The sequence below is a fragment of the Roseateles sp. GW821-FHT09G09 genome (assembly GCF_059415965.1).
Map to the genome: position 1 here is coordinate 112,006 of NZ_JBWKOG010000010.1, position 88,543 is coordinate 200,548.

Genomic DNA, 88,543 nt, shown 5'->3' on the forward strand with positions numbered 1-88,543 from the left:
GGACCTGGGGCAAGCGGCGACGACGCAGGGCGGGCTCTATCGCCTGCGCATCGCCCAGGCCGACGCCACGCGCTACCAGCTCGAGGCCACGGCGCAAGGCGCGCAATCCGCCGACCGCCGGTGCCGGGTGTTGACGCTCCGGCAGGAACTTGGCGCCACGTCCACGACCGGGTTCGACGACCAGGGCGCCGAGCAGACCGACACCTGCTGGCCGCGATGATGGAGAAGACACCATGAAATACCGTTCACGGGGCTTCACCCTGGTCGAGTTCATGATCGGTCTGACGATCGGGCTCCTGCTGTTGGCGGGCGCCTTCTCGATGGCCGGCGTCCAGCTGGGGGAACATCGCCGGCTGATGCTGGAACTGCAGGTCCAGCAGGAACTGCGCGCCACGGCCGAGCTCATGCTGCGCGACCTCCGGCGCGCGGCGTTCTGGGACAAGGCGCAGGACGGGGTCTGGCAGGACGACCCGGACGCGCCGGTCCGCAACCCCTACGCCGATCTCCTCGTGGAGGACTCGGGACGCTGGGTGACCTACAGCTTCGCCCGGGACGGGAGCGCTTCCGGCGGCGCGAGCGTGCGCGAGACCTCGGGCTTCCGCCTGAGCGACGGCCGCATCGACCAGTTGATCGCCGGCCGCTACCAGCCCGTGACCGATCCCGATCTGCTGCGCGTGCGTGAGCTCCAGGTGCAGCTGGCATCGCAAGGGCATGCCTTGGACGATGCCTGCGCCGCGGGCTGTGCCTCCGGCGGTGCGGCGAGCTGCACGCCGAACCTGTCCACGCGCCTGGTGACCCTGACCGTCGATGCGGAGGCCGTGCACGATCCGCGCGTCAAGCACCGCCTCGAACTGATCAGCCAGTTGCACAACCACGCGCTGTCGGGAGACTGCCCATGATCCGGCGCGAGGAACGAGGACTGGGCACGCTGGCGATGTGTGTCGTGCTGCTGGGCGTGCTGGCGCTTGGCGCCTCCTGGGCGGTGCGTCAACTGGTGACGGCGCAGCGGGTGTCCGCCAATGATCTCCGGGCGGCCACGGCGGCGGAGGCCGCGGAGGCCGGCACGGCCTGGGCGGTCGCCATGCTCAACGGCGGCGCCATCGACGACGCCTGCCGACCCGCGACGGTGCGAGCGGTGGGCGGCGTCACGACGCCCTCGGACTTCCGCAGCCGCTACCTGTCGATCGGCGCAGACGGCCACTATCACGCGCAAGGAACGCCGCCCGCCTCTGCCGCGCCGACAGCGCCGACCGCAACGGCCGCCGCGGCTGCCGCGGCCCCGCCCGCCTGCGCGAACTCGGGGCCGCTGCGATGGGCCTGCCACTGCTCGGCCACCGGCGAGCTCGTCACGGCGCCTCGCGCCGATGGCGAGGCGCAGCCGCAGTTCAGCATCCGCTTCGTCGACGCGGGCGGATCGGGACAGTTGAAGCTCATCGTGCGCGGCTGCAGCGATGTCCGGACGGACTGCGACGACCTCTCCGGCGGACCGATCGGCGTGGCCGAGACCGCCCAGCAACTCGCGCTGCTCAGCGCCCTGCGCCTGCCGCCGCCGTCGGCCCTGGTCGAGGGGCCGGGCAGCTTCCTGCGGGTCTTCGGTTATCCGCCAACCCGCTACCGCGACCAACCTGCCATCGTGCGACTGCGCTGCGCCGGCGATTGCAGCGCGCCGCTGGCCCAGGCCCTGGCGCGCGGACGGCGTCTGATCTGGATCGACGGCGACGCGCAGTTGTCCCAGTGGCCGGCGTCGGCGCTCGACGGTTCGCCGCTGGTGCTGATCGTCGACGGACGGCTGGAACTCCTCGCGCCCGGTCATCCGCAAGGCGTGCTCTACGCCCGCGACGGTGTCGACTGGCATCCGCCCGCGGGCCAGTCCACCTCGTTGCGCGGGGCGGTGGTCAGCGACGCCCGGGTGGACAAGGCCGGCTCGGTCGAACTCATCCACGACGCCGCCGTCCTTTATCGCATCCATCGCCAGATGGGCAGCTTCCTGCCGGTACCCGGCGGATGGACACCGGCACGATGACAACATCCCGCGGCTTCACCCTCATCGAGGCGCTGGTCGTGCTCGTGCTGCTGTCGATCGGCGCGGTCGCGCTCATGACACTGCAGGTCCGGCTGCGCGTGGCGGCCGACGAAGCGCGCCACCACGATCAGGCCCTGCGCCTCGCCCACAATGAACTCGAGCGCTGGCGCTGGCAGCCGGACGCCCCCTCCCCCGCGATGTCCTGGGAAGGTCCCGACATCGAGTTCTCCATCGCAGGCGGTTCAGCGCTCGCGGCCGACGCATTGGGTCGGGGCGACACGGGCGAGCAGGACGCCGGGTTCATGCCCCCGCCGCTGCGGCCCGTGCGCCTGCGCGTGCAGTGGACCGACCGCACCGGCCGCTCCCGGTCGGTCACGCTGGAGAGCCTGCTCCCCCTCACCGATCCGGCCCTCTCGGGGGTGCTGCAGCTGCCTCCGGGATCGCGCCGCTAGACTTCCCGCCATGCAAGAAGTCCGCCCCCCTGATTTGCCGCGCGACGACCGCTGGATGGCCGAGGCCGTGCGCCTCGCCCAGGACGCGGTCGGCCTGACCGATCCCAACCCCCGTGTCGGCTGCGTGATCGTCGACCGGGAGGAGCAGGTGCTCGGCCAGGGACACACGCAGGCCGCCGGGCAGGCGCACGCCGAGATCATGGCCCTGCGCGACGCGCAGGCGCGGGGTCAGGACGTGCGCGGCGCCACCGCCTATGTGACCCTGGAGCCCTGCGCCCACCACGGCCGGACGCCGCCCTGCTGCGACGCGCTCATCGCGGCCGGCCTCGGACGGGTCGTGGTGGCGCTCGGCGATCCCAACCCGCAAGTCGCCGGTCAGGGTCTCGCACGGATGCGGGCCGCCGGAATATCGACCGAGGTCCTGCCGCCCGACCATGCTTGCGCCATCGAGGCGCGGGAGCTCAACATCGGTTTCCTGACCCGGATGCAGCACGGACTTCCCTTCGTGCGGATGAAGATCGCCGCGTCCCTGGACGGGCGGACCGCGCTCTCGAACGGCGTGAGCCAGTGGATCACCGGCCCCGAGGCCCGCCGCGACGGCCACGCCTGGCGCCGTCGCGCCGGCGCGGTGCTGACCGGCATCGGCACCGCGCGCGAGGACGATCCGCGCCTGGACGTCCGCGACGTTCACACCGTGCTGCAGCCGCAACGCGTGCTGATCGACTCCCGCCTGGAGCTGTCGCCAGCTGCGCGGCTGCTGGCGCCGCCCGGATCCCTGCTGATCTATCACGCCCTGGCCGAACCGGGCGAACGCGGTGCCGCGCTGGCGGCCCGCGGCGCGGAACTGGTGTCCGTCCCCGATCCGGTCAGAGGCAAGGTCGACCTGGCCGCGGCCATCCGCGACCTCGGCCGACGCCAGATCAACGAGCTGCACATCGAGGCCGGCTACAAGCTCAACGGGTCGCTGCTGCGCGCGGGGCTGATCGACGAGCTGCTGATCTACCTGGCGCCGATGCTGCTGGGCGAAGGCCGAGGGATGGTCGACCTGGGCGGGCTGACGGCGCTCGACGGGGCGCCGCGCTTCCAGCGGGTCGACTGCCAGTCCGTCGGGGGCGATCTCCGACTTCGCCTGCGGCCCGTCGCCGTGTAGCGTCCCAGGAACCCCGCGACCCGGGCGACCGGGCCGCCCCGCCTACAATCGCACCCATGCCTATTTCACCGATTCCCGAGCTGGTCGCCGAGCTGGCGGCTGGCCGCATGGTCATCCTCGTCGACGAAGAGGACCGCGAGAACGAGGGGGACCTCGTCCTCGCCGCCGACCACGTCACGCCGGAGGCGATCAACTTCATGGCCAAGCATGGCCGTGGCCTGATCTGCCTGACCCTGACCCGAGAGCGCTGCGAACAGCTGCAGCTGCCGCCGATGGCCACCCGCAACGGCACCAAGCACGGCACGGCGTTCACCGTGTCGATCGAGGCGGCCACGGGCGTCACCACCGGCATCTCCGCCGCCGACCGCGCGCGCACCGTGCAGGCGGCGGTCGCCAAGGGCGCGGTCGCGGCCGACCTGGTCCAGCCGGGCCACATCTTCCCGCTGCAGGCGCAGGACGGCGGCGTGCTCATGCGCGCCGGCCACACCGAGGCCGGCTGCGACCTGTCGCGCATGGCGGGCCTGACGCCCGCCGGCGTGATCTGCGAGATCATGAACGACGACGGCACGATGGCGCGTCTGCCGGACCTGGAGATCTTCGCCAAGGAACACGGCCTGAAGATCGGCACCATTGCCGACCTGATCGAGTACCGCAGCCGCAACGAATCGATCGTGCAGCGCATCGCGCAGCGTCCGCTGGACACGCGCGAAGGCCGCTTCGACTGTCACGTCTTCCGCGACCGCTCGAACAACGTCCACATGGCGCTGGTGCTCGGTGAATGGCAGCCTGACCAGGAGGTGCTGGTGCGCGTGCACGAGCCTTTCTCGGCGATGGACCTGCTGGATGCCGGCCGCTGCGGCCACAGCTGGCCGCTGCCGCAGGCGCTGGCGGCGATCCAGCAGGCAGGCGCCGGCGTGGCGGTGCTGCTCAATTGCGGCGAGGACGCGGATGCGATGCTGGCTCGGCTGCAGCCGAGCGCCTCGGAAGACGCCCGCCAGACCATGGACCTGCGCACCTACGGCGTCGGCGCGCAGATCCTGCGCGAACTCGGCGTGCAGCGGATGCAGCTGCTGGGCAGCCCGCGCCGCATGCCGAGCATGACCGGCTACGGGCTGGAGGTGACCGGCTTCCAGGCCGCCCAGGTCGGCGCCAACGACAAGAATTGCTGAGGACCGCATGCAAGGATCTGACAAGGGTCAATCGACCCGACTGGACGGACGCGGCTTGCGCGTCGGCGTCGTGCAGGCGCGATTCAACGACGAACTGACGACGGCGCTGGCCAAGGCCTGCCTGGGCGAACTGGCGCGACTGGGCGTCCAGGACGCCGACATCCGCCATGTGACCGTGCCGGGCGCGCTGGAAGTGCCGGTGGCGCTGCAGGCCATGGCCGAGAGCGGCAGGTTCGACGCGCTCGTGGCGCTGGGCTGCATCATCCGGGGTGAGACCTACCACTTCGAGCTGGTCGCCAACGAGAGCGGCGCCGGCGTGACGCGCCTGACGCTCGACTACCGCGTGCCGATCGCCAACGCGATCCTGACGGTCGAGAACGAGGAACAGGCCTGGGCGCGGGCCGAAGACAAAGGCCGCGATGCCGGGACCGTTGCCGTCGAGATGGCACAGCTGCTGAAAGAACTCAAGTGAACACGAACGACAACTCTCCCGCCGGCAAGCCCGCTCCCAAGAGCGGCGGCAATTCAGGCGGCAAGCCGGCCGCCAAGAAGGCGCCGGCCAAGTCGGCCCGCCGCCGTTCGCGCGAGCACGCGCTGCAAGGCATCTACCAGTGGCTGGTGACCGGCGACGATCTGGGCGTGATCGACGCGCACACCCGGGAGCAGGAAGGCTTCGAGAAGGCCGACCGCGGTCACTACGACAAGCTGTTCAACGGCGCCATCGAAGAGGCGGCGGATCTGGACGCGGTGCTGGCCCGTCATGCGGACCGCAAGACGACCGAGCTGTCCCCGATCGAACACGCGATCCTGATGATCGGCGCGTACGAGCTGAAGAACTGCATCGACATCCCGTACAAGGTGGCGATCAACGAGGCCGTCGAACTGGCCAAGTCCTTCGGCGGCACGGACGGCCACAAGTACGTCAACGGCGTGCTGGACCGCGCCGCGATCGACCTGCGTCCCGTCGAGGTCAAGTCCGTCCGCGGCAACTGATCTCCACACGGATCGAGGCCGACGCCCCTCCCGCGTGGGAGGCGTCGGCCTTTTTCATTGGCGCGGATTCCCTGCCGGCCGCGAGAACCGAGCACCGCGCTACGTCGCGCGCCCTCGCCACACGCTCACCAGCCCCGCGACCAGCGCGAAACCCGCGGCCATGCCCAGGCCCGCATGCGACGCCCGTGACGCCGGCAGCCACGTGAACAGCAGCCCCATCAGCAGGCTGCCCAGCGTCTGACCAGTGAGGCGTGCCACGCCTTGCGCGCCGCCGGCCGCGCCGCTGCGCTCCTTCGGCGCGGACAGCAGCATGTTGCGGTTGTTGGGCGTCTGGAAGAAGCCGAATCCCAGCCCCGCCAACGCGGTGAAGACGATCAGCGGCGGCCGGGGATCGGCCTGCAGCGGCCAGGCCGCGCAGAGCGCGAGCCCCGTGGCGAGACAACCCGCCCCGGCCGCGCAAAGCCAGGCCGTCGGCAAGCGGTCGGCCAGTCGACCGGACAAGGGCGCGGCCAGCATCACCGCCAGCGGCCACGGCGTCATCAGCAGGCCGGTCGCGAGCACGCTCAGTCCCAGCACGTGGTGCATGTAGAACGGCAGTGCGACGTAACTCGCCATCTGCCCGGTGAAGCAGCACACCGACGCGATGATGGACATCCGGAACGACGGCGAGCGCAGCAGGTCCAGCGGAATCAGCGGCGCCGCGCGCGGCAGTTCGCGACGGACCAGCAGCGCGCCGCAGACGACTGCGGCCACCAGCAGCGCGCCCCCTTCCAGCGGACGTGCCAGGACTTGATCGCCGCCGAGGACGAAGGCCGCGAACATGCCGGCATTCAGGGCGACGCTCACGACGTCCAGCGGACGCCGCGTGCCGGGCGTGCCCGGCAATCCGCGCGCGGCGATCAGCACCAGCAGGCCGACCGGCAGGTTCACCGCGAACAGCCACGGCCAGCCGGCCACCGACAGGATCGCCGCGCCGATGGCGGGGCCGGCCGCGGACGCGCCCGCGACCGCCAGCGCGTTGTACGCGATGGCCTGACCGAGCAGCCGCTTCGGATAGGTGAACCGCAGCAGCGCCAGGCCCAGCGGCATCACCGCCGCGCTGCCCAGGCCTTGCAGGCATCGCCCGGCCACCAGCCACCCCAGCGAGGGCGCCAGCGCGCACAGCCCGGACGCCGCGGTGAACAGCGAGACGCCGGCGACGAAGACCCGCCGGTAACCGAGCCGCTCGCCCAGCGCCGAGGCCGGCAGCAGGAACATCACCACGGCCAGCTGATAGGCCGTCGCGACCCAGATGGCATCGGCGGGCGAGCTCCGCAAGGTCTGCGCGATGTTGGGCAGCGCGACGTTGGCGATCGCGCCGTCCAGCACCACGAGCGCGATCGCGCCGAGGAGCGCCGCGACCGCCGCGTGACGGCGAGGCAGCGGCACGCCGTCGGTATCGATGTCGCCCTGGGTATCGCCGGGGGTGTCGGCGTGGGTGTCGGCGTGGAGGTGGGACTTGGAGGAGGACGAACCGGACAAGGTGGCGGACATCGGGGCGGCGGCTCGAAAGAGAGGCGTCCAGCATAGGAGCTGCCCGGCGACGCGACCAGCGCGCGGGACGCAGGGAGTCCCTGCACGCGACGCCATCCGCACTGCGCGCGCGCGTGCTAGCGTGCCGCGATGGCCGACGACATCGATCTCAACCTGCTCACCGCGCTCGACGCCCTGCTCGCCGAAGGCAGCGTGGCGAAGGCCGCCGAGCGCCTGCGGCTCAGCGAATCCGCGATGAGCCGCACGCTGGCGCGACTGCGCGCGGCCACCGGCGATCCGCTGCTCGTGCGCGCCGGCCGCACGATGGTGCCGACACCGCACGCACTCGCGCTGCGCGACCAGGTCCGGGAGCTCGCCCAGGGCGCGCGCGCCGTGCTGCAGCCTGCCGGCGCCGGCTGGGACCTGCGACGGCTTCAACGGACCTTCACGCTGCGGGCGAATGATGGCTTCATCGAGGCCTTCGCACCGGCGCTGGTCGCCCGCGCGGCGGATGAAGCGCCCGGCGTGTGCCTGCGTTTCGCCCCCAAGCCCGACAAGGACGTCCGCCCGCTGCGCGAGGGCCTGATCGATCTGGACATCGGCGTCCTCGGCGCGTCCGGCCCCGAAGTCCGCATCCAGGCGCTCTATCGCGACCATTTCGTCGCCGCGGTGCGCGCGGGCCATGCGCTGCTCGACGGGCAGGAACCCGATGCAGCGCGTCATCTGGCTGGTTACTTGGCTCGTTATGCGGCCTGCGCTCACGTGGTCACGTCGCGACGAGGCCGTCGCGCAGGCCCGGTGGACGAAGCGCTCGCCGCACGCGGGCTGGAACGTCGGGTCGCGGTCGTCGTGCCGAGTTTCCGCGCGGCGCTGTCGATCGCGGCCGCGACGGACCTGGTGGCGCTGGTGCCGTCGACCTTCTTCCGTCCGGAGCTGGCCCACGGCGCGCTGCGCGCGATCCCGCTGCCCGTGCCGACCGACCCCATCACCGTGTCCCAGATGTGGCACCCGCGTCAGGACAAGGATCCGGGGCACCAGTGGCTGCGTGGCCTGGTGTTCGAGCTGTGCCGATCGCTGGCACCGACCTGACGGCGTGCGACCGCCGCAGACGTGACTCGGCGACCGACGCCCCTAGCCGCCGTGCCGGAACTCCGGATACAGGCTCATCCCGCCATCGATGAACAAGGTCGTGCCGACCACGTAGTCCGAGGCATCGCTCGCGAGCCACAGCGCGGCGGCCGCCACGTCCTCGGGCGCGCCGATGCGGCCATACGGGATGAGCGACAGCATCTTCCGCCTCGCCGCCTCGTCCTCCACCGACGCCCGGTTGATCGCCGTGGCGATGGCGCCCGGCGCGATGGCGTTCACGCGGATGCCCTCCTGCGCCACCTCCTGCGCGAGGCTGCGCATGAAGAGGTCGATGCCGCCCTTGGACGCCGCGTAGTTCGCATGGCCGGCCCACGGGATGAGCTGATGGACGGAGCTGATGTGGATGATCTTGCCCAGTGCGCGCGAACGCGCCTCATCCCGCCCCTGCCGGCGGAACAGGCCGACCGCCGCGCGCGCGCAGAGGAACTGCCCGGTCAGGTTGGTGCCGATCACCTCGTTCCACTGGTCGAGCGTCATCTCGCCGATCGGCGCGTCGCGCTGGATGCCGGAGTTGGCCACGAGGATGTCGACCCGGCCGAAGGCCGCCACCGCCTGTTCGAACAGGCGCGCGACCTCGGACTCCGCACCGACGTCGGCCTTCACCGCGATCGCGCGGCCGCCGTTCCGGGTGATGTGCTCGACCACCTTGCGCGCCTCCTCCTCCTGGGAATGGAAGTTGATCACCACCGCGGCGCCGGCGTCGGCCATCGCCAGCGCGATGCCCTTGCCGATGCCGGAGCTGGCGCCTGTCACGAGGGCCACTTGTCGATGCAGGGTGGGGGTCATGGTCATGGGGACTTCTCCGGGTCGATGGCGCGATCCAGCGCAAGCGCGGCGCTGATCAGCGCCAGGTGGGTGAGCGCCTGCGGGAAGTTGCCGAGGTGCTCGCCGCCGTGTCCGATCTCCTCGGCATACAGCCCGAGGTGGTTGGCGTAGGTCAGCAGCTTGTCGAAATGCAGACGCGCCTCGTCGACACGCCCTGCCCGGGCCAGGCATTCGACGTACCAGAACGAGCACGGCATGAAGGCGCCCTCCTGGCCGCGCAGCCCGTCGAGGTTGCCCCCGTCGGCGCCGTCGGCGCCGTCCACCGTGGTGTATCGCGCGACGAGACCGTCCACGCTCAGTTCCCGGCCCACGGCGTCGAGCGTGGACAACCAGCGCGGATCGCTGGACCCGATGAACTGGACCATCGGCATCAGCAGCACCACCGCGTCGAGCGTGTCGCCGCCGCGGTACTGGACGAAGGCCTGTTTCCCGGGATGCCAGAATTCATCGATGATCTGCGACGCGATGGCGTCGCGCGTCTCGACCCAGCGCAGGACAGGGGCCGGGCGTGCGAAGCGTTTGGACATGCGCAGCGCGCGGTCCAGCGCCACCCAGCTCAGCAGCCGGCCCGAGAGGAAATCGCGACGCTCGCCGCGCATCTCCCAGATGCCGTCGTCCGGCTGGTCCCAGTGCTCGCACAGCCAGTCGATGCGGGTCGTCAACCGGCGCCAGACGTCGATCGAGAGCGCGGCGCCATGCCGGTCGGCCAGGTACATCGCGTCGACCAGTTCCCCCACCACGTCCAGCTGCAGCTGCGCGGCGGCGGCATTGCCCACGCGGACCGGGCGGGAGCCGCGATACCCGTCGAGATGATCGAGTTCGACCTCGCCCTCGACGCGGCGCCCGTCGACGGCATAGAGCACCTGCGGCACATCGCCTGGTTCGTCGTCGTCCGCGCGGCCCTTGGCCCAGGCGATGAAGCGGTCGGCTTCCTCGGTGTAACCCAGCCGCAGCAGCGCATGCACGGTGAACGCCGCGTCGCGGATCCAGCAGTAGCGGTAATCCCAGTTGCGCACGCCGCCGACGTGCTCGGGCAGGCCGAAGGTCGCGGCGCCGATGATCGCGCCGTGCTCGGCCGAGCTGAGCAGCTTCAGGACCAGCGCGGAGCGCAGCACGATCTCCCGCCACCGGCCGCGATAGGACGAGCGTTCGCTCCAGCTCTGCCAGTACGCGACGGTCTCCGTGAACGACGCCTCCAGGAAGGCGTGGAGATCCTCGTGGTCGGTCGGCCGTTCCGCCACGCATTCGAAGACGAAGGCGACCTCGTCCCCCGCCTTCAGATCCATCGTGGCGACGACCGCGCCGGCGGCGTCGCGATCCACCGCCAGCGTCACCGTGCTGCGCAACTGCATCGGGCCGGGCGACTCCCCCATCGTGAACGTCGCCAGCAGGCCGTCGTCACCGACGCGGGCCTCGCACTCGGCACGCCCGTAGTCGAACCGCGGCTCGCATCGCATCTCGAAGCGCTGCGCGCCCCGGATGCAGCGAACCCGGCGCACCAGGGCGCTCTGCGGACCGGTGCGGCGCAGCGGCATGTAGTCGATGACCTCGACCAGTCCCTTGGCCGACATGTGGCGGGTCAGCAGCACGTTCGTGTCGGGCAGGTACATCTGCCGCGTGTGCATGTCGGCCCCCTCGGCGGGCCGGAGGCTGAATCGCCCCCCTCGCCGGTCGTCCAGCAAGGACAGGAACACGCTCGGCGAGTCGAAGCGGGGGAAGCAGAAGAAGTCGATCGTGCCGTCGGTGCCCACGAGTGCGGCCGTGCGCAAGTTGCCGATCACGCCGTGCGATCCGATGTCGGGGTAACTCAATGCAACTCCTGGCGCCAAATGCGGGAAGCCCCTGCAATCGGTGTTCCCACATCGCCGTACATTGCGCAGCGTGAAGCACCGGGATGTGGCGCTTCGCACCGTGACATACCGCTTCGTGCCGATGATCGCCCCCGCGCACCGGCGTGGCGCGCCGACCACGATCACGGCCGCCATTCGCCCGATCATGGCGCCCCAACTTTTCTGCCAGGAACGCACGTGAGAACTCTCTGTGGGCTGATGCTCTCCCTCCTCTTCGCGTCGATCTCCGCGACCACCCACGCGGAGGTGCTCATCGGCCAGACCTCCGGATTCACCGGCCCGGTCGCGGCCAGCGTCAAGGAAACGACCGACGGCGCCAGGCTCTATCTCGACGCCGTGAACAAGGCCGGCGGCGTGCACGGCGAGCGGATCAAGCTGATCTCGCTCGACGACAAGTTCGATCCGAAGCTCGCGGCGGAGAACGCGCGCACGCTCATCGTCGACAACAACGTGCTGGCGCTGTTCCTCACGCGCGGCACGCCGCACAACCAGGCCATCATGCCGCTGCTCACCGAGCACCGTGTGCCCCTGGTCGCCCCGTCCACCGGCGCGATGGCGCTGCACAAGCCCGTCCATCCGTGGCTCTTCAACGTGCGGGCCACCTACCAGCGCGAAGCGGAACGCGCCGTGCGTCACCTGAGCCTCATCGGCATCGAGAAGATCGGCGTGGTCCAGGTCGACGACTCCTTCGGCGCGGACGCGGTGGTCGGCGTGATGGCGGGGTTCGCGGCGGTCGGCAAGACCGCGGCCTTCCTGGAGAAGTTCGACCGCGCCCACCCGGACTTCAAGGTGTCCGTGGCCAAGACGCAGTCGAGCGCGGCGCAGGCCGTGATCTTCCTGGGCTCGGGACAGGCCGTGGTCGACGGCGTGGCCGCGCTGCGCGACAGCGGCTCGCGCGTCCAGATCGTGACCCTGTCCAACAACGCCTCGTCGGGCTTCGTCGCCTCGCTGGGCAAGAACGCGCGCGGCATCATCGTCGGACAGGTGTTCCCCTACGAACGCTCCCGCGCCGCCGCCATCGTGACCGAGGCGCAGGGCCTCGCCAGCGCCCAGGGCGTCGGCGACATCACGCCGGCCATGATCGAAGGCTTCGCTGGCGCCAAGGTGCTGGTGGAGGCCCTGCGCCGCGCCGGCCCGCACCCGACGCGGCAGAAGCTCCGCGACACGCTGGAAGGCCTGCAGAAGGTCAACATCGGCGGCCTGGAGATCAGCTACAGCCCGACCGACCACTCCGGCCTGGACTTCGCGGATCTGTCCATCGTGGGCGAGGGCAACCGCTTCGTCCGATAAGGCGAGCCCTATGATCGGCGGCAGAGCCATCATGGAATGCCGCCGGAATGAGACTTTCGAATCGCGTCGGGAACATCGACCCGTTCTACGTCATGGAATGCGCCAAGCGGGCCGACGAGATCGCCCGCTCGGCGGTCTGCGATCCGGCCCGGGGCGGCCGGCGCATGATCTACCTGAACATCGGCGAACCTGACTTCGGCGCCAGCCCCGCCGTCCGCGAGGCCGCCGCGCGCTTCACCGCCGAAGGCCGCATCCCCTACACGCAGGCCAACGGCCTGCGGGCGCTGCGCCAGCGCATCGCCGACTGGTACGGCCAGACGCAACACCTGACCCTCGATCCCGATCGCATCGTCATCACCGCCGGCGCGTCCGCCGCGTTGCAGCTGGCCTGCCTCGCGCTGTTCCAGGCCGGCGACGAGGTCCTGATGCCGGACCCGAGCTATCCCTGCAACCGGCATTTCGTCGCCGCCGTCGACGCGACGCCGGTGCTGATCCCGTCGACCGCCGGGGAACGCTTCCAGCTCAGCCTGGACCGGTTGCGCGCCCATTGGAACGAGCGCAGCCGCGGCGTGCTGCTCGCCTCGCCGAGCAACCCGACCGGCACGTCCATCCCGCCCGAGGAACTCGCCGGCATCCACGCCTTCGTGCGCGAGCGCGGCGGCGTCACCATCGTGGACGAGATCTACCAGCCGCTCGGCTACGACGACCGCTACGCGCGCAGCGCGTTGACGCTCGGCGACGACGTGGTGTCGATCAACAGCTTCTCGAAATATTTCGGCATGACCGGCTGGCGGCTCGGCTGGCTGGTGCTGCCTGCCGCCATGGTCGGCGCGGTCGAGAAGCTCGCGCAGAACCTCTACATCTGCCCGTCGACGATCGCCCAGCATGCCGCGCTGGCCTGCTTCGATCCGGCGTCGATCACCGAGTACGAACGCCGTCGCGAAGAACTGCGCCGTCGCCGCGACATCGTCGTGCCGGCGCTCGAGGCCATGGGCCTGCCCGTGCCGGTCGTGCCGGACGGTGCGTTCTACGCGTGGGCCGACGCGTCCGGCACAGGCCTGTCCAGTTGGGACCTGTGCATGGACCTGATGGAACACGCGCAGGTCGCGCTGACGCCGGGCCGCGACTTCGGCCCGGCTTTCGGCGAACGCTTCCTGCGCCTGTCCTTCGCCAGCAGCATGGACGACCTCGACGAGGCACTCCATCGCGTGCGCGTCCGCCTCGACCAGCTCCAGGCCCGGGACTGAAGCGCCGCGGCGTCGTCCGCTACAGGTTGGTCGGTTTCAGGATGCGACCCGTCTTCGCCAGGTCGGCGGGCTGACCGAGACCTGCGATGCCTCCGGCGCCGAGCACCCGCTGGTGCGGGTCGTCGGACCCGCGCATCGCCGTGATGCGCCGCGAGGCCAGTCGAGACGCCTTGGACGCCTGCCGGCCCTTGGGCGTGAGCGCCGCAGTGGCCAACTGGCCGATGTAGTCGAGATCAAAAGGATGCATGGCGCGTCGTATGAGGAACACGGGCCGACAGGGCACGCGGCGTGCCAGCCCCGACCGCGCGTTCGCGCCGCGGCGACATGCGCCGCGCCGCGCCGGGCCCCGCGCCGGCCCCTGCGGCAAACGCCCTATCATCCCGGCATGAGTTCCGGTTCCCCTTCCGAAGCCCGCTCCGAGGGCGGCCCCGCCACCGTCCCCGCCCTGCTCGGCGGCCCGCTCGCCGTCGCCGGCGCCTCGACCGCCCTGCCCGTCCACCAGCACGAGCTGCGCGTCTACTGGGAAGACACCGACGCCGGCGGCGTCGTCTTCTACGCCAACTACCTGAAGTTCATGGAACGCGCCCGCACCGAATGGCTGCGCGGCCTGGGCTTCGAGCAGGAGACGATGCGCCGCGACGAGGGCCTGATGTTCGTCGTCAGCGACACCGCGCTGCGCTACCTCGCGCCGGCGCGGCTGGACGACTGGCTGCGCGTCAGCGTGGTGCCGGCCGAGGTCGGCCGCGCCAGCCTGGTCATCGACCAGCAGGTCTGGCGCGACGAGCAGCTGCTGACGCAGGGCCGCATCCGCATCGGTTGCGTCGATGCGATCAGCCTGAAACCCGCGCGCATCCCGGCACGCATCCTGCAAGCGCTGCAGCCCGCGCCGGGGGCCGTGTCGCCGGCGCCGCGCTGATCGCGCCCGCGCCCCGCACGGCGCCCCGCACGTCGCCCCGCCGACACGCTTCTTTGCATGTCCCTGGTCCGTCGTTTGCCGTCGACCCCGCCAGACTTGTCACAATTCCAGGCTTGATCCCCCGTTGATCCGTCCTTGATCCCCGACCACCGCCCGTCGACCTCATGAACCAAGACCTCTCCATCGTTTCCCTGATCGCCCATGCCAGCCTCACGGTGCAGCTGGTGATCGCCGCGCTGCTGCTGGTCTCGCTGGCCAGCTGGAGCGTGATCTTCAGCAAGTTCATCGCGCTGGGCCGCATCCGCTCGCGCAACGAGGGCTTCGAGCAGGAGTTCTGGTCGGGCAAGAACCTCAACGACCTCTACAACAGCGTCTCCAACCGCCCGGACGGCGCCCCGCTGGAACGCATCTTCGCCTCCGGCATGCGCGAGTTCCTGAAGCTGCGCGAGAAGCGCGTGGTCGACTCCGGCCAGTTGCTGGACGGCGCCCGCCGCGCCATGCGCGCCAGCTTTCAGCGCGAGCTCGACGCGATGGAGTCGCACCTGTCCTTCCTGGCGTCGGTGGGCTCGGTGTCGCCGTACGTGGGCCTGTTCGGCACCATCTGGGGGATCATGCACGCCTTCGTCGGCCTGTCCAACCTGACCCAGGTAACGCTGGCCACCGTCGCGCCCGGCATCGCCGAGGCGCTGGTCGCGACCGCGATCGGGCTGTTCGCCGCGATCCCCGCCGTGCTGGCCTTCAACCGCTTCGCGCGCCAGATCGACCGCAACGCGATCACGCTGGAGACCTTCATCGAGGAGTTCTCCAACATCCTGCAGCGCAACGCGGGCCAGCCCGCGCCGGCCGCGCAACGCTGACCCGGAGCGTCGGTCATGCCCGGAATGTCCTCCCGCAGCGGTTCGCGCCGCCGCACGATGAACGAGATCAACATGGTCCCGTTCATCGACGTCATGCTGGTGCTGCTGATCATCTTCATGGTCAGCGCGCCCCTCATCACCACCGGCGTCGTCGACCTGCCCAGCGTCGGCTCCAGCCGCACGCAGCCGCAGCACGTGATCCAGGTGATCGTCGGCACCGACGAGCAGCTCAAGATCAAGCTCGACGGCGACCAGGACCCGTCGCCGGTGCCGCTCAAGGCGCTGGCCGCACGCGTCAAGGACGCGCAGAAGGGCGACGCGGCCACGCCGGTCGTGATCTCCGCCGACCGCAACGTCAAGTACGAAGCGGTCGTCAAGACGATGGACGTGCTGCAGCGCGCCGGCATCCAGCGCGTGGGCCTGTCCGTGAAGAACGGCGCCCCGGCGGACCGCTGAGCCCGGGAAGCGACTCGCAGCGATGAGCACCCTGGTCTCCCGATTCCACCCGGACCGCGATCCCCTGCGTCCGCCGCCCGCGCCCGGACTGGGGCGCGGCTTCAGTTTCGCGATCGTCGCGCACATCCTGCTGGTGGCGGCCCTGAGCTTCGGCGTGAGCTGGCGTTCGGCGCCGGTGCCGGCGATGGATGCGGAGCTGTGGTCCGCCATCCCGCAGGCCGCCGCGCCCAAGGAACAGCTGCCGACCGAGCAGCAGCCCGAACCGCCCAAGCCCCAGCCGGAACCGCCCAGGCCGCAACAACCGACCCCGCAGGAGGTCCAGGCCCAGCGCGACGCCGACATCGCGATCGCCAAGGCCAAGGAGCGCAAGCTCAAGGACGAGCAGGCGCAGCGCGAGGCCGAGGACAAGCGCAAGCAGGAGCAGCGCAGGAAGGACGAGGCGGAGCAGAAGGAACGCGACCGCAAGGCCAAGGAAGAGCAGGCCAGGAAGGACCAGGCCAAGGACGAGGCCAAGGACAAGGCTGCCGACAAGGCCAAGGCCGAGAAGGCCCGCAAGGACGCGGAGGCCAAGGCCGAGGCGCAGCGCCAGGAGAACCTGCGCCGCATCCAGGGCATGGCCGGCGGCACGGGCGCGCCCGGCGCGACCGGCACGGCGGCGAGAAGCTCCGGGCCGTCGGCGAACTACGCGGGCCGCATCAAGGCCCGCGTGCGTCCGAACATCATCTACAACGACCCGGGCGGTGCCTCGAATCCGGAAGCGGAAGTCGAAGTGCGCGCCGGCCCGGACGGCACGATCATCGCGCGCAAGATCGTCCAGTCCAGCGGCCTGCCGGACTTCGACGCCGCCGTGCTGCGCGCGCTCGACAAGACCGAGAAGCTGCCCACCGACACCGACGGCACGGTGCCGCGGGTGATGATCATCACCTTCCGACCCAGGGAGTGACGGCCCGCGCGAAGCCGTCGAGGGCCAGGCGGGACTGGACGGCCTGGACGGCCGGGATGGGTTCAGCGGGCTCGGCGGGCTCGACCACCTCGACGCGGGCCAGCCACCCGCGCGTCACCGCCGCCGACAGCCAGGCGCTGAAGTCGAAGGCGCTGCCGGCCTCCAACAGCGCGCGCTCCAGGTCGAGCGCCGCGCGCAGCGATCCGAACCAGCGCGTGGTCACGTCGTCGAGCGCGATCGACTGACCGCCCCAGCCGTCCCGCCACACCATCAGCGACGTCCGGGGGCCGCTGCCGAAGGACTCGCCCGCCAGCGCGAGCAATTCCCGCAGGCCGGGACCGTCGCCGTCGCCGTTGCCATTGCCGTCGCCGCCGTACACCACGACATGGTCCGCGAGCACCAGCCGCACCGTTCCGGCCGGCAGACGCCCCAGCAGCGCCAGCGAGTTCAGGTCCGGCGCCGGGTCCGCGATGCGCGCCGCCCGGTGCAGGGCCCATTCGATGCGCGCCAGCGCCGTCCAGAGCGGCGGCAGGCCTTGGTCCTCGGCGCCCTCGAGCAGCTCGATCAGCGCCTCGCCCCATTCGCCCGGGTCGCCATCCTCCGGCGGAAAGCGGCGCCAGCAGGCCCAGGCCAGCGAGGCGAAGCTCCCCGCCCGGTCAGCCTCGACGCGGTCGCGCAAGCGCGGATACACCATCGCCAGCGTGCGCTCCGCCTGGGCGCTGACATGCGCCTGGTAGGCGCGCAACGCCCGCGGCAGCCCGCCGCGGATGCCGGCCAGGGCGTGCAGTCCGGCGGGCGATGAGGCCGCGATCTCGGCGCCCGGCGCCGACAGCAGCGCGGCGACCAGACCGGCCTGCAGGGTCGACAGGTCAGGGCCGGTTTCTGTCGGCATCGGCATCGGCATCGGCAGCGCCGGCCGAGGCCCGTGATGCACGCCGTGCGGCGCTTCCCCCACGGCTCCGTGGTGCGGACGCAGGGATGGCCTCGGTCGCGGCGGCGGCGGCGCGATCAGCTCGCGATCGAGCGCGGCCTGTTCCCGTCGGGCCCGCGCCACTTCCTCGCACAGGCCCGGGAGCGGCGGCACGCCCTTGTCCCACTCGACCAGGGTGGGCCGCGCGCCGATGCGCGTCAGCGCGTGGCGGTAGAGCGACCAGACGTCCTCGCCGATCGCGCCGCCGTGGTCCGCGACGGTCATGCCGTCCAGTTGGGCATGACCTGACACGTGGTACTGGCCGACCGCCGTCGGCTCCACGTCGTCGAGCCACGCGAGGCCGTCGCGCAACGCGGCCTCCGCGTCCAGCCCGCGATTGAGCGCGTTGACGAAGAGGCTGTTCAGGTCGAGCAGCAGCCCGCATCCCGTCCGGGCCGCCAGGGCGTTGAAGAAGTCGACTTCCCGGATCGCGTCTTCGTCCCAGGCCACGTAGGCGCTGAGGTTCTCGATCAGGATCTGTCGACCCAGACCCTGCTGCGCGGCGTCGACCTGCGACGCCAGCAGCGACAGGCCGCGGGCGCTCAGGGGAAGCGGCAGTGGCGCGTGCGCATGCACGAGGGCGTGACGACGCCGCGCGCGGGTGAAGGCGGCATGTTCCGACATCGCCGCGGGCTCGACCGCGTCCACCAGCGACCGCACGCGCGCCAGGTGTCGCGCGTCGATGCCGGCTGCCGATCCGAGGCCCAGCCCCACGCCGTGCAGGCTGATCGGAAACCGGCACGCGGCGTCCAGCAGCAGTTGCCGGTTGGCGCCGCCGGGGGCCAGGAAATCCTCGGTGTGGACTTCCAGGAAGTCCAGGTCGAGCGCGCCGCGCGCCATCACCTCGCGGTAGTGGGGCTGACGCCAGCCGATGCCGACGGCGACCGGCCACAGGGCGGCGCCGCGCCTCATCGCTCGTCCCGGACGCGGTACGCCCATTCGTCGGGCGCATGGTCGACGGCCGAGGGGCCGGCACACCCGCCCCGAGCCGCCCGGGCCAGGTCGTAGCACGCCTGCCGGGTCTTGCCGTCAGGGGGCCGCGCGCCACCCGGCGGGCCTGCGGACAGGGAGGCCGTCAGCGCAGCGAGGACGATCTGGCGAATGGTCATGGGTGACTCCGATGAGCAGGGCACGCCCCGCGAAGGTGACAGGCGGTCGACGCGGCGCCCGATCGGATCGACCGTGCCACCGCGCATGGGCCCTCAGTTGGGCCACCCTGTCCCCACGCTCTGCGCGCGGTCCCCATTCATTGACATCGGTCAAACGCGCGAACGCGCCGCCGAGAACCACCAGACAATCGCCACCAGCCCATCGTCAGCAGGCATGCCCCACCAGACGATCGCGTACCCTTCCCCGCCCCGTCAGTCGAGCTGACCGCCTCCGACGCGGATCTCCTCGGCGGTCACGGCCAGTTCGATCGCCAGCCGCGTCGCCGCGACCAGCGTCGGCAGCGGCAGGCTGGGCGAACCGGGATGACGCGCGGCCTGCTCCGGCAGGTAGGGGATGTGCATGAAGCCGCTGCGCACGCCCAGGCCGTTGAGCCGATGCTGCAACCCGTAGAAGAGGTGGTTGCAGACGAAGGTCCCCGCCGTCTGCGAGACGGACGCCGGGTACCCCGCCGCCCGCAGCCCGGCCACCATCGCCTTGATCGGCAGCGTGGAGAAATAGGCCGCCGGCCCGTCCGCCACGATCGGTTCGTCCACGGGCTGCGCGCCGGCGTTGTCAGGGATACGCGCGTCGTCCACGTTGATCGCGACGCGCTCCAGCGACAGGTCGCAGCGCCCGCCCGCCTGGCCGATCGCCAGCGTCATCACGGGCTTCACGCGGTGCAGGGCTTCGTCCAGCCGCTGCAGGGCCTCGCCGAACACGCAAGGCAGTGACACGGCCACGACGCGCGCGCCGGCGATCACCTCGCCGTTGAGCGATCGCGCCAGTTCCCAGGACGGGTTGACGATCTCGCCGCCGAACGGTTCGAAGCCGGTGATCAGAAGGTTCTTCATGGCGGCGAGTCTAGACGCGACGCGGTGCGGAGACCGTTGGGGAACTCGCACCAGGCGTTACACGCCTTACCTCTATGAGTGCAGATTGACTCATCGAAGTCGGTGACCCCGCCGACCGATCCCACGAGACTTCGCGCCTGACTTCGCTCCTGATCAATCCATGTCATTGCACCAGCCTCTTCACGTTGCGACGGCCCCGCCATCCGCCACGTTATCCGCCACGTTATCCGCCCCGTTTGCATCCTCCGGGTCCTCCGCCTTCGGTCAGGTCCCGCAAGACCCGGCCCCGAAGCTCGCCCGGACCCGCCTCGCCCTCCGCCCGGCGCTCGTGGCGTTCGCGGCGAGCACGCTCCTGGCGGCCTGCGGTGGCGGCGGTGGTGGCAGCGGCAGCGACACCGGCGGCTCGCCGGACGGCACCGGGTCGGGAGGCGGCTCCGGTCAGACGCCGGGCCTGCTGACGATCCAGGGCCTCGAGGTGGCGCAGACGCATGTGCTGCCGGATGGCGTGCGCAGTTGGTCGCCGCCGACGCCGGCCAACGCCAGCGAGTCCCTGCACCTGGTCGGCGGACGGGAAGCCCTCGCGCTGGTGCGCCTGTCCGCGGCCGACACCCGCCAGCCGCTGCTGGAAGGCGTGATCGCCGGCCAGTCGCTGGGCACGGTCCCCCTGGATCCGCCAGCGATGCTGCCGCCGACCGAAGCCTCCGGCCCGGCCTACGGCACCGACCTGTACAGCGCGACGCTGCCCGCGGCCTGGCTGCGGCCCGGCCTGAGCCTGCGGGCCCGGGCGTCCAACTACAGCGCGGGAGAGGCGCGGGGCGTCGAGGTCGGCGCGGATGTGCCCTTCACCGTGCGCGTGCTGCCGTTCTACCTGTTCGGTGCGGATGAAACGAACTCCGGGCGTCCGCTGAGCGTCACCGCCACGCCGCCCGCGGACGCCGTCGCCGAGATGTTCGCGAAATGGCCCGTCGCCCGTCTGGAGGCGGTGAACCATCCGGCGCGACGCGTGTCCTGGCCGACCCTCGTCATCGCGCCTCGCGGCGACGACGACGGCCAGGCGCGGCCCGCCTACGTCGCCCGTTCGACCGCCGACTACAAGGACGGCTTCGCGGGCTTGTCCGGCGTGCTGGGCGTGCTGGGCGCGCTGCGCAACGCCAACGGCGAAGGGTCGCTGGCGGTGCAGTACTACGCACCGCTGCTCGCGCTCGACGCGGCCGGCAAGTACCGCGGTCCGGGCGGCGGGCTGGGCGGCGGCAGCGACGGCGCGGGCGACGAGCTCTACGCCGGCATCTTCATCCACGAGCAGGGCCACGCGTTCGGCCTGGCGCACGTCGGCGAAGCCTTCGACGACGGGCGATATCCCTATGCCTGGGGCAGCCTGAACGGCTCCACCTGGGGCTACGACGCCAACCGCAGGCAACTCCTGGCCCCGTTCGTGCCGACGACGGCGTCGCGCTACGCGAACTGCAAGACCGACACCTTCGGCGCCAAGCTCCGCACGCTGGACGCGAGCGGGCGCTGCGTGAAGCAGGACCCGATGCAGAGCGGCTCCGGCGACCAGGCGGCCGGTTATCGCTACGCGACCTTCTCCGACTACAGCACGGCGGTCATGCAGCGCTACTTCGAAGGCCGGACGACGGTCGACGGCAAGGGCACCCACGTGCCCGGCGGCCGACTGGTGCCGGATGCCGCCTTCGCGAGCGGCTACAAGCAGTGGGACACGCTCGACAAGCGCTGGGTGGAGGCATCGACGGCGACGACCTCCAACGGCATCTACGGCCTGGACCGCGGGTTGCCGCAGCAGCGCGGCGTGCCGGTCCACGCGATCGTGCTGACCCTGGACAACACGAACGCCGGCGGCAACGTCGGCAGCACGGGCAACGTCGGCACCACGCAGATCTATCCCCCGCTCAGCTTCACCGGGAACCTGCTGCGCGGGATCGATCCCACCTTGGCCGACGACCGGGCCAGCATCGTCCCGGACACGTCCGTCAACGCCTGGTACTGCCGCAACGGCGGCTGCGACTTCACGCTGCGGCTGACCTATGCGGACGGCAAGGTCCGCCACCGCCTGCTGCAGGGCGGATTCCGCCCGTTCAACCAGGCGCGCGGCACGCCGCCGGCCAGCGCGCTCGATCCGTTGAACGGCAACAGCTTCCGGCAGTTCGCGGTCCAGGTGCCGGGCGACCAGCCCTTGAAGAAGATCGAGCTGCTCGACACGCCGATGGCCTGGGAAGGGCTGCCCGCCAATCCCCGGGTGATCGTCTCGCGCACGCTCTGACGACGGAGCTCCGGGAGCGGGCGATACGTGCGGACGAAGCATCCGGGGCAGGCACCCCGAGCAAGCGTCCGGGCACAGGGGTCAGGCCCTCCGGTTTGCCCGGTCGCCTGGCCGCTTATCCGGGTAGTGACTGCTCCTCAAACGGGTTAATCTCGCGTCCTAGGACTGCCCAGACACACAGAATTTCCCGCGGAGACCGCCAGATGACCGACCCGTCCGTGCCGCTTCAATGGCCTCAAGCCCAGCCGGGCAGCGCCTCGGCCGAAGCGGCACCGCAGTTCGAGTGGCCCACCCCGCCCTTCGCCGCCTACCCCCGGCCCCGTCCTCAACGCGAGCCGCAGGCCTGCGAGATCATGGGACTGAACGGCAGTCGCACGGTCGGCAAGGTCATCCTGATGGTGCCGGCGGAGCGGCTGGCGCAGGTCGTCGTGCCGCCGGCGCGCAACGCGATGCCGCTGAAGTTCTCGCAGTTCAAGGGGCTCAAGCTGCTGCATGCGATCGAGGTCCCGCCGCGCGACCCGGCCACGGCGAACGACGCGACCTCGCTGGACCAGCGCCCGCGCAGCGACTTCAAGCTGGTCTACCAGGGCGGCGAGGAACAGAAGGGCACGACCATCGGCCACCATGAGACCGAGCTGGGCCTGTTCCTGTTCCCGCCGGTCAGCGAGACCAGCGACTGGGTGCGCTGCATGTTCGTGCCGCGCGAGGTCCTGGTCAGCTTCGAGGTCGGCGAGCGCATCGGCGACCTGCTCGTCCGCCAGCAGGTGGTGACGCAGGCCCAAGTCGACGCCGCCGCCGACGAGCAGCGCGAGCTCCGCGACCGCCGCGTCGGCGACATCCTGGTGGCGACGCACATCGTCAGCGCCGAGCAGCTGATGCAGGCGATCGAGCAGCAGGCCAAGATGCCGATGGTGCGCATCGGCGAGGCGCTGCTCGCGCTGGACCTGGTCACCCAGGCGCAGCTGGACGAGGCGCTCGCGCAGCAGAAGCAGGACCGCTCGGTCCCGCTGGGCGAGCTGCTGGTGCGCAAGGGCATCGTGACGCGCGCGCAGCTGCAATCGGCGCTGGCCCGCAAGATGGGCTATCCGCTGGTGGACGCCGACAACTTCGCGATCGAGCCGGACTCGGTGCGCAAGCTTCCGTTCTCGGTCGCCAAGCGGCTGGAGGTGTTGCCGCTGGTGCTGCGCGACGGGCGCCTGATCGTCGCGATGGAGGATCCCACCCGGCGCGACTGCATCGACGAGGTCGAATTCATCACCCAGCTCAAGGTCGTGCCGGCGCTGGCGCGCCTGGGCTCGCTGACCTTCGCGATCCCCAGCGCCTACGAGCGCTTCGGCAGCCAGCCGGCCTCGGCCTTGAGCGGCGCGCTGCCGGCGCTGTCGATGGACTTCGAGCTCGACAGCTCCGACAAGCTGATCGAGACGCTCGAGCGCGAGGGCCAGGAGCAGTCCGCCCGCGAGACCGCGCGCGAGGAGGAGAAGGACCGGCAGATCGAGCAGAGCGACAACTCGCTGGTGCGGTTGATCAACACGATGATCATCGACGCGCACAACCAGAACGTGTCGGACATCCACATCGAGACCTATCCCGGCAAGGAGAAGGTCAAGATCCGCTTCCGCAAGGACGGCGTGCTGCAGCCCCACCTGGAGCTGCCGCACACCTACCGCAGCGCGATGATCGCGCGGATCAAGATCATGTGCGACCTCGACATCTCCGAGCGCCGCAAGCCGCAGGACGGCAAGATCAACTTCGCGAAGTTCTCGGAACGCCACAAGATCGAGCTGCGGGTCGCGACCATCCCGACCAACAACGGGCTCGAGGACGTGGTGATGCGGATCCTGGCCTCGGCCAAGCCGATCCCGATGGAGAAGCTGGGGTTCTCGGCGCGCAACCTGCGCGAGCTGAAGGCGGCGTCCGAGCGGCCCTACGGCATGGTGCTGTGCGTCGGCCCGACGGGCTCGGGCAAGACGACGACGCTGCACTCGGTGCTGGCCAACATCAACAAGCCCGAACGCAAGATCTGGACGGCCGAGGATCCGGTGGAAATCACGCAGACCGGGCTGCGTCAGGTGCAGGTCAATCCGAAGATCGACTGGACCTTCGCGAAGGCGCTGCGCGCCTTCCTGCGCGCGGACCCGGACGTGATCATGGTCGGCGAGATCCGCGACGAGGAAACCGCGGAGATCGCCGTCGAGGCCTCGCTGACGGGTCACCTGGTGCTCTCCACGCTGCACACCAACAGCGCGCCGGAAACGGTCACGCGGCTGCTGGACATGGGCATGGACCCGTTCAACTTCGCCGACTCGCTGCTGGCGGTGCTGGCGCAGCGCCTGGTGCGCCGCATCTGCCCGGCGTGCCGCACGTCCGAGCCGATGTCCGATGCGACGCTCAACGAGCTGCTCGACGACTACCTGCACGTGTTCTCGGCCGAGAACCGGCCGGACCGCGAGAAAGTCCTCGCCGAATGGAAGGGCCTGCACGGTCAGCCCAACCTGCTGCAGTACCACGCGCCGGGCTGCGACAAGTGCGACAACACCGGCTTCAAGGGCCGTGCGGGCCTGCATGAGCTGCTCATCGTCACCCGGCCCATCCGCCGGCTCATCCAGACCGGCGGGCGGGCGGAGGAACTGATGCACCTGGCGATGTCCGAAGGCATGACGACGCTGCGCCAGGACGGCATCGCGAAGGTGTTGCAGGGGGTGACGACGCTGGGCGAGGTCCGTTCGACGAGCAACCAGTAACGGGCCCTCCCCGGCTAAGACCCGACCGTCTCGGCCGTCCCTGCGCGGCCCACGCGGCCTACCCGGCCTACCCGGCCATCAGGTCGTGATCCCGCAGCATCACCGGCTCGCGCGAACCGCCGGCGACACGTCGCCGGACGATCCCTTCGAGCTCCTCCGCGTGGGCCTCGAAGGTCTGGAGCGGGTCATCGTTCGTGCCGTGCGGGCTGTAGCGATAGTGCAGCGACTCACGCCGCACGGTGGCCCCGATGAACTGCTCACCCACGAGCACCCAGAACCGGATGGATCCCGAGCCCAGGTCGTAGAAAGCGGCTGGCTTCACAAGATCTCCTGACGCCGTCGCGGCACCGTTGCGGCGCCGGAGTGGCGCCGTGGGAGACCAGCCTGGGCGTGTTCGCCCTCACCGTCTGTGCACCGGCCCACACAGGCCCGTCCGGACCCGTGCGAGCTCAGGCCGCGACGATCACCATGCGCGCCTGACCGGCGCGCCTGCCGGGGCCGATGTGCCCGGCGGTGCGATGATGAGCGCGAGAACGAGGGCGTCCATTGTCGGCCTGGGCGCTGACGATGTGGCGCCTGGCCGCTGCGCCAGGGCGGCTCGATCGATGGGACGGCCTCCGTGGGGAGGCCTCACGATCGCAACAGGAATGAACACGATGGCGAGTCTGGACTTCGAGGGCGAGAAAGCACAGTTCCGTGTCTTCTACGATGCCAATTCGGCGATGCTGGAAAACGCCAGCAGGTCGCTGGTCAGCCTCCTCACGGACCTGCTCCCACAACTCGGTTCCGTGCCTTTCTCCAAGATCGAGTCGCGGCTGAAGGACCGGGAGGAATGCATCAAGAAGTTCAATCTCAAGTACCGTCAAGCGCTGGAAGCCGGCTCGACGGCGTACGAGATCAGGCACCACGTCAGCGACCTGGTCGGCCTCCGCATCGTCTGCCTCTATGAGGACGACATCGAGAAGATCGGCGCGATCCTCCAGAGCGAGTTCGAGGTGGTCGAAGTCACCGACAAGATCTCGACCATCGAGAACACCGAGGCCTCGTTCGGCTACAAGGGTCTGCATTTCGACCTCAAGCTCAAGAACCCGCGCCTCGAGTTGCCCGAGTACCGGGCCTATGCGGACCTCCAGTTCGAAGTGCAGGTGCGAACGATCGTGCAGGACTCCTGGAGCGTGCTGGATCACAAGATCAAGTACAAGAAGTCCATCCCCAACCATCTGAAGCGCCGGATCAACACGCTGGCCGCGCTCTTCGAGCTGGCCGACCGGGAGTTCCGGCAGATCCGGGACTCCACCGAAGAGGAGCTTCAGAAGGAGGAGGACGAGCCGGCCGAACCGGGCGAAACCTCCGTCGCGCCCGGCGTCAACGGCGCGCCGGGTGAAGCGCCCCGTACCGAGCCTCCCGCGTCCCCGGCCACCGAGCGTCGCAGCGCCAAGCTCAACGCCTTCAATTTCCTGAAGATCGCCAGCCACTTCTTCCCCAGCTTCGACTTCGTGCCGCAGAAGGTGGATGGCTTCGTCCAGGAGATCGTGACGGCGCACCCATCCATTTCACGCTCGGAGTTCAACCAGTACCTGCGCGAGAACATCGGCATCGTCAAGCGATACCAGATGCACTTCGAAGACAGTTCCGAGAACCGGATGAATCCCTTCACCGTGATCCGTCACAGCCTTTATCTCGGCGACAAGCCGCTGTTCCAAGGCATCCTGACGACGCTCGCCAAGAAGAACTTCGAGGAGTGGCTTGCTGGGCTGTCGGCCCAAGCCGTCGAGGAACTCTGATGCGGAGGCCCTGGGCGAGATCGCGCGCTGAGCCGCGCCGCAGCGCCCGTTCGCAGGCGCTTGCGGACGCTTGCGGGCGCTCATGGGCGCTCATGGGCATCCAGGACTTGCGACCTCCTAGCGCGTCAGGAGGTCCAGGATCGGCGCCGCCATCCGCGCCGCCGCGCCGCGATGCGCGGCAGCGAAGGCCGTGGCCGATGCAGCCATGGCATCGCGCTCATCGGGCCTCGTGAGCAAGGCGAGCGCCTCCGCCAGTCCTTGCGGCAAGGTCTCGACGCGGCGCGCGGCGCCCGCCTGCAGGGACAACTCCGCCGCCTCGGCGAAGTTGAAGGTGTGCGGTCCCATGAACAGCGGCACGCCGCAGGCGGCCGTCTCGATCAGGTTCTGGCCGCCGAGCTTCTCGAAGCTTCCGCCGAGCAGCGCGACGTCGGCCAGGCCGTAGTACAGCGCCATCTCGCGCATCGAGTCGCCTAGCCACACGTCCGCCACGGCCGCGCTCAACGGCGGTGTCGCGATGTCGCTGGTGCCGAAGGCGCTGCGTCGCGCGAGCGTGAGGCCCGCCTCGGCCACCATCGCGGCGATCTCGTCGAAGCGCTGCGGGTGTCGCGGCACGATCAGCAGCAGCGGTGAACCCGCCTGCGCCCTCGCCGGCGCTGCAGCTTTCCACGCGGCCAGCATCGCGGCCTCCTCGCCTTCGCGGGAAACGGCCAGCATGAGCACGGGTCGATGCAAAGCGGCGCGCCAGGCGCGGCCTCGCGCCAGCAGGGCCTCATCGGGCTGGAGGTCGAACTTCAGGTTGCCGCAGACGCGCACGTCCTCGACCCCGGCCTGCCGCAGGCGGTCGGCATCGGCGGCCGTCTGCGCGAGCGCCAGCCGCAGGCTGCGCGCCGCCGGCGCGAGCAGGGCCTTGAACTTCTCGCCGCGACGCAGGCTGCGCGCGGACAGCCGCGCGTTGGCCAGGACCATCGGCACGCCCGCCTGCTGCGACTCGTGCTGGACGTTGGGCCAGATCTCGGTTTCCATCAGCACGCCGACCGCCGGCTGCGTCCGCTTCAGGAAGCGGCGCACCGCGCCCGGCGTGTCGAAGGGCAGCCAGCGCTGCGTGTCGCCCTCGCGCAGCAGCGCGCGGCCGGCCTCCCGGCCGGTCGCCGTCGTGTGCGTGAGCAGCAGCCGCATGCCGGGCCGCTCCTGGCGCAACCGCTCGATCAGCGCCGCGGCCGCGCGCGTCTCGCCGAGCGAGACCGCGTGCACCCAGATCGCGCCCGGCGCGATCGCCGCGCCGAAGCCGAAGCGCTCGCCCGGATGCACCGCGTACAGCGGCTCCTGGCGTCCGCGCAGGAACAGGCGCAGGAAGTACGCCGGCGACGCGAGCCTCAGCACCGTGCTGAAGAGGCCGCGCGCCAGGCGCTCCTTGAACGAATCGGCAGGCAAGGGACGATCAGTGGCCGGACGTGAAGGTGATGTCCGACTTCACGCGCTGGAGTTGGGCCAGCACTTCCTTCTGGATGCGCTCCAGCGCTTCCTGCGTGTGGCCCTCGAAGCGCAGCACCAGCACCGGCGTCGTGTTGGACGCGCGCACCAGGCCGAAGCCGTCGTCGTATTCCACGCGGATGCCGTCGATCGTGATGATGTCCTTGGCGTTCGGGAACTCGGCGATCTCCTTGAGCTTGGCGACGACCTCGTGGTGCTCGCCTTCCTTGCAGGGCACGTTCAGTTCCGGCGTGTTGACGCTGTTGGGCAGGTCGTTCAGGACCTTGCTCGGGTCGTCGCTGCGCGACAGGATCTCCAGCATGCGCGCGGCGGTGTACATCGCGTCGTCGAAGCCGTACCAGCGCTCGGCGAAGAAGATGTGGCCCGACAGTTCGCCCGCCAGCGGTGCGCCGGTTTCCTTCAGCTTGGCCTTGGCCAGCGAATGGCCCGTCATCCACATCAGCGGCTTGCCGCCGTGTTCCTCGATCCACGGGGCCAGGCGTTGCGTGCACTTGACGTCGAAAATGATCTCCGAGCCCGGCAGGCGCGTCAGGATGTCCGCGGCGATCAGCATGATCTGGCGGTCCGGCATGATCATCGTGCCGTCCTTGGTGACGATGCCCAGGCGGTCGCCGTCGCCGTCGAAGGCCAGGCCCAGCTCGGCGTCGGTGGCGTGCACGATGCGCTTGAGGTCCTCGAGGTTCTCGGGACGCGACGGATCCGGATGGTGGTTGGGGAAGTCGCCGTCCACCTTCGAGAAGATGTCCACCACCTCGCAGCCGAGCGCGCGCAGGATCGCCGGGGCGGTCGCGCCCGGGATGCCGTTGCCGCTGTCGACCACGACCTTCATCGGACGCGAGAGCTTGGCGTCCTTGACGATGCGCTGGGTGTACTCGGCGATGACGTCCATCTTGCCCACGCGGCCGTTGCCGGTGGCGTAGTCCTCGGCCTCGATGCGGCGCTTCAGGCCCTGGATCTGCTCGCCGTAGACGGCGGCACCCTTCAGGACCATCTTGAAGCCGTTGTAATCCTTCGGGTTGTGGCTGCCCGTGACCATGATGCCGGAGTTGCAACCATGCTTGCCGCGCGTCGCGGCGACGTAGTACAGCATCGGCGTCGTGACGGCGCCGATGTCGACGACGTCCAGCCCCGTCGACTTCAGACCGCGGATCAGCGCGTCCACCAGCGACGGGCCCGACAGGCGACCGTCTCGACCGACGGCGACCGCCTTTTCACCCGCGTTGATCGCTTCGGTGCCGAAGGACTTGCCGAGGTGCTCGGCGAGCGTCTCGTCCAGCGTCGTGCCCACGACGCCGCGGATGTCGTAAGCCTTGAAGATGGAGGCGTGAACTTGCATGTGCTTCCTTGCAGGAATGGTGGGGATTCAAAACTGGGGCGCATTGTAGGCAGCGCCTTTGAGGCCTCCGTGTAACCCGGTGCACGGAGGCCCGAAGAGGGCAATTCCCGGGCCAGGGAAGGAGATCGGACGGAGACCGAGCGCTCAGGAACCGGCCAGGGGCCCCTTTTCTCCATGTCCCTCCTTTGTCGGCCGCCCCGGCCTCCAAATTCCTTCCTAATACTTCCGAAAAGGGGCCCCTGGCCGGTTCCCTCCACACGTCTCGTGGTGGGTCCACAGGGGAAAAGGGACATGTCCGAAAACGGCGAGAACCGCCAGACGACGGCTCCTATGATCCTTGCCATGGACTTCCTCCTCGACCCCGATCACTGCTACCCGGCGCTGCTGGCGCGGGACGCGCGCTTCGACGGTCAATGGTTCGTCGGCGTGACCTCGACCGGCGTCTATTGCCGACCGATCTGCCGGGTCCGCCCACCGCGACGCGAGAACTGCCGCTTCTTCCCCAGCGCGACGCTGGCCGAAGCCGCGCGCTTCCGCCCCTGCCTGAAATGCCGCCCCGAACTGGCGCCCGCCGCACGTCCATGGAGCACGATGGACGCCGCCGAGGTGCTCGCCCGCGAAGCCGCCCGCTGGCTCGACGAGTGCGCGCCGGAGGAAGCCTCGCTGCCGGCGCTCGCCGCCCACCTGGGCGTCAGCGAGCGCCATGTGCGCCGCGTCTTCACCGCCGTGCACGGCGTGGCCCCGCTGCAGTACCTGCAGACGCGCCGGCTGCTGCTGGCCAAGCAGCTGCTGACGGACACCCGCCTGCCGATCGGCGAGGTCGCGCTCGCCGCAGGCTTCGCCAGCCTGCGCCGCTTCAACGCCGCCTTCCAGGAACACTACCGGCTGAGCCCATCCGCGCTGCGCAAGGGCGGTGCCGACGCGGAAACCGACGTGTCCGGCATGGCGCGCGATGCTGCATTCGAGACCGCCGAGCTGCGCCTGGACCTGCGGCCGCCGCTGCTGAGCACCGCGCTGCTGAACTTCCTCGCCGCCCGCGCGGTGCCCGGCGTCGAGCAGGTCGATGTCGAGCGCCTGTCGCTGTCGCGCAGCGTGCGCCTGACCCGTCCGGGCCAGCCCGACGTCCTGGGCTGGCTGTCCGTGCGGCTGCCCGCCGACGGCGACGAGCGGCCGCGCGTGCGTGTGTCGCTGAGTCCGTCGCTGTGGCCCGTGATCGCGCCGCTGATGCCGCGCCTGCGCCGCTGGCTGGACCTCGACGCCGACCCGCAGGCCATCGCGGACGCGCTCGGAGGAACGCTCGGCCCCGCCGCCGCGGGCTTGCGCCTGCCGGGCTCACTGGACCGCTTCGAACTCGCGATCCGCGCCGTGCTCGGCCAGCAGATCACCGTCGCGGCGGCCCGCACCCTCGCCACCCGCCTGATCGCCCGCTTCGGGGAACCCTTGCCCGACGCCGCCGGTGCCCCGCCCGGTGTGACGCACGTGTTCCCGACGCCGGCCACGCTCGCCGCCGCGACGGTCGACGACATCGCGCCGATCGGCATGCCCGGGCGCCGCGCCGAAGCACTGATCCACCTCGCGCGCCAATGGCCGACGCTGGCGTTCGCGCACGGGCGCGGCACGGTGGAGGACGCGATCGCGGAGCTCGCCGCCCTGCCCGGCCTCGGCCCCTGGACGGCGCACTACATGCTGATGCGCGGCTGGAGCTGGCCCGACGCCTACCTGCCGGGCGACGTCGTCCTGAAGCAATGCCTCGAGGAACGTGCCGGCCAGCCGCTGCGTCCCCGCGAGCTGATCGCTGCCGCCGAGAACTTCGCGCCTTACCGCAGCTACGCCGTGTTGCAACTATGGCGGGATGCCGCCACGAAAGCCGCCACCAAAGCCGCCGCTGCCAGGACTTTTCCGAAGTCCTCCGCTGCCAGAACCACGCGAAGTCAACCACGGCGAGTGGGGCCGGAATGATGCTGGGGGTTCCCGGACGGGATGCCCCCTGCATCGTGGAGAGCCCGCGCTTGGCCCCCCGGCGTTGGGGGGCCTCCCGTCAACCAGGAGAGACACGATGACGCACCACCACCACCACCACACTGCCTGGACCGAGGCCGACACCCCCCTCGGCCGCCTGCTGATTGCCCGCAATGCCGACGGCCTGTCGGGCCTGTGGTTCGAGGATCAGAAGTACCACCCGGGCGCGCTCGCCGCGCCTCGCGACGATGACGACGCGCTGCTGCGCGACACGGTTGCGGCGATGAAGGACTACTTCGCCGGCCGTGCTGCGACGCTGCCGCCGCTGTCCCCGACGGGCACCCGTTTCCAGGAGGACGTCTGGCGGGCGCTGCTCGGCATCCCGGCGGGTGAGACGGTGACCTACGCCCAGCTCGCCGCCCGCCTGGGCCGGCCTGAGGCGGTGCGTGCCGTCGCGGCGGCGGTGGGCCGCAACCCGGTCTCCGTGCTGATCCCCTGCCACCGGGTTCTCGGCGCCGACGGTAGCCTCACCGGTTATGCCGGCGGTCTGCACCGCAAGGAAGCCCTGCTGACAATCGAAGGCGGGCTGCCCGCTAAGCTGCGCCCCTCGGTGGCATCCTCACCGACGTCCTCGTCGACTTCCTCGCCGACGGGGACTCCGCCCGGTCAGACGGCTCCACGCCGTCCCGGCAAGCACGACAACCACCAAAAGGCCCCCGCGTGAAGCGAAGCGACCTGATCGAACTGCTCGTCCTGGCCGCCATCTGGGGCGCCTCGTTCCTGTTCATGCGGGTGGCCGCGCCCGAGTTCGGCGCGGTGGCGACGGCCGCCGTGCGCGTCGCCGGCGCCTCGCTGTTCCTGATCCCGCTGCTGGGCCTGCGCGAGGGCCTTGGCGACCTGCGCACCCATTGGAAGGGCCTGCTGCTGGTCGGGCTGCTCAACAGCGCCTTCCCCTTCGCGCTGTTCAGCTTCGCCGCGCTGTCGATCAACGCCGGCCTGTCGAGCATCCTCAACGCCACCACGCCGATGTGGGGCGCGCTGGTCGCCTGGGCCTGGTTCGGTCAACGTCTGGACGGATCCCGCCTGCTGGGCCTGGCGCTGGGTTTCGCCGGCGTCGTGCTGCTGGCCTGGGACAAGGCCTCGTTCAAGCCCGGCGGCAGCGGCTTCGCGATCGTCGCCTGCCTGATCGCCGCGCTGAGCTACGGCATCGCGGCCAGCGCGACCAAGCGGTACCTGACCGGGGCCAGCCCGCTGGCCGTCGCCACCGGCAGCCAGTTCGCCGCCGCGCTGCTGCTCGCCTTGCCGGCCTGGTCGCTGCGGCCGGCCGCGCTGCCCGGCGGCCACGCGTGGGGCGCCGTCGCCCTGCTCGCGCTGCTGTGCACCGGCATCGCCTACATCCTGTTCTTCCGGCTCATGAAGCGCGTCGGTCCGACCAACACGATCTCGGTGACCTTCCTGATCCCGGTCTTCGGCCTGCTGTGGGGCTGGATTTTCCTCGGCGAGACGCTGAACGCCAGCATGGCCGCCGGCTGCCTGGTGGTGCTGCTGGGAACCGCCCTGGCGGTGGGCGTGATCAAGCTGCCTTCGACGACGCCTCCAGCGACGTCCTGAGGATCCGGTCCGACAAGCCCGGCGCCGCGCCCGCGCAGGCCCGGGCCAGGATCATCCCGCCGACCATCGTCGACAGCACGCCGATGGCGCGCGCCTCGTCCTCGGCGGTCGGCTCATCGACCACGCTGCCGTCGGGCCGGTGCACGGCGAGCTCGCGCAGGTAGGCGGCAATGCCGGTGCTCATCGATTCGCGCAGCAGGCCGCCCTCGCGCGCCGCATCGACGCTCAGCGCTGCCATCGGGCAGCCGGCGCCGGGCGCGTCGCGGTGCGCCGCGCCGAAATAACGCTTGAGGAAAGGCTGCAAGTCGCCGCCGTGTTTCTCGAGCTGCGATCCCAGCCGCGCCAGCGAAGCCTCGAAAGCCAGGTCGCAGGCCTCGGCCGCGAGCTCCTCCTTCGACGCGAAGCGTCCGTAGAAGCCGCCATGCGTGAAGCCCGCCTCGCGGGAGATCTCCGCCAGCCCGACGCCCGACACGCCCCGCTCGCGGTACAGCTTGGACGCCGCGTCCACCAGCGCCTTGCGGTTGGCGGCGGATTGCTCTTTGGTGACTTTCATGATGAGCACCATTGTAGGAACCCCGCCTGCCATTGCCGTCGCGGGTGCGAAGCCAGGATTTTGAATAGGGTCATCATCAAATCTGCGGCGCGTGTCGGGAATCCCGATACGATGGCGGCCATCATTAAAACAAGCGCCCCTGGAAGGATCCTCCCGCATGCTTGCCGCCGCCATGTCCCGCCGCATGACCCATCGGGGTCTCCACTTCAGCTGGGTGATCGCCGGGCTGACCTTCCTGACGATGCTCTTCATGTCGGCGGCGCTGGGACTGCCCGGCGCGATGCTGCAGCCGCTGTCGCAGGAGTTCGGCTGGTCCACCAGCCAGATCTCGTCGGCGCTGGCCTTGCGTTTCGCGCTGTTCGGCCTGATGGGGCCCTTCGCGGCGGTGCTGATGGAGCGCTTCGGCGTGCGGGCCGTGGTCAGCGTGGCGCTGGGCCTGGTCGGCGGCGGCATGTTGCTGGCGGGACTGGTCACGCAGCTGTGGCATCTCGTCGTGCTGTGGGGCGTGGTGCTGGGGCTGGGCAGCGGCATGACCGCGCTGGTGCTCGGCGCCATCGTGTCCAACCGGTGGTTCGCGACCCGCAGGGGCCTGATCATGGGCATCCTGACCGCGAGCGCCGCGACCGGGCAGTTGATCTGCCTGCCCATCGCCGCCTGGATGATCGAGCGCTGGGGGTGGCGCGCCCCGCTGCTGCCGCTGGCCGTGCTGTGCCTGGCGGTGATGAGCCTGGTCCTGCTGTTCATGCGCGACCGGCCGTCCGACGTGGGCCTGGCGCCGTATGGTGCCGATCCGGCCGCCGCTGCTTCAGCGGGTTCAGCGGGTTCAGCGGGTTCGGCGGGTTCGGCGGCGGCGCCCGCGGCGAAGGTGGGCTGGCTCACCCCGTTCACCGCGCTGCGTGAAGCGTCGACCCAGCCGACCTTCTGGCTGCTGTTCGGCACCTTCTTCATCTGCGGGCTGTCGACCAACGGCCTGGTGCAGACCCATTTCATCTCGCTGTGCGGCGACTACGGCCTGGCGGCGGTGCCGGCGGCCTCGGTGCTGGCGATGATGGGGATCTTCGACTTCATCGGCACGATCCTGTCGGGTTGGCTCAGCGACCGCTATGACACGCGCAAGCTGCTGTGCTGGTATTACGCGCTGCGCGGGCTGTCGCTGTTGTGGCTGCCGAATGCGGAGTTCACGCTCTACGGGCTGTCGCTGTTCGCGGTGTTCTACGGCCTGGACTGGATCGCGACCGTGCCGCCGACGGTGCGCCTCACCGCCGAGCGCTTCGGCGCGGCGAAGGTCGGGATGGTGTTCGGCTGGATCTTCGCGGGCCACCAGATCGGCGCGGCCGTCGCCGCTTACGGCGCGGGGCTGAGCCGCAGCCTGTTGCTGAGCTACTCCCCGGCGCTCTACGTTGCAGGCGCGGCCTGCCTGCTGGCGGCGATCATGGCGATGGTGATCCGTCGGAAGACCGCGGCGGCTTGAACGCCGAAGGGTTCAGCACTTCCACCGCCGCTGGCCCTCACCCCTGCCCTCTCCCGCAAGCGGGAGAGGGGGCAAGAGGAGCCATCGCTGCGAGTAGAGCCGGTGGGACTCCCTCTCCCGCACGGCGGGAGAGGGCGGGGGTGAGGGCCAGCGGCCTCTGCAGTCAGCCGGCGGCGATCGCGTCCGGCGGTGCGGCGAGCAATGCCTGCAGGCCCTCCTCGTCGAGGATGGTCAAGCCCAGTTCGCGCGCCTTGTCGAGCTTGGATCCCGCCTCCTCGCCCGCGATGACGTAGCTGGTCTTCTTCGACACCGAGCCGCTGACCTTGCCGCCGGCGGCCTCGATCAGTTCCTTGGCCTCGTCGCGTGACAGCGTTGGCAGCGTGCCGGTCAGCACCAGCGTCTTGCCGGCCAGCGGCTGGGGGCCGGCGGGCGTCGCGGCCGCCCCTTCCGATTGCGGGAATTCGACGCCCGCGGCGAGCAGCTGCTCGACGACCTCCCGGTTGTGCGCCTCGGCGAAGAACGCCGCGATGCTCTTCGCGACGATCGGCCCGACGTCCTTGACCGCCAGCAGTTGCTCCTCGGTCGCGCCCATCAGCGCGTCCAGGTTGCCGAAGTGCTTCGCCAGATCCTTGGCCGTGGTCTCGCCGACCTGCCGGATGCCCAGCGCGAACAGGAAGCGCGCCATCGTCGTGCGCTTGCTCTTCTCCAACGCGTCGACCAGGTTCAGCGCGCTCCGGTCCCCCATGCGTTCCAGCGCGGTGAGCTTGGCCACGCCCAGCTTGTAGAGCCCCGGCAGGCTGGTGACGATGCCGCCATCGACGAGCTGGTCGACCAGCTTGTCCCCCAGCCCCTCGATGTCCATCGCGCGCCGTCCGGCGAAGTGCAGCATCGCCTGCTTGCGCTGCGCCGGGCAGAAGATGCCGCCGCTGCAGCGATGGTCGATGCCGCCCTTCTCGCGCACGACGTCGCTCCCGCAGATCGGGCAGTGCTTGGGCATCCGGAAGTTGGGCACGTAGGTCGCACGCGTCGCGTCGACCTTGCCGACGACCTCCGGGATCACGTCGCCGGCGCGCCGGATGATGACCTGGTCGCCGACGCGGATGCCCTTGCGGCGCATCTCGAAGAGGTTGTGCAGCGTCGCGTTGCTGACCGTCGTGCCGCCGACGAAGACCGGTTCCAGCTTGGCCACCGGCGTCAGCTTGCCGGTGCGGCCGACCTGGATGTCGATGCGGTCGAGCCGGGTGACCTGCTCCTGCGCCGGGTACTTGTGCGCCACCGCCCAGCGCGGCTCGCGCGAGACGAAACCCAGGCGCCGCTGCAGCTCGCGGCTGTTGACCTTGTAGACCACGCCGTCGATGTCGAAGGGCAGCGCGTCGCGCTTCTCGCCGACGCTTCGATGGAAGGCCACCAGCCCCTCGGCGCCGCGCACCACCGCGCGGTCCTCGCTGACCGGCAGGCCGTAACGCTGCAGCGCATCCAGCATCGCGCCGTGCGTGGCGGGAATGTCCCAACCCTGCGTCTCGCCGATGCCGTAGGCGAAGAAGCTCAGCGGGCGCTGCCGCACCAGCGCCGGGTCCAACTGCCGGATCGCGCCGGCGGCAGTGTTGCGCGGGTTGACGAAAGTCTTCTCGTTCGCGGCGCGCTGGCGCTCGTTGAGCGCCTCGAAATCGTCGCGGCGCATGTAGGCCTCGCCGCGCACTTCCAGCACCGCCGCCTTCGCGCCCTCGCCTTTCAGCTTCAACGGGATCTGCTGGATGGTGCGCACGTTCTGCGTCACGTCCTCGCCGGTCTCGCCGTTGCCGCGCGTGGCGGCCTGCACCAGCACGCCGTGCTCGTAACGCAGGCTGATCGCCAGTCCGTCGAACTTGAGTTCGGCCGCGTACTCCACCGGCGCGGCCTGCTCGCCCAGGTCGAGCTCACGGCGCACGCGGGCGTCGAAGTTCTCGGCGCCGCTGGCCTCGGTGTCGGTCTCGGTGCGGATCGACAGCATCGGCACCACGTGCCTCACCGGCTCGAATCCGTCCAGCACCTGCCCGCCCACGCGCTGCGTCGGCGAGTCCGGCGTCAGCAGCGCCGGGAACGCGGCCTCGATCGCCTGCAGTTCCTGGAACAGCTTGTCGTACTCGGCATCGGGCAGCGACGGCGTGTCGAGCACGTAGTACAGGTGGGCATGGTGATGCAGCTGCTCACGGAGTGCGGCGGCGCGCGCGGCGGCCTGCTCGGCGGAGAGGGAGGACACGGGTGTCGGCGCGGAAGTGGACGCGGAAGTGGGCGTGGGAGCGGGCGTGGAAGGCGGCACGTCAGTCGGCACGGGATGGGACCTCGAGGGAGTCATGCGCGCATTGTGGCGCACCCCCACTGAGCCGGCGCCGGTCACGACCGGCACCCCCGCATCAGCCCCTCGAGAAGGAAAGCCAGTTCCATGAAAGCCAACGCGTCCGCGGTCGCCTCCCGCCGTTCCAGGTTCCATCGCATCGGCGTGTCGCCGCAACGCGGCGTCACCTTGCTGGAGCTGCTCATCGGCGTGGGCGTGATCATCGTGTTCATGGTCGGCGTGCTGATCGGCATGCGCAGCTTGAACGCGCAGATGGACCGCTCCGCGCTGCTGCGTCAGGCGCCCCAGATCAAGGTCAGTCTCACCGGCTTCGGCGCCTCCGGCGACGGGGACGTCTCGCGGCTGGACACGTCCACCGCGATCGCCATGGGCGCCTTCCCCCGGGAGATGATCACGGGCTCGGGCAGGGACGCGCGGGTGACCCATCCGTTCGGCGGGCCGATCTTCGCCAAGGGCCTGGAGACCGATTTCGAGACGCTGAAACGCGGGCGCGCCTTCACCCTGACCTACGCCGCCATCCCGGCCGGACAGTGCGCGGGCGTCGCGCGGGGCCTGGCGATGCTGGGCGACGGCCTGTGGATCGATGCGAGCGGCGCCCTGCCCGCGGCGATGCCCGCCGCCGGCGACATGCTGCGCGTGCCGGGCAAGGACACGCCGCTCGACATCAGCGTGCTGGCCGAGCAGTGCAGCCAGGCCGGCGACGACGCGACCATCCATGTGCTGATGGCCCTGTGATCGGACGCGACATGCAGCCCACGCCCCTCATCGCCGCAATGGCACTCGCCCTGGCCCCGCTTGGCGTCCGATCGGCGGACGCCGTCCCGCCGTCCACCGCCTGGCGGACGATCGAGGCGGAAGCCCCGGCCGCCTGGGCCTTCCTGCGCGCCGACGGCACCGTCCATCAGGCGCTCCACCGATGGTCGCGCGAGGCGGGCTGGCAACTGGTCTGGGAGGTCGAGCGCGACTTCCCCATCGACGCCGAGGTCACGCTGCGCGGCAACTTCCTGGACGTCCTGAACCAGACGATGGCCGCGCTGCGCGACACCGACTTTCCGCTGCAGGCCCGCATCCAGGCGGAGACCCGCGTGGTGCGCATCGGCCGTTACCTGCCCGACGGAGCGCGCCGGTGAGGATCGCCGCCTTGGCGCGCCGTGTCGCGACCGCCGCCGGCACGACCGCGGTCCTCGCCCTGGTCGGCTGCGCCGTTCCGGCCGCCCGCCAGACCGAGCAGACCCACCAGGCGCTGCTCGATCGCGCCGCGGCGCTGCAGTCCCGCCTGCGTGAGAACGTCGCGCCGCCGCCGCTGGTCGTGGCCGAGGCCGCGCCGCGCTTCGCGAGCCGGTCCATCCCGTTGCGCCGCGACGAACGGCTGCCGGCACACCTCGGCGACGTGCGCCTGCACGCGCCGGGCCGGCTGCCGCTGGCCGCGGTCGCCGAACTGCTGTCGCGCGCGGTCGGCCTGCCGGTGATCATGACGCCCGACGCGCTGCACGGCGCCGCCGACTACGCGCCCGGCCCCGTGCCGCGGCCCGCCTTCGACGCTTCGACGGCCGCGCCCGAGGAGGCCGCGGCGCTGCGCCTGGCCGCGCGGGCCGGCGCCCACCGCCTGGACATCTCCGCGCCGGAACACCAGAACACCGTCGAGATCGACCACGCCGGCCCCTTGCGACCGCTGCTGGACCGCATCGCGGCGCAGGCGGGCCTGCAGTGGAGCTACACCGGGGGGCGCATCGTGTTCTCCCGCGTGGTCACGCGCGCGATGCCCGTCAAGGCCCTGCCGGGCGGGCTGGACGCGAGCGCGGCCTTCGACGTGCTGGGCGGCGCGGACGGCGCCGGCGGCGGGGCGGCCAAGATCGACGGCAGCACCCAGAGCGATTACTGGGCGGGACTGCCCGAGGCGCTCAAGCCCATGCTCTCCGCCGTCGCGGCGCTGCAGGTGGATCCGCGCGCGGGGCTGGTCACCGTGACGGACGCGCTCGCCAACGTGGAGCGGGTGCAGGCCTATCTCGACGCGCTCAACGCCAACCTGCTGCGGCAGGTCGTGCTCGAGATCGAAGTGCTGCAGGTGAGCTTCTCCGACGAGTTCAGCAACGGCATCGACTGGGCGGCGATGCTGGGACGCCTGGACGCAGGCCGGCGCCTGCAGTTCGCCGCGTCGTCGGCGCTCGGCCCGCTGGGGGGCGGCGCACCCGCGGCCCTGACCGCCGTGCTGGGCAGGCCGGACGCGGGCGGATCGACCGTCGAATGGGTGGCCAAGGCGCTGCAGGAGTACGGCCGCGTGTCGACCGCCTATTCCAGCGTGGTCACCACCACCAACCGGATGCCGGTGCCGGTCGGTGCGCTGCAGACCCGGTCGTATGTGCAGCGCACCACGGCGCCGACGGTGAACCCCGCGACCGGTCTGAGCACGCCCGGCGCGATCGAGCCCGGCAAGCTGACGACCGGTCTTGGACTGACGGTGCTGCCGGTGATCCTCGACTCGCACCTGGTGCTGCTGCAGACCGCGCTGCAGATCAGCGAGCTGCGCCAGTTGCGCGCCTTCACCAGCGGCAGCGGCCCGTTGTCGCAATCGGTGCAGTTGCCGGAGACGATGAGCTTCAGCACGCTGCAGCGCATCGGCGTGCCGGCCGGCCGGACGCTGGTGCTGGCGGGTTTCGAGCGCCTGCAGACGCAGCTGGACGACGCGGACGTCGTGCGCGGCGTGCTGCCGCTGGCGCGCCGCGGGCTGCGCGCCCGGCAAGGCACCGTGGTGCTGATCACGCCGCGATTGGTGGAACCGTGACGGATCCCCGACCGACACGGCCGGCACAGGCCGGCGGGACGGACCGCCTCGACGGGACCCGCCCTGCCCCTGCCCGCAACGAGCGCCCGGCGAGCCCCGAGAGCGGCGTGGCCCAGGTGATCGTCGTCGCCGGCGTGCGCCTGGCCTTCGGGCTGGAGTGGCATCCGGTGGCGAGGCCGGACGCGCCGGGCGCCGAGCTGCGCCAGGCCCACGCGGCGGGCTATCGGGTCGTGGCGCGACTGCCGGACGACGGCTGGCTGGGGCTGGCGCGGTGGATCGATACCGGGCATGGCGCTGGGCATGGCGTCGGGCATCGCGCGTGCCACCGCGTGCATTCGGCGGTGGCCTTGCTGGTGGCCCGTTTCGCCGAGCGTGGCGCGGAGGCCTGCCTGATTGCGGCTGCACGGCCGGCCGGGGCGACGGACGACCGGCCCTCGCCCGTGGCCTTGGTGGGCCTGATGGATCGTCGGCCGGTGCCAGGTTTTGACCGGCTGCTGCCCGACCTCGACGCCGCGTTGGCGGTGCTGCAGGAGTTCCGCGACATGCATCCGGACCAGCCGGTGCGCGTCGCCAGCCATCTGCCCGCGCGCGACCGCATCGGCGAGGCGATGGCGTCGGACGTGCTGTTCGGACAACCCGACCCCGATACGCGGCTGCGGCCGCTGCGGTCCGCCCGGTGGCCGGCCGTGATCGTCGGGGGGGCGACCACGTTGGCGCTCGCGGTCGGCTTCGCGACCTGGCTGCGGCACGAACGCGCGGTCGAGCGCGAACTGATCACCGCGGCCCGCCAGGCCGCGGCGGCCGCGCAGGCCCGGCTGCAGGCCAACGCCGCGCGCAGCCGGCAACTCGCTCAACAGCTCGCACAGGCGGGCCGTCCCGGGGCCGCGCTGCTGGACCGGTGGCGCGCGGCCATTGCCGCGATGCCGGTGAGCCGTGCCGGATGGACGCTGCAGCAGGTCGACTGCGATCGCACGGCCGGTTGCGTGGCCACCTGGGCGCGCTATCACGGCAGCTTCGAGACGCTGGACGCGCTGCCGCCCGGCGCGCTCGGTCCGCCGTCGATGCAGCCCGACCCGCCCGACGGCGAGGACGTCCTCGCGGCATCGATGCGCACCCCGCTGGCCGACACCGGCGAACCGCCGCTGGCAGCCGGGGAAGCGCTCATCGTCGCGCGGCTGCCGCCGCTGCGCCTGGCCGTCAACGTGTGGGGCAGCCATCTGCAGGACCTGGTGACCGCGGGCGGTGCCACGGCGACGCTCCATCCGGGCGTGCCGCTGCTCGCCGAGGCGGACGGCCAAAGCGCGAGCGCCACAGCGGTGAGCGCCAGGACTGCACCGTCCGGCGTGACCGGCATGTCAAGCGCGACCAGCGCGACCAGCACGTCCAACACGCCCGGCGCGACCGGCATGGCTGGCGTGGCCAGCGCGACCGGGCCCGCGGATCCCGTGGTCGCGGCCGACGGCGCGCACGTGGTCGTGCGCCTGGACTGGCGTCTGAAGGACGGCGTCTGGTCCTTGCCGCTGCTTCAAGTGCCGCCGTATGTCGTCGTTGAAACCCTCACCTTGAACTTCGCCCCTTCACAGATCAGTTATGAGCTTTCCGGATCCCTCTTCGCCCATGGCGCGCGCTACTGAACCGCGCCGGCCCGGAGGTCCGCGGGTGACCCGCGTGGCCTGGCTCGGGCCGTGGCTGCTCGCGAACCTCTCCGTGGCCCAGGCCGGCAACGACGAGGGGGCCGCGATCGGCACGACGCCGACCGTCACCCTGCGCCAACTGGTCGACGCGGCCCGTCTGAACAAGGCGGCGGAACTGGCCATCGCCACGACGCGTCTGGCGGGCATGCCGCGCCCGCCCGCCGATGCGACGGTGCCGACCGCCCTCGCGGGGGATGCGTCCAACGGCCTGCCCCGGCTGTGGTCGCTCACGGCCTCGGGCGACCGCTGGCGGGCCGAGGTCCTGCTGGAGGGACGGGTCCACGCCATCGACGCGGCCTCCGCGCCGGCGCTGCGCGTCGGCCCCTGGCGAGTGGTCGGACTGACCGGGGCGGGGTTGGACTTCGAGCGGGTCGCGGCGCATGGACGGCCGCCGCTGCGCCTCGTGCTGCCGCCGCCGGCGCGGGGCACCGCGGCGGCGGGCTACCGCTTCGAGCGTTTCTGGGTGCCCGCCGACGATCGGGTCGAGCGACCCGGTGGCGGAGGGGGCCATGACGGGCAGCGCGGGAATCACGATCACCGCGATCACCGCGATCACCGCGACCCCAGTGATCACCGTGATCACGGCGACCCTGCCGACGGCGGCGACCCCGGGGCGGTCCACCGCGCCACCGCCCTGCCCGCGCCGGCGGTCCCGGCGCCGTCCGGCGCTTCCGCCCCTTGAGCCGCCACATCGACGATCCGGCACGGCTGCCGCCATTCGAGCGCGTGCTGTCCGCCGCCGCGCACGCGCTGCTCGTCGACCCCGGCGTGGATGCGCTGCCGGTCGCGAGCCACAAGCAGGACCGGCTGGTGGCGCTCGCGTTGGCGGGAGGACGGTTCCTGGTCGTGTCGACGATCGAGGAGGTCCATCGACCCGACTGGTACCGCCTCGTGCAGGCCGGCAAGGCCAAGGGACTGGCCTTCGCCGGCCACCTGACCGCGGCGCCGGAGGTGTTCGCCGCGCTGCTCGCCCGCGCCGCGCCGTCGGCGATCGCCCTCCGGGAACTGCCCGCCGATGCCACCCCCGAAGAGCGCCGGGACGCGGAGTCGGCCCGCGACATCGACGCGATGATGGCGGGCTCCTCGCCGCTCGAGTGGTTCCGCGAGATCGTGCAGCGTTGCCGCCGGGCGGGCGCGAGCGACCTGCACATCGAGGTGCGCGGCGCGGTGGCGCTGGCCCGGGTGCGGCTGGACGGTCGCATGCGGGTGCTGGCCCGCCATCCGGCGCGCGTTGCCATCGACGGACTCTCGGCCGCCTACACCATGCTGGCCGAAGAGCGCTCGCGCTCCGAAGTCGCCTTCAACGGCGCGGTGCCGCAGGCCGCGATGATCCCGCTGGACCTGCCCGGATCGCGGCTGACCTTGCGCTACCAGAGCCATCCCGCCGTGGGGGGCATGGACGTGGTGGTGCGGCTGCTGCGGGCGTCGGGCGGGGACGATCACGGTCATCGGCAGGACGGCCAGAACCGTCAGGACGGCCAGATCGGCCAGATCGGCCGGGGTCGCGAGGGTGGCGACGACGTCGGAGACCTCGCTGATCTCGGTGATCTCGGTGATCTCGGTGGCGGCGGGGACCGCCGCTCTCGTGGCGGCGGACGTCCGCGCCTGGCCGCGCTCGAGCCGCTGGGGTTCACCCCGTGGCAGGCCGCCCGCCTGCGCGAGGCGCTGGCCTCGGCCTGGGGCGGCGTGTTCGTCGCCGGGGTCACCGGCTCGGGCAAGACCACGACGCTCAACGCGCTGATGACGATGCTGGCGCGCGACGGTTCGCGCAAGCTCTTCACCATCGAGGATCCCGTCGAGTACGAGACGCCCGGCGTCAGTCATCTCTCCATCCAGCGCGGCGCGGCCGGCGGCGCCGATCCCTTCCATGGCGCGATGCTGGCCTTCCTGCGGATGGATCCCGACGTCGGCCTGTTCGGCGAGATCCGCGACGGGCTGTCGGCCTCGATGGCGCAGGCCGCCATCCAGACCGGCCACAAGATCCTGTCGACGGTGCATGCGACCTCCGCGCTGGGCATCGTCGGGCGGCTGTCGTCCCGGCTGCTGGGCCTGGCCCGCGAGGACCTGTGCGATCCGGAATTCCTCTCCGCCATGGTCTACCAGGTGCTGATGCCGATCAATTGCGAGCACTGCAAGCGCCCCGCCGCCGCCGTCATGGGCGCCGATGCGCTGCAGACCTTCCAGGCGGGCTTCGGCCTCGATCCGGTCAAGATTTACTGCGCGAGCGCGCAAGGTTGCACGCACTGCCGACGGCCCGGGATCGACTATGGCGAGGGTCTGCCCCCCGGCCCCGGGCGCGCGGGCCTGGTGGACGACGCCCATGACGGCACCGCCGGTGTCAAGGTCGGCGCCGAGGTGATCGTGCCGGACCTGCGTCTGCTGGACCTGCTGCGCCAGGGCCGCGACGCCGAGGCCCGGCGTCACTGGCGCCGCCGCCGCAGGGCGCCGTTCACCGACGCCGACATGGACGGCAAGGACGCCTGGGGGCATGTGCTGTACGACGTCGCCCTCGGGCGGGTCGATCCCTTCCACTTCGAGCGGACCTTCGGCAGCGCGGCCCTGCTGGCGCAGACGCTCGCCGACGATGACGCCTGAACCCGCGGCCACCGATCCACACGCCGATATGCATACCGACACCGACACCCTCATCGCCGCTCACGTCGACATCGACATCGACATCGACCAGGGCCTCCCCCGATGACCCATCCGCTCGACTGGCTGCTGCTGCGCGCGGCGGCCCGGCGCCTGCGCCGCCGGCGCGGCGATTTCTACTACGACCTGGCCTCGGCGCTGGCGGACCGCGTGCCGCTGTACACGATCCTGCGCAAGCTCGAGGCCCGCGCCCGGCGGCGCTCGCGCGGCGATCAGCTGCTCTACCGCCGGATGCTGCAGGCGGCGATGGGCGGGTCGCTGGCACGCGCGCTGCACGGCGTCATGCCGCCGACCGAGCTGCTCATGATCGATGCGCTGCAGGGCGGCGGCGACGAGCGCCTGTCCCAGGGCCTGCTGTTCCTGTCCGGCACCGCCGAGAAGGTCGACGGCATGTTCCGCGCGGTGCGTCAGGCGGTGGCCTACCCGCTGCTGCTGCTGGGCGCGATGACCGGGATGCTGGTGCTGTTCTCGCTGCACGCGGTGCCCGTGCTCGCCGACCTGATCGCGCCGGAGCGCTGGCCGGCGCTGGGGCGCGCGCTGTATGCGGTCGCGTCGACGATCCGCCGGCACGGCCTGGTCCTGGGCGCCGCCATGCTGGCCGCGGGCGGTCTGTTCCTGTGGTCCCTGCCGCGCTGGCAGGGGCGCGCGCGGCGCTGGCTGGACCGGCATCCGCCGTTCAGCCTCTATCGCGATTTCTCCGGCGCGATGCTGGTGATCTCGCTGTCGTCGCTGATGCGGGCCGGCGTGTCGCTGCGGGCGTCGCTGGAACGGGCGGGACGCTTCAGCGCCCCGTGGATGCGCTGGCACCTGCGGCAGATCCTCTCCCGCCTGTCCGGCGGCGAGTCGGCGCAGTTCGGGCGCGCCTTCGCCACCGGCGTGCTCAACCCCGCGATGGAGGAGCGCATCGAGGACGCCGCCGACCGCCGCGATCCCGTCGCCGCGTTCGTGCGGATCGGCATCGGGTCGATCGACCGCCTGCAGCTCGGCATCTCGGACGCCGCCGCGCGGCTGAACGGCCTGCTGCTGGTCGCCGCCGCGCTGCTGCTGCTGTTCCTGCTCGGCGGCTTCCTGGCCACGGTCATGGAGGCGCAAAGCAGCCTCCAGGCCGACATGGGCGGCCTGTGAGACGCGCGGTCGTGACCCGGACGCTGGCGTTGGCGGCCGGCCTGCTCGTCGCCGCGCTGTCTGCGCGGGCCGCCCCCGCAGACCCCGCGGGTTCCGCCGCGGCCTCGCGCTTCGACCGCTGCTTCGTGCTGGCCGGCGAGCGCTACGGCGTCTCGCCGCTGCTGCTGAAAGCCATCGCGCGCCAGGAATCCGGCCTGAACCCGGCGGCGATCAACCGCAACGCCAACGGCTCGACCGACGTCGGCCTGATGCAGATCAACTCCTCGTGGCTGCCGGTGCTGGCGCGCCACGGCGTCAAGGCCAGCGACCTGCACGTGCCCTGCGCCAACATCCTGGTCGGGGCGTGGATCCTGGGCGGCAACTTCCGCGCGATGGGCCGCAACGCGGAGGCGCTGGGCGCCTACAACGCCCGCGATCCGGTCAAGCGGCAGGCCTACGCGCGGCAGGTGCTGCGGCACTACGTCGCGCTGCGGGCGGCGCCCGGCACGCCGGATTCAGTCGCCCAGGTCCGCTGATCCCGCCGCGTCCGGCCCCGGCGCGTCCCCCGACGGCGGGCCGCCGACGCGCGCGATCATGACCTGGTCGACGCGGTGGCTGTCCACGTCGACGACCTCGAAGCGCCAGCCGTGCCATTCCACGACGTCGGTGCGCTTGGGGATGCGGCGCAGCATCACCATCAGGAAACCGGCCAGCGTGTCGTACTGGCCGTGGTGCGGGAAATCGTCCACGCCCAGCGCGCGCTGCACGTCGGGGATGGGCGTGATGCCGTCGGCCAGGAAGCTGCCGTCGTCGCGCCGGATGATCTGCTGCTCCTCCTCGGCGGTGGAGACCAGCGAGCCCATCACCGTGCTCATCACGTCGTTCAGCGTGATGACGCCCACGACCAGCGAGTACTCGTTGACGATGACCGCGAAGTCCTCGTGCGCGTTCCTGAAATGCGTCAGCACCTCGGCCAGGGTCAGCCGGTCCGGCACGATCAGCACCTTCTTGACCAGCGCCGGCTCCGCGCGCAGCGAGATGACCTCGCCGCGCAGCACGCGCTGGAACAGGTCGGTCGCGTCGACGTAACCGACCACCTGGTCGATCTCGCCCGCGCAGACGAGGTAGGTGGAATGCGGCGCGTCCGCGATCCGCGTGCGGATCAGCGCCTCGTCGTCGTCGAGCGAGAAGTACACGACGCGCTCGCGCGAGGTCATCGAGGACTCGACGGTGCGGGTCTCGAGCTCGAAGACGTTCTCGATCACCTGCTGGTCGGCGGCCGAGACGACGCCGGCGCGCTGACCGGCCGCGGCCAGGGCGAGGATGTCGTCGTGGGTGATCGTGTTGTCCGGGCTCATCGGCCGGCCCAGCAGGCGCAGCAGGCCGTCGGCCACGTGGTTCAACGCCCAGGCGATCGGCCGCAGCACGATCGTGAGGAACAGCATCGGCCGGATCAGCGCCATCGCGACCCGCTCGGGCTCGTTCATCGACAGGCGCTTGGGCAGCAGGTCCGCCAGCACGACGAAGAGGATGGTGACGCAGGTGAAGGACAGCGCGAAGGCCGCGCGCTGCGCCGTGTCGATGTCGATCAGCGGCCGCAGCAGCGTCTCGAAGTGCGGCGTCAGCGCGCCCTCCCCGACCACGCCGGCCAGGATCGCCAGCGTGTTGACGCCGATCTGCACGACGGTGAAGTAGTAGCCGGGGTGCTCCTGGACCTTCAGCACCTGCGCGGCGCGGTGGTCGCCCTCGTCCGCCAGCTGTCGCAGCTTCAGCCGCCGCGACGCGGCCAGCGAGAGTTCCGCCATCGAGAAGAAGGCGCTGGCGCAGATCAGCAGGAAGATGAGCAGCAGACTGGAACTCAAGGCGGCTTTCGGCAGGGAGGGGTGGCCAGTGTAGCGGGCGCTCCGCGCCGCCCGGGTAGCCCATCCAGGCCAGAAACCCCGCGGGACTGACTCATCCAGGCGGGGGCGCGGGCCGATGCGGGTGCGCGGCTTGCTTGGCCCCCCCTAGACTCCACCGACTCCGGCCCCGACCAGGAAATATCTGCCGATGCATGCCTCGCCCGCCGGCTCCCCCGGCCTGCCGCCCCCGCCCGCCGAGCCGCGCGCCGGGGCGTGCGCCGACACGGCGCTCCCGGCGCCCGCCACGGCCCCGCGCCGCCGCCACTTCCTGGACGGCGGCGGCGAGATGGGCGAGCGCATGCGCGCGCTCGACTGGCGCGCCACGCCGCTCGGGCCGCCGGACGGCTGGCCGGCCTCGCTCAAGACGGTCGTGCGCATGATGCTGGACTCGCGCTATGCGATGTGGCTGGCGTGGGGGCCGGAGATGACCTTCTTCTGCAACGACGCCTACCTGCCGACGCTGGGGCTCAAGCGCGAGTGGGCGCTCGGGGCCCGGTCGGAGCGCGTCTGGGCGGAGGTCTGGGACGCCGCGTACAGCCGCATCCGCCACGTGCAGACGACCGGCGAGGCGACCTGGGACGAAGGCCTGCTGCTGTTCCTGGAGCGCAGCGGCTTCTCCGAGGAGACGTATCACACCTTCTCCTACAGCCCGGTCTACGACGACGACCTGTGCGTGCACGGCATGCTGTGCGTGGTCACCGAGGTCACGGACCGCGTGATCGGCGAGCGGCGCCTGCGCGTGCTGCGCGACCTGGCGGCACGCGCCGTCGGGGCGGACGAGACGCACGAGTGTGCGCGGCGCGTGTGCGGCGTGGTGTCCGACTCCCGGCTGGACCTGCCGTTCGCCGCGATCTACCTGAACGACCCCGGCGGGCAGAGCGCGCGACGCGTCTGCTTCAGCCTGCCGCCGGCGCCGGAGACGCAGCCGGGCTCCGCCGAGGCCGCCTCGCCCTTCCCGGAGGCGCTCAGCCTGACCGATCCCCCGGACGGCTGGCCGCTGCGGGACCTGGCGACGGGTGGCGCGGCCCGGGACCTGCCGGACATGCCGGCGCTGGGCGTGTCGCTGACGCTGCCGCCCTGGCCCGAGACCCTGTCGCGTGCCGTGCTGCTGCCCTTGCGCAGCACCGGCAAGGACCTGGCCGGTTTCCTGGTGCTGGGCGTCAGCCCGCGCCGGCCGCTGGATGAGGAATACCGGGACTTCCTGAACCTGGTCGCGGGCCAGGTGTCGGCGGCGCTCGCCGACGCGTCCGCCTACGAGGCCGAGCGCCGTCGCGCGGAGTCGCTGGCCGAACTGGACCGGGCGAAGACGGCCTTCTTTTCCAACATCAGCCACGAATTCCGCACGCCGCTGACGCTGATGCTGGGCCCGCTCGAGGAATGCGTGACCGCGCCCGACCTGGACGGCCCGACGCGGGATCGGCTGGCCCTGGTGCTGCGCAATGCCACGCGGCTGCAGCGGCTGGTGAACACGCTGCTGGACTTCTCGCGCATCGAGGCCGGCCGCTCGCAGGCGCGCTACCAGGCCACCGACCTCGCCACGCTGACGCGCGACCTGGCGAGCACCTTCCGGTCCGCGATGGAACGCGCGGGCCTGGCCTTCGAGGTCGACTGCGCGCCGCTGGCCGGGCACGCCTACGTCGACCGGGAGATGTGGGAAAAGATCGTCCTGAACCTGCTGTCCAACGCCTTCAAGTTCACGATGCGCGGTCAGGTCACGGTGCGCCTGCGGCAGTCCGGCGGCGATCCGCGACTGGCCGTGCTGGAGGTGGCCGACACGGGCGTCGGCATCCCGGCGGACGAGCTGCCGAAGGTCTTCGAGCGCTTCCACCGCGTCGCCGGCGCGGAGGGCCGCACCCACGAGGGCTCGGGCATCGGGCTGGCGCTGGTGCAGGAGCTGGTGCGGCTGCACGGCGGCCGGATCGAGGCGTCCAGCGTGCATGGCGAAGGGACGCTCTTCCGCGTCCTGCTCCCCTTGGGCCGCGAGCATCTGCCGCAGGATCGCATCGAGCGGGTGGCGCCCGTCCCGCCGGCCTTGCCCGCCAGCACGACCGGCGCGCGCGCCTACGTCGAGGAAGCGCTGCGCTGGCTGCCCGCGCCGGAGTCGCTGCGGGAGGTGGCGCCCGGCCGCGCCGGCGCGGGCGGCGGCGCGTGGCCCGCGGCGGACCAGCGCTTCGCCGCGACCTTCGGCGCGCGGATCGTCGTCGCCGACGACAACGCCGACATGCGCGCCTACCTGCGCGACCTGCTGTCGCCCTACTACGCGGTCGAGCTCGCGGCGGACGGCCTGCAGGCGCTGGAGGCCGCGCGGCGCGAGCCGCCGGACCTGCTGCTCAGCGACGTCATGATGCCCAGGCTGGACGGCCTGGCGCTGCTGACGGCGATCCGCGCGGATGCGAGGCTCGGGGGCGTGCCGGTGGTGCTGCTGTCGGCGCGCGCCGGCGAGGAGGCCCGCATCGAGGGCCTGGACTCGGGCGCGGACGACTACATGATCAAGCCGTTCTCGTCGCGCGAGCTGCTCGCGCGGCTCGGCGCGCTGCTGGAGCTGCGGCGCCTGCGGCAATCGGCGGAGGCGGCCTTCCGGCTCCGGACCGAGCAGTTCGAGACCCTGCTCAACGAGGCGCCGATGGGCGTGTTCCTGGTCGAGCACGACGGCACGACGCTGCGCCTGCGCGAGGCCAATCCGACGGCGCGCGCGACCTTCGGCCGTCCTGCAGAACTGATCGGCGCGCGCTTCGATGCGCTCGTGGAGCGGCAGTGGGGCCATCCGCTGTCCGACCAGATCGTGTCGCTGTTCCTGCGCACGCTGGAGACCGGCGACCCGTACCACACGCCCGAGTTCATCCAGGAGCGCAGCGACCTCGGCGTCACCGAGGCCTACGAATGGCAGATCAGCCGCATCCCGCTGCCGGACGGCTCGCCGGGGGTGGTCTGCTATTTCCGCGAGATCTCCGCGCACCTCAAGGCGCGGCGCCGGCTGGAGGCGGCGGACCGGCAGAAGGACCAGTTCCTGGCGATGCTGGCGCACGAGCTGCGCAATCCGATTGCGCCGATCCGCAGCGCGGGTGACGTGCTGTCCCGGATCGGCCTGCCCGATGAACGCTCGAAGAAGATGGTGGCCATCATCCGTCGCCAGGTCGAGACGCTGACGCGCCTGGTGGACGACCTGCTGGACGTCTCGCGGATCACGCAGGGCCGGGTGGAGCTGCAGCTCGGTCCGGTGCTGCTGTCGGAAGTCATCGCGCAGGCGGTGGAGACCGCGGAGCCGCTGATGCGGGAGCGGCGCCACCACTTCTCGGTGACGACCGGCGGGCAGCCCGTGCGCGTGAACGGCGACCTGGCCCGGCTGGTGCAGTGCGTGGCCAACATGCTCACGAACGCCGCGAAGTACACCGATCCGGAGGGCCGGATCGACCTGTCGATGAGCGAGGAGCCGTCCTCGTCCGGCGGCCCCGGCAGCGCGCTGATCCGGGTCAGCGACAACGGCATCGGCGTGCCGCCCGCGCTGCAGGCGACGATGTTCGACCTGTTCGTGCAAGGCGACCGCGCGCTGGACCGCTCGCAGGGCGGCCTGGGCATCGGCCTGTCGCTGGTGAAGCAGCTGATCGGCATGCACGGCGGCAGCGTCTCGGTGCACAGCGAAGGCGCGGGATCCGGGGCGCGTTTCGAGCTGCGCCTGCCGATGCTCGCGACGGCACCGGCCTGACCGCGGCCGGCCGGATTCACAGCCCCAGCAGCTTCATGCCCTTCGTCAAGGTCTGCCGGCTCTGCCAGTAGTCCCGCCACGGGTCGACCTTCTGGAAGCTGAGCCGGTCGCGCGCGTTGGCCAGGGTCCACTGGTCGGCCCGCTTCACGTCCCCCAGTTCGTCCCAGTCGATCGGCATCGAGACGCCGAGCCCCGGCCGCGCGCGGACGGAGAAGGCGCAGGCGGTGGTCTGCCCTTCCCCGTTGCGGAGGTAATCCGGGAAGATCTTCCCGACGCGGTTCTTCGGGCCGCTCTTGGCGGAGAACTTCTTCGGGAAGGTCGCGGCCAGGTGCTGCACCAGGGCCTGGCTGAAGGCCTTCGTCGTCGCGTGGTCGTGGCGTCGTGCCAGCGGGACGACGACGTGCAGCCCCTTGCCGCCGCTGGTCTTGAGCCAGGACTGCAGGCCGAGTTCCTGCAGCAGCGCGCGCGTGATGCGGGCGGCCTCCGCGACCGCCGGGAACCCGACGCCTTCGCCCGGGTCCAGATCGATGATGAAGCGGTCCGCGCGATCGAGCTTGTCGTCCTGCGCGTTCCAGGTGTGGAACTCGATCGCGTTCATCTGCGTCAGCGCCATCAGCGCGGCGGGATCGGGCAGGACGATGAGCTCGTCGCCCTCGACATGCTTCTGGAAGAACAGCTGTCCCTCGATGCCGTCAGGCGCGCGCACGATGGCCACGGGCCGCCGGGCGAGGTGAGGCTGCATCCAGTCGATCACGCTCTCGTAATAACGGACCAGCTCCATCTTGGTATGGCCCGTCGACGGGTCGATGACGCGCTCCGGATGCGTGATGCGCAACTGGCCGGCAGCGGCCGAGGCCGTTTTGCCCGCCGTCTTGCCCGCTTGCTTTACCGCCGTCTTGCCCGCCTGCTTTCCCGCGCGCTTGATCGGCGGATTCGGCGTCTCGCCGTCAGGCACCTTCGACCTGGACGTCGCCGTCGTCGATCTCGTCGATCTCGTCGATGTCTTTGCTGTCTTCGTTGCCTCTGATGCCGTCGATGCCTTCGATGCCTTCGATGCCTTCGACGTTGTCGGCGCCCGGACCTCCTCGGCGGGCCGGGCGGCCTCGCGGCCGACGTCCTTCGGCGCCTTGTCCTCGCGCTCGCCCTGGAACGAGGCGTGGCGCACGTGGCCGTCCGGGGTCCATTCGGCGAAGGCGACCTCCACGACGAGCGTCGGTTTCACCCAGCGCGCGGCGCCGCCGGTGCGACCGGCGATCCGCGACCAGTGGCTGCGGGCGATCGTCGTGTCGTCGAAGTGCGGCGTCTTGACCTCGAGGGCGGTGAGCCGCTTGTGCATCTCGCCCGCCTGCTTCAGCGACCAGCCGGTCCCCACGCGCCCGGCGTAGCGCAGTTCGCCGTCCTCGTGGTAACCGAGCAGCAGGCTGCCCAGCGCTTTCGCGCCGTCCGAGCGGTCCGTGAAGCCGACGACGACGAACTCCTGCCGCTGCTGGCATTTCAGCTTCACCCAGGCCTCGCTGCGGGCGGACACGTAGGGGCTGTCGGGGCGCTTCAGGATCAGGCCCTCGAGCCGCATCTGGCAGGCGGCGGCCAGCATCTCCTCGGGCGGCACCGCAAAGTCCTCGCTGAATCGGAGGCGCTCGCCCTCCTGCCCGTTCATCAGGGCGCGCAGCACGGCGCGACGGTGGATCAGCGGCACCTCGCGCAAGTCGTGGCCGTTCAGGAACGGCAGGTCGAAGAGGAAGTAGACGATGTCCTCGTGCCGCGTCCGGTTCGGATGTCCGATCGCGTTCTGCAGCAGGCTGAAATCCGGCGCGCCGTCGTCGCGCAGCACGACGATCTCGCCGTCCAGCCAGGCGGTGTCGATGTCGAGGCCGGCGATCGCCGCGGCGAGCGAGGGCAGCCGCGAGGTCCAGTCGTTGCCCCCGCGCGTGATCAGCTGCACCTTGCCCTTGTCGACGCGGGCCATCAGCCGGTAGCCGTCGAACTTCGCCTCGGCGATCCAGTCGCCGGGTGGCGTCGCGCTGACCAGCGTGGCGAGTTGCGGCGTGAGCGCCGCCGGCAGCCGCGACTTCTTCGCGCGGCGGAGGTCGGGGTCGCCCACCGCCGGATCGCCGCCGGCGTCTTTTGTCTCGGCGCCGTCGGTCGCAACGCCGACGCCTGCGGGGTCGCCTCGCGCCTCGGCCGGCCCCAACGGATGCTGGATCACGCTGTCCGGCAGCTCGACGGTGACGTCGTAGTCCGCATGCGGACGCTCGCGGCCGTCGTGCTTCTTGATCAGCAGCCACTGCTCGCGCTTGGCGGCATCGCGCGAGGTCCGGATCAGTTGCCACAGCCCGGCGAGCTTGTGCCCCTGCAGGCGGAACACGAGCTTGCCGTCGCGCAGCCCGTCGTGCGGATCTCCTTCCGGCGTCCACGTGCCCTGGTCCCAGACGATCACTTCGCCCGCGCCATACTGCTTGGGCGGGATCGTGCCTTCGAAGCCGCCGTAGGAGAGCGGATGGTCCTCGACATGGATCGCCATGCGACGTTCCTTGGGGTCGTACGACGGCCCCTTGGGGACGGCCCAGCTTACCAGGACGCCGTCGAGTTCCAGCCGGAAGTCGTAGTGCAGGTGGCTGGCCCAGTGCTTCTGGATCACGAAGGACAGCGCCGGCGGCGACGCTTTCCCGGCCCTTCTCGAAGTCGTCGACGTCGTCGACGTCTTCCCGCCGCGCGGGCGTTTCTCCCGGTCACGGACCTGGCCCGTGTCGTCCGGCTCGGGCGTGATGCGGAAGTCCCGCTTCTGCCGGTAGCGGGACAACGGATCCTGGCGCGGTGCGGTCGGCATCGGCGGGCTCCTCGCGGTTACGCGGCGCTCAGGCCGCCTTCTTCTTGGACTTGCCGCCGAGGCTGCGGCGCAGCAGCTCGGTCAGGTCCACGACGTTCCCGCCCTCGCCGCCTTCGCCGCCCTCACCCGGGGCGGCCTCCAGCGGCGTGACGGTCTCCGTCTCGCCCTCGTCGACCTTGCGCGCGATCAGCGCGCGGATCGCCGCGGTGAATTCATCGTGGTAGTCCTCGGGGTGCCAGTCGTTGCTCATCTCGTCGATCAACTGGCGGGCCATCTGCAACTCGGCCGGCTTGAAGCCATGCGCGGCCTTGCCTTCGGCGGGCAGGTTGAGGTCGTCGCAAGGGCGGATCTCGTTGGCCCAGCGCAGCATGCCGATCATCAGCGCCGGTCCGGCCGGCAGCAGCGCGGCCAGGTGCTCCTTGCTGTGGATCACCAGCCGCGCGATGGCGATCAGGCCGGCGTCGGCCATTGCCTCGCGCAGCAACGCGTAGACCTTGCCGGATTTGCCGATCGGCTCCAGGTAGTACGGCTTTTCCAGGTAGACGAAGGACACCTGCGTGGCGGGCACGAAGGTCTCGATCTCGATGGTCTGGGTGGTGGTCGGGTAGGCCTTGCGGATCTCGTCGTCGGACACCAGGACGTAGTCGCCGTTCTCCTGCTTCACGCCCTTGACGACCTGCGTCTTGTCGATGTCCTTGCCGGTGCGCTTGTTGATGCGCTTGTAGCCGACCGGGTCCATGCTGCGCTTGTCGAGCCAGTCGAAATCGACGCGCTGGTCGCGCGAGGCCGGGTACAGCGCGACCGGCACGTGCAGCAGGCCGAAGCTGATGGCGCCCTTCCAGATCGCACGGCGGGCGGCGGGGGCGTCGTCGCTGTCGCCGCGCGCCGCGGCGGCCGGATGCGCCTTGCCTTGGGACTTGCCTGACGCCTTGCTCGGCGACGCCCGATCGGCGTTGGACGCACGGGGGCGGTTCGCTCCTGCGGCGCTCCGGCTGCCGGTTCGCGGGGCGGCCTTGCGAGGGCTTCGGGATGAGGGGGCGGCGGTTCTGCTGGGCATGGGACCCTCGACGGCGTATCGATGGAATCCGTCACTCGGCAAATCACGCGCCCGTGGGGCTCACCGGCGCGCCGGCGGCGCCTGGCACGCCCGCAACGCCCGACACGCCCGACATGCCCGACACGCCGCGCCTCGGCGCGTCGGCGCAGGCATCCGGCTTGCTCAGTTCATGAGACAGAGGACCATCGCCGTTGCCTGACCCTCCATGTCCCCGGAAGCCCCCGTCATGCTGCTCGTCCACCCTTCATCCGATCCGCCCGCCGTGGCGCAGCGCTACGTCGACCGGCGGGATGCGGGCCGGCAGTTGGCGACCCGCCTGATGGCCTATGCGCATCGCGACGATGTGACGGTGCTCGCGCTGCCGCGCGGCGGTGTGCCGGTGGCGGCGGAGATTGCGCATGCGCTGGAGGCGCCGCTGGACATCCTGGTCGTGCGCAAGCTGGGCCTGCCCGGTCAGCCGGAGTACGCGATGGGCGCAATCGCCTCGGGCGACGTGCGGGTGCTCAACACGCAGGTGCTGCAGCAGTTGGCGATCAGCTACTCCGCGGTGGAACTCGTCACCCGCGCCGAGGTGCGCGAACTGCACCGGCGCGAAAGGCTCTATCGCGGCGACCGGCCGATGTCGACGGTCGAGGGCCGGCAGGTGATCCTGGTGGACGACGGCATGGCGACGGGCGCGTCGATGCGCGCGGGCGTCCAGGCGCTGCGCGAGATGCGGCCGGCGAAGATCATTGCGGCGGTGCCGGTGTCGTCGCCGGAAACCTGCCACCTGATCTCGCAGGATGCCGACGAAGTCATCTGCGCCCGCACGCCGGAGCGCTTCCGCTCGGTCGGGCAGTGGTACGAACGGTTCGAGCAGACGACGGATGACGAAGTGCGGCGATGGCTGGCCGCCACACCGCACGATCAGCTGTTCGATCGCGTCAACTGAACTTCGACCGTTTCGGAACGCTGACCGTGGAGGTGACACGGCTGCTTGTCGCCGTGCCCCCCGCTCAGCTGAACAGTCGTCTCGCCACCGCGCTGCCCGCGGCGAGATCGCGCGCGGCCAGGGACTTGTAGAGCTCCGACAGCTCCTGCCCGATCGACTGGAAGGCGTGCAGGTTCAGGATCTGGTTGCGGTCGTCGCAGACGTCGGCCTCGAAGTCGCGCGCCAGGTTGCGTGCCGATTCCTGCCAGGTCGCGAACGGCTCCAGCGCCTCCGGCGTCTGCAGCACGTCCAGCGACAGCGTCAGCTCCCGCAGCGACGAGGCCTGCGGGTCTTCCGCCAACGCCGCCTGGGCGTCGAAGTTCAGCGTCAGCAGCGGCGGCGCGCCCTCCTCCGCCGCCGGCATCACCAGCCGGCCCGGGATGGACCCCGGCACGAACCCGTGCCGCAACGCCCCCTGCTGCACGAAGCCCAGCGTCCATGCGGCGCCACGCGCCTTCAGCACGATCGCCAGCTGCGCATCGTGCCCGGCCGCGAACTGGTCGAGCTCGCGCGCCCGGCCCACGACGTCCAGCATGTCCGGGAACTCGGGCATCGCGCCGACGCCGTCCGCGAATCCCTGGATCTTCTGCACGAACTCGGAGTACTCGATCTCGTTGAGCGCGCCGCTCCGGTTGGCCATCTGCAGCCCCGCCTGGAACTCGCCGTAGCGCTGGCCGGGGTGCGGCAGCTCCCACTCGCCACTGTCGGCGTTCAGGCCTTCGATGTGGAAGGGCTTGGTGCCCGCGCGCCGGCTGCCCGGCAGATGCGACAGCGCCATCTCGCCGCTCACCGGCGACTCCGGCGTCATCGTGGCGATCGCGTCGATCAGCGCGTCGATGCGCGTCGACGCCTTGCGCGCCCGCGCCATCGCCGGCACGGTCTCGTCCAGCGTGCGCAGGTCCATCGTGCGCGAGTCCACCGCCTCGCCGTCGCCCGTGCCGTCCAGCGTGAGCGACGATTCGCCCGCGGTGGCACTGCCAGCGCCGCCCCCTCCTCCGCTACCCAGGCTGGGCTCCTGGCGGTCGCCCGCCGGCACGATCGGCTCGGCACGCCGCGGGCCCGCCTTGCGCGCGCTCCACCACCCCTGCGCCAGCAGCCCCACCAGCACCACGCCGCCCAGCGCGGCCAACAGCGTCGTCAGGTTCCAGTCCGTCGTCATCGCTCGTTTGCTCCTGCGGCCCCGCGCGCCTCGTGAGCCCCGTAGGCCTCCTGCGCCGCGATCACCGTCGTCGTCCTCATTGCTCGGCCATCGCCAGCGCGGATTCCATGTCCACCGCCACGATGCGCGACACGCCCTGCTCCTGCATCGTCACGCCGATCAGCTGCTTGGCCATCTCCATCGCGATCTTGTTGTGCGAGATGAACAGGAACTGCGTGATCTTGCTCATCTCCGACACCAGCCGCGCATAGCGCTCGGTGTTGGCGTCGTCCAGCGGCGCGTCCACCTCGTCCAGCAGGCAGAAGGGCGCCGGGTTCAGCTGGAAGATCGCGAACACCAGCGCGATCGCCGTCAGCGCCTTCTCGCCGCCCGACAGCAGGTGGATGGTCGAATTCTTCTTGCCCGGCGGCTGCGCCATCACCTGCACGCCGGCGTCCAGGATCTCGTCGCCGGTCATGACCAGCCTGGCCTGGCCGCCGCCGAACAGGCTCGGGAACATGCGCCCGAAATGTTCGTTGACCTGGGTGAAGGTCGAGCCCAGCAGGTCGCGCGTCTCCAGGTCGATCTTGTGGATCGCGTCCTCCAGCGTCGTGATCGCGCTGGTGAGGTCGGCCATCTGCGAATCGAGGAAGGTCTTGCGCTCACGCGCCGCGCCCAGTTCGTCGAGCGCCGCCAGGTTCACCGCGCCCAGCGCCGCGATCTCGCGGTTGATGCGGTCGATCTCGCCCTGCAGGCCGTAGAGCTTGACGCCGCCGTCCTCGACGCTCTTCGCGAGCGCTTCCAGGTCGACGTTCTGCGCCACCAGCTGCTCCATGAACTGCTGACCGCCCAGCGCGGCCGCCTGCTCGTCGAGCTGCAGCTTGGTGATGCGCTCGCGCAGCGGCTCGAGCGCGCGCTCGATCGTCATGCGCTGTTCCTCGCTGCGCTTGAGGCGCAGGCTGAGGTCATCGTAGTTGGCGCGGACGACGGCCAGCGCCTGCTCGCGCTCCATCTTCAGCGCCAGCGCGTCCTGCAGGCCGGCCTGCGCGGCGGCGTCGTCGAGCTCGGCGCGCTCCTGCGCCATGCTCTGCACCGTCTGCTCGTTGACCTGCACCTGCTGGCGCGAGGTCTCGATGGCGCGCTGCAGCTCGCCGCGCTTGGCCGCCAGCGCCCGGGCGCTGAAGACGGCTTCCTGCGCGCGGCGCTCCAGCACGCGCTGGTGTTCTCGGGCCTCGGTCAGCTTGCGCTCGGCGTTGATCACCGCTTCGTCGAGCTCGGCATGCTTCTCCTGCGTCGTCGCGAGCTGCTGGTCCAGTTCCTCGAAGCGCGCCTCGCCTTCCATGCGGCGTTCCATCAGCGCCTCGTTCTGCGCGTCGATCTCGCCGAGCTCGTCGTCCAGCTGCGTGCGTCGTGCGACGGCGGCTTCGGTCTGCTGCGCCAGGCGCAGCAGCTCGACCTGCAGCTGATGCGCGCGGGCCTGCGTCTCGGAAGCCTCGCGGCGCACCACCGCCAGGCGCTGCGACGCGTCCGTGTAGGCGGCTTCGGCCCGCACGGCCTGCGCGCGCGACTCGTCGGCGATCAGGGTCTGCGCACGCTGTTCGCGTTCGAGGTTCTCGATCTCCTGCGCGCGCGCCAGCAGACCGGCGGTCTCGCTGTCGGGCGCGTAGAAGCTCACCGCGAACTGGCTCACGGCATGGCCCTCGCGGGTCATGATCAGCTCGCCATGGGTCAGCTTGGGGCGCTGCGCCAGCGCCTCCGAGATGGACTCGGCGGTGTAGATGCCCCCCAGCCAATCGTTCAGCAGCGCCTTCAGGCCGTTGGAGTCCAGCTTCAGCAGATCGCTGAGCGGCGACAGCGCGCGGTGCGTGTTGGCGATCTCGCCGCTGGGCAGCGAATAGAACGCGAGTCGCGCCGGCGGCGGATCGGACGCGAAGGCCTGCACCGTCTCCAGCCGGCCCACCGACAGCGCGCCCATGCGCTCGCGCATCGCGGCCTCGAGGGCGTTCTCCCAGCCCGGCGTGATGTGCAGCTGCGTCCACAGGCCCTTGATGTCCTGCAGGCCGTGCTTGGCCAGCCAGGGCTTGAGCTTGCCTTCGGTCTGCACCTTCTCCTGCAGCGCGCGCAGCGCGGTCAGGCGGGCGACGATGTCCGTCAGCTTCGCGGCCTGCTGCTGCGATTCCCGTTGCGCCAGCTGGCGCGCCTCGTCGGCGGCCGGCGCGGCTTCGGCGAGCTCCGCGAGACGCGCGTCGGCGACGGCCTGCTGCTCGTCGGCGGCGACCGACAGGCGCTTCACCTCGTCGAGCTTGTCGTGCTGCGGCGCGGCCAGCCCTTGACGCTCCTGCGCGAGGCGCTCGCGGCGACCGCGCAGGCCCTTGAGCTGTTCGTCGACGCTGCGGCTCTCCGCGGCCAGCACCTGGATCTGCTGCTGGACCTGCGTGACCTGGGTGCGCTGCTCGTTGGCGCGGCCCTGCGCGGCGCGCACCCGGTCCTCGACCTCGGGCAGCTTCATCGCCTGCTCCTCGGCCTGGGCGGCGAGGATCTCGCTCTGCTCCTCGGCCTGGGCGATCTGGGTGGCGACGTCCTCGAGCTCCACCTGCGCCTGCTCGGCGCGGTCCTGCCACTGCTGGTTCTGCGCCTGCAGTTCGACCAGGCGCTGCTCCAGCCGCTGGCGGCCTTCGACGACGTAGCGGATGCGCTCCTCCAGCCGGCTGACCTCCATCTGCGCCTCGGCCATGCGGCCTTGCGCGGCGTGCAGCTCGTCGCCGGCGCCGTAGTGGGCCTGGCGGAGGGTCTCCAGCTCGGCCTCGAGGTGACGCAACTCGGCCATGCGGGCCTCGAGCGCATTCACCGCCTCCGAGTGCTCGGTCTTCACCCGCGTGGCCTCGCCGGCCGCGTCGCGGTGCTTCAGGAACCACAGCTGGTGCAGCTTCAGCGTGCCCTGCTCCTGCAGGTTGCGGTAGTTCGCGGCGACCTCGGCCTGGCGTTCCAGCTTCTCGAGGTTGTTGTTGAGCTCGCGCAGGATGTCCTCGACGCGGGTCAGGTTCTCGCGCGTGTCGCGCAGCCGGAGCTCGGTCTCGCGTCTGCGTTCCTTGTACTTCGAGACGCCGGCGGCCTCCTCGAGGAACATGCGCAGTTCCTCGGGCTTGGACTCGATGATCCGGCTGATCGTGCCCTGGCCGATGATGGCGTAGGCGCGCGGCCCCAGGCCGGTGCCGAGGAACACGTCCTGCACGTCGCGACGACGCACCGGCTGGTTGTTGATGAAGTAGCTGCTGGTGCCGTCGCGGGTCAGGACGCGCTTGACGGCGATCTCGGTGAACTGGTTCCACTGGCCGCCGGCGCGGGCGCTGGTGTTGTCGAACACCAGCTCCACGCTGGAGCGGCTGGCCGGCTTGCGGTTGCCCGAGCCGTTGAAGATCACGTCCTGCATGGACTCGCCGCGCAGTTCACTGGCCTTGCTTTCGCCCAGCACCCAGCGCACCGCATCCATGATGTTGGACTTGCCGCAGCCGTTGGGGCCGACCACGCCGACCAGCTGCCCGGGCAGCTGGAAGGTCGTCGGATCGGCAAAGGACTTGAAGCCCGAGAGCTTGATCGAGTTCAGTCGCATCGGGTGGGACCACCGGCCGTCGCAGCCGTCACGTGATCTAAGCCTTTGATTTGATTGTGGAAACGCCCCTTGACGGGGCGCTCGATTCGCGGCGGATGATACCATCGCGCCCTTCGCATTCCGGCCCTCGCCGCCCTTTGAAGCAGCGACCGCCCCACTCTCGAATCCACATGGCCAAGACCCCTTCCGCCAAGCCGGCCGCGCCGGCTGCCGTTTCCTCTTCCAAAGCCAAGGACGCCAAGGCGCCCAAGGCTTCCAAGGCGCTGAAGTTCGTCGAGCCGATCAAGGCCGCGAAGAACGTCAAGCCGGACACCGCCGTGCCGCCCAAGATGCGCGACATGCCGCCCAATCCGCCCAGCCGTCCGAGCAAGGAGATCCACGTCTTCCCCAACCCGGCGCCGGAACGCGACTACGTCATCCAGTTCCAGATCCCCGAGTTCACCTGCCACTGCCCGCTGACCGGCCAGCCGGACTTCGCGCACTTCACGATCGACATGATCGCGGACCAGTACTGCGTCGAGCTCAAGAGCCTGAAGATGTACTTCTGGAGCTACCGCGACGAGGGCGCGTTCCACGAGAAGGTGACCAACACCATCCTCGAGGACATCGTGAAGGTCACGAACCCGCGCTTCATCCGCATCACCGCGAAGTGGTACGTGCGCGGCGGCATCTACACGAACGTCGTGACCGAGCACCGCAAGAAGGGCTGGAAGCCGCTGCCGGCGGTGGACCTGCCCGCGCACGGCTTCGAGACCGGCCTGCTGCGCTGAGCGGCTGGGCCAACGGTCGCTGGACCTCACCGAAGCCCGCCGGATGGCCCTGGCCTACGACACGGACACGCAGTTCGTCGCGGTCGCGCTCCGGCGCAGCCGCATCGACGGCTACGGCGTGTTCGCGGCCGAGGTCATCCCCGCCGGCACCCGGCTCGGCCTGCTGACCGGCGAATCGATCACCGTTGCCGAGGCGCGCCGCCGTGCGCAGGAGAGCCAGCGGCTGATGCTGGTGGAGCTCTCCGCGGCGCGGGCGATCGACGCGAGCCGCTCGCAGGACGCGATGCGGTTCACCAACCACAGCTGCCGCCCCAACGCCCGCATCCAGGTCGAGGACGGCGAGATCAGCTTCTTCGCGCTGGGCGATCTCGCGCCCGGCGACGAGATCACCGTCGACTACGGATCGACCCATCACGAGGGACGCCTGCCCTGCCGCTGCGGCGCGCCGGGGTGTCGAGGTTCGCTTTGATCGGCAAGCCTGCGTTGTCGACGCAAGTACCGGGGGCGGCGCGCGTCCCCCTATGATTCCTCGCATGAGCTCCACCCCTGCTTCGCCCCCGGTCCAGCCGCCCGTCAATCCTCGACTGGCGCTGCTGAACCCCTACCCGTTCGAGCGCCTGCGCGCCCTGACCCAGGGCATCGTTCCGAACCCCGACCTCCGGCCGATCTCCCTGGGCATCGGCGAGCCGAAGCATCCGGCGCCCCAGCTCGTCGAAGACGCGCTGATGGCCAACCTCAAGGGCCTGTCCAGCTATCCCGCCACCGCCGGCGAACCCCGGCTGCGCGAGGCCATCGCCGGCTGGCTGCAGCGGCGTTATGCGCTGGCCCTCGATCCCGCCACGCAGGTCCTGCCGGTGAACGGCTCGCGGGAGGCGCTGTTCGCCCTCGCGCAGGTCGTGATCGATCCGTCCCGCCCCGGCGCGACCGTCGTCTGCCCCAATCCCTTCTATCAGATCTACGAAGGCGCCGCGCTGCTCGCGGGCGCGACGCCGGCCTTCGCGAACTCCGACCCGGCGCGCAATTTCGCCGCCGACTGGTCGCGGATCGACGCGGCGACCTGGTCGCGCACGCAGCTGCTGTATGTGTGCTCGCCGGGCAACCCGACCGGCGCCGTCATGCCGCTGTCCGAATGGCAGACGCTGTTCGAGCTCAGCGACCGGTATGGCTTCGTGATCGCCTCGGACGAGTGCTATTCCGAGATCTACTTCCGCGACGGCCCCGACGCCGCCCCGCTGTCGGGCCTGCAGGCGGCCGCTCGGCTCGGCCGCCCGGACTTCCGCAACCTGATCGCGTTCACCAGCCTGTCCAAGCGCTCCAACGTGCCGGGCATGCGTTCGGGCTTCGTCGCCGGCGACGCCGCATGGATCAAGCGCTTCCTGCTGTACCGCACCTACCACGGCTCGGCGATGAGCCCGCTGATCCAGGCCGCCAGCATCGCCGCCTGGAACGACGAGGACCATGTGATCGCCAACCGCGCGCAGTACCGCGCCAAGTTCGCCGCCGTCACGCCGCTGCTGGCCGAGGTGCTGGACGTCGCCCTGCCCGACGCGGGTTTCTACCTGTGGGCGGCCGTGCCAGACGGTAACGATATTGGCTTCGCCCAGGGGCTGCTCGCTCAATACAATGTCGGCGTCCTGCCCGGCAGCCTGCTGGCCCGCGACGCCCAGGGGATCAACCCCGGCGCCGGCCGCATCCGCCTGGCGCTGGTGGCCGAGCAGGCCGAATGCCTGGAAGCCGCCCACCGCATCGTCGCCTTCGTGAAGCAGCTTCAACCGTCGTCCTGACCGTTCACCGCTTCACGCGCCTCGGCCCACACGCATCGCCCGACACGCATCGCCCGACACGCCTCGCTCCCCCACCGCTTTCCGAATCCCCTCGAACACATCCCCGCACCATGACGCAAGACCTGCAATCGATCATCGACCTCGCCTGGGAAGGCCGCGCCAACCTGACCTCCGCCAACAGCCCCGAAGTGCGGGCCGCGGTGGACGAGGTCATCGCCGGCCTGGACGCCGGCACGCTGCGCGTGGCCGAGCGCAAGGCCGTCGGTGAATGGACCGTGCACCAATGGGTCAAGAAGGCCGTGCTGCTGTCCTTCCGCCTGAACGACAACCGCCAGATGGGCGCCGGCGACATGACCTTCTTCGACAAGGTCCCGACCAAGTTCGGCGGCCAGACCGACGAGCAGCTGCGCGCCGCCGGCGTGCGCGTCGTGCCCCCGGCCGTCGCCCGCCGCGGCAGCTTCATGGCCAGGAACGTCGTGCTGATGCCGTCGTACGTGAACATCGGCGCCTACGTCGATGAAGGCACGATGGTCGACACCTGGGCCACCGTCGGTTCCTGCGCGCAGATCGGCAAGCACGTCCACCTGTCCGGCGGCGTCGGCATCGGCGGCGTGCTGGAGCCGCTGCAGGCCAACCCGACCATCATCGAGGACAACTGCTTCATCGGCGCGCGCTCGGAGATCGTCGAGGGCGTGATCGTCGAGGAGAACTCGGTCATCTCGATGGGCGTCTACATCGGCCAGAGCACCCCGATCTACGACCGCGAGACCGACACCGTCTCGTACGGTCGCGTCCCGGCCGGCTCGGTCGTCATCAGCGGCAGCCTGCCGAAGAACGACAAGTACAGCCTGTACGCCGCCATCATCGTCAAGAAGGTCGACGCCGGCACTCGCGCCAAGACCAGCATCAACGAACTGCTGCGCGCGTAATCGGGCCCACCCCCTGCCGGCTGACGCCGGCCCCCTCAGGAGGGGGCGAGCCCCTGTGTCCGGCCACGCCGGACCCAGGGCGCCGCCTGGTGAATACAACGTTTAGGATGCCGGACCGGGTTGTCGGCAAGAAGGGATGGAGATGAGCACGGGAAACATGGAGCGCATCCTGCGCCTGATGGCCGAGAAGGGCGCATCCGACACCTACCTGTCGGCCAACATGCCGGTGCTGATCCGGATCAACGGACAGATGCTGCAGCTGTCGGATCAACTCCTGACCCCGGCGCAGCCGCGTGCGCTGATCTCCGAGGTCGTCGATCCGCAGCACATGTCCGAGCTGGACACCAACGGCGAGCTGAACCTGGCGGTCTCGATCCCCAAGGTCGGCAGCTTCCGGCTCTCGGGCTTCCGCCAGCGCGGCTCGATCGCGGCGGTGTTCCGGCACATCCCGCACGTCATCCCCACGCTGGACAGCCTGGGCCTGCCGCCCATCCTGGCCAAGCTGATCACCGAGAAGCGCGGCCTGATCCTGATGGTCGGCGCGACCGGCACCGGCAAGAGCACCACGCTCGCGTCGATGCTGGAGCACCGCAACCAGACGATGACCGGCCACATCCTCACGATCGAGGATCCGCTGGAATACCTGTTCACCAACAAGCGCTCGCTGGTCAACCAGCGCGAGGTCGGCCGCGACACCGCCTCGCTGCAGATCGCGTTGAAGAACGCGCTGCGCCAGGCGCCGGACTGCATCCTGATCGGCGAGATCCGCGACCGCGAGACGATGACGGCCGCGATCTCGTACGCGCTGTCGGGCCATCTGGTCGTCGCCACGCTGCACGGCAACAACAGCTACCACGCGCTCAACCGGATCATGTCCTTCTACACGCCGGAATCGCGTCCGGCGATGCTGAACGACCTGGGCGCCGGCCTGAAGGCGGTGGTCTCGCAGCGCCTGGTGCGCGCCGCCGCGGGCGGCCGCGTGCCGGTCACCGAGATCCTGCTGAACACCAAGCTGGTCGCGGAACTGATCGAGCAAGGCGACTTCGCCGGCGTCAAGGAGGCCATGGAGAAGTCGATGGCCGAGGGCTCGCAGAGCTTCGAGGAACACTTCGCCCGCCTCATCACTGACGGCACGATCACCCGCGAGGAAGGCCTGGCCTTCGCCGACTCGCCGACCAACCTGCTCTGGCGCCTGCAGAACGACGGCCCCGGGGTCAAGCCCGGTGGCCCGGGCGCGCCGAAGAAGGAAGAGCCGGCGGAGGACACCGCCAACTTCACCTCCATCACGCTGGACGTGCAGCCGAGCTGACCCCTTGAAACGCCGCAGCCCTGAACGCACCGACGATCCCGACGACCGATGGACGACCTGACCCTCGCACTGCTGGAGCAGTTGATCGCCCGCCCGTCGGTGACACCGGCCGATGCCGGTTGCCTGGAGCTGATCGGCGCGCGCCTGGCCGGCGCCGGCTTCACGCTCGAACGGCTGGACAGCGGGCCGGACGACTTCCGCGTCAGCAACCTGTGGGCGGTGCGTCGCGGCCAGTCGGCGGACGGTCCGCTGCTGGTCTTCGCCGGCCATACCGACGTGGTGCCCACCGGCGACCTCGCGAAGTGGACCAGCGATCCCTTCGTCCCCACCGTGCGCGGCGACCGGCTGTACGGACGCGGCGCGGCGGACATGAAGACCTCGCTGGCGGCCATGGTCGTCGCGGCGGAGGACTTCGCCGCGATGCACCCGGACCACCGCGGCAGCGTCGCCTTCCTGCTCACCAGCGACGAGGAAGGCCCGGCGCGTGACGGCACCGTCGTCTGCGTCGAGCGTCTGCGCGCGCGCGGCGAGCGGCTCGACTACTGCGTCGTCGGCGAGCCGACGTCGGTCGAGCGGCTCGGCGACACGGTCAAGAACGGCCGCCGCGGCTCGCTCTCCGGCAAGCTGCGGGTGATCGGCGTGCAGGGCCACGTCGCCTACCCGCATCTGGCGCGCAATCCGGTCCACCTGGCCGCGCCCGCGCTGGCCGAACTGGCCGTGAGCGAATGGGACGGTGGCAACGCCTACTTCCCGCCGACGACCTTCCAGATCTCCAACCTCACCGCCGGCACCGGCGCCGGCAACGTGATCCCCGGCGAGATGGTGGTGGACTTCAACTTCCGCTTCTCGACCGAATCGACGCCGGACTCGCTGAAGCAGCGGGTGCACGCGCTGCTGGAGCGTCACGGCCTCGCGTACGCGCTCGACTGGTCGCTGTCCGGCGAACCCTTCCTGACGCCGGTGGGCGAGCTGTCGGCCGCGATCAGCGCCGCCATCGAGGCCGAGACCGGCGTGACCGCCGAGTTGTCCACGACCGGCGGCACCTCGGACGGCCGCTTCATCGCCAAGCTCTGCCCGCAGGTGGTGGAATTCGGACCGCTCAATGCGAGCATCCACAAGATCGACGAATACGTGCCGCTGGACCAGATCGCGCCGTTGACGCGCATCTACCGACGCACCCTGGAGAATCTGCTGCTGTGACGCTGTTGGAATTGATCGAGGCCCAGGCCGCCCGCCTCCGTGAGGCGGGCGTTTCGTTTGGGCATGGCACGACGAACGCCTTCGACGAGGCCGCCTGGCTGAGCCTGTGGGCGCTGGACATGCCGCTGGACGCGCTCGATGCGCTCGATGCGCTCGATGTGCACCACGCCGAGGCGGTCGACGACGCCGGCCGCGCGAAGGTCGAGGCCCTGGTGGCCGAACGCATCGCCACGCGCAAGCCCGCCGCCTACCTGACGCGCGAAGCGTGGCTGCAGGGCGTGCCGTTCTACGTCGACGAGCGCGCCATCGTGCCGCGCAGCTTCATCGCCGAGCTGCTGGCCGACGCGACCATCGACGCCTGGCTGTCCGACCACACCCGGCGCGTGCTGGACCTGTGCACCGGCAACGGCAGCCTGGCCGTGCTGGCCGCGATGGCCTGGCCCGATGTGGCGGTCGACGCGATCGACCTGAGCGCCGACGCGCTCGCGGTCGCGGCGATCAATGTCGGGCGTCACCAGCTCGGCGATCGCATCCGACTGCTGCAGGGCGACGGCCTCACGCCGGCGCAAGGCCCGTACGACCTGATCCTGTGCAATCCGCCGTACGTGAACAGCACGTCGATGGCGGCGCTGCCGGACGAATACCGCGCCGAGCCCGAGCTGGCGCTGGCGGGCGGCGCCGACGGCATGGACTTCATCCGTGCCCTGCTCTGCGGCGCGCCCGCGCAGATGACGCCGCACGCGGTGCTGGTCCTGGAGATCGGCAACGAGCGCGAATTTTTTGAAGCCGCCTTCCCGCGACTCGAAGCCGCCTGGCTCGAGACCTCCGCGGGCGAGGACCAGGTCCTGCTGCTGACGCGCGAGGCGCTGGTCGCCGCGGGCTTCGGCCCTGATGACGAACAAGGAGTTTCCCCATGATCACGCTGCGCAACATCGTGCTGCGCCGCGGCACCAAGGTCGTTCTCGATGACGCGAGCGTCGTGCTGCAACCCGGCGAGAAGGTCGGCCTGGTGGGCCGCAACGGCGCGGGCAAGTCCAGCCTGTTCTCGCTGCTGACCGACCGCCTGCACAGCGACAAGGGCGACGTGGAGATCCCGCGCCACTGGGCGCTCGCCGAAGTGGCGCAGCACATGCCCGAAACCGACATGCCGGCCACCGAGTTCGTGCTGGAAGGCGACGTCCGGCTGATGGCCGCGCGCCAGGCGCTGGCCGAGGCCGAAGCCGCCGATGACGGCCACGCCATCGCCGACGCCTATGCGCAGCTGATGGACGCCGGCAGCCTGGACGCGCCCGCCCGCGCGCAGGCGCTGATGATGGGCCTGGGCTTCAAGGGCGCGCAGGTCGATGCGCCGGTCAACAGCTTCTCCGGCGGCTGGCGCATGCGGCTGCAGCTGGCGCGCGCGCTGATGTGCCCGTCCGACCTGATGCTGCTGGACGAGCCCACCAACCACTTGGACCTGGATGCCCTGGTCTGGCTGGAAGCCTGGCTGCAGCGCTATGAAGGCACGATGATCATCATCAGCCATGACCGCGAGTTCCTGGACGCGATCACCAAGGTCACGCTGCATCTGGACGACGCGAAGCTGTACCGCTACGGCGGCAACTACACCGCGTTCGAATCGATGCGCGCGGAGCGCATGCTCCAGCAGCAGCAGGCCTTCAGCAAGCAGCAGGAGCGCATGGCGCACCTGCAGAAGTTCATCGACCGCTTCAAGGCCAAGGCCAGCAAGGCCAAGCAGGCGCAGAGCCGCGTGAAGGCGCTGGAACGCATGGAGCGCCTGGCGCCGGTGCTGACGGCCTCGGACTTCAGCTTCGAGTTCCGCGAGCCGCAGAACCTGCCCAATCCGATGCTGATGTTCGACACGGTCGCGGTGGGTTACGACACGGACGAGGGCGAGAAGGTCATCGTGCGCGGCATCGACCGCTCCGTGCTCGCCGGCCAGCGCTTCGGCATCCTGGGCGCGAACGGTCAGGGCAAGTCGACCTTCGTGAAGACGGTGGCGCGCATGCAGCGCGCGATGGGCGGCACGATCACCGAGGGCAAGGGCTTGTCGATCGGCTACTTCGCGCAGCAGGAGATGGACGTGCTGCGGCCCGACGAAGGCCCGCTGATGCACATGATCCGGCTGGCCAAGGAGGTCAGCCCGAACGCGCGCGAGCAGGAGCTGCGCGACTTCCTCGGCCAGTTCCGCTTCGTCGGGGACATGGTCAACCAGGAGGTGGGCAGCCTGTCGGGGGGCGAGAAGGCGCGGCTGGTGCTGGCGATGCTGGTCTGGCAGCGCCCCAACCTGCTGCTGCTGGACGAGCCGACCAACCACCTGGACCTGCAGACGCGCGAAGCGCTGTCGATGGCGCTCAACGAGTTCGAAGGCACCGTCATGCTGGTCAGCCATGACCGTGCCCTGCTGCGCGAGGTCTGCGACGAGTTCTGGCTGGTGGCCGACGGCAAGCTCGCGCCCTTCGACGGCGACCTGGACGACTACCAGCGCTGGCTGCTCGATCGGTCCAAGGAGGCCGCGAAGCTCGCCAAGGAAGAGGCCAAGCAGGCACTGCGCAGCGCCCGCGCCAGCAGCGCCACAAGCGCCACGAGCGCCGCCCCCGCCGCCCCTGCGCCGTCCCCCGTGGCGGTGGCAGCAGCCCCCGTGCTTGCCGCGCCGGTGGCACCGTCCGCCCCCGTCAAGCGGGAAGACCGCAAGCTCAGCGGACAGGCCCGCCAGAAACTGTCCGAGCAGACACGCCCGCTGCGCAAGGAGATGGAGCAGATCGATACCCGCATGAAGGCGTGGTCGGAAGAGCGCGCCGCGCTTGAAGCGCAGCTCTCCGGCGCCGGCCAGACGTCGGCGCAGATCGCCGACGCCGGAAAGCGCTTGAAGGCCATCGGCGACGAGGTGGAAGCCGCGGAGCTCCGTTGGCTCGAACTCAGCGAACAGGTCGACGCGATCCAGACGACGGGCTGACTCTGCCCCGCGCTTCAGCACGCCCCGGTGATCACGTCCCCGGGGCGTTTTTCATTCTGGAACTTCCGGCGATCGCCGCCCATAGTTCCCGTCAACCACGCTCAAAGACCATTTCAATTGTGCGCAATTGAATTGCTCGCTATAGTTCATCCCATGCCGAACACGACCCGCTTCCATCCGCAGGACACCGCCGCCGCCCCGGCCGCGGTTCGCGCCCTGCCAGTGCCTGCGGGCACGGACTGGCTGAAGCTGGACGTTCAGCTGTGCTTCGCGCTCTATTCGACCTCGCTGGCGATGACGAAGCTCTACAAGCCGCTGCTGGCTCCGATGGGCCTGACCTACCCGCAATACCTGGCGATGCTGGTGCTGTGGGAGACCGACGGCCCGAGCGTCTCTGAACTGGGGCAACGGCTGAACCTGGACTCCGGCACGCTCACGCCGCTGCTCAAGCGCCTCGAGTCGAGTGGTTTCATCGAGCGCCGTCGTGCGCTGACCGATGAGCGTCGCGTCGAGATCCATCTGACGCCGGCCGGCCGCGCACTGCGCGACCAGGCCGTCGCCATCCCTGAACAGCTGGCCTGCGCCAGCGCCTGCGGCCCCGCCGAACTGGAGTCGCTGACAAAGCGCCTGCATGAATTGCGAGCCAACGTACTGACCCACCTGGCTCGCGATCCCGCCGATCCCGTCACTGCGGACGAGGATGGCGAGACCTGACCCCGAGTTGTCCGTTCACCCCCCACCCATCACCACCAAGGAGCCTCACATGGCCATCGAAAAAGCCCTCTACACCGCCACCGCCACCGCCACTGGCGGCCGTCAAGGCACCGCGCAGTCGTCCGACGGCGCGCTGAAGGTCGACCTGTCGACGCCAAAGGAACTCGGCGGCGGCGGCGGTGCCGGCACCAACCCTGAACAACTGTTCGCCGCGGGCTACTCCGCCTGCTTCATCGGCGCGATGAAGGCCGTCTCGGGCCGCAACAAGGTCGCCCTGCCGGCCGAAGTCTCGATCACCAGCGAAGTCGGCATCGGCCCCCACGCCAACAAGCCGGGCGCCTTCGGCATCGCCGTGTCGATGAAGATCTCGGTGCCGGGCATGGACCGCGCCGCGCTGGAGAAGCTGGTCGCCGAGGCGCACGAGGTCTGCCCGTACTCCAACGCCACCCGCGGCAACATCGACGTCACGCTGACGATCGTCTGATCGTCCGGATCCGGCCCCATCCGGATTCGCGATGAAAAAAGCGCCGGCAATGCCGGCGCTTTTTCTTTGGCCCGATTCTTTGGTCCGATGCGGGATCAGCGATGCGCGACGGGATCAGCGCGGCCGCAGCAGCGTGAGCATCAATTCGATGCGCGCCGCCCAGGGCGACAGCGCGGCCGCGGGTTCGTCGCTCGCGCCGACGATGCGCCCCTGCGCGCATCGCGTCGTGCGCCAGACCGGGATGCCGGCGTCCTTGAGCGCCTGGACCGGCGCATCGAGCGCGCGGTTCAGCGTGCCGTTCCCGGTGCAGGCCAGCACCAGCCCCTGGAGCCCCGCGGCACGCCAGGCCTCCAGGGCGCGCGCGTCGGCCCCGCCGTGGCTGACCAGCACCTCGACCCACGGCCAGCGCGAAGCGTCCTCGGGCAGCAAGGTCGCGCTCAAGGCCTCGCCCTGGGGCCAATCGCGGAAGCGGCGCACGATCCCCTCCTCCACCACGGCCAGCGGCCCGGCGTCGGGCCCGGCCTCGAAGGCATCGAGGCGGTAGGTGTGCGTCTTGCGCAGCTCCAAGCCCGACCACACCTTCCCCGCAACGACCGCGACGACACCGCGCACGTCGTCGGCCTCGGCCACGGCCACCGCGTCGAGCAGGTTCTGCGGACCATCCGCCTGGATGGCCGTCGCCGGGCGCATCGCCGCCGTCAGGACGACCGGCTTCTCGGGCGCGAGCACGCGCTGCAGCAGGTAGGCGGTCTCCTCCAGCGTGTCGGTGCCGTGCGTGATCACGATGCCGCGCACCTCGGGGCGATCCAGATGCGCCCGCACCCGGCGCGCGAGGCGGGCCCAGGTCGCGTGATCCATGTCCTTGCTGTCGAGCTGCGCCAGTTGCTCAGCCTCGAGCGCCCTGGCCGCCAGCGCCGGCACCGCGCCCACCAACGCCGCCACCGACAGCGAGCCGGCCTTGTAGCCGACGTTGTCCGTCGCGCGCCCGGAAGCGCCGGCGATGGTCCCGCCGGTGCCGATGATCACGAGGGTCTGCGCCGCACTTTGCAATTTCTCGTCTCCTGTATAAAAATCCAGATGCTGGATGAATTCTCAGGCGGCCTCCGAACCCTCGGGTCGCCTCGTCTTCGACATCCGCCCCTCAATGGAACAAAGGCTTGCTCGTGGACACTCCGCCCAAACTCACCGCCCGGCAACAGCAGATCTTCGATCTGGTCCGCGACAGCATCGAGAGCACCGGCTCGCCACCCACCCGCGCGGAGATCGCGCAGCAACTGGGCTTCAAGTCCGCCAACGCCGCCGAGGAACACCTGCAGGCCTTGGCGCGCAAGGGCGTCATCGAACTGGTGGGCGGCACCGCTCGCGGGATCCGGTTGCCATCGACGGCATTGCGCCAGGTCAATCGCGCGCGGGAGCACAGCCAGTTCGCGCTGCCGCTGGCGAGCCTCGCGCAGCTGACCTTGCCGCTGGTGGGCCGGGTCGCCGCTGGCGCCCCCATCCTGGCCGAGGAACACGTCGAACAGCACTATAGCGTCGACCCCTCGATGTTCTCGAAGGCGCCGGACTTCCTGCTGCGCGTGAAAGGCATGAGCATGAAGGACATCGGCATCGTGGACGGCGACCTGCTCGCCGTGCAGAAGATCAGCGAGGCTCGCAACGGTCAGGTCGTCGTGGCGCGCATCGGGGAAGAGGTCACCGTGAAGCGCTTCCAGCGCCATGCCGACGGCATTCGCCTGCTGCCTGAAAACAGCGACTTCCAGCCGATCGAGGTCAGCCCGGACGAACAGTTTGCGATCGAGGGCCTGGCGGTCGGCCTGATCCGCTCCGGCGGCTTCCACTGAGCGCCAGGATTCCCTCATGAGCGCGCGAAAGACGCACACCAAGGCGGCTTCGGCTGCGGAATGCGCGTCGCTTCGGCAGATTCCCAACATCGGACCGGCGATGGTGCGCGATTTCGAGCGGATGGGGATTCGTCAGCCGGCGGATCTCGTCGGTGCCGATGCCTTTGCGCTGTATCAACGGATCTGCAAACTGACCGGTCAGCGGCACGATCCGTGCGTGCTGGATACCTATATGGCCGCCGTCGATTTCATGAACGGCGGCCCACCACGAGATTGGTGGAGTTATACGGCACAACGAAAGCGCGAATATCCGGATCTTTGATCTCGGACCCGTCGCAGCAAATGTCGCGCAACCAGTGGACGACGCCAGCGAACACACAAAAGAAAAAACCCTGCCGATTTGCATCGACAGGGTTTTAATGCTGGCGGAGTGGACGGGGCTCGAACCCGCGACCCCCGGCGTGACAGGCCGGTATTCTAACCAACTGAACTACCACTCCAGATACGACGCTATTGGGTGCATCGATATCATTTGCGAACAAGTTCTGCTGCAAGCCATCGGCTCCATGCAGAACCGTGATGCAGCCAAGCCTTGTCAAACTTGGCGTCCCCTAGGGGATTCGAACCCCTGTAGCCACCGTGAAAGGGTGGTGTCCTAGGCCTCTAGACGAAGGGGACTGGACTTGCTGTCTCGACTCGAACCGCGTGTACCTTGCAACCATCCCACCCGAAGGTGCTCTGGTGGAGGTAAGCGGGATCGAACCGCTGACCTCTTGCATGCCATGCAAGCGCTCTCCCAGCTGAGCTATACCCCCGAATGCTTTCGCATCGAATCGGTACGCCGCCCGAGTCTCAACTGTGTTGGCGGAGTGGACGGGACTCGAACCCGCGACCCCCGGCGTGACAGGCCGGTATTCTAACCAACTGAACTACCACTCCAGATACTCAAGATCTTTCGATCCGTCGCATCAAACTCATGTCGCTTTGATTCGATCAATTGCTTGATGTCATCGCTGCGTCGATTTCGTTACTGTACCTGATTTTGACAACGATCAAATCGAATTCCAAAGAATTTTTCGATTTTCTCATTCAATCTCTGGTCAGCAACCAAGTTCGAAACTTGGCGTCCCCTAGGGGATTCGAACCCCTGTAGCCACCGTGAAAGGGTGGTGTCCTAGGCCTCTAGACGAAGGGGACTGAACCTTCTTCCCTTGAACCGCGCGCCACGCAAACTGAAGTTTGGTGGAGGTAAGCGGGATCGAACCGCTGACCTCTTGCATGCCATGCAAGCGCTCTCCCAGCTGAGCTATACCCCCTTCGGGGATTCGACCCGGCTTCTTTTCGGCTCTTGAATTTCATCGGGGAGCTCGCGCTCCCCGTTTTGATTCATCGTCTGCCGCTTCGAAGTTCGTTTCGAACGTCGCGCTGTTCAAGCGAGAACGAGAGTATAGATCGAGTTTTAAACGGAACGCAAGCGGTTCAACAAAATTTCTTTGTCGAAAAGTTCCAGCACCGCGTCCACCGACGGGGTCTGCGAACGACCGCAGGCCAGCACCCGCACGGGAATCGCCAATTGCGGCATCTTCAAGCCATGCGCGCCGATGGTTTCCTTGATGGCCCCGCTGATGGCTGCCTTGTCCCACACCGGCAGCGCCTCGAGTTTGTCGGCGAAGGCCAGCACGGCCGGCTTCACCGCATCGGTCAGATGCTGGGCGCGATCGGCCTCGGTCGGCATCACCGGCGACACATACATCGCCAGCCAGTCCGCCAGGGCCACCGTGGTGGCGCAGCGATCCTTGAACAGCGCGCACATCGCTTCCAGGCGCTCCGGCGCGGCAAGTCCGCGCTTGGCGAGTTGGGCAGCGACCAGCGACGCCAAGCGCGCATCGTCCGCCTGCTTGATGTAATGCGCGTTGACCCATTCCAGCTTGGCCGGATCCCATTGCGCGGGGCTCTTGGAAATGTGGGAGCCGTCGAACCAGGACACCAGTTGCGCCACGCTGTAGAGCTCGTCATCGCCGTGACTCCAGCCCAGGCGCGACAGGTAGTTCAGCATCGCTTCGGGCAGGTAGCCGTTCTCCTCGTACGCGGTCACGCTGACCGCGCCGCGGCGCTTGGACAGCTTCAGGCCGTCGTCGCCCAAAATCACCGGGATGTGCCCGAACGACGGCAGCGACGCGCCCAGCGCGTTGAAGAGGTTGATCTGCCAGGGCGTGTTGTTGATGTGCTCGTCGCCGCGGAAGACGTGGGTGATCTTCATGTCCCAGTCGTCGATCACCACCGCGAAGTTGTAGGTCGGCACGCCATCCGGACGCAGCAGGATGAGGTCGTCGATCTCGCGGTTGTTGATCGTGATCGGTCCCTTGACGAGGTCGTCCCAGGTCACGTCGCCGTCGACCGGATTCTTGAAACGCACCACCGGCTCGATGCCCGCGGGGATCGCCGGCAGCGTCTTGCCCGCTTCCGGACGCCACGTGCCGTCGTAGCGACGCTTCTCGCCGCGCGCCTCCTGACCCGCCTTCATCGCGGCGAGCTCCTCGGGCGAGCAATAGCAGCGGTAGGCGGTGCCCGTCGCGATCATCTGCTCGATCACCGCGTGATAGCGCGCCAGGCGCTGCATCTGGTAGACCGGACCTTCGTCGTACGCGAGGCCCAGCCACTTCATCGATGCCAGGATCTGGTCGACCGAATCCTGCGTCGAGCGCGCGACGTCGGTGTCCTCGATGCGCAGCACGAATTCGCCGCCGTGGTGGCGCGCATAGGCCCACGAGAAGAGCGCCGTGCGCGCCGTGCCGAGGTGCAGGAAGCCCGTCGGCGACGGGGCGATGCGGGTGCGGACCGGGGTGGAGGGAGTCGTCATAGGGAATTCAAACCGCGGGCCAGATCGGCCTTGATGTCTTCGATGTCTTCCAGGCCGACCGCGACGCGGATCAGGCTCTGCGTGATGCCGGCCGCCTGGCGTTGCGGCTCGGTGAGCCGGCCGTGCGAGGTGCTGGCCGGATGCGTGATGGTGGTCTTGGTGTCGCCGAGGTTGGCGGTGATCGAGCAGATCTTCGTCCGGTCGATCACGTGGAAGGCGACGGCACGGCCGTTGTCGTCCGCACGGCCCTTGACGATGAACGACACCACCGCCCCACCCTGCCCGCCTTGCTGGCGCATCGCCAGCGCGTGCTGCGGATGCGACTTCAGGCCCGGGTAGTAGACGCGCTCGACGGCGGGATGCGCCTCCAGCCATTCGGCCAGCACCGCGGCGCTGGCGGTCTGCGCCTTCATGCGCACCGACAGCGTCTCCATGCCCTTGAGCACGACCCAGGCGTTGAACGGCGACAGCGACATGCCCACCGACCGCATCACCGGCGTGAACACCTCGTCGACGTGTTTCGCGGAGGCGCAGATCGCGCCCGCGATCACGCGGCCCTGGCCGTCGAGGTACTTGGTGCCGGAATGGATGATGAAGTCCGCACCCATCTTCGCCGGCTGCTGCAACGCGGGGGAGGCGAAGCAGTTGTCGACGGCCAGCAGCGCGCCATGCGCGTGCGCGATGTCCGCCAGCGCGGCGACGTCGCAGACCTCGGTCAGCGGGTTGGTCGGCGTCTCGGCGAACAGCAGCCTGGTATTGGGCTGCAACGCGTTCTTCCACTCGGTCAGGTCGGTCTGCGACACGAAGGTCGTCTGGACGCCGAACTTCCCGAACTCGCCCTGCAGCAGCTTGATCGTCGAGCCGAACACCGAGCGCGAGCAGACCACATGGTCGCCTGACTTCAGCAGGCCCATGACCAGCAGCATGATCGCCGACATGCCCGACGAGGTCGCGATGCAGGCCTCGGTGCCTTCGAGCGCGGCAAGCCGGCGCTCCATCATCATCACCGTCGGATTCGAGAAGCGGCTGTAGACGAAGGCCTCTTCCTCGTTGGCGAATCGGCGCGCGGCGGTGGCCGCGTCCGGGTGCACGAAGGAGCTGGTCAGGTACAGCGCTTCCGAGTTCTCGCCCCAGGGCGACGGCGGCAGGCCTTCGCGGACGGCGAGCGTGTCCATCCGGACATCCGCCGGCAGGTCCACGCGCGGGATGCCGCCCTTCTTGTCATTCCCCATCACTGGTCTCCACCGCTCTGCAGCGCCAGACGGCTGCGTGCCGGCAGGTCCTCTTCCTCGGGCTGGGACTTGCGCTGCGCCTGCATGGTCGCGAAGTCCTCGACCGACACGTCGCCGGTGATGTAGGTGCCGTCGAAACAGGAGGCCTCGAAGCCGTTCAACCCCGGACGGAGCTGGCCGACCACGCGCTTCATCGCGTCGACGTCCTGGTAGATCAGCGCGTCGGCGCCGATGAACTGGCGGATCTCCTCGATCGAGCGGCCATGGGCGATCAGCTCTTCCTTGGTCGGCATGTCGATGCCGTAGACGTTGGGGAAGCGCACCGGCGGCGCGGCCGAAGCCAGGTAGACCTTGTTCGCGCCGGCCTCGCGGGCCATCTGGACGATTTCCTTGGACGTCGTGCCGCGCACGATGGAGTCGTCGACCAGCAGCACGTTGCGGCCCTTGAACTCGAGGCCGATCGCATTGAGCTTCTGGCGCACCGACTTCTTGCGCGTGGACTGGCCCGGCATGATGAAAGTCCGGCCGACGTAGCGGTTCTTGACGAAGCCCTCGCGGTACGGCTTGCCGATGCGGTGCGCGAGCTGCATCGCCGACGGGCGGCTGGATTCTGGGATGGGGATGACGACGTCGATCTCGCTCGGCGGGATCGTCGAGATCAGGCGCTGGGCCAGCGTCTCGCCCATGTTCAGGCGGGCCTGGTAGACCGAGATGCCGTCCATCACCGAGTCCGGGCGCGCCAGGTAGACGAACTCGAACATGCAGGGATTCAGCGTCGGGTGCTCGGCGCACTGCTGCGTGTGGACCGTGCCGGCGGTGTCGATGAACAGGGCCTCGCCGGGCGCGAGGTCGCGCGTGAGCACGTGGCCGGTGCCTTCGAGTGCCACGCTCTCGCTGGCGACCATGACCTCGCCGTCGGCCGCCTGCCCGAAGCACAGCGGGCGGATGCCGTACGGGTCGCGGAACGCGAGCAGACCGTGGCCGGCGATCAGCGCGATCACGGCGTAGGAGCCCTTGATGCGCTTGTGCACGGTGCCCACGGCCTTGAAGATCTGCGCCGGTGTCAACGGCAGGTCGCGGCCGGCCATCTCGAGCTCATGCGCGAGCACGTTGATCAGGACCTCGGTGTCGCTCTCGGTGTTGATGTGGCGGCGATCGACGTCGAACAGCTCGGCCTTCAGCGCATGCGCGTTGGTCAGGTTGCCGTTGTGGACCAGCACGATGCCGTAAGGCGCGTTGACGTAGAACGGCTGCGCCTCTTCCTCGGAATAGGCGTTGCCAGCCGTCGGATAACGGACCTGGCCGAGGCCGACGCTGCCGGGCAGCCCGCGCATGTTGCGGGTGCGGAACACGTCGCGCACCATGCCGCGCGCCTTGTGCATGAAGCACTTCTGACCCTGCATCGTGACGATGCCGGCCGCGTCCTGGCCGCGATGCTGCAGCAGCAGCAGCGCGTCATAGATCAGCTGGTTGACCGGCGCCTTGGAAATCACACCGACGATGCCGCACATGGGAGGTCCTTAATGCTTCGGGAACAGGAGGAAAACGACGAGAAAACGACGAAAGAACAACGAGAAAGGCGACGGCCGGAGCGTTCGTGACGCTCAGGCCGGAATGTAGTCCTGCAGGGCCGCGGGCAACAGCGGCTTCACCTGCGTGAGGGTGGCTTGCAGCCAGGGAGCGATCCGGGATTCCGCCCATGGGCGCGACCGCACGGCCGGGGTCATGTCGACGATGACGGTCGCCAGCAGCGCCAGCAACGCCGCGCGCAGCACGCCGAAGGCCGCGCCGCCGAGCCGGTCCAGCACGCCCAGCGGCGTCGCATGGATCAACGCGCGGATCAGCTTCGCGCCCAGGCCCCAGATCAGCAGCACCAGGATGAAGGCCAGCACCAGGCCGACCGCGTGGATCAGCGCCGGGCCGATCTTCTCCGCCGGCAGCAGACCTTCGATGAACGGTGCCACGAAGGGCGAGGCCGCATAGGCCACCAGCCAGCCGGCGATGGTCATCAATTCGAACACCAGCCCGCGCCACGCGCCCAGCAGGACGGAGATGACGAGCAGGCTCAGCAGCGCGAGGTCGACCCAGTTCATCGCGGTGATCGGACGTGCGCTGAGGTGTGTTCATGGTCGTGCAGCATCGTGACGTGCTCCGTGCCGGCCCGTCAGAGCGTCAGCACGGCCGACGACAGCCCGCCGCCGCGGACCTTCGCCGCGACCTTGTCCGCCTCGTCCCTCGAATTGAACGGTCCCACCCGCACGCGGATGCGCTTGCCGTCCGCCGTGTCGACCGCCTGCGTGTAGGTCTTGAGGCCCATGCGCTCGACCTTCGCGCGAACGTCCTGCGCCGCCTTGCCGTCGGCGTAGGCGCCGACCTGCACGATGAACCGCGCGCCGGAAGCGGCGGCTTCCGGCTTCTTCTCGGACGATGAACGCCCGTCCAGCAGCGCCTGCGCGCGGGCGGCATCGGCCGAGCGCGTGTCCGGCTTGGATTCCGGCTTCGGATCGGGCTTGCGTTCCGGCTTGGCTTCGACCTTGGCCTCGGGCTTGCGCTCCGGCTTGGTCTCGGGTCGGGCCTCGGGCTTGTGCTCAGGCTTGGTCTCGACGCGCGCCGGGCGGGCCGGCTCGGCGATGGTCGCGCGCTCGTCGGGCTTGGTGTCCATGCGCGTCGGCGGCATGGCCTGGGCGACCTGGTCAGCCACTGGATCACGCGGCGCTTCCGGCGGCGGGACCGCCCGGTCGGCGGCGGCCTGCTCGGCGGACTCGGTGATGATGCCGCGACCGGCGTCGCCGCCGGCGGTCTGGCCGCGGGAGGTGGGCGCGGTCGGCGCGGGAATGGTCAGCGGCGTCGCGCCGTCCTTGCGCGGGATGTCGATGGGCAGGTCGACCGGGATCGGACGCGGCTGGGTCTCGAACAGCAGCGGGAACACGATCACCGCGACGCCCACCAGCACCGCGGCGCCGATCAGGCGCCGGCGTGCCCGCAGGCGCAGTTGCTGGACATCGTCGACGGCCTCCGCGCCGCCGCGGGAACGCCCCCGTCCGCCATCGCCGGAACGGCCCCGTTCACCACGATCGCCGCCTCGGTCGCCGGAGTCGTTCGCTTCGCCGCGCTTCAGGAAGGACAGAAAACCCATGTACTCGGAGAACCTGGTTGATGCCGCGCCGTCGCCGCGGGAGTGCCCTCGGGACCCAGGGCCCCGGAGCGGAAAGCGGCCCCTCCGTAGGTACGGACAGGGCCGCCGACTTCAACTGCGAGAGATTCGAATGCAGCGTTGCGATGCGCTCACTGCCGCGTCCGTCAAGCGTCGGATTCCGGCTGGACGCCGCCGCCCAGTCTCGGGATGCCGTTCTTGAGCACGCCGCCCACGGTGAAGAACGAACCGAAGACCAAAATTCTATCAGCGGGGTCCGCCTCGGCCGCCGCTGCGGCCAGGGCCGACGCGGGGTCCGGATGCAGCGAGGCGCCCACCGCCTTCGGCGTCTGCAGCGTGCCGGCCGCCCGCGCCTCGTCGAAACGCGTCCGCAGCGCCTGGGCGGTCGCCGCACGCGCGATCGGCAAGTCGCAGAAATGCCAGTGGTCGATCAGCGGAGCGATGCGCGCCAGGATGTTGGCGAGGTCCTTGTCCGCCATCGCGCCGAAGACGGCACGGGTGCGCGGGTAGAAACCCATCTGGTCGAGGTTCTGCGCCAGCGCGGCCACGGCGTGCGGGTTGTGCGCCACGTCCAGCACCAGCATCGGCGAGCCCGGGATCACCTGGAAGCGCCCCGGCAGCTCGACCAGCGCCAGCCCCGCGCGCACGGCCTGCGCGGAGATCGGGAGACGCTCGTACAGGGCCTCGAACACCGCGAGCACGCCGGAGGCGTTCAGCAACTGGTTGACGCCGCGCAGCGCCGGGTAGGACATGCCGCTGTAGCGCCGCGCGCGTCCGGCCCACTGCCATTGCTGGCGATCGCCCGAATAGCTGAAATCGCGCCCGAGTTGGCGCACTTCCGCGCCGATCGATTCGGCGTACGCCGCGATCGAGGCCGGCGGCATCGGATCGGACACGATCGCCGGCTTGCCGGGCCGCATGATGTGCGCCTTCTCGCGGCCCACGGACTCGCGGTCCGGGCCGAGGTACTCGGTGTGATCCAGGTCGATGCTGGTGATGACGCTGCAGTCCGCGTCGATCACGTTCACCGCGTCCAGGCGCCCCCCCAGGCCGACCTCCAGGATCACCAGGTCCAGCGGCTCCGACGCCAGCTTGTGGAGGATCGCCAGCGTCGTGAATTCGAAATAGGTCAGCGCCAGGTCGCCGCGGGCCTGCTCCACGGCTTCGAAGTGCGGCAGCAGCGCTGCGGCATCGACCGGGCGGCCGCCGACGCGGCAGCGTTCCTGGAAGTGCACCAGATGCGGCTTGATGTAGAGGCCGACGCGGTACCCGGCCTGCAGCGCGACGCTTTCCAGCATCGCGCAGGTCGAGCCCTTGCCGTTCGTGCCCGCGACCATCACGACCGGCGTGTCCGGGCCGAAGTGCAGGTTCAGGCGCTGGCGCATCTCGGCGACGCGCGCCAGCGTCATGTCGATCTCTTTCGGGTGAAGCCGCTCGCAGCGGGCCAGCCAGGCGTCGAGCACCTGCTGCGCATCTCCGCCGGGCACCAGCACGGGAATGGAAAGATCGTTCGGAGGGGACGAATCTGGCGAAGAGGATGGCAAAGAGGATGGCGAAGAGGAGGACATCAGGAATTCCAAGGCTCAAATGAAGACGGCCAGACCGGGCGTGGTCTGGCCGTGCTGAGTGCCGTCACCACCCCCGGGGTGGTTCGCCGTCGCGACGTCAGGCGACCGCGTCGGAGCTCTGCCGCTGCAGGATGGCCAGGTTGCGAGCGATGACCTCGCGCAGCTTGCGGCGGTCGACGATCATGTCGATGGCGCCCTTCTCCATCAGGAACTCGGCGCGCTGGAAGCCGGGAGGCAGCTTCTCGCGCACGGTGTTCTCGATCACGCGCGGGCCGGCGAAGCCGATCAGCGCCTTGGGTTCGGCGATGACGATGTCGCCGACGAACGCGAAGCTCGCCGACACACCGCCCATGGTCGGGTCGGTCAGCACGCTGACATAGGGCAGCTTCGCCTTGGCCAGGCGCGTGAGCGCGGCGTTGGACTTGGCCATCTGCATCAGCGACAGCAGCCCCTCCTGCATCCGCGCGCCGCCGGTGGCGGTGAAGCAGATGAAGGGGGTCTTCTGTTCCAGCGCGGCCTCGACGCCACGCGCGAAGCGCTCGCCGACCACGGAGCCCATCGAGCCGCCCATGAAGTCGAACTCGAAGCAGGCCGTCACGACCGGGATGCTCATCACCGCGCCGCCCATGACGACCAGGGCGTCGGTCTCGCCGGTCGATTCCAGCGCTTCCTTGAGCCGGTCCGGATACTTCTTGCTGTCCTTGAACTTCAGCGCGTCCACGGGCAGCACTTCCTGGCCGACCTCGTAGCGGCCCTCGCCGTCCAGGAACGCGTCCAGGCGGGCGCGGGCGCCGATGCGGTGGTGGTGACCGCACTTGGGGCAGACGTTGACGTTCTGCTCGAGGTCGGTCTTGTACAGCACCGTTTCGCAGGACGGGCACTTGATCCACAGGCCTTCCGGCACCGTGCGGCGCTGGTCGGGGTCGGTCTGCTGGATCTTCGGGGGAAGCAGTTTCTCAAGCCAACTCATGGCGGGCTCCTATGTCTATCGCCAGGCGCGCAACGGGGCCGCTCGCCCCGTCAGGCGTCCAGCGCGGCGCGGATGTCTCGGATGAAGGCCGCCGCCTGGATCGCGACATTATCCCTTGTCTGGGACTCGATCAGCTGGACGAGGGCCGAACCGATCACCACCGCGTCCGCATGGCGCGCCACGGCGGCCGCGGTGGCCCCGTCGCGGATGCCGAAACCGACCCCCAGCGGGATGCTCACGTGCTTGCGCAGGCGGGGCATCGCGTCGGCGACGGCGCCGGTGTCCAGGTGGCCGGCGCCGGTCACGCCCTTGAGGGAGACGTAGTAGACGTAGCCGCTGGCGAGCTGGCCGATGCGGGCGACGCGCTCGTCGGTGGAGGTCGGCGCGAGCAGGAAGATCGGATCCAGCCCCTGCCCCTTGAGCGCGGCGGCGAAGGCCTCGGACTCCTCGGGCGGGTAGTCGACGATCAGCACGCCGTCGACGCCCGCGGCCTTGGCCTCGGCGACGAAGCGCGCCAGGCCGAAGCGCTCGACCGGGTTCGCGTAGCCCATCAGCACGACGGGCGTCGCGTCATCCTGCCGGCGGAAGTCGCGGACGATCTCCAGCACATGCGTCAGCGTGATGCCCTTGGCCAGCGCCCGTTCGCTGGCCTTCTGGATCACCGGCCCGTCGGCCATCGGGTCGGAGAACGGCACGCCGAGTTCGATCACATCGGCGCCGGCCTGGGCCATCGCCAGCATCAGCTCGACGGTGACGTCCGCATACGGGTCGCCGGCGGTGACATAGGGGATCAGCGCCTTGCGGCCTTGGGCGCCCAGACGGGCGAAGGTGGCGGCGATGCGGCTCATTGCGCAGCTCCCTTCACGGCGTGGCCGGCCATCGACGGCCGGTCGAAGTACTCGGCGCCCGACAGGTCGGCGACGGTGCCGATGTCCTTGTCCCCGCGGCCGGACAGGTTGACCAGCAGGTGCTGGTCGGGCCGCATCGTCGGCGCGAGCTTGATCGCGTGCGCCAGCGCGTGGCTCGACTCGAGCGCGGGGATGATGCCCTCGGTGCGGCACAGCCGGTGGAAGGCGGCGAGCGCCTCGGCATCGGTGGCGCCGACGTATTCGGCGCGGCCGATGTCCTTCAGGTAGGCGTGCTCGGGGCCGACGCCGGGGTAGTCCAGGCCGGCGGAGATCGAGTGCGTCTCGATGATCTGGCCCGCGCCGTCCTGCAGCAGGTAGGTCCGGTTGCCGTGCAGCACGCCGGGAGACCCGGCGCTCAGCGTCGCCGCATGCTTGGGCGTGTCGACGCCCTGCCCCGCGGCCTCGACGCCGATCAGGCGCACGTCCGCGTGCGGGATGTACGGATAGAAGATCCCGATCGCGTTGCTGCCGCCGCCGACGCAGGCGATGACGGCGTCGGGCTGTCTGCCGGTCATCTCGGGCATCTGCACGAGGCACTCGTCGCCGATGACGCGCTGGAAGTCGCGCACCATCATCGGATACGGGTGCGGGCCGGCCACGGTGCCGATGATGTAGAAGGTCGACTCGATGTTGGTGACCCAGTCGCGCATCGCTTCGTTGAGCGCATCCTTCAGCGTCTTCGAGCCCGACTCCACCGGCACGACGCGCGCGCCCAGCAGGTGCATCCGGTAGACGTTGGGCGACTGGCGCTTCACGTCCTCGGAGCCCATGTACACCACGCACTCCATGCCGTAGCGGGCGCAGATCGTCGCGGTGGCGACGCCGTGCTGGCCGGCGCCGGTTTCCGCGATGACACGCTTCTTGCCCATGCGGCGGGCCAGCAGCGCCTGGCCGATGGTGTTGTTGACCTTGTGCGCGCCGGTGTGGTTCAGGTCCTCGCGCTTGAGGAAGATCTGCGCGCCGCCGAGCTCGCTGCTCAGTCGCTTGGCGTGATAGATCGGACTCGGCCGGCCGACGAAGTGCGCCAGCTCGTACTGGAACTCGCGGATGAACTCCGGGTCCTGGCTGTAGCGGGCGTAGGCCTCGTTGAGTTCGTCGAGCGCGTGGATCAGCGTCTCGGCGACGAAGCGGCCGCCGTAGTAGCCGTGAGCGTTTTCCGTGGACACGGGGCCGAAACGGCCTTGCGCGTCAGGCTGCGCATAGCCCGCGAGCGGGCCGGTCACGAACGGGGTCGCGGAGGGATTCAGAGTCTTGGACATGAGGGGTCCTCAATGAGGATGCCCGCGCGCGAATCCGCAGGGGCCGCACGGAGCGACCAGGAGCGGGGATTCAAGCCGACTTCAGGCGGTCGGCCTCGCGCACGGCATCGCAGAACTGGCGGATCTTGCCGGCGTCCTTGAGGCCCTTGGAGGCCTCCACGCCGGAGCTGACGTCAACGGCCCAGGGCCGCACCTTCAGCACGCCATCGATCACGTTGGCTGCACTCAACCCACCAGACAAAACGACCGGAGAGGGAACGCTTGGAGGCAGCAGTGACCAATCGAAGACCTTTCCGCCGCCACCGTAGCCGTCGACGAAGGCGTCGACCAGCACGGCCTGGGCGTGGGAGAACCGAGACGCGAAGTCTAGCAAATCGAAGCCCGGCGCCATCCGTGCTGCGCGCAGATAGGGACGCGCCCAGCGGTCGCAGTCCTCGGGCGTTTCGTCGCCGTGGAACTGCAGCGCCAGCGTCGGGATCGCGGCCAGCGCCGCCTGGATCGCCTCGGGCGACGCGTTGACGAACAGCCCCACCGGCGTCACGAACGGCGGCAGACGCCGCGCCAGTTCGGCAGCGCGCTCGATGCTGACGGCGCGCGGGCTGTTCTCGTAGAAGACCAGACCGATCGCGTCGGCGCCCGCCTCGACGGCAGCATCGACATCGGCTTCGCGGGTCAGTCCGCAGATCTTGATTCGGGTGCGGGTCATGTCGGATTCGTTCGATACGGCATCAAGGCAGCCAGTCCATCGCCGCCGTGTGGCGCGGCAGGTTCAGGTGATCGTCGTAGCTCGGGCCGACGAAGTACAGCCCGTCCGGCGGAAAGGTCGGCGCCGCGGCATCGCGGGAGCGCGCGGCGAGCACCTGGTCCATCCACGACGGCGGTTTCTGCCCGGCGCCGACGGCGATCAGGCAGCCCATGATGTTGCGGATCATGTGATGCAGGAAGGCGATGCCGTCGAACTCGAAGCGCCAGTACGGGCCTCGCTTGTGGATCTCGATGCCGCGCAGGATCTTCACCGGCGATGCCGCCTGGCACTCGGCGGAACGGAAGGAACTGAAGTCGTGTTCGCCGACCAGCCGCGAGGCCGCGTCGCGCATCGCGTCGCCGTCCAGCGGACGGAAGGTCCAGCCGACCCCGCCGGCCTGGATGGAAGGCCGCACGTTCGACTCCAGCAGCAGGTACCAGTAGCGGCGGCCGCGCGCCCAATTGCGCGCATGGAAGTCCTCGCCGGGAAACGCGGCCCACTGGACCGCGATGTCGCGCGGCAGATAGCGGTTGACGCCACGGACCCACGAGAACACCTCGCGCTCCACCGGCGAGTCGAAGTGGACGACCTGGTTCAAGCCGTGGACGCCGGTGTCGGTGCGGCCGGCGCAGATCGTGCGGACCGGCTGCGCGACGAACTGCGCCAGCGCCGACTCCAGCGCGTCCTGGACAGTGCCGCCGCCGGGCTGGCTCTGCCAGCCCTTGTAGGCCTCGCCGCGGTAACTCACGCCCAGCGCCACGCGCATGCGGATCTCCGGATCTCAGGGAAAGTGAACGCCAAAAAGGAAAGGCGCCCGGCCAGGCCGAGCGCCTTGTCGTGAACCGCTCGCAGTGTAACGAAGCCGGTCTGCGCAGCTGATCAGTGAGCGGATTGACGGGCTGATCAGCGGAGCTGGTCCAGCATCTGCTGGGCGCGGGCGCGCATCGGGCCGTCGGCCTTGCCGACCAGCTCCTGCAGCACGTCGCGAGCGCCTTCGGTGTCGCCGATCTGGCGGAACTCCTCGGCCAGTTCCAGCTGACGCTGCAGCGCCTCGTCGTCGTTCGGGTCGATGCTGTCGAGGTCGACGCCCAGGTCGTCCAGGCTCATCGTGTCCCGTGCCACCGGCTTGGCCTCGGGCAGCGCGTCCAGATCCGGCAGATCGATCGACGTGACGTCCTCGATCTCGTTCACCTTGCCGAGGGTGCGCTCGTCACGGCTGGCGGGCGCGTCGGTCGGCAGATCCAGGTCGATGCTCGACAGGTCGAAGTCCAGCGACGAGGGATCCTGCGCAGGGGCCGAGGCCGGCGTGCTGCCGCCCAGGTCGTCCAGATCGCCGAGGTCGAACTCGAGTTCACGGGCGCTGGCGGCGGTTGGTGCCGGCGGCGGCGTGCTCAGGTCCAGATCCATGTTCATGGGCGCCTGGCTGGCGGCCGACGGCAGCGCCTGCGTGGCGGCCATCGCCGGAGCCGGCGCGGGCGGCGAACCCAGGTCCAGATCCAGATCCAGGTCCATCAAGCTGGACGGGCCGCCATCGCGCGGGGTGGCCGCGACACCCGCCGCGGCGGTCGCCGCGGCGCGGGCCAGCGCGCCACCGCCGGGATGCGCCAGACCGGTCGCGGGCAGCGTGCTCGCGTTCATCGGCTCGGGACGCTCGTCGTCGTTCTCGAACATCGTCGGCGCACCGCCGGGCTGGTACAGCGGATTTTCCGGATCGGCCTGGCGGCCGAGTTCCTGGACCTTCGCCCAGTCCTCGCCTTGCCCCTTCGTCTCGGCATACAGCTGCACGGCCAGTTGCTCGAAGCCCTTGATGTCGCGGCGCTTGCCGTAGACCTCCAGCAGCTTCAGGCGGATGGCCAGACGCTCCGGATTCGCGCGCAGCGCTTCCTTCAGGATTTCCTCGGCCTGCAGGTCGCGGCCGTAGGCCAGGTAGACGTCGGCTTCGGCGACCGGATCGACGTCGCCGATCGCATCGAGCTGGCTCAGCGAATAGCTCATCGACGACTGGCCGGTCGTCGACGCATCGCGCGTGTCGACGCGTTGGCCGCCGCTGTGACCGAAGAACGAATCCGGCGCCAGACGGCTTTCCGCGAAGGCGGTTTCGGAACGCGAGGCCGCGTCGCGGCGCGCGCGCCAGCGGTTGTAGCCGATGCCGCCGGCGATCACGGCCAAGGCAGCGACGAGCGCGGGCAGGTAGTCGCTCAGCGAGTCCAGGAAGCCGGGTTCTTCAGGTTCGGGCCTGGGCGCCGGCACGGCGCGCGGTGCCGAGGCGGCGAGCGGGCGCGACGCCGCGGCTTCAGCCACGGCGGCCGATGCCGGTGCGGAAGCGGCGGGCGCCTCCGATGCAGCCGCCGGCACGTTGGCGGCGACGGTCACCGGCGGCACCACCGCCGGGGCGGGGGCCGGAGCCGGTGCGGGCGTCGGAGCCGGCGTGGGCGCGGGCGCCGGCGCGGCGGCCGTGGTCGGCGCAGTATTCGGCTTCGAGGCGGCGCTCGACAGCTTCTTCAGCTCTTCGACGTTGCGCGTCAGCTCGGCCACTCTGGCCGCCGAATCCTTTTTCTCGGTGTCCTTCGACACCTTGGACTCGACGCCGGGCACGCCGCTGGGCTTGCTCAGGGTCAGCTTGTCCGGTGCCGCCGAGTTGGCGGGCTTGCGGTCTTCGACGGCGGCCTGCACCGAGCCCTTGGCCTGCCGGCTGTTCTCGTCGGCCTTCAGGGCCGGCGCGCCTTCCGCCAGACGCTGGCGGTAACCGCCGAAATCGCTGCTCTGCGCCTGGATGACGCGGCGCGCTTCCTGCGGCGTGATCGACTGGACCGACTCGCTGCCCGGCACCGACAGGACGGCGCCCGACTTCAGCCGGTTCATGTTCTGGTTGATGAACGCGTCCGGATTGCTGCGGTACAGGCCGACCAGCATCTGGTCCAGCGAGACGCCGGACGGCTGGGTGCGACCCGCGATGCGCGACAGCGTATCGCCGGGTTGCACGGTGTACTCAGAGCCGGGCGTGGCCGGCGCGGCGGGCGACGGGGCCGGCGGCGACGGACGCGGCGCGCGGGCCGTGGCG

General features: G+C 70.1%; 74 protein-coding genes and 6 tRNA genes (1 of these 80 cut by a window edge). 44 read left to right on the forward strand and 36 right to left on the reverse strand.

Annotated features, from left to right (window positions below):
* The 8 genes in view from AC07O8_RS23900 to nusB are tightly spaced (at most 56 nt apart) and all read left to right on the forward strand, a layout consistent with a single transcriptional unit that may run on beyond the window.
* Window positions 1–220, forward strand: partial view of a type IV pilin protein gene (locus tag AC07O8_RS23900; protein WP_495050427.1) — the end only. 296 nt of this gene lie to the left of the window's left edge; 220 of the gene's 516 nt are visible here — the last part of the coding sequence; the start codon falls outside the window, past its left edge; it ends in the stop codon at window positions 218–220.
* A gap of 13 nt (window positions 221–233) precedes the next feature.
* Window positions 234–899 (forward strand): PilW family protein, encoded by a 666-nt coding sequence (locus AC07O8_RS23905; RefSeq protein ID WP_495050428.1) that lies wholly within the window; start codon window positions 234–236, stop codon window positions 897–899.
* Window positions 896–2,023 carry a hypothetical protein gene (locus AC07O8_RS23910; protein WP_495050429.1) on the forward strand — a complete coding sequence of 376 codons (1,128 nt, stop codon included), beginning with the start codon at window positions 896–898 and terminating at the stop codon, window positions 2,021–2,023. Before AC07O8_RS23905 ends, AC07O8_RS23910 begins: the two co-directional genes overlap by 4 nt.
* Window positions 2,020–2,475 carry a type IV pilus modification PilV family protein gene (locus tag AC07O8_RS23915; RefSeq protein ID WP_495050430.1) on the forward strand — a complete coding sequence of 152 codons (456 nt, stop codon included), beginning with the start codon at window positions 2,020–2,022 and terminating at the stop codon, window positions 2,473–2,475. Before AC07O8_RS23910 ends, AC07O8_RS23915 begins: the two co-directional genes overlap by 4 nt.
* 10 nt (window positions 2,476–2,485) lie before the next feature.
* Window positions 2,486–3,625, forward strand: coding sequence for a bifunctional diaminohydroxyphosphoribosylaminopyrimidine deaminase/5-amino-6-(5-phosphoribosylamino)uracil reductase RibD (gene ribD, locus AC07O8_RS23920; RefSeq protein ID WP_495050431.1), 1,140 nt, complete (start codon window positions 2,486–2,488; stop codon window positions 3,623–3,625).
* A 56-nt stretch (window positions 3,626–3,681) separates the two neighbouring features.
* Window positions 3,682–4,794, forward strand: a complete 1,113-nt coding sequence (gene ribBA / locus AC07O8_RS23925; protein ID WP_495050432.1) for a bifunctional 3,4-dihydroxy-2-butanone-4-phosphate synthase/GTP cyclohydrolase II — start codon at window positions 3,682–3,684, stop codon at window positions 4,792–4,794.
* Between the two features lie 7 nt (window positions 4,795–4,801).
* Window positions 4,802–5,266, forward strand: coding sequence for a 6,7-dimethyl-8-ribityllumazine synthase (gene ribH, locus AC07O8_RS23930; RefSeq protein ID WP_495050433.1), 465 nt, complete (start codon window positions 4,802–4,804; stop codon window positions 5,264–5,266).
* Window positions 5,263–5,787 (forward strand): transcription antitermination factor NusB, encoded by a 525-nt coding sequence (nusB, locus tag AC07O8_RS23935; protein ID WP_495050434.1) that lies wholly within the window; start codon window positions 5,263–5,265, stop codon window positions 5,785–5,787. Before ribH ends, nusB begins: the two co-directional genes overlap by 4 nt.
* A gap of 99 nt (window positions 5,788–5,886) precedes the next feature.
* Here the strand turns inward: nusB and AC07O8_RS23940 are convergent, their stop codons facing one another.
* On the reverse strand, window positions 5,887–7,320 hold the full coding sequence (locus AC07O8_RS23940; RefSeq protein ID WP_495050435.1) for an MFS transporter: 1,434 nt from the start codon (window positions 7,318–7,320) through the stop codon (window positions 5,887–5,889).
* 129 nt (window positions 7,321–7,449) lie between these two features.
* Between AC07O8_RS23940 and AC07O8_RS23945 the strand changes: the two genes are divergently transcribed.
* Window positions 7,450–8,388, forward strand: coding sequence for a LysR family transcriptional regulator (locus AC07O8_RS23945; RefSeq protein ID WP_495050436.1), 939 nt, complete (start codon window positions 7,450–7,452; stop codon window positions 8,386–8,388).
* A 42-nt stretch (window positions 8,389–8,430) separates the two neighbouring features.
* Here AC07O8_RS23945 and AC07O8_RS23950 read toward each other — a convergent pair whose 3' ends face one another.
* Both AC07O8_RS23950 and AC07O8_RS23955 read right to left on the reverse strand, forming a co-directional pair.
* On the reverse strand, window positions 8,431–9,234 hold the full coding sequence (locus tag AC07O8_RS23950) for a glucose 1-dehydrogenase (RefSeq protein WP_495050497.1): 804 nt from the start codon (window positions 9,232–9,234) through the stop codon (window positions 8,431–8,433).
* Between the two features lie 2 nt (window positions 9,235–9,236).
* Complete coding sequence (locus AC07O8_RS23955; protein ID WP_495050437.1) at window positions 9,237–11,084, reverse strand: glycoside hydrolase family 15 protein; 1,848 nt, start codon at window positions 11,082–11,084, stop codon at window positions 9,237–9,239.
* 237 nt (window positions 11,085–11,321) lie between these two features.
* Here AC07O8_RS23955 and AC07O8_RS23960 point away from each other — a divergent pair, with 237 nt between their 5' ends.
* Both AC07O8_RS23960 and AC07O8_RS23965 read left to right on the forward strand, forming a co-directional pair.
* Window positions 11,322–12,413 (forward strand): ABC transporter substrate-binding protein, encoded by a 1,092-nt coding sequence (locus tag AC07O8_RS23960; protein ID WP_495050438.1) that lies wholly within the window; start codon window positions 11,322–11,324, stop codon window positions 12,411–12,413.
* A 47-nt stretch (window positions 12,414–12,460) separates the two neighbouring features.
* Complete coding sequence (locus AC07O8_RS23965; RefSeq protein WP_495050439.1) at window positions 12,461–13,660, forward strand: pyridoxal phosphate-dependent aminotransferase; 1,200 nt, start codon at window positions 12,461–12,463, stop codon at window positions 13,658–13,660.
* A gap of 19 nt (window positions 13,661–13,679) precedes the next feature.
* On the opposite strand, the gene AC07O8_RS23970 is transcribed toward AC07O8_RS23965, so the two are convergent.
* The gene (locus tag AC07O8_RS23970) at window positions 13,680–13,907 is read right to left on the reverse strand and encodes a hypothetical protein (protein WP_495050440.1); all 228 of its coding nucleotides are present in this window, start codon (window positions 13,905–13,907) and stop codon (window positions 13,680–13,682) included.
* Window positions 13,908–14,045: 138 nt separating this feature from the next.
* Between AC07O8_RS23970 and ybgC the strand changes: the two genes are divergently transcribed.
* The 4 genes from ybgC (at window position 14,046) to tolA (ending at window position 16,832) form a co-directional block, all read left to right on the forward strand.
* Window positions 14,046–14,576 carry a tol-pal system-associated acyl-CoA thioesterase gene (gene ybgC, locus AC07O8_RS23975; protein WP_495050441.1) on the forward strand — a complete coding sequence of 177 codons (531 nt, stop codon included), beginning with the start codon at window positions 14,046–14,048 and terminating at the stop codon, window positions 14,574–14,576.
* 164 nt (window positions 14,577–14,740) lie between these two features.
* Window positions 14,741–15,433, forward strand: coding sequence for a protein TolQ (gene tolQ, locus AC07O8_RS23980; RefSeq protein ID WP_495050442.1), 693 nt, complete (start codon window positions 14,741–14,743; stop codon window positions 15,431–15,433).
* 15 nt (window positions 15,434–15,448) lie between these two features.
* On the forward strand, window positions 15,449–15,889 hold the full coding sequence (gene tolR, locus AC07O8_RS23985) for a protein TolR (protein ID WP_088406917.1): 441 nt from the start codon (window positions 15,449–15,451) through the stop codon (window positions 15,887–15,889).
* Between the two features lie 22 nt (window positions 15,890–15,911).
* Window positions 15,912–16,832, forward strand: a complete 921-nt coding sequence (gene tolA, locus AC07O8_RS23990; RefSeq protein WP_495050443.1) for a cell envelope integrity protein TolA — start codon at window positions 15,912–15,914, stop codon at window positions 16,830–16,832.
* On the opposite strand, the gene AC07O8_RS23995 is transcribed toward tolA, so the two are convergent.
* The 3 genes from AC07O8_RS23995 to pcp all read right to left on the reverse strand — a co-directional run bounded on the left by AC07O8_RS23995 (window position 16,810) and on the right by pcp (window position 19,802).
* Entirely contained in the window at window positions 16,810–18,714 is a 1,905-nt protein-coding gene (locus tag AC07O8_RS23995; protein ID WP_495050444.1) for an MbnB/TglH/ChrH family RiPP precursor modification enzyme, read from the reverse strand. The two genes, tolA and AC07O8_RS23995, sit on opposite strands and share 23 nt — an antisense overlap.
* Window positions 18,711–18,911: a hypothetical protein gene (locus tag AC07O8_RS24000; RefSeq protein ID WP_495050445.1), complete on the reverse strand. Its 201-nt coding sequence runs from the start codon at window positions 18,909–18,911 to the stop codon at window positions 18,711–18,713. The genes AC07O8_RS23995 and AC07O8_RS24000 overlap by 4 nt, the downstream gene beginning before the upstream one ends.
* A gap of 252 nt (window positions 18,912–19,163) precedes the next feature.
* Window positions 19,164–19,802, reverse strand: coding sequence for a pyroglutamyl-peptidase I (gene pcp / locus AC07O8_RS24005; protein ID WP_495050446.1), 639 nt, complete (start codon window positions 19,800–19,802; stop codon window positions 19,164–19,166).
* A gap of 328 nt (window positions 19,803–20,130) precedes the next feature.
* On the opposite strand from pcp, the gene AC07O8_RS24010 reads away from it, so the two are divergent.
* Window positions 20,131–22,080, forward strand: coding sequence for a M66 family metalloprotease (locus AC07O8_RS24010; protein WP_495050447.1), 1,950 nt, complete (start codon window positions 20,131–20,133; stop codon window positions 22,078–22,080).
* 203 nt (window positions 22,081–22,283) lie between these two features.
* A complete protein-coding gene (locus AC07O8_RS24015; protein ID WP_495050448.1) occupies window positions 22,284–24,821 on the forward strand; it encodes a GspE/PulE family protein in 2,538 nt (845 codons plus the stop codon).
* A gap of 67 nt (window positions 24,822–24,888) precedes the next feature.
* On the opposite strand, the gene AC07O8_RS24020 is transcribed toward AC07O8_RS24015, so the two are convergent.
* Window positions 24,889–25,143, reverse strand: a complete 255-nt coding sequence (locus tag AC07O8_RS24020; protein ID WP_495050449.1) for a DUF1488 family protein — start codon at window positions 25,141–25,143, stop codon at window positions 24,889–24,891.
* 49 nt (window positions 25,144–25,192) lie between these two features.
* Here AC07O8_RS24020 and AC07O8_RS24025 point away from each other — a divergent pair, with 49 nt between their 5' ends.
* The gene (locus tag AC07O8_RS24025; protein WP_495050450.1) at window positions 25,193–26,605 is read left to right on the forward strand and encodes a GTP pyrophosphokinase; all 1,413 of its coding nucleotides are present in this window, start codon (window positions 25,193–25,195) and stop codon (window positions 26,603–26,605) included.
* Window positions 26,606–26,722: 117 nt separating this feature from the next.
* Here AC07O8_RS24025 and AC07O8_RS24030 read toward each other — a convergent pair whose 3' ends face one another.
* Both AC07O8_RS24030 and AC07O8_RS24035 read right to left on the reverse strand, forming a co-directional pair.
* Window positions 26,723–28,036 (reverse strand): 3-deoxy-D-manno-octulosonic acid transferase, encoded by a 1,314-nt coding sequence (locus tag AC07O8_RS24030; protein WP_495050451.1) that lies wholly within the window; start codon window positions 28,034–28,036, stop codon window positions 26,723–26,725.
* A gap of 7 nt (window positions 28,037–28,043) precedes the next feature.
* Entirely contained in the window at window positions 28,044–29,432 is a 1,389-nt protein-coding gene (locus AC07O8_RS24035) for a phosphomannomutase/phosphoglucomutase (protein WP_495050452.1), read from the reverse strand.
* Window positions 29,433–29,774: 342 nt separating this feature from the next.
* Between AC07O8_RS24035 and AC07O8_RS24040 the strand changes: the two genes are divergently transcribed.
* The 3 genes from AC07O8_RS24040 (at window position 29,775) to AC07O8_RS24050 (ending at window position 33,002) form a co-directional block, all read left to right on the forward strand.
* A complete protein-coding gene (locus AC07O8_RS24040; RefSeq protein ID WP_495050453.1) occupies window positions 29,775–31,391 on the forward strand; it encodes a DNA-3-methyladenine glycosylase 2 family protein in 1,617 nt (538 codons plus the stop codon).
* Window positions 31,392–31,488: 97 nt separating this feature from the next.
* A complete protein-coding gene (locus AC07O8_RS24045) occupies window positions 31,489–32,115 on the forward strand; it encodes a methylated-DNA--[protein]-cysteine S-methyltransferase (RefSeq protein ID WP_495050454.1) in 627 nt (208 codons plus the stop codon).
* Window positions 32,112–33,002: a DMT family transporter gene (locus tag AC07O8_RS24050; RefSeq protein ID WP_495050455.1), complete on the forward strand. Its 891-nt coding sequence runs from the start codon at window positions 32,112–32,114 to the stop codon at window positions 33,000–33,002. Before AC07O8_RS24045 ends, AC07O8_RS24050 begins: the two co-directional genes overlap by 4 nt.
* Here the strand turns inward: AC07O8_RS24050 and AC07O8_RS24055 are convergent.
* A complete protein-coding gene (locus tag AC07O8_RS24055) occupies window positions 32,965–33,555 on the reverse strand; it encodes a TetR/AcrR family transcriptional regulator (protein ID WP_495050456.1) in 591 nt (196 codons plus the stop codon). The two genes, AC07O8_RS24050 and AC07O8_RS24055, sit on opposite strands and share 38 nt — an antisense overlap.
* 157 nt (window positions 33,556–33,712) lie before the next feature.
* Here AC07O8_RS24055 and AC07O8_RS24060 point away from each other — a divergent pair, with 157 nt between their 5' ends.
* Entirely contained in the window at window positions 33,713–35,026 is a 1,314-nt protein-coding gene (locus AC07O8_RS24060; RefSeq protein ID WP_495050457.1) for an MFS transporter, read from the forward strand.
* 163 nt (window positions 35,027–35,189) lie between these two features.
* Here the strand turns inward: AC07O8_RS24060 and ligA are convergent, their stop codons facing one another.
* On the reverse strand, window positions 35,190–37,361 hold the full coding sequence (gene ligA, locus AC07O8_RS24065; RefSeq protein ID WP_495050458.1) for an NAD-dependent DNA ligase LigA: 2,172 nt from the start codon (window positions 37,359–37,361) through the stop codon (window positions 35,190–35,192).
* An 87-nt stretch (window positions 37,362–37,448) separates the two neighbouring features.
* On the opposite strand from ligA, the gene AC07O8_RS24070 reads away from it, so the two are divergent.
* The 8 genes from AC07O8_RS24070 to AC07O8_RS24105 all read left to right on the forward strand — a co-directional run bounded on the left by AC07O8_RS24070 (window position 37,449) and on the right by AC07O8_RS24105 (window position 46,129).
* Window positions 37,449–38,096, forward strand: coding sequence for a type II secretion system protein (locus AC07O8_RS24070; RefSeq protein WP_495050459.1), 648 nt, complete (start codon window positions 37,449–37,451; stop codon window positions 38,094–38,096).
* Between the two features lie 11 nt (window positions 38,097–38,107).
* Window positions 38,108–38,491, forward strand: coding sequence for a TcpQ domain-containing protein (locus AC07O8_RS24075; RefSeq protein WP_495050460.1), 384 nt, complete (start codon window positions 38,108–38,110; stop codon window positions 38,489–38,491).
* The gene (locus AC07O8_RS24080; protein ID WP_495050461.1) at window positions 38,488–40,143 is read left to right on the forward strand and encodes a hypothetical protein; all 1,656 of its coding nucleotides are present in this window, start codon (window positions 38,488–38,490) and stop codon (window positions 40,141–40,143) included. Before AC07O8_RS24075 ends, AC07O8_RS24080 begins: the two co-directional genes overlap by 4 nt.
* A gap of 107 nt (window positions 40,144–40,250) precedes the next feature.
* A complete protein-coding gene (locus AC07O8_RS24085; RefSeq protein ID WP_495050462.1) occupies window positions 40,251–41,777 on the forward strand; it encodes a hypothetical protein in 1,527 nt (508 codons plus the stop codon).
* Window positions 41,761–42,519: a hypothetical protein gene (locus AC07O8_RS24090; RefSeq protein ID WP_495050463.1), complete on the forward strand. Its 759-nt coding sequence runs from the start codon at window positions 41,761–41,763 to the stop codon at window positions 42,517–42,519. Before AC07O8_RS24085 ends, AC07O8_RS24090 begins: the two co-directional genes overlap by 17 nt.
* Complete coding sequence (locus AC07O8_RS24095) at window positions 42,516–44,432, forward strand: GspE/PulE family protein (RefSeq protein WP_495050464.1); 1,917 nt, start codon at window positions 42,516–42,518, stop codon at window positions 44,430–44,432. The genes AC07O8_RS24090 and AC07O8_RS24095 overlap by 4 nt, the downstream gene beginning before the upstream one ends.
* Window positions 44,433–44,534: 102 nt before the next feature.
* Complete coding sequence (locus AC07O8_RS24100; RefSeq protein WP_495050465.1) at window positions 44,535–45,614, forward strand: type II secretion system F family protein; 1,080 nt, start codon at window positions 44,535–44,537, stop codon at window positions 45,612–45,614.
* Between the two features lie 11 nt (window positions 45,615–45,625).
* Complete coding sequence (locus tag AC07O8_RS24105; protein ID WP_495050466.1) at window positions 45,626–46,129, forward strand: lytic transglycosylase domain-containing protein; 504 nt, start codon at window positions 45,626–45,628, stop codon at window positions 46,127–46,129.
* Here AC07O8_RS24105 and paeA read toward each other — a convergent pair.
* Complete coding sequence (gene paeA, locus AC07O8_RS24110; RefSeq protein WP_495050467.1) at window positions 46,109–47,455, reverse strand: polyamine export protein PaeA; 1,347 nt, start codon at window positions 47,453–47,455, stop codon at window positions 46,109–46,111. The two genes, AC07O8_RS24105 and paeA, sit on opposite strands and share 21 nt — an antisense overlap.
* A gap of 187 nt (window positions 47,456–47,642) precedes the next feature.
* Between paeA and AC07O8_RS24115 the strand changes: the two genes are divergently transcribed.
* Window positions 47,643–51,197: an ATP-binding protein gene (locus AC07O8_RS24115; protein ID WP_495050468.1), complete on the forward strand. Its 3,555-nt coding sequence runs from the start codon at window positions 47,643–47,645 to the stop codon at window positions 51,195–51,197.
* A gap of 16 nt (window positions 51,198–51,213) precedes the next feature.
* Here the strand turns inward: AC07O8_RS24115 and ligD are convergent, their stop codons facing one another.
* Entirely contained in the window at window positions 51,214–54,024 is a 2,811-nt protein-coding gene (gene ligD / locus AC07O8_RS24120) for a DNA ligase D (protein WP_495050469.1), read from the reverse strand.
* 28 nt (window positions 54,025–54,052) lie between these two features.
* A complete protein-coding gene (gene ku, locus AC07O8_RS24125; RefSeq protein WP_495050470.1) occupies window positions 54,053–55,081 on the reverse strand; it encodes a non-homologous end joining protein Ku in 1,029 nt (342 codons plus the stop codon).
* Window positions 55,082–55,307: 226 nt separating this feature from the next.
* Here ku and AC07O8_RS24130 point away from each other — a divergent pair, with 226 nt between their 5' ends.
* Window positions 55,308–56,012 (forward strand): phosphoribosyltransferase, encoded by a 705-nt coding sequence (locus tag AC07O8_RS24130; protein ID WP_495050471.1) that lies wholly within the window; start codon window positions 55,308–55,310, stop codon window positions 56,010–56,012.
* Window positions 56,013–56,076: 64 nt separating this feature from the next.
* Here the strand turns inward: AC07O8_RS24130 and AC07O8_RS24135 are convergent, their stop codons facing one another.
* Both AC07O8_RS24135 and smc read right to left on the reverse strand, forming a co-directional pair.
* The gene (locus tag AC07O8_RS24135; protein ID WP_495050472.1) at window positions 56,077–57,210 is read right to left on the reverse strand and encodes a cell division protein FtsZ; all 1,134 of its coding nucleotides are present in this window, start codon (window positions 57,208–57,210) and stop codon (window positions 56,077–56,079) included.
* A 76-nt stretch (window positions 57,211–57,286) separates the two neighbouring features.
* Window positions 57,287–60,799, reverse strand: a complete 3,513-nt coding sequence (gene smc / locus AC07O8_RS24140; protein ID WP_495050473.1) for a chromosome segregation protein SMC — start codon at window positions 60,797–60,799, stop codon at window positions 57,287–57,289.
* 338 nt (window positions 60,800–61,137) lie between these two features.
* On the opposite strand from smc, the gene queF reads away from it, so the two are divergent.
* From queF to AC07O8_RS24190, 10 genes are all read left to right on the forward strand, one after another.
* Window positions 61,138–61,569 carry a preQ(1) synthase gene (queF, locus tag AC07O8_RS24145; RefSeq protein WP_067281975.1) on the forward strand — a complete coding sequence of 144 codons (432 nt, stop codon included), beginning with the start codon at window positions 61,138–61,140 and terminating at the stop codon, window positions 61,567–61,569.
* A 43-nt stretch (window positions 61,570–61,612) separates the two neighbouring features.
* Window positions 61,613–62,038, forward strand: a complete 426-nt coding sequence (locus tag AC07O8_RS24150) for an SET domain-containing protein (protein ID WP_495050474.1) — start codon at window positions 61,613–61,615, stop codon at window positions 62,036–62,038.
* Window positions 62,039–62,102: 64 nt separating this feature from the next.
* The gene (dapC, locus tag AC07O8_RS24155) at window positions 62,103–63,353 is read left to right on the forward strand and encodes a succinyldiaminopimelate transaminase (protein ID WP_495050475.1); all 1,251 of its coding nucleotides are present in this window, start codon (window positions 62,103–62,105) and stop codon (window positions 63,351–63,353) included.
* Between the two features lie 110 nt (window positions 63,354–63,463).
* Entirely contained in the window at window positions 63,464–64,282 is an 819-nt protein-coding gene (gene dapD, locus AC07O8_RS24160) for a 2,3,4,5-tetrahydropyridine-2,6-dicarboxylate N-succinyltransferase (RefSeq protein WP_495050476.1), read from the forward strand.
* A 142-nt stretch (window positions 64,283–64,424) separates the two neighbouring features.
* Window positions 64,425–65,591 carry a PilT/PilU family type 4a pilus ATPase gene (locus AC07O8_RS24165; protein WP_297531404.1) on the forward strand — a complete coding sequence of 389 codons (1,167 nt, stop codon included), beginning with the start codon at window positions 64,425–64,427 and terminating at the stop codon, window positions 65,589–65,591.
* 48 nt (window positions 65,592–65,639) lie between these two features.
* The gene (gene dapE / locus AC07O8_RS24170) at window positions 65,640–66,791 is read left to right on the forward strand and encodes a succinyl-diaminopimelate desuccinylase (protein WP_495050477.1); all 1,152 of its coding nucleotides are present in this window, start codon (window positions 65,640–65,642) and stop codon (window positions 66,789–66,791) included.
* Entirely contained in the window at window positions 66,788–67,708 is a 921-nt protein-coding gene (gene prmB / locus AC07O8_RS24175) for a 50S ribosomal protein L3 N(5)-glutamine methyltransferase (RefSeq protein WP_495050478.1), read from the forward strand. The genes dapE and prmB overlap by 4 nt, the downstream gene beginning before the upstream one ends.
* A complete protein-coding gene (locus AC07O8_RS24180) occupies window positions 67,705–69,747 on the forward strand; it encodes an ATP-binding cassette domain-containing protein (RefSeq protein ID WP_495050479.1) in 2,043 nt (680 codons plus the stop codon). The genes prmB and AC07O8_RS24180 overlap by 4 nt, the downstream gene beginning before the upstream one ends.
* A gap of 153 nt (window positions 69,748–69,900) precedes the next feature.
* The gene (locus AC07O8_RS24185) at window positions 69,901–70,461 is read left to right on the forward strand and encodes a MarR family winged helix-turn-helix transcriptional regulator (RefSeq protein ID WP_495050480.1); all 561 of its coding nucleotides are present in this window, start codon (window positions 69,901–69,903) and stop codon (window positions 70,459–70,461) included.
* Between the two features lie 49 nt (window positions 70,462–70,510).
* Window positions 70,511–70,945 (forward strand): organic hydroperoxide resistance protein, encoded by a 435-nt coding sequence (locus AC07O8_RS24190; RefSeq protein ID WP_495050481.1) that lies wholly within the window; start codon window positions 70,511–70,513, stop codon window positions 70,943–70,945.
* 114 nt (window positions 70,946–71,059) lie between these two features.
* Here AC07O8_RS24190 and AC07O8_RS24195 read toward each other — a convergent pair whose 3' ends face one another.
* The gene (locus AC07O8_RS24195) at window positions 71,060–71,995 is read right to left on the reverse strand and encodes an asparaginase (protein WP_495050482.1); all 936 of its coding nucleotides are present in this window, start codon (window positions 71,993–71,995) and stop codon (window positions 71,060–71,062) included.
* A gap of 113 nt (window positions 71,996–72,108) precedes the next feature.
* Here AC07O8_RS24195 and lexA point away from each other — a divergent pair, with 113 nt between their 5' ends.
* Window positions 72,109–72,786: a transcriptional repressor LexA gene (lexA, locus tag AC07O8_RS24200; RefSeq protein ID WP_495050483.1), complete on the forward strand. Its 678-nt coding sequence runs from the start codon at window positions 72,109–72,111 to the stop codon at window positions 72,784–72,786.
* Window positions 72,787–72,802: 16 nt separating this feature from the next.
* Window positions 72,803–73,108 (forward strand): helix-hairpin-helix domain-containing protein, encoded by a 306-nt coding sequence (locus AC07O8_RS24205; protein ID WP_297531391.1) that lies wholly within the window; start codon window positions 72,803–72,805, stop codon window positions 73,106–73,108.
* A gap of 101 nt (window positions 73,109–73,209) precedes the next feature.
* Here the strand turns inward: AC07O8_RS24205 and AC07O8_RS24210 are convergent.
* The 18 genes from AC07O8_RS24210 to AC07O8_RS24295 form a co-directional block, all read right to left on the reverse strand.
* Window positions 73,210–73,286: transfer RNA gene (locus AC07O8_RS24210), tRNA-Asp, on the reverse strand.
* Window positions 73,287–73,388: 102 nt separating this feature from the next.
* Window positions 73,389–73,464, reverse strand: a tRNA-Glu gene (locus AC07O8_RS24215).
* Between the two features lie 61 nt (window positions 73,465–73,525).
* A tRNA-Ala gene (locus tag AC07O8_RS24220) sits at window positions 73,526–73,601 on the reverse strand.
* Between the two features lie 47 nt (window positions 73,602–73,648).
* Window positions 73,649–73,725: transfer RNA gene (locus AC07O8_RS24225), tRNA-Asp, on the reverse strand.
* Between the two features lie 182 nt (window positions 73,726–73,907).
* Window positions 73,908–73,983, reverse strand: a tRNA-Glu gene (locus AC07O8_RS24230).
* Between the two features lie 43 nt (window positions 73,984–74,026).
* Window positions 74,027–74,102, reverse strand: a tRNA-Ala gene (locus tag AC07O8_RS24235).
* A gap of 143 nt (window positions 74,103–74,245) precedes the next feature.
* Complete coding sequence (gene gltX / locus AC07O8_RS24240) at window positions 74,246–75,646, reverse strand: glutamate--tRNA ligase (RefSeq protein ID WP_495050484.1); 1,401 nt, start codon at window positions 75,644–75,646, stop codon at window positions 74,246–74,248.
* Entirely contained in the window at window positions 75,643–76,878 is a 1,236-nt protein-coding gene (locus tag AC07O8_RS24245; protein WP_495050485.1) for an O-succinylhomoserine sulfhydrylase, read from the reverse strand. Before AC07O8_RS24245 ends, gltX begins: the two co-directional genes overlap by 4 nt.
* Entirely contained in the window at window positions 76,878–78,389 is a 1,512-nt protein-coding gene (purF, locus tag AC07O8_RS24250; protein WP_495050486.1) for an amidophosphoribosyltransferase, read from the reverse strand. Before purF ends, AC07O8_RS24245 begins: the two co-directional genes overlap by 1 nt.
* A 93-nt stretch (window positions 78,390–78,482) precedes the next feature.
* Window positions 78,483–78,971 carry a CvpA family protein gene (locus AC07O8_RS24255; protein WP_495050487.1) on the reverse strand — a complete coding sequence of 163 codons (489 nt, stop codon included), beginning with the start codon at window positions 78,969–78,971 and terminating at the stop codon, window positions 78,483–78,485.
* Between the two features lie 71 nt (window positions 78,972–79,042).
* On the reverse strand, window positions 79,043–80,014 hold the full coding sequence (locus AC07O8_RS24260; RefSeq protein WP_495050488.1) for an SPOR domain-containing protein: 972 nt from the start codon (window positions 80,012–80,014) through the stop codon (window positions 79,043–79,045).
* Window positions 80,015–80,178: 164 nt separating this feature from the next.
* A complete protein-coding gene (gene folC, locus AC07O8_RS24265; protein ID WP_495050489.1) occupies window positions 80,179–81,525 on the reverse strand; it encodes a bifunctional tetrahydrofolate synthase/dihydrofolate synthase in 1,347 nt (448 codons plus the stop codon).
* A 172-nt stretch (window positions 81,526–81,697) separates the two neighbouring features.
* Window positions 81,698–82,570, reverse strand: coding sequence for an acetyl-CoA carboxylase, carboxyltransferase subunit beta (accD, locus tag AC07O8_RS24270; protein ID WP_495050490.1), 873 nt, complete (start codon window positions 82,568–82,570; stop codon window positions 81,698–81,700).
* A gap of 50 nt (window positions 82,571–82,620) precedes the next feature.
* Complete coding sequence (gene trpA / locus AC07O8_RS24275; protein WP_495050491.1) at window positions 82,621–83,418, reverse strand: tryptophan synthase subunit alpha; 798 nt, start codon at window positions 83,416–83,418, stop codon at window positions 82,621–82,623.
* Window positions 83,415–84,737 carry a tryptophan synthase subunit beta gene (gene trpB / locus AC07O8_RS24280; protein WP_495050492.1) on the reverse strand — a complete coding sequence of 441 codons (1,323 nt, stop codon included), beginning with the start codon at window positions 84,735–84,737 and terminating at the stop codon, window positions 83,415–83,417. Before trpB ends, trpA begins: the two co-directional genes overlap by 4 nt.
* A gap of 70 nt (window positions 84,738–84,807) precedes the next feature.
* Window positions 84,808–85,443: a phosphoribosylanthranilate isomerase gene (locus AC07O8_RS24285; RefSeq protein ID WP_495050493.1), complete on the reverse strand. Its 636-nt coding sequence runs from the start codon at window positions 85,441–85,443 to the stop codon at window positions 84,808–84,810.
* Between the two features lie 22 nt (window positions 85,444–85,465).
* Window positions 85,466–86,248 (reverse strand): tRNA pseudouridine(38-40) synthase TruA, encoded by a 783-nt coding sequence (gene truA, locus AC07O8_RS24290; protein ID WP_495050494.1) that lies wholly within the window; start codon window positions 86,246–86,248, stop codon window positions 85,466–85,468.
* A 137-nt stretch (window positions 86,249–86,385) separates the two neighbouring features.
* A partial coding sequence (locus AC07O8_RS24295) for a motility hub landmark protein FimV (RefSeq protein ID WP_495050495.1) occupies window positions 86,386–88,543 on the reverse strand: 2,158 nt, incomplete at its 5' end.

Bases quoted from the DNA above. Each gene is read 5' to 3' on its own strand.
- AC07O8_RS23905 (WP_495050428.1), top strand. From the start codon at position 234: ATGAAATACCGTTCACGGGGCTTCACCCTGGTCGAGTTCATGATCGGT.
- AC07O8_RS23910 (WP_495050429.1), top strand. From the start codon at position 896: ATGATCCGGCGCGAGGAACGAGGACTGGGCACGCTGGCGATGTGTGTC.
- AC07O8_RS23915 (WP_495050430.1), top strand. From the start codon at position 2,020: ATGACAACATCCCGCGGCTTCACCCTCATCGAGGCGCTGGTCGTGCTC.
- ribD (WP_495050431.1), top strand. From the start codon at position 2,486: ATGCAAGAAGTCCGCCCCCCTGATTTGCCGCGCGACGACCGCTGGATG.
- ribBA (WP_495050432.1), top strand. From the start codon at position 3,682: ATGCCTATTTCACCGATTCCCGAGCTGGTCGCCGAGCTGGCGGCTGGC.
- ribH (WP_495050433.1), top strand. From the start codon at position 4,802: ATGCAAGGATCTGACAAGGGTCAATCGACCCGACTGGACGGACGCGGC.
- AC07O8_RS23940 (WP_495050435.1), bottom strand. From the start codon at position 7,320: ATGTCCGCCACCTTGTCCGGTTCGTCCTCCTCCAAGTCCCACCTCCAC.
- AC07O8_RS23945 (WP_495050436.1), top strand. From the start codon at position 7,450: ATGGCCGACGACATCGATCTCAACCTGCTCACCGCGCTCGACGCCCTG.
- AC07O8_RS23950 (WP_495050497.1), bottom strand. From the start codon at position 9,234: ATGACCCCCACCCTGCATCGACAAGTGGCCCTCGTGACAGGCGCCAGC.
- AC07O8_RS23960 (WP_495050438.1), top strand. From the start codon at position 11,322: ATGCTCTCCCTCCTCTTCGCGTCGATCTCCGCGACCACCCACGCGGAG.
- AC07O8_RS23965 (WP_495050439.1), top strand. From the start codon at position 12,461: ATGAGACTTTCGAATCGCGTCGGGAACATCGACCCGTTCTACGTCATG.
- AC07O8_RS23970 (WP_495050440.1), bottom strand. From the start codon at position 13,907: ATGCATCCTTTTGATCTCGACTACATCGGCCAGTTGGCCACTGCGGCG.
- ybgC (WP_495050441.1), top strand. From the start codon at position 14,046: ATGAGTTCCGGTTCCCCTTCCGAAGCCCGCTCCGAGGGCGGCCCCGCC.
- tolQ (WP_495050442.1), top strand. From the start codon at position 14,741: ATGAACCAAGACCTCTCCATCGTTTCCCTGATCGCCCATGCCAGCCTC.
- tolR (WP_088406917.1), top strand. From the start codon at position 15,449: ATGCCCGGAATGTCCTCCCGCAGCGGTTCGCGCCGCCGCACGATGAAC.
- tolA (WP_495050443.1), top strand. From the start codon at position 15,912: ATGAGCACCCTGGTCTCCCGATTCCACCCGGACCGCGATCCCCTGCGT.
- AC07O8_RS23995 (WP_495050444.1), bottom strand. From the start codon at position 18,714: ATGAGGCGCGGCGCCGCCCTGTGGCCGGTCGCCGTCGGCATCGGCTGG.
- AC07O8_RS24000 (WP_495050445.1), bottom strand. From the start codon at position 18,911: ATGACCATTCGCCAGATCGTCCTCGCTGCGCTGACGGCCTCCCTGTCC.
- pcp (WP_495050446.1), bottom strand. From the start codon at position 19,802: ATGAAGAACCTTCTGATCACCGGCTTCGAACCGTTCGGCGGCGAGATC.
- AC07O8_RS24015 (WP_495050448.1), top strand. From the start codon at position 22,284: ATGACCGACCCGTCCGTGCCGCTTCAATGGCCTCAAGCCCAGCCGGGC.
- AC07O8_RS24035 (WP_495050452.1), bottom strand. From the start codon at position 29,432: ATGCAAGTTCACGCCTCCATCTTCAAGGCTTACGACATCCGCGGCGTC.
- AC07O8_RS24040 (WP_495050453.1), top strand. From the start codon at position 29,775: ATGGACTTCCTCCTCGACCCCGATCACTGCTACCCGGCGCTGCTGGCG.
- AC07O8_RS24045 (WP_495050454.1), top strand. From the start codon at position 31,489: ATGACGCACCACCACCACCACCACACTGCCTGGACCGAGGCCGACACC.
- AC07O8_RS24055 (WP_495050456.1), bottom strand. From the start codon at position 33,555: ATGAAAGTCACCAAAGAGCAATCCGCCGCCAACCGCAAGGCGCTGGTG.
- AC07O8_RS24060 (WP_495050457.1), top strand. From the start codon at position 33,713: ATGCTTGCCGCCGCCATGTCCCGCCGCATGACCCATCGGGGTCTCCAC.
- ligA (WP_495050458.1), bottom strand. From the start codon at position 37,361: ATGACTCCCTCGAGGTCCCATCCCGTGCCGACTGACGTGCCGCCTTCC.
- AC07O8_RS24070 (WP_495050459.1), top strand. From the start codon at position 37,449: ATGAAAGCCAACGCGTCCGCGGTCGCCTCCCGCCGTTCCAGGTTCCAT.
- AC07O8_RS24075 (WP_495050460.1), top strand. From the start codon at position 38,108: ATGCAGCCCACGCCCCTCATCGCCGCAATGGCACTCGCCCTGGCCCCG.
- AC07O8_RS24090 (WP_495050463.1), top strand. From the start codon at position 41,761: ATGGCGCGCGCTACTGAACCGCGCCGGCCCGGAGGTCCGCGGGTGACC.
- AC07O8_RS24100 (WP_495050465.1), top strand. From the start codon at position 44,535: ATGACCCATCCGCTCGACTGGCTGCTGCTGCGCGCGGCGGCCCGGCGC.
- AC07O8_RS24115 (WP_495050468.1), top strand. From the start codon at position 47,643: ATGCATGCCTCGCCCGCCGGCTCCCCCGGCCTGCCGCCCCCGCCCGCC.
- ligD (WP_495050469.1), bottom strand. From the start codon at position 54,024: ATGCCGACCGCACCGCGCCAGGATCCGTTGTCCCGCTACCGGCAGAAG.
- ku (WP_495050470.1), bottom strand. From the start codon at position 55,081: ATGCCCAGCAGAACCGCCGCCCCCTCATCCCGAAGCCCTCGCAAGGCC.
- AC07O8_RS24130 (WP_495050471.1), top strand. From the start codon at position 55,308: ATGCTGCTCGTCCACCCTTCATCCGATCCGCCCGCCGTGGCGCAGCGC.
- AC07O8_RS24135 (WP_495050472.1), bottom strand. From the start codon at position 57,210: ATGACGACGGACTGGAACCTGACGACGCTGTTGGCCGCGCTGGGCGGC.
- smc (WP_495050473.1), bottom strand. From the start codon at position 60,799: ATGCGACTGAACTCGATCAAGCTCTCGGGCTTCAAGTCCTTTGCCGAT.
- queF (WP_067281975.1), top strand. From the start codon at position 61,138: ATGCCGCCCAATCCGCCCAGCCGTCCGAGCAAGGAGATCCACGTCTTC.
- AC07O8_RS24150 (WP_495050474.1), top strand. From the start codon at position 61,613: ATGGCCCTGGCCTACGACACGGACACGCAGTTCGTCGCGGTCGCGCTC.
- dapC (WP_495050475.1), top strand. From the start codon at position 62,103: ATGAGCTCCACCCCTGCTTCGCCCCCGGTCCAGCCGCCCGTCAATCCT.
- dapD (WP_495050476.1), top strand. From the start codon at position 63,464: ATGACGCAAGACCTGCAATCGATCATCGACCTCGCCTGGGAAGGCCGC.
- AC07O8_RS24165 (WP_297531404.1), top strand. From the start codon at position 64,425: ATGAGCACGGGAAACATGGAGCGCATCCTGCGCCTGATGGCCGAGAAG.
- dapE (WP_495050477.1), top strand. From the start codon at position 65,640: ATGGACGACCTGACCCTCGCACTGCTGGAGCAGTTGATCGCCCGCCCG.
- AC07O8_RS24180 (WP_495050479.1), top strand. From the start codon at position 67,705: ATGATCACGCTGCGCAACATCGTGCTGCGCCGCGGCACCAAGGTCGTT.
- AC07O8_RS24185 (WP_495050480.1), top strand. From the start codon at position 69,901: ATGCCGAACACGACCCGCTTCCATCCGCAGGACACCGCCGCCGCCCCG.
- AC07O8_RS24190 (WP_495050481.1), top strand. From the start codon at position 70,511: ATGGCCATCGAAAAAGCCCTCTACACCGCCACCGCCACCGCCACTGGC.
- AC07O8_RS24205 (WP_297531391.1), top strand. From the start codon at position 72,803: ATGAGCGCGCGAAAGACGCACACCAAGGCGGCTTCGGCTGCGGAATGC.
- gltX (WP_495050484.1), bottom strand. From the start codon at position 75,646: ATGACGACTCCCTCCACCCCGGTCCGCACCCGCATCGCCCCGTCGCCG.
- AC07O8_RS24245 (WP_495050485.1), bottom strand. From the start codon at position 76,878: ATGGGGAATGACAAGAAGGGCGGCATCCCGCGCGTGGACCTGCCGGCG.
- purF (WP_495050486.1), bottom strand. From the start codon at position 78,389: ATGTGCGGCATCGTCGGTGTGATTTCCAAGGCGCCGGTCAACCAGCTG.
- AC07O8_RS24255 (WP_495050487.1), bottom strand. From the start codon at position 78,971: ATGAACTGGGTCGACCTCGCGCTGCTGAGCCTGCTCGTCATCTCCGTC.
- AC07O8_RS24260 (WP_495050488.1), bottom strand. From the start codon at position 80,014: ATGGGTTTTCTGTCCTTCCTGAAGCGCGGCGAAGCGAACGACTCCGGC.
- accD (WP_495050490.1), bottom strand. From the start codon at position 82,570: ATGAGTTGGCTTGAGAAACTGCTTCCCCCGAAGATCCAGCAGACCGAC.
- trpA (WP_495050491.1), bottom strand. From the start codon at position 83,418: ATGAGCCGCATCGCCGCCACCTTCGCCCGTCTGGGCGCCCAAGGCCGC.
- trpB (WP_495050492.1), bottom strand. From the start codon at position 84,737: ATGTCCAAGACTCTGAATCCCTCCGCGACCCCGTTCGTGACCGGCCCG.
- AC07O8_RS24285 (WP_495050493.1), bottom strand. From the start codon at position 85,443: ATGACCCGCACCCGAATCAAGATCTGCGGACTGACCCGCGAAGCCGAT.
- truA (WP_495050494.1), bottom strand. From the start codon at position 86,248: ATGCGCGTGGCGCTGGGCGTGAGTTACCGCGGCGAGGCCTACAAGGGC.